Annotated in this window: 108 protein-coding genes, 2 tRNA genes, 1 other RNA gene and 2 pseudogenes (1 of these 113 only partly in view); 64 read left to right on the top strand and 49 right to left on the bottom strand. The window is 67.4% G+C overall.

Annotated elements, in window-relative coordinates; genetic code table 11:
* Positions 1-196: 196 nt before the first annotated feature.
* The 7 genes from hisN to ACFXKN_RS11630 all read left to right on the top strand — a co-directional run bounded on the left by hisN (position 197) and on the right by ACFXKN_RS11630 (position 6,815).
* Positions 197-982: a histidinol-phosphatase gene (gene hisN, locus ACFXKN_RS11660; protein WP_378953061.1), complete on the top strand. Its 786-nt coding sequence runs from the start codon at positions 197-199 to the stop codon at positions 980-982.
* Positions 983-1,076: 94 nt separating this feature from the next.
* Positions 1,077-3,068, top strand: a complete 1,992-nt coding sequence (recQ, locus tag ACFXKN_RS11655; protein ID WP_379432932.1) for a DNA helicase RecQ — start codon at positions 1,077-1,079, stop codon at positions 3,066-3,068.
* Between the two features lie 97 nt (positions 3,069-3,165).
* Positions 3,166-3,399 carry a hypothetical protein gene (locus ACFXKN_RS11650; protein WP_378920817.1) on the top strand — a complete coding sequence of 78 codons (234 nt, stop codon included), beginning with the start codon at positions 3,166-3,168 and terminating at the stop codon, positions 3,397-3,399.
* A 314-nt stretch (positions 3,400-3,713) separates the two neighbouring features.
* Positions 3,714-4,328, top strand: coding sequence for a YdcF family protein (locus ACFXKN_RS11645; protein WP_379432931.1), 615 nt, complete (start codon positions 3,714-3,716; stop codon positions 4,326-4,328).
* A 163-nt stretch (positions 4,329-4,491) separates the two neighbouring features.
* The gene (locus tag ACFXKN_RS11640; RefSeq protein WP_378953067.1) at positions 4,492-5,430 is read left to right on the top strand and encodes an acyl-ACP desaturase; all 939 of its coding nucleotides are present in this window, start codon (positions 4,492-4,494) and stop codon (positions 5,428-5,430) included.
* 48 nt (positions 5,431-5,478) lie between these two features.
* The gene (gene smpB, locus ACFXKN_RS11635) at positions 5,479-5,952 is read left to right on the top strand and encodes an SsrA-binding protein SmpB (RefSeq protein ID WP_378953069.1); all 474 of its coding nucleotides are present in this window, start codon (positions 5,479-5,481) and stop codon (positions 5,950-5,952) included.
* Positions 5,952-6,815 carry an EamA family transporter gene (locus ACFXKN_RS11630; RefSeq protein WP_378953071.1) on the top strand — a complete coding sequence of 288 codons (864 nt, stop codon included), beginning with the start codon at positions 5,952-5,954 and terminating at the stop codon, positions 6,813-6,815. Before smpB ends, ACFXKN_RS11630 begins: the two co-directional genes overlap by 1 nt.
* Before the next feature lie 6 nt (positions 6,816-6,821).
* Here ACFXKN_RS11630 and ACFXKN_RS11625 read toward each other — a convergent pair whose 3' ends face one another.
* Complete coding sequence (locus ACFXKN_RS11625; protein ID WP_379432930.1) at positions 6,822-8,120, bottom strand: ABC transporter substrate-binding protein; 1,299 nt, start codon at positions 8,118-8,120, stop codon at positions 6,822-6,824.
* Between the two features lie 225 nt (positions 8,121-8,345).
* On the opposite strand from ACFXKN_RS11625, the gene ssrA reads away from it, so the two are divergent.
* Positions 8,346-8,718: a transfer-messenger RNA gene (gene ssrA, locus ACFXKN_RS11620) on the top strand.
* Positions 8,719-8,950: 232 nt separating this feature from the next.
* Complete coding sequence (locus tag ACFXKN_RS11615; protein ID WP_378953078.1) at positions 8,951-10,009, top strand: hypothetical protein; 1,059 nt, start codon at positions 8,951-8,953, stop codon at positions 10,007-10,009.
* A 77-nt stretch (positions 10,010-10,086) separates the two neighbouring features.
* On the opposite strand, the gene ACFXKN_RS11610 is transcribed toward ACFXKN_RS11615, so the two are convergent.
* Positions 10,087-10,296: a DUF5302 domain-containing protein gene (locus ACFXKN_RS11610; RefSeq protein ID WP_378953080.1), complete on the bottom strand. Its 210-nt coding sequence runs from the start codon at positions 10,294-10,296 to the stop codon at positions 10,087-10,089.
* Positions 10,297-10,385: 89 nt separating this feature from the next.
* Here ACFXKN_RS11610 and ACFXKN_RS11605 point away from each other — a divergent pair, with 89 nt between their 5' ends.
* Positions 10,386-11,297 (top strand): hypothetical protein, encoded by a 912-nt coding sequence (locus tag ACFXKN_RS11605; protein ID WP_378953082.1) that lies wholly within the window; start codon positions 10,386-10,388, stop codon positions 11,295-11,297.
* On the opposite strand, the gene ACFXKN_RS11600 is transcribed toward ACFXKN_RS11605, so the two are convergent.
* Positions 11,275-12,099: a DUF1266 domain-containing protein gene (locus ACFXKN_RS11600; RefSeq protein WP_378953084.1), complete on the bottom strand. Its 825-nt coding sequence runs from the start codon at positions 12,097-12,099 to the stop codon at positions 11,275-11,277. The two genes, ACFXKN_RS11605 and ACFXKN_RS11600, sit on opposite strands and share 23 nt — an antisense overlap.
* Positions 12,100-12,427: 328 nt before the next feature.
* Here ACFXKN_RS11600 and ACFXKN_RS11595 point away from each other — a divergent pair, with 328 nt between their 5' ends.
* Positions 12,428-13,123 carry a helix-turn-helix domain-containing protein gene (locus tag ACFXKN_RS11595; protein WP_378953086.1) on the top strand — a complete coding sequence of 232 codons (696 nt, stop codon included), beginning with the start codon at positions 12,428-12,430 and terminating at the stop codon, positions 13,121-13,123.
* A 125-nt stretch (positions 13,124-13,248) separates the two neighbouring features.
* Positions 13,249-13,737 carry an NUDIX hydrolase gene (locus tag ACFXKN_RS11590; RefSeq protein ID WP_378953089.1) on the top strand — a complete coding sequence of 163 codons (489 nt, stop codon included), beginning with the start codon at positions 13,249-13,251 and terminating at the stop codon, positions 13,735-13,737.
* Here the strand turns inward: ACFXKN_RS11590 and ACFXKN_RS11585 are convergent.
* The 4 genes from ACFXKN_RS11585 to ACFXKN_RS11570 all read right to left on the bottom strand — a co-directional run bounded on the left by ACFXKN_RS11585 (position 13,713) and on the right by ACFXKN_RS11570 (position 16,753).
* Complete coding sequence (locus ACFXKN_RS11585; RefSeq protein ID WP_378953091.1) at positions 13,713-14,111, bottom strand: VOC family protein; 399 nt, start codon at positions 14,109-14,111, stop codon at positions 13,713-13,715. The two genes, ACFXKN_RS11590 and ACFXKN_RS11585, sit on opposite strands and share 25 nt — an antisense overlap.
* Before the next feature lie 50 nt (positions 14,112-14,161).
* On the bottom strand, positions 14,162-14,575 hold the full coding sequence (locus ACFXKN_RS11580; RefSeq protein ID WP_378953093.1) for an arsenate reductase ArsC: 414 nt from the start codon (positions 14,573-14,575) through the stop codon (positions 14,162-14,164).
* A 141-nt stretch (positions 14,576-14,716) separates the two neighbouring features.
* Positions 14,717-16,018, bottom strand: coding sequence for a D-arabinono-1,4-lactone oxidase (locus ACFXKN_RS11575; protein WP_378953095.1), 1,302 nt, complete (start codon positions 16,016-16,018; stop codon positions 14,717-14,719).
* Between the two features lie 57 nt (positions 16,019-16,075).
* Complete coding sequence (locus ACFXKN_RS11570) at positions 16,076-16,753, bottom strand: TetR/AcrR family transcriptional regulator (RefSeq protein WP_378953097.1); 678 nt, start codon at positions 16,751-16,753, stop codon at positions 16,076-16,078.
* A gap of 130 nt (positions 16,754-16,883) precedes the next feature.
* Between ACFXKN_RS11570 and ACFXKN_RS11565 the strand changes: the two genes are divergently transcribed.
* The 7 genes from ACFXKN_RS11565 (at position 16,884) to ACFXKN_RS11535 (ending at position 23,467) form a co-directional block, all read left to right on the top strand.
* Entirely contained in the window at positions 16,884-18,377 is a 1,494-nt protein-coding gene (locus ACFXKN_RS11565; protein WP_378953099.1) for an MFS transporter, read from the top strand.
* Between the two features lie 174 nt (positions 18,378-18,551).
* Positions 18,552-18,968 carry a fluoride efflux transporter FluC gene (locus ACFXKN_RS11560; RefSeq protein ID WP_378953101.1) on the top strand — a complete coding sequence of 139 codons (417 nt, stop codon included), beginning with the start codon at positions 18,552-18,554 and terminating at the stop codon, positions 18,966-18,968.
* Positions 18,969-19,032: 64 nt separating this feature from the next.
* Positions 19,033-19,395 carry a fluoride efflux transporter CrcB gene (gene crcB / locus ACFXKN_RS11555; RefSeq protein ID WP_378953102.1) on the top strand — a complete coding sequence of 121 codons (363 nt, stop codon included), beginning with the start codon at positions 19,033-19,035 and terminating at the stop codon, positions 19,393-19,395.
* A gap of 47 nt (positions 19,396-19,442) precedes the next feature.
* Positions 19,443-21,080 (top strand): phosphoglucomutase (alpha-D-glucose-1,6-bisphosphate-dependent), encoded by a 1,638-nt coding sequence (pgm, locus tag ACFXKN_RS11550; protein WP_378953103.1) that lies wholly within the window; start codon positions 19,443-19,445, stop codon positions 21,078-21,080.
* Positions 21,077-22,408: an MFS transporter gene (locus ACFXKN_RS11545; RefSeq protein ID WP_378953105.1), complete on the top strand. Its 1,332-nt coding sequence runs from the start codon at positions 21,077-21,079 to the stop codon at positions 22,406-22,408. The genes pgm and ACFXKN_RS11545 overlap by 4 nt, the downstream gene beginning before the upstream one ends.
* Positions 22,409-22,473: 65 nt before the next feature.
* Positions 22,474-23,214, top strand: coding sequence for a DsbA family protein (locus tag ACFXKN_RS11540; RefSeq protein ID WP_378953107.1), 741 nt, complete (start codon positions 22,474-22,476; stop codon positions 23,212-23,214).
* 180 nt (positions 23,215-23,394) lie between these two features.
* A tRNA-Ala gene (locus ACFXKN_RS11535) sits at positions 23,395-23,467 on the top strand.
* Positions 23,468-24,140: 673 nt separating this feature from the next.
* Here ACFXKN_RS11535 and ACFXKN_RS11530 read toward each other — a convergent pair.
* Together ACFXKN_RS11530 and ACFXKN_RS11525 are read right to left on the bottom strand one after the other, a co-directional pair.
* Positions 24,141-25,199 carry a hypothetical protein gene (locus tag ACFXKN_RS11530; RefSeq protein ID WP_378953109.1) on the bottom strand — a complete coding sequence of 353 codons (1,059 nt, stop codon included), beginning with the start codon at positions 25,197-25,199 and terminating at the stop codon, positions 24,141-24,143.
* 173 nt (positions 25,200-25,372) lie between these two features.
* Entirely contained in the window at positions 25,373-26,239 is an 867-nt protein-coding gene (locus ACFXKN_RS11525) for a recombinase family protein (protein ID WP_378953111.1), read from the bottom strand.
* Positions 26,240-26,528: 289 nt separating this feature from the next.
* On the opposite strand from ACFXKN_RS11525, the gene ACFXKN_RS11520 reads away from it, so the two are divergent.
* A complete protein-coding gene (locus ACFXKN_RS11520; protein WP_378953113.1) occupies positions 26,529-27,266 on the top strand; it encodes a class I SAM-dependent methyltransferase in 738 nt (245 codons plus the stop codon).
* A gap of 119 nt (positions 27,267-27,385) precedes the next feature.
* Here ACFXKN_RS11520 and ACFXKN_RS11515 read toward each other — a convergent pair whose 3' ends face one another.
* From ACFXKN_RS11515 to ACFXKN_RS11505, 3 genes are all read right to left on the bottom strand, one after another.
* Positions 27,386-27,580: a hypothetical protein gene (locus tag ACFXKN_RS11515; protein ID WP_378953115.1), complete on the bottom strand. Its 195-nt coding sequence runs from the start codon at positions 27,578-27,580 to the stop codon at positions 27,386-27,388.
* A 265-nt stretch (positions 27,581-27,845) separates the two neighbouring features.
* Positions 27,846-28,016, bottom strand: a complete 171-nt coding sequence (locus tag ACFXKN_RS11510) for a hypothetical protein (protein ID WP_378953117.1) — start codon at positions 28,014-28,016, stop codon at positions 27,846-27,848.
* Positions 28,013-28,267, bottom strand: a complete 255-nt coding sequence (locus ACFXKN_RS11505; protein ID WP_379432929.1) for a hypothetical protein — start codon at positions 28,265-28,267, stop codon at positions 28,013-28,015. The genes ACFXKN_RS11510 and ACFXKN_RS11505 overlap by 4 nt, the downstream gene beginning before the upstream one ends.
* Positions 28,268-28,578: 311 nt before the next feature.
* Between ACFXKN_RS11505 and ACFXKN_RS11500 the strand changes: the two genes are divergently transcribed.
* Complete coding sequence (locus ACFXKN_RS11500; protein WP_378953121.1) at positions 28,579-29,784, top strand: helix-turn-helix domain-containing protein; 1,206 nt, start codon at positions 28,579-28,581, stop codon at positions 29,782-29,784.
* A gap of 286 nt (positions 29,785-30,070) precedes the next feature.
* Here the strand turns inward: ACFXKN_RS11500 and ACFXKN_RS11495 are convergent, their stop codons facing one another.
* Positions 30,071-30,493 (bottom strand): hypothetical protein, encoded by a 423-nt coding sequence (locus tag ACFXKN_RS11495; protein WP_378953123.1) that lies wholly within the window; start codon positions 30,491-30,493, stop codon positions 30,071-30,073.
* Positions 30,494-30,663: 170 nt separating this feature from the next.
* On the opposite strand from ACFXKN_RS11495, the gene ACFXKN_RS11490 reads away from it, so the two are divergent.
* A complete protein-coding gene (locus ACFXKN_RS11490; RefSeq protein ID WP_378953125.1) occupies positions 30,664-31,611 on the top strand; it encodes an SPFH domain-containing protein in 948 nt (315 codons plus the stop codon).
* Positions 31,608-32,459, top strand: coding sequence for a hypothetical protein (locus ACFXKN_RS11485; RefSeq protein ID WP_378953127.1), 852 nt, complete (start codon positions 31,608-31,610; stop codon positions 32,457-32,459). Before ACFXKN_RS11490 ends, ACFXKN_RS11485 begins: the two co-directional genes overlap by 4 nt.
* Here ACFXKN_RS11485 and ACFXKN_RS11480 read toward each other — a convergent pair.
* From ACFXKN_RS11480 to ACFXKN_RS11470, 3 genes are all read right to left on the bottom strand, one after another.
* Positions 32,391-33,005 (bottom strand): type II toxin-antitoxin system VapC family toxin, encoded by a 615-nt coding sequence (locus tag ACFXKN_RS11480; RefSeq protein ID WP_378953129.1) that lies wholly within the window; start codon positions 33,003-33,005, stop codon positions 32,391-32,393. The genes ACFXKN_RS11485 and ACFXKN_RS11480 overlap by 69 nt on opposite strands.
* Positions 33,002-33,241: a type II toxin-antitoxin system Phd/YefM family antitoxin gene (locus ACFXKN_RS11475; protein ID WP_378953131.1), complete on the bottom strand. Its 240-nt coding sequence runs from the start codon at positions 33,239-33,241 to the stop codon at positions 33,002-33,004. Before ACFXKN_RS11475 ends, ACFXKN_RS11480 begins: the two co-directional genes overlap by 4 nt.
* 107 nt (positions 33,242-33,348) lie before the next feature.
* The gene (locus ACFXKN_RS11470) at positions 33,349-33,732 is read right to left on the bottom strand and encodes a Zn-ribbon domain-containing OB-fold protein (protein ID WP_379432928.1); all 384 of its coding nucleotides are present in this window, start codon (positions 33,730-33,732) and stop codon (positions 33,349-33,351) included.
* 262 nt (positions 33,733-33,994) lie between these two features.
* Here ACFXKN_RS11470 and ACFXKN_RS11465 point away from each other — a divergent pair, with 262 nt between their 5' ends.
* Positions 33,995-36,310, top strand: a complete 2,316-nt coding sequence (locus tag ACFXKN_RS11465; protein ID WP_378953133.1) for an ATP-binding protein — start codon at positions 33,995-33,997, stop codon at positions 36,308-36,310.
* A 25-nt stretch (positions 36,311-36,335) separates the two neighbouring features.
* Here the strand turns inward: ACFXKN_RS11465 and ACFXKN_RS11460 are convergent, their stop codons facing one another.
* Positions 36,336-37,601: a multidrug effflux MFS transporter gene (locus ACFXKN_RS11460; protein WP_378953135.1), complete on the bottom strand. Its 1,266-nt coding sequence runs from the start codon at positions 37,599-37,601 to the stop codon at positions 36,336-36,338.
* Between the two features lie 62 nt (positions 37,602-37,663).
* Between ACFXKN_RS11460 and ACFXKN_RS11455 the strand changes: the two genes are divergently transcribed.
* The gene (locus tag ACFXKN_RS11455) at positions 37,664-38,110 is read left to right on the top strand and encodes a MarR family winged helix-turn-helix transcriptional regulator (protein WP_378953137.1); all 447 of its coding nucleotides are present in this window, start codon (positions 37,664-37,666) and stop codon (positions 38,108-38,110) included.
* Positions 38,111-38,276: 166 nt separating this feature from the next.
* The gene (gene gndA / locus ACFXKN_RS11450) at positions 38,277-39,722 is read left to right on the top strand and encodes an NADP-dependent phosphogluconate dehydrogenase (RefSeq protein ID WP_378953139.1); all 1,446 of its coding nucleotides are present in this window, start codon (positions 38,277-38,279) and stop codon (positions 39,720-39,722) included.
* A gap of 96 nt (positions 39,723-39,818) precedes the next feature.
* On the opposite strand, the gene ACFXKN_RS11445 is transcribed toward gndA, so the two are convergent.
* Complete coding sequence (locus ACFXKN_RS11445) at positions 39,819-39,998, bottom strand: hypothetical protein (protein ID WP_378953141.1); 180 nt, start codon at positions 39,996-39,998, stop codon at positions 39,819-39,821.
* A gap of 133 nt (positions 39,999-40,131) precedes the next feature.
* Here ACFXKN_RS11445 and ACFXKN_RS11440 point away from each other — a divergent pair, with 133 nt between their 5' ends.
* The 3 genes from ACFXKN_RS11440 (at position 40,132) to ACFXKN_RS11430 (ending at position 43,958) form a co-directional block, all read left to right on the top strand.
* Positions 40,132-40,938 (top strand): DUF6585 family protein, encoded by an 807-nt coding sequence (locus ACFXKN_RS11440; RefSeq protein ID WP_378953143.1) that lies wholly within the window; start codon positions 40,132-40,134, stop codon positions 40,936-40,938.
* 143 nt (positions 40,939-41,081) lie between these two features.
* The gene (locus tag ACFXKN_RS11435; protein ID WP_378953145.1) at positions 41,082-41,396 is read left to right on the top strand and encodes a WXG100 family type VII secretion target; all 315 of its coding nucleotides are present in this window, start codon (positions 41,082-41,084) and stop codon (positions 41,394-41,396) included.
* Positions 41,397-41,399: 3 nt separating this feature from the next.
* Positions 41,400-43,958 (top strand): hypothetical protein, encoded by a 2,559-nt coding sequence (locus ACFXKN_RS11430; RefSeq protein ID WP_379432927.1) that lies wholly within the window; start codon positions 41,400-41,402, stop codon positions 43,956-43,958.
* Between the two features lie 38 nt (positions 43,959-43,996).
* Here the strand turns inward: ACFXKN_RS11430 and ACFXKN_RS11425 are convergent, their stop codons facing one another.
* A complete protein-coding gene (locus tag ACFXKN_RS11425; protein WP_378953149.1) occupies positions 43,997-44,188 on the bottom strand; it encodes a hypothetical protein in 192 nt (63 codons plus the stop codon).
* Between the two features lie 155 nt (positions 44,189-44,343).
* Here ACFXKN_RS11425 and ACFXKN_RS11420 point away from each other — a divergent pair, with 155 nt between their 5' ends.
* Positions 44,344-45,360 carry a fatty acid desaturase family protein gene (locus tag ACFXKN_RS11420; RefSeq protein WP_378953151.1) on the top strand — a complete coding sequence of 339 codons (1,017 nt, stop codon included), beginning with the start codon at positions 44,344-44,346 and terminating at the stop codon, positions 45,358-45,360.
* 3 nt (positions 45,361-45,363) lie between these two features.
* Here ACFXKN_RS11420 and ACFXKN_RS11415 read toward each other — a convergent pair whose 3' ends face one another.
* Entirely contained in the window at positions 45,364-45,882 is a 519-nt protein-coding gene (locus ACFXKN_RS11415) for a winged helix-turn-helix transcriptional regulator (protein WP_378953153.1), read from the bottom strand.
* Positions 45,883-45,942: 60 nt separating this feature from the next.
* Between ACFXKN_RS11415 and ACFXKN_RS11410 the strand changes: the two genes are divergently transcribed.
* Entirely contained in the window at positions 45,943-46,587 is a 645-nt protein-coding gene (locus ACFXKN_RS11410) for a dihydrofolate reductase family protein (RefSeq protein ID WP_378953155.1), read from the top strand.
* A gap of 74 nt (positions 46,588-46,661) precedes the next feature.
* On the opposite strand, the gene ACFXKN_RS11405 is transcribed toward ACFXKN_RS11410, so the two are convergent.
* Positions 46,662-49,181: a polynucleotide kinase-phosphatase gene (locus tag ACFXKN_RS11405; RefSeq protein WP_378953157.1), complete on the bottom strand. Its 2,520-nt coding sequence runs from the start codon at positions 49,179-49,181 to the stop codon at positions 46,662-46,664.
* On the bottom strand, positions 49,178-50,644 hold the full coding sequence (locus ACFXKN_RS11400) for a 3' terminal RNA ribose 2'-O-methyltransferase Hen1 (protein ID WP_378953160.1): 1,467 nt from the start codon (positions 50,642-50,644) through the stop codon (positions 49,178-49,180). Before ACFXKN_RS11400 ends, ACFXKN_RS11405 begins: the two co-directional genes overlap by 4 nt.
* A gap of 191 nt (positions 50,645-50,835) precedes the next feature.
* Between ACFXKN_RS11400 and ACFXKN_RS11395 the strand changes: the two genes are divergently transcribed.
* Positions 50,836-51,537 (top strand): LppP/LprE family lipoprotein, encoded by a 702-nt coding sequence (locus ACFXKN_RS11395; RefSeq protein ID WP_378953162.1) that lies wholly within the window; start codon positions 50,836-50,838, stop codon positions 51,535-51,537.
* Between the two features lie 54 nt (positions 51,538-51,591).
* On the opposite strand, the gene ACFXKN_RS11390 is transcribed toward ACFXKN_RS11395, so the two are convergent.
* Entirely contained in the window at positions 51,592-52,722 is a 1,131-nt protein-coding gene (locus ACFXKN_RS11390; protein WP_378953164.1) for a metallophosphoesterase, read from the bottom strand.
* A 299-nt stretch (positions 52,723-53,021) separates the two neighbouring features.
* On the opposite strand from ACFXKN_RS11390, the gene ACFXKN_RS11385 reads away from it, so the two are divergent.
* Positions 53,022-54,110, top strand: a complete 1,089-nt coding sequence (locus ACFXKN_RS11385) for an alpha/beta hydrolase (RefSeq protein ID WP_378953166.1) — start codon at positions 53,022-53,024, stop codon at positions 54,108-54,110.
* A 66-nt stretch (positions 54,111-54,176) separates the two neighbouring features.
* On the opposite strand, the gene ACFXKN_RS11380 is transcribed toward ACFXKN_RS11385, so the two are convergent.
* The 4 genes and pseudogenes from ACFXKN_RS11380 to ACFXKN_RS11365 all read right to left on the bottom strand — a co-directional run bounded on the left by ACFXKN_RS11380 (position 54,177) and on the right by ACFXKN_RS11365 (position 60,134).
* Positions 54,177-57,452, bottom strand: coding sequence for an arabinosyltransferase domain-containing protein (locus tag ACFXKN_RS11380; protein ID WP_379432934.1), 3,276 nt, complete (start codon positions 57,450-57,452; stop codon positions 54,177-54,179).
* A 411-nt stretch (positions 57,453-57,863) separates the two neighbouring features.
* Positions 57,864-58,142: pseudogene (locus ACFXKN_RS11375) on the bottom strand (hypothetical protein); the annotation flags it as partial.
* Between the two features lie 139 nt (positions 58,143-58,281).
* Positions 58,282-59,262: a serine hydrolase gene (locus tag ACFXKN_RS11370; protein ID WP_378953168.1), complete on the bottom strand. Its 981-nt coding sequence runs from the start codon at positions 59,260-59,262 to the stop codon at positions 58,282-58,284.
* Positions 59,259-60,134 (bottom strand): LysR family transcriptional regulator, encoded by an 876-nt coding sequence (locus ACFXKN_RS11365; RefSeq protein ID WP_378953170.1) that lies wholly within the window; start codon positions 60,132-60,134, stop codon positions 59,259-59,261. Before ACFXKN_RS11365 ends, ACFXKN_RS11370 begins: the two co-directional genes overlap by 4 nt.
* Positions 60,135-60,303: 169 nt before the next feature.
* Here ACFXKN_RS11365 and bla point away from each other — a divergent pair, with 169 nt between their 5' ends.
* A complete protein-coding gene (gene bla / locus ACFXKN_RS11360; protein WP_378953173.1) occupies positions 60,304-61,239 on the top strand; it encodes a class A beta-lactamase in 936 nt (311 codons plus the stop codon).
* 14 nt (positions 61,240-61,253) lie between these two features.
* On the opposite strand, the gene ACFXKN_RS11355 is transcribed toward bla, so the two are convergent.
* Both ACFXKN_RS11355 and ACFXKN_RS11350 read right to left on the bottom strand, forming a co-directional pair.
* Complete coding sequence (locus ACFXKN_RS11355) at positions 61,254-61,535, bottom strand: helix-turn-helix domain-containing protein (protein WP_378953175.1); 282 nt, start codon at positions 61,533-61,535, stop codon at positions 61,254-61,256.
* A gap of 4 nt (positions 61,536-61,539) precedes the next feature.
* Positions 61,540-61,872 carry a type II toxin-antitoxin system RelE/ParE family toxin gene (locus tag ACFXKN_RS11350; protein ID WP_378953177.1) on the bottom strand — a complete coding sequence of 111 codons (333 nt, stop codon included), beginning with the start codon at positions 61,870-61,872 and terminating at the stop codon, positions 61,540-61,542.
* A 77-nt stretch (positions 61,873-61,949) separates the two neighbouring features.
* On the opposite strand from ACFXKN_RS11350, the gene ACFXKN_RS11345 reads away from it, so the two are divergent.
* Positions 61,950-62,357, top strand: coding sequence for a RidA family protein (locus ACFXKN_RS11345; RefSeq protein WP_378953179.1), 408 nt, complete (start codon positions 61,950-61,952; stop codon positions 62,355-62,357).
* 3 nt (positions 62,358-62,360) lie between these two features.
* Here the strand turns inward: ACFXKN_RS11345 and ACFXKN_RS11340 are convergent, their stop codons facing one another.
* Complete coding sequence (locus ACFXKN_RS11340; protein WP_378953181.1) at positions 62,361-63,275, bottom strand: AraC family transcriptional regulator; 915 nt, start codon at positions 63,273-63,275, stop codon at positions 62,361-62,363.
* 117 nt (positions 63,276-63,392) lie between these two features.
* Between ACFXKN_RS11340 and ACFXKN_RS11335 the strand changes: the two genes are divergently transcribed.
* The 8 genes from ACFXKN_RS11335 (at position 63,393) to ACFXKN_RS11300 (ending at position 71,003) form a co-directional block, all read left to right on the top strand.
* Positions 63,393-64,391 (top strand): saccharopine dehydrogenase NADP-binding domain-containing protein, encoded by a 999-nt coding sequence (locus ACFXKN_RS11335; protein WP_379432926.1) that lies wholly within the window; start codon positions 63,393-63,395, stop codon positions 64,389-64,391.
* A complete protein-coding gene (locus tag ACFXKN_RS11330) occupies positions 64,388-65,599 on the top strand; it encodes an SGNH/GDSL hydrolase family protein (RefSeq protein WP_378953185.1) in 1,212 nt (403 codons plus the stop codon). The genes ACFXKN_RS11335 and ACFXKN_RS11330 overlap by 4 nt, the downstream gene beginning before the upstream one ends.
* A 199-nt stretch (positions 65,600-65,798) precedes the next feature.
* A complete protein-coding gene (locus ACFXKN_RS11325) occupies positions 65,799-67,193 on the top strand; it encodes a sensor histidine kinase (RefSeq protein ID WP_378953187.1) in 1,395 nt (464 codons plus the stop codon).
* Positions 67,190-67,600, top strand: coding sequence for a roadblock/LC7 domain-containing protein (locus tag ACFXKN_RS11320; RefSeq protein WP_378953189.1), 411 nt, complete (start codon positions 67,190-67,192; stop codon positions 67,598-67,600). The genes ACFXKN_RS11325 and ACFXKN_RS11320 overlap by 4 nt, the downstream gene beginning before the upstream one ends.
* Positions 67,597-67,941 (top strand): DUF742 domain-containing protein, encoded by a 345-nt coding sequence (locus ACFXKN_RS11315; protein WP_378953191.1) that lies wholly within the window; start codon positions 67,597-67,599, stop codon positions 67,939-67,941. The genes ACFXKN_RS11320 and ACFXKN_RS11315 overlap by 4 nt, the downstream gene beginning before the upstream one ends.
* A 43-nt stretch (positions 67,942-67,984) precedes the next feature.
* Complete coding sequence (locus ACFXKN_RS11310) at positions 67,985-68,536, top strand: ATP/GTP-binding protein (protein WP_378953193.1); 552 nt, start codon at positions 67,985-67,987, stop codon at positions 68,534-68,536.
* The gene (locus tag ACFXKN_RS11305) at positions 68,533-69,786 is read left to right on the top strand and encodes a cytochrome P450 (RefSeq protein ID WP_378953195.1); all 1,254 of its coding nucleotides are present in this window, start codon (positions 68,533-68,535) and stop codon (positions 69,784-69,786) included. Before ACFXKN_RS11310 ends, ACFXKN_RS11305 begins: the two co-directional genes overlap by 4 nt.
* Positions 69,783-71,003, top strand: coding sequence for a cytochrome P450 (locus tag ACFXKN_RS11300; protein ID WP_379432925.1), 1,221 nt, complete (start codon positions 69,783-69,785; stop codon positions 71,001-71,003). Before ACFXKN_RS11305 ends, ACFXKN_RS11300 begins: the two co-directional genes overlap by 4 nt.
* Before the next feature lie 53 nt (positions 71,004-71,056).
* On the opposite strand, the gene ACFXKN_RS11295 is transcribed toward ACFXKN_RS11300, so the two are convergent.
* From ACFXKN_RS11295 to ACFXKN_RS11285, 3 genes are all read right to left on the bottom strand, one after another.
* The gene (locus tag ACFXKN_RS11295) at positions 71,057-72,202 is read right to left on the bottom strand and encodes an acyl-CoA dehydrogenase family protein (RefSeq protein WP_378953199.1); all 1,146 of its coding nucleotides are present in this window, start codon (positions 72,200-72,202) and stop codon (positions 71,057-71,059) included.
* Between the two features lie 18 nt (positions 72,203-72,220).
* The gene (locus ACFXKN_RS11290) at positions 72,221-72,826 is read right to left on the bottom strand and encodes a QsdR family transcriptional regulator (RefSeq protein ID WP_378953201.1); all 606 of its coding nucleotides are present in this window, start codon (positions 72,824-72,826) and stop codon (positions 72,221-72,223) included.
* A gap of 125 nt (positions 72,827-72,951) precedes the next feature.
* Positions 72,952-73,024: transfer RNA gene (locus ACFXKN_RS11285), tRNA-Glu, on the bottom strand.
* 110 nt (positions 73,025-73,134) lie between these two features.
* Here ACFXKN_RS11285 and ACFXKN_RS11280 point away from each other — a divergent pair.
* Positions 73,135-74,088 carry a DNA polymerase domain-containing protein gene (locus ACFXKN_RS11280; protein ID WP_378953203.1) on the top strand — a complete coding sequence of 318 codons (954 nt, stop codon included), beginning with the start codon at positions 73,135-73,137 and terminating at the stop codon, positions 74,086-74,088.
* 49 nt (positions 74,089-74,137) lie between these two features.
* Here ACFXKN_RS11280 and ACFXKN_RS11275 read toward each other — a convergent pair whose 3' ends face one another.
* Positions 74,138-74,698 carry a heme-binding protein gene (locus tag ACFXKN_RS11275; RefSeq protein WP_378953205.1) on the bottom strand — a complete coding sequence of 187 codons (561 nt, stop codon included), beginning with the start codon at positions 74,696-74,698 and terminating at the stop codon, positions 74,138-74,140.
* Between the two features lie 317 nt (positions 74,699-75,015).
* Here ACFXKN_RS11275 and ACFXKN_RS11270 point away from each other — a divergent pair, with 317 nt between their 5' ends.
* Both ACFXKN_RS11270 and ACFXKN_RS11265 read left to right on the top strand, forming a co-directional pair.
* Positions 75,016-76,218 carry a sensor histidine kinase gene (locus ACFXKN_RS11270; protein ID WP_378953207.1) on the top strand — a complete coding sequence of 401 codons (1,203 nt, stop codon included), beginning with the start codon at positions 75,016-75,018 and terminating at the stop codon, positions 76,216-76,218.
* Positions 76,219-76,313: 95 nt separating this feature from the next.
* Entirely contained in the window at positions 76,314-76,946 is a 633-nt protein-coding gene (locus ACFXKN_RS11265; RefSeq protein WP_378953209.1) for a response regulator, read from the top strand.
* Positions 76,947-76,952: 6 nt separating this feature from the next.
* Here the strand turns inward: ACFXKN_RS11265 and ACFXKN_RS11260 are convergent, their stop codons facing one another.
* Entirely contained in the window at positions 76,953-77,447 is a 495-nt protein-coding gene (locus ACFXKN_RS11260) for a DM13 domain-containing protein (RefSeq protein ID WP_378953211.1), read from the bottom strand.
* Positions 77,448-77,844: 397 nt separating this feature from the next.
* On the opposite strand from ACFXKN_RS11260, the pseudogene ACFXKN_RS11255 reads away from it, so the two are divergent.
* Positions 77,845-78,171: pseudogene (locus ACFXKN_RS11255) on the top strand (transglycosylase family protein); the annotation flags it as partial.
* Between the two features lie 43 nt (positions 78,172-78,214).
* Here the strand turns inward: ACFXKN_RS11255 and ACFXKN_RS11250 are convergent.
* Positions 78,215-79,489, bottom strand: coding sequence for a PucR family transcriptional regulator (locus tag ACFXKN_RS11250; protein ID WP_378953213.1), 1,275 nt, complete (start codon positions 79,487-79,489; stop codon positions 78,215-78,217).
* Between the two features lie 248 nt (positions 79,490-79,737).
* On the opposite strand from ACFXKN_RS11250, the gene ACFXKN_RS11245 reads away from it, so the two are divergent.
* The gene (locus tag ACFXKN_RS11245) at positions 79,738-81,117 is read left to right on the top strand and encodes a lipase family protein (protein ID WP_378953215.1); all 1,380 of its coding nucleotides are present in this window, start codon (positions 79,738-79,740) and stop codon (positions 81,115-81,117) included.
* 146 nt (positions 81,118-81,263) lie between these two features.
* On the opposite strand, the gene ACFXKN_RS11240 is transcribed toward ACFXKN_RS11245, so the two are convergent.
* From ACFXKN_RS11240 to ACFXKN_RS11225, 4 genes are all read right to left on the bottom strand, one after another.
* Entirely contained in the window at positions 81,264-81,827 is a 564-nt protein-coding gene (locus tag ACFXKN_RS11240) for a hypothetical protein (protein ID WP_378953217.1), read from the bottom strand.
* A 330-nt stretch (positions 81,828-82,157) separates the two neighbouring features.
* On the bottom strand, positions 82,158-82,835 hold the full coding sequence (locus ACFXKN_RS11235; RefSeq protein WP_378953219.1) for a hypothetical protein: 678 nt from the start codon (positions 82,833-82,835) through the stop codon (positions 82,158-82,160).
* Positions 82,835-83,491, bottom strand: coding sequence for a hypothetical protein (locus ACFXKN_RS11230; protein WP_378953221.1), 657 nt, complete (start codon positions 83,489-83,491; stop codon positions 82,835-82,837). Before ACFXKN_RS11230 ends, ACFXKN_RS11235 begins: the two co-directional genes overlap by 1 nt.
* Positions 83,492-83,704: 213 nt before the next feature.
* The gene (locus tag ACFXKN_RS11225) at positions 83,705-84,202 is read right to left on the bottom strand and encodes a hypothetical protein (protein WP_378953223.1); all 498 of its coding nucleotides are present in this window, start codon (positions 84,200-84,202) and stop codon (positions 83,705-83,707) included.
* Between the two features lie 99 nt (positions 84,203-84,301).
* Here ACFXKN_RS11225 and ACFXKN_RS11220 point away from each other — a divergent pair, with 99 nt between their 5' ends.
* Positions 84,302-87,664, top strand: coding sequence for a WD40 repeat domain-containing protein (locus ACFXKN_RS11220; protein ID WP_378953225.1), 3,363 nt, complete (start codon positions 84,302-84,304; stop codon positions 87,662-87,664).
* A gap of 507 nt (positions 87,665-88,171) precedes the next feature.
* On the opposite strand, the gene ACFXKN_RS11215 is transcribed toward ACFXKN_RS11220, so the two are convergent.
* Positions 88,172-89,140, bottom strand: coding sequence for a cation diffusion facilitator family transporter (locus ACFXKN_RS11215; RefSeq protein ID WP_378953227.1), 969 nt, complete (start codon positions 89,138-89,140; stop codon positions 88,172-88,174).
* Between the two features lie 214 nt (positions 89,141-89,354).
* Here ACFXKN_RS11215 and ACFXKN_RS11210 point away from each other — a divergent pair, with 214 nt between their 5' ends.
* The 3 genes from ACFXKN_RS11210 (at position 89,355) to ACFXKN_RS11200 (ending at position 92,756) form a co-directional block, all read left to right on the top strand.
* Complete coding sequence (locus tag ACFXKN_RS11210) at positions 89,355-90,452, top strand: sensor histidine kinase (protein ID WP_378953230.1); 1,098 nt, start codon at positions 89,355-89,357, stop codon at positions 90,450-90,452.
* Entirely contained in the window at positions 90,449-91,129 is a 681-nt protein-coding gene (locus ACFXKN_RS11205) for a response regulator (RefSeq protein WP_378953232.1), read from the top strand. Before ACFXKN_RS11210 ends, ACFXKN_RS11205 begins: the two co-directional genes overlap by 4 nt.
* Positions 91,130-91,205: 76 nt before the next feature.
* Positions 91,206-92,756 carry a nitrilase-related carbon-nitrogen hydrolase gene (locus tag ACFXKN_RS11200; protein WP_378953234.1) on the top strand — a complete coding sequence of 517 codons (1,551 nt, stop codon included), beginning with the start codon at positions 91,206-91,208 and terminating at the stop codon, positions 92,754-92,756.
* Here the strand turns inward: ACFXKN_RS11200 and ACFXKN_RS11195 are convergent.
* Positions 92,747-93,082: a hypothetical protein gene (locus tag ACFXKN_RS11195; RefSeq protein WP_378953236.1), complete on the bottom strand. Its 336-nt coding sequence runs from the start codon at positions 93,080-93,082 to the stop codon at positions 92,747-92,749. The genes ACFXKN_RS11200 and ACFXKN_RS11195 overlap by 10 nt on opposite strands.
* 226 nt (positions 93,083-93,308) lie before the next feature.
* Between ACFXKN_RS11195 and ACFXKN_RS11190 the strand changes: the two genes are divergently transcribed.
* From ACFXKN_RS11190 to ACFXKN_RS11180, 3 genes are all read left to right on the top strand, one after another.
* Positions 93,309-93,845: a sigma-70 family RNA polymerase sigma factor gene (locus ACFXKN_RS11190; RefSeq protein WP_378953238.1), complete on the top strand. Its 537-nt coding sequence runs from the start codon at positions 93,309-93,311 to the stop codon at positions 93,843-93,845.
* Between the two features lie 186 nt (positions 93,846-94,031).
* Entirely contained in the window at positions 94,032-95,489 is a 1,458-nt protein-coding gene (locus ACFXKN_RS11185; protein WP_378953240.1) for an N-acetylmuramoyl-L-alanine amidase, read from the top strand.
* A gap of 77 nt (positions 95,490-95,566) precedes the next feature.
* A complete protein-coding gene (locus ACFXKN_RS11180; RefSeq protein WP_378953242.1) occupies positions 95,567-96,598 on the top strand; it encodes a CobW family GTP-binding protein in 1,032 nt (343 codons plus the stop codon).
* 3 nt (positions 96,599-96,601) lie between these two features.
* Here ACFXKN_RS11180 and ACFXKN_RS11175 read toward each other — a convergent pair whose 3' ends face one another.
* Genes ACFXKN_RS11175 through glp form a run of 3 tightly spaced genes read right to left on the bottom strand, consistent with a single transcriptional unit; the run spans position 96,602 to position 99,322 of the window.
* Positions 96,602-97,033 (bottom strand): molybdenum cofactor biosynthesis protein MoaE, encoded by a 432-nt coding sequence (locus tag ACFXKN_RS11175; RefSeq protein ID WP_378953244.1) that lies wholly within the window; start codon positions 97,031-97,033, stop codon positions 96,602-96,604.
* Positions 97,026-98,120 carry a bifunctional molybdenum cofactor biosynthesis protein MoaC/MoaB gene (gene moaCB / locus ACFXKN_RS11170; protein WP_378953246.1) on the bottom strand — a complete coding sequence of 365 codons (1,095 nt, stop codon included), beginning with the start codon at positions 98,118-98,120 and terminating at the stop codon, positions 97,026-97,028. Before moaCB ends, ACFXKN_RS11175 begins: the two co-directional genes overlap by 8 nt.
* A complete protein-coding gene (gene glp, locus ACFXKN_RS11165; protein ID WP_378953248.1) occupies positions 98,117-99,322 on the bottom strand; it encodes a gephyrin-like molybdotransferase Glp in 1,206 nt (401 codons plus the stop codon). Before glp ends, moaCB begins: the two co-directional genes overlap by 4 nt.
* Before the next feature lie 142 nt (positions 99,323-99,464).
* Between glp and moaA the strand changes: the two genes are divergently transcribed.
* The 3 genes from moaA to ACFXKN_RS11150 are packed head-to-tail and all read left to right on the top strand — an operon-like array spanning position 99,465 to position 101,122.
* Positions 99,465-100,523: a GTP 3',8-cyclase MoaA gene (gene moaA / locus ACFXKN_RS11160; RefSeq protein ID WP_378953250.1), complete on the top strand. Its 1,059-nt coding sequence runs from the start codon at positions 99,465-99,467 to the stop codon at positions 100,521-100,523.
* Positions 100,516-100,758 carry a MoaD/ThiS family protein gene (locus ACFXKN_RS11155; protein ID WP_378953252.1) on the top strand — a complete coding sequence of 81 codons (243 nt, stop codon included), beginning with the start codon at positions 100,516-100,518 and terminating at the stop codon, positions 100,756-100,758. Before moaA ends, ACFXKN_RS11155 begins: the two co-directional genes overlap by 8 nt.
* Positions 100,759-100,762: 4 nt before the next feature.
* Positions 100,763-101,122, top strand: a complete 360-nt coding sequence (locus tag ACFXKN_RS11150) for an iron chaperone (RefSeq protein WP_378953254.1) — start codon at positions 100,763-100,765, stop codon at positions 101,120-101,122.
* Positions 101,123-101,145: 23 nt separating this feature from the next.
* On the opposite strand, the gene nadE is transcribed toward ACFXKN_RS11150, so the two are convergent.
* Positions 101,146-101,973 (bottom strand): ammonia-dependent NAD(+) synthetase, encoded by an 828-nt coding sequence (gene nadE / locus ACFXKN_RS11145; RefSeq protein WP_378953257.1) that lies wholly within the window; start codon positions 101,971-101,973, stop codon positions 101,146-101,148.
* 6 nt (positions 101,974-101,979) lie between these two features.
* The gene (locus ACFXKN_RS11140; RefSeq protein WP_378953554.1) at positions 101,980-102,591 is read right to left on the bottom strand and encodes a TetR/AcrR family transcriptional regulator; all 612 of its coding nucleotides are present in this window, start codon (positions 102,589-102,591) and stop codon (positions 101,980-101,982) included.
* Between the two features lie 132 nt (positions 102,592-102,723).
* On the opposite strand from ACFXKN_RS11140, the gene ACFXKN_RS11135 reads away from it, so the two are divergent.
* From ACFXKN_RS11135 to nrdE, 4 genes are all read left to right on the top strand, one after another.
* A complete protein-coding gene (locus tag ACFXKN_RS11135; protein WP_378953259.1) occupies positions 102,724-103,293 on the top strand; it encodes an NAD(P)H-dependent oxidoreductase in 570 nt (189 codons plus the stop codon).
* A gap of 386 nt (positions 103,294-103,679) precedes the next feature.
* A complete protein-coding gene (gene nrdH / locus ACFXKN_RS11130) occupies positions 103,680-103,913 on the top strand; it encodes a glutaredoxin-like protein NrdH (RefSeq protein ID WP_378953261.1) in 234 nt (77 codons plus the stop codon).
* 31 nt (positions 103,914-103,944) lie between these two features.
* Entirely contained in the window at positions 103,945-104,418 is a 474-nt protein-coding gene (nrdI, locus tag ACFXKN_RS11125) for a class Ib ribonucleoside-diphosphate reductase assembly flavoprotein NrdI (protein WP_378953263.1), read from the top strand.
* A 35-nt stretch (positions 104,419-104,453) separates the two neighbouring features.
* Entirely contained in the window at positions 104,454-106,559 is a 2,106-nt protein-coding gene (gene nrdE, locus ACFXKN_RS11120; RefSeq protein ID WP_378953556.1) for a class 1b ribonucleoside-diphosphate reductase subunit alpha, read from the top strand.
* Between the two features lie 50 nt (positions 106,560-106,609).
* Here nrdE and ACFXKN_RS11115 read toward each other — a convergent pair whose 3' ends face one another.
* Both ACFXKN_RS11115 and ACFXKN_RS11110 read right to left on the bottom strand, forming a co-directional pair.
* Positions 106,610-107,062, bottom strand: a complete 453-nt coding sequence (locus ACFXKN_RS11115) for an RDD family protein (protein WP_378953265.1) — start codon at positions 107,060-107,062, stop codon at positions 106,610-106,612.
* Positions 107,063-107,141: 79 nt separating this feature from the next.
* Positions 107,142-108,605 carry a cellulase family glycosylhydrolase gene (locus ACFXKN_RS11110; protein WP_378953267.1) on the bottom strand — a complete coding sequence of 488 codons (1,464 nt, stop codon included), beginning with the start codon at positions 108,603-108,605 and terminating at the stop codon, positions 107,142-107,144.
* A gap of 223 nt (positions 108,606-108,828) precedes the next feature.
* Here ACFXKN_RS11110 and pnuC point away from each other — a divergent pair, with 223 nt between their 5' ends.
* Positions 108,829-109,494 (top strand): nicotinamide riboside transporter PnuC, encoded by a 666-nt coding sequence (gene pnuC, locus ACFXKN_RS11105; protein ID WP_379432924.1) that lies wholly within the window; start codon positions 108,829-108,831, stop codon positions 109,492-109,494.
* On the top strand, positions 109,491-110,325 hold the 5' portion of the coding sequence (locus ACFXKN_RS11100; RefSeq protein WP_379432923.1) for an AAA family ATPase. It continues 230 nt past the right edge of the window; the window shows 835 of its 1,065 coding nt (coding positions 1-835); its start codon is at positions 109,491-109,493; its stop codon lies off the right edge, out of view. Before pnuC ends, ACFXKN_RS11100 begins: the two co-directional genes overlap by 4 nt.

Here is a 110,325-nt window from a genome sequence, read left to right as displayed (position 1 = left end):
GATCAGGGCTCGAAAGCGCTACGCCGAAGGCGTTAGTCTCGAGCCCTGATCGGCGGCCCCTCAGGGCCGCGGACACGCGCGCGCCAGCGCGCCAACAAACACAGCTCGTACACCGTCCTGGGACCACCAAACCCCAGGGCACTTACGACAGCCCCGCGAACCCGACCGCACCGACCCCCCAAATACACTCCCCAACGTGGCTGCCTACTCCGCTGACCTGGACCTTGCCCTGCGACTGGCCGACGAGGCCGACGCCATCTCACAGGAGCGCTTCGGCGCCGTCGACCTCAAAGTCGATTCGAAACCGGACCTCACCCCGGTCTCGGATGCCGATCTCGCGGTGGAACAGATGATCCGCCGCGTGCTCGCCGAGGAGCGCCCCGGCGACGCCGTGCTGGGGGAGGAGTTCGGTGGTGACGCCGAGTTCACCGGCAGACAGTGGGTGGTCGACCCGATCGACGGCACCAAGAACTTCGTCCGCGGCGTGCCGGTATGGGCCAGCCTGATCTCCCTGCTGGAAGACGGTGTTCCGGTGGTCGGCGTGGTGAGCGCGCCCGCGCTGGGCAGGCGCTGGTGGGCCGCCGCCGGTTCGGGCGCGTGGGTGCAGGTCCACCCCGGGGCGCCCAAGCCGATCTCGGTGTCGGCGGTCGCCGACCTCGACGCCGCGAGCTTGGCCTTCTCCAGCCTGTCCGGCTGGCACGAACGCGGCCTGCGCGAGAAGTTCATCGACCTCACCGATGCGGTCTGGCGGGTCCGCGGTTACGGCGACTTCTTCAACTATTGCCTGGTCGCGGAGGGTGCGGTGGACATTGCCGCCGAGCCGGAGGTCTCGCTGTGGGACCTGGCCGCCCTCGACATCCTGGTCCGCGAGGCGGGCGGCGCGTTCACCTCCCTGGACGGACGCTCCGGCCCGCACTGCGGCGACGCCGTGGCTTCCAACGGCCTGCTCCAAGACGAGGTCCTGGCTTGTTTGCGCGGATAATTCGAGTTATCCACATGTGAGCAACTTCCGCATCCGCCGCCATCGGCTCCGGTCGACGGGCGGCGGGCCCCACGCTCGCTCGTAGGATGGCCCGGTGAGCAATTCCGGCGCCACAGCCCCCGATGTCGACGACTTCCCGCCCGAAGACTTCCCACCCGACGACGCGTACCCGTCCGACGGCGGGTACGTCTCCGAGCACGATTTCGCCGACACCGGCGGCTTCCACTTCGACGATCTCGCCCCGGCCACCCCGGGCCGGGTCGCGGCTCCCGACCGCGCCGAGACCGCCGACGAAGTATTACGCCGCGTCTTCGGCTACGACAGCTTCCGTGGCGACCAGGCGGCCATCGTCGGACAGGTCGTCGGCGGTGGCGACGCGCTGGTGCTGATGCCGACCGGTGGCGGAAAATCTCTCTGCTACCAGGTCCCCTCGCTGGTCCGCGATGGCGTCGGCGTTGTCGTCTCACCGCTGATCGCGCTCATGCAGGACCAGGTCGACGCGCTCAGTGCCCTCGGTGTGCGGGCCGGGTTCCTCAACTCCACCCAGTCACCGGATCAGCGGCGGACCGTGGAGGCGCAGTTCGTGTCCGGCGATCTGGACCTGCTCTATCTGGCGCCGGAACGCCTGCGACTGGAAGCCACCCTGCGGCTACTCGACCGCGGCAAGATCGCCCTGTTCGCCATCGACGAGGCGCACTGTGTGTCGCAATGGGGCCACGACTTCCGGCCCGACTACCTCGCGCTGTCGCTGGTGCACGAGCGCTGGCCCGATGTCCCGCGCATCGCGCTCACCGCGACCGCCACCGAGAAGACCGCCGCCGAGATCGTCGAACGTCTGGATCTCGGCGCCGCGAAGCAGTTCATCTCCAGTTTCGACCGGCCCAATATCCAGTACCGGATCGAATCGAAGAACCGCGCCGACCGTCAGCTGCTCGACTTCATCCGCGCCGAGCACCCCGGCGACGCGGGCATCGTCTACTGCCTCTCGCGCAATTCGGTGGAGAAGACCGCGGCCATGCTCAACGAGAACGGCATCCGCGCGGTGCCCTATCACGCCGGCCTGGATTTCCGGACCCGCGCCGAGAACCAGTCCAGATTTCTGCGCGAGGACGGCCTGATCGTGGTCGCCACCATCGCCTTCGGCATGGGTATCGACAAGCCCGACGTGCGTTTCGTCGCCCACCTCGACCTGCCCAAATCGGTGGAGGGCTACTACCAGGAGACCGGGCGCGCGGGCCGCGACGGCCTGCCGTCTACGGCCTGGATGGTCTATGGCCTCAATGATGTTGTGCAGCAACGCAAGATGATCGATTCCAGCGAGGGTGAGGCCGCGCATCGCAGGCAGCTGCAACTGCACCTCGACGCCATGCTCGCCCTGTGCGAAACAGTCGGCTGCCGGCGCGCGCGGCTGCTCAACTATTTCGGCCAGACCGGTGGTGCCTGCGGCAATTGCGATGTGTGCCTGAACCCGCCCGAAACCTGGGACGGCACGGTGCCCGCGCAGAAGCTGCTGTCCACGGTGCTGCGGCTCAAACGGGAACGCGGACAATCCTTCGGCGCGGGCCATCTCGTCGACATCCTGCTCGGCAAGACCAACCAGAAGATCACCCAGCATCGGCACAACGAGCTCTCGGTATTCGGCATCGGCACCGATCTGCGCGATACCGAATGGCGCGGTGTGGTCCGGCAGTTGCTCGCGGGCGGTCTGCTCGCGGTGCAAGGCGAATACGGTGTCATCGCGCTGACCGACGAGAGCAACGAGGTGCTGTTCGAGGGCAGGAAGGTACCGATGCGGCGCGAGCCCGAACGCGCCGCCCGCCCCGCGCGCACTTCGAAATCGGCCAAGGCGACCGTCGACCTGCCCGCCGCCGACGTCGGACTGTTCGAGCGGCTGCGGGCCTGGCGTGCCGCTACCGCCAAGGAACAGGGTGTGCCCGCCTACGTGGTCTTCCACGACGCCACCTTGCGCGAGATCGCCGCGCGTAAGCCCGCCGACCTCGCCGCACTCGGCACCGTCGCCGGGGTCGGCGAGAACAAACTGGCCCGCTACGGCGAGGGGGTGCTGACCACACTGGGCGAGGAATAGGCGCACTTCCGCCGCCGGCGATGCGCCCATAAGGGCGTACACGCGCGGCGGAAAGGAACCCACACCGAATCCGACGACCCCGAGTTACTGTCGAGTCATGGCGAATGGTGAAGGCTCCGACAGCGATACGTCGGGCAGCAGCCCGAGTGCGGGAGGCGATTCCCCGACACCCCCGATGCCGCACCGCCACATCGACCCGGTCGTCGCGCCCACCCTGCTCGGCGTGCACCACGGCGCGATCCACCGCGGTAGGCCACGGTGGTCCACCATCGCGCTGATCGCCATCTTCGCCACCGCCCTGGTTCTCTACCTCGTACTGAGCCCGGGCTGACGTCCGCGCCCCCGCCGACCGATCGTCCGCGGTTCGGCAATGTCGCATGCACCGCTGCCGGATCCTGTGCTGCGTCACTGACGGTCGTACTCCGCTGATCGCCACGGGTGTCAGCTGTGCGCTCGCCGAGTCCTCGTTGACTCGGCATCCCATTCCGGAAATTTTGCGATGCCCCGCACCAGCGTCGGCCGACCTGCGCATGTGAGTTGTCGTAACCGCAGGTCAAAGGGGCACCGGCTGGTGTCCCCGTCGCGCACCGTTGCCGAGCGGGACCGATCACACCAGATCGGCCCGAGCTCGAGGAGGCGACGGCAATGGTGCGATGGACTTGGCGCAAGCGCGTGGTGTGCGCGGCGTTAGCGGTCACCGGATTGGCCTGCGTGCCGATACCCGCCGGTGCCGACGCCTCGGCCCCACCCGGTCTCGACTTCGCGCGGGCGCTCGGCACTCCCGCGCTGCCCGGCATCTACGGCCCCGACACCGCAGTGGTGGTTCTCGGCTACGGCCTGACACCGGAGGGCACGATGCGCGAGGAACTGGTCCGGCGACTGCGCGCGGGCCTGGCCCAAGCCGTTTTCGCGCCGTGGTCACCGATCATCGTTACCGGCGGCAACCCGCGGGCCGGCCTGTCCGAAGCCGACGCCATGGCCGACTGGCTGGTAGCCGCCGGCATCGACCAGAGCAGGATCATCCGCGAATCCGAGGCCGACTCGACAGTCGCCAATGCCCGCAATACCGCGGCGATGCTCGCCGACAAGGGGCTGCGCTCGGTCGTTCTCGTCACCTCCGAGGACCACATCGCCCGAGCCAGAGGCGCTTTCGTCGACGCGGGTGTACTCGTCGTCGGCGACCTCACTCCCGACCGCGCCCAGTGGGATTCGGCGCCACTGCACATCGGCCGGTTCGGCCCCGCGTCCTCGGCCCGATGATGCGTACCCGCCCGTGCGTGAGCTGCCGCGAAACGCGATGCGCGGTCGTCCGTTCGGCGTCGCTGTGACCGATCATCGCCGCACGTCGACAGTTGTGATGAGTAGTCGCGGAAATCTCGGCAATAACCCCGAGAACCCACCCTTCGCCTCGTAACGTCGACCCATGACGCTCCACCTGTCCGACAGCGACATCCTCGCCGAGCTCGAGCCGACGGCCGAAGCCAACCTCAACGATCACCTCGCCAAGGCCAAGATGTGGCACCCCCACGACTACGTGCCGTGGGATGAGGGCCGCAACTTCGCGGCCATGGGCGGCGACGACTGGGACCCCGAACAGTCCCGGCTGAGCGAGGTCGCCAAGGCGGCGATGATCACCAACCTGCTCACCGAGGACAACCTGCCCTCCTACCATCGCGAACTCGCCGACACCTTCGGCTTCGACAACGCCTGGGGCACCTGGGTCGGCCGGTGGACCGCCGAGGAGAACCGGCACGGCATCGTCCTGCGCGACTATCTCGTCGTCACCCGCGCCGTCGACCCGGTCGCCCTCGAAGAGGCCAGGATGGCGCACATGACCGCGGGCATCGCCAAGCCCGAGAAGGGTTCGCAGTTCCTCAAAGGCGTCGCCTACGTCACCTTGCAGGAACTCGCGACCAGAATCAGCCACCGCAACACCGGCGCCCTGTGCAACGACGCAGTCGCCGACCGCATGCTGGCTCGCATCGCCGCCGACGAGAACCTGCACATGGTCTTCTATCGCAAGCTCTGTGCCGCGGCCCTTGATCTCACCCCCGACGCGACCATGCGGGCCATCACCGACGTGATCCTGCGCTTCCAGATGCCCGGCCTCAACCAGCCCAACTTCCGCCGCAACGCGGTGCTGCTCGCCAAGCACGGCGTCTACGACCTGCGCCAGCACCTCGACGTCGTGCTGCGCCCCACCCTGCGCACCTGGCGAATCTTCGAGCGCACCGATTTCGGCCCCGAGGGCGAAATCGCCCGCGACGAGCTGCACACCTACCTGCTCGACCTCGAGGTCAAGGCGGCCCGTTTCGAAGAGCAGCGCGACCGCGCCCTGGCCAGAGCTGCCGCCAGGGTCTGAGTCGGCCATGGAATAAACCGCTGGCGCCGTCACTTACAGTTGACCGTTATGAAGGAGAAAGGCCGGAAGGTCATCGCGACCAACCGCAAGGCCCGGCACAACTACACGATCCTCGACGTCTACGAGGCGGGGATCGCGCTGGTCGGCACCGAGGTGAAGAGCTTGCGTGAGGGCAAGGCCTCGCTCGTCGACGCCTTCGCGACCGTCGACCACGGTGAGGTCTGGTTGCGTGGCCTGCACATCCCGGAGTTCAGCCACGGCACCTGGACCAACCATTCGCCGCGCCGCACCCGCAAGCTGCTGTTGCACAAGCGCGAGATCGAGCACCTGGTCGGCAAATCGCGCGAGGGCAACCAGACGCTGGTGCCGCTGTCGATGTACTTCTCCGACGGCAAGGTGAAGGTGGAGCTCGCGCTCGCCAAGGGCAAGCAGGACTACGACAAACGTCAGGATCTGGCTCGCAAGCAGGCCGAGCGCGAGGTCACCCGTGAGGTCGGTCGGCGGGTCAAGGGCATGCGTTAGTGCTCTCCGTAGCGCTCGCCCTCGTCGCGGCGGCGGGCTACGGAGTCAGCGATTTCTTCGGCGGGATCGCGGCACGCAGGGTGACCGCCTTGCGGGTGGTCGTGGTGTCGTACCCGTTCTCGGTGCTGTTGGTCTTGCTGATCGCGCCGCTGGTCGGCGGGCACGCCGACACCGCGTCGATACTGTGGGGCCTGGCCGCGGGCGTGGCCAGCGGCTTGGCGGTGTGGTGGTTCTATGCCGCGCTCGCCGACGGACCCATGTCGGTGGTGTCGCCGCTGACCGCGGTGCTGGTGGCAGGTATCCCGGTCATCGCCGGATTCTTTCTCGGCGAACGACCCGGTGCGGTCGCGGTCGCGGGCATCGCCGTCGCCCTGGTCGCGGTGGTGCTCGTCAGCCGGGAGGCACCCGACGAAACCACCGAGGAGATCACCGGCGGCAGGCAACTGCGCTTCACCCGCCGGGTCGCGCTGCTCACTATCGGGTCCGGTGCCGCCTTCGGTTTCGCGTTCTACTTCCTGCACGAAACCCACGCGAGCGCGGGTTTGTGGCCACTGCTAGCCCAGCGCGTCGCGGCGACAGCGGTCGTGTGGACCTCGGCGCTGGCAGCGGGTGAATTCCGTGGCCTGCACGGCGAACCGCTGCGCCTGGCATTGGCGGTCGGCGTGCTCGACGTGATCGCCAACGCCGCGCTGCTCTACGCCTTCCACGGCGCGATGCTGTCGGTAGTGAGCGTGATCGGCTCGCTGTATCCGGCGGCGACCGTGCTGCTGGCGATGGTCCTGCTCGGCGAACGCATCAGCGCCACCCAGAAGATAGGAATGGTGCTCGCGCTCACGGCGGTCGCCATGATCGCCGCGAGCTGATTTCCGCTACAACCGGGTGCAGGGCTCGTGCAGGTTCAGCCGGCCCAGTGTCTTGCCCTGATAGCCGACGCTCACCGCCCTTGCTCCCATCGGCGCCGCCTTGTCCGGTTCGAACACCGCCGACCATTCCGTTTCCAGATCAGGTCCCGCCGCACCGGCCGGATGGATCACGACCATGCCTTCACCGTCGGGTTTCATCGCCCCGATGCTGCGCCGCAAGCCGGCGCGGGTGAGCTCGCCGTTCGCCGCCGCCGTGGTGAGCAGGGCTTTGAGCGGATAGGTGATCGCCCAGCCCAGCGAATAACCGAAGTTGGCCGGTTCGCCGGTGATCGCGTCGCGGGCGTGCTTGGCGCCCACGCTGTCACCGGCCCAGCTGTCGACCGGGGTCGTGTAGTTGTAGAGCGCGGTCAGCGCGGGCGCGGCCGCCGATTGCAGCAGTGCCGCGTTCCAGGTGGGCAGCGAGCCGAGGAACCGGCCGGTGAAGCCCGACTTCACCAGCTTGCCCACGATCTCCGCGGTCTCGGCGGGTCCGGTGGCCAGCATCACCAGATCCGGTGCCGCGGCCAGGATCTCCGCCACCGGCCCGTCCTGACTGCCGACCTCGGCGTTGGGCCCGGTGTCGATGCGATCGGCGATGGTCGCGTCGTTGGCCACCGCCCACTTCAGCGCGCCGCTGGCATAGTCGCCGCCGTAGTTGCCGCGATAGGCGACGACAGCGATATTGCGTGGCGCGTAATGGGTTTCGGCGAACCAGTCCAGGCCGGTCACCGCTTCGGTGCAGTAGGAGTAGCCGGCGCTGAGCACCAGATTGCGGTCGGCGCTGCGATAGTTCCAGCCCGACCACTGGGTGGCCGCCGTGCTCACCATGTCGTCGACGTCCATCTGATTGAGCATCGCGACGGTCTGCGCGGTCCCGAAACTCATCGACAACGCGAGCACGTGCGGCTCGATCTCCTGATACTTGCTGCGATGGGTCCGCGGATCGTAGGAGGTGTTGCGGGTATAGGTGCTGATGTCGACGTCGTAGCCGCCGATGCCGCCCGCCGCGTTCACCTGCTTCCAGAACGCCGCCTGACCGTCGTTCATCGAGGCACCGAGCGGGGTGAACGGCCCGTTCTCCAGATCCGAGAGCACCCCGAGGTAGATGCAGCCGCGATCGGAGTTCGCCGAACCGGGACAGGGCGTGCTGGTGACGCCAGGCCCGGCGGTGGGCTCGCCCGACGAGCAGGCCGCGGCCAGCACGAGGCTCGCAACAGCCGGGATCGCCGCGAATCGGCGCAGCCCACGCTGACCGGTGAATGCCATGGGATAACTCCTTGCTCCAGTCGCCCAGGACATTTCACGGTTCCGCGGCGGCCGAACGAGAACAGTACCCGCCACCACTGACGCTCCTACCCCGATTCGCCGACGTGGTCCACAGTGGTTCGCCACAAGGTCACGTCGGCGACATCGCGAGCCGGCAGAAATAATGGGAAGAACTGACCCCGCGGCGGTGTTAATATGACTAGCCCGCACGGTGCGGGCACGTACGGGGCTGAACGGTTTCGACTGCGTACGTTGATTCAGGGGAAGCGTGTCGGTGCAGGCAAGAGACCACCGTAAGCGTCGCTGCAACCAATTAAGCGCCGATTCCAATCAGCGCGAGTACGCCCTCGCTGCCTAAGTAGCCAGGACGTCTCTGTCAGTCCGGGTTCGTCCCTCGACCCGGGTACTGGCATCAGCTAGAGGGAATTACCGTTCGGCTCGGTCGCGGAGTCGAAGGGGACATCTAACAGCGACTGGGATCGTCATCCAGGCTTGTTCGCGAGACCAGGAGATCCAAGCAGAGACATAGCGAACTGCACACGGAGAAGCCCTGAAGACGCGGCGGAGGACCCGGGTTCGATTCCCGGCAGCTCCACTCGAGGCCCCTCACCTGACACACAGGTGAGGGGCTTTTTCATGCCCCGACGATGGCATTCGTGTGTACACGACAGCGTGACCGCTCCTGGTCGGGTGGCGGCGGGATGTGTGCCGCCCGGAAAGACCTGGTGCGCTGCCGGAAAGCGGCTCTTTCCTGGCGTCGATCGGACTCCGAACTGATCGGTGCGACCCTGGTGCAGGGCCGTGCTGGTGGGCCACGTAGAACTGAGCAAATGACGCGGTATGCATACGACTCGGGGGCGGGGACGTTGGTCGCTACCTGGGGGACCGGTCGGGGTGATGTCGCCGAGACGATCGCCGAGGTGCCGGGGGCGGAGCACGGGGTGGAGTTGGCGGCGGCGCTGGCGAGTTTGGCGCGGTGTCAGTGGCGAACCTATACCCACCCGGCGACCGCGGCCGGGGACCCCGATGTCGAGAACGGGGAGGCGTGGCGGCGGGCGGAGGAGCGTGGGCGGTTCGCGAAGGTCGAAGAGGCGCTGCGCACGCCCAATCTGCCCGATGACGACGGCTTCATGCTCGTCTTCTACAGCCCCATCGAGGAATCGGCGCATCACCTCGGCCGTGTGCTCCACGGGATCGGCGATGCGGGCCTGGTCGACCGTTTGGTGAACGAGGTTTTGACCGAGCAGGCAGCCATCACGGCCGCGGAGCTGGGCGATCTGGCGGGCAGGGCGCGACAAGCCGTCGAGCTCACCCGACCGGAGATCTCCCCGGTCCAGGTGCACGCCGCCGATACGCTGTTGCGCGCGAACCCCTTGGGCTCGATCGACCTGTTCACCGAACTCGACCCCGCCGCCGCATCGGTTGCCGCCGCTCACTGGCTCCGGGCAGCGGCGACCGTGGCAGGCGAGGTGACGGGCATCGACCCGGTGGACGTGGTCGCCGAGGCGGACGACATCGAAGCGCTCGAGGTCGAAACACCCACTGTGGTCTTGGAACGGCTCAGCGAGGGGGAGACGCCGACCCAGGTGGTGGTCGACCTGATCGCCGATGCCATCGCCGTCTCCGAGGGCAAGGTCCGCGACCTGGACGGAATCATCGAAGCCGCACGGGAAATCGAGGAACGTGACGAGGACGACGATCCCGACGCCTGGACCGACGGCTACCGCATCTGCCGCCTCGACCCCACCCGACCCGCGATCGACCTGCTCGAAGATCTCCTCGGCGCTATCAGGGGCTGCTGGCTGGTCTTCAGCGAAGCGGACAGCGGCGTCGCCTTCGAGAACGCCGTTCGAGCCGAAGCGGACGCCGATACCTCCCGCCTGCAGTAGATCCACGAAAAGCCCTGTGCCGCAGGGTGATTACCAGCGGCGGCAGGGCTGCTCACGGAGAGATACCGGCTGCGAAACTACCCGCCTGCGCGACGGCGGAACGTCCGCTTCCCACCAGCCTGGGCATGCGTACCACGCACTTTGGCGGAATTCTGGGCGGCCCCACCCGCGGAGGAGTGGCCGTTCTTCCGCTCGAGCGCCTCGCGGAACTTCCGCTTGGTCGCCTCTTCCGGAGTTTCGTTCGCGGCGCCGGGCTGTTCGGCGGAGACTTCCTGTTCATCGGGCATACCTACAGCCTGCCACCTCAGCGCACGTTCGCACACCACCGGCGGGGCCATCCCCCGGGCCCGCGATGGCTCCTCGGTAGGATCCACCGATGCGGGGGCATGCCAGGAGGGACGCGGCGGTGATCGAAGTATGGGGTGCGCGAGTCGCGGTCCGGTATGCGGACGGGCGGCTGGTGACGACGCCGCTGCGCGCCGACAACGAGATCGCGCTCGACGTCGGCGTGGCCGAGCTGGGCAGGATCGCGCTCGCGACCACCGAGGATGGGCAGATGGCGCTGCTGCTGTTCTTCCGGTCGGCACAGTTCGTGGTCAACGGTGCGCCGACGGATCGTCATCCGGTGCCGGTGTTCCTCGAAACCGAGTTACGCGAGCAGGCGCAGGCGCTGATCAGAGCTGTCGAACGCGACCTCGTCAGCTTACGTAGAGTGTTTCCGCCCCGCCCGAATCTCGTTCCGCCGCAATTGGTTCAGGCTTCGAACGGCCGGCACCGTCCCGATGTCACTGCGGCAGCGCGCCGAATGCGCCACGCGGGCAACTCCTTACGCGAGATCGACATCCTGCACGGCTGTGCCCGCCCCGACGAGTACGTTCTCGAACTGGCCCAGGCCGGCCACGAGGGTGCGCCGGGTCTGGTCGCGATCACCACTCTGCGCCTGCTGTTCGTCTCCGCGTGGGCGGTCTACGAATTCCCGGTCTCGGTTCTCACCGGTGCCGAAGTGCGCACGGAACCCGGACAGGTTGCGACCCTGCGGGTTTCGGGCGCGGGCACCGACCTGGACTTCGTCGACTGGGAACCCGCCGACTTCACCCGCGTCACCGAGGCCGTTCGCCTGGCCTGCGAAATCGAACACGTCGACGGATCCATCGCCCAATCCATGCCCTGCTCAGCAGACCTCTTCGGCGAATGGCAACTGCTGGTGGAACGCCGCAAACTGGGGATGGTCGAGGACGACCCGTTCCGCCGTCAAGCCGTCGGCATCATGCTGACGATGCCGGGCTGAACACCGGCGCACCCGAATGCAGGGCAACCCGCCGCCACGGACTCGACGGCCGAAGATGCAGCCCCGCGATCATCCGCCTACGTTCGGCCACTTGGCTTTTCGCGGCCGACAGATCCTGCGTGGCCGCCCAGAAGATCGCACCCGTGAGGAACCCGTCGCCGAACTGCCGCCAGTTGCGATAGTGCTGCCGCGCCCGATCCAGCCCGATCAGCATGTGCTCCCACGCCTCGTCGTCGGTCAGATAACCCGCCGTGCACGCCGCGCGGGCGATGAACACCAGCCGGGCCAGATCCCATGCGGTGGCGTCGATCTGCAACGGCGTCGGCAGACTGTCGGTGATGCCGAGCTTGATGGCTTGCAGCCACGCGTCGTAATCGCGATCGATGCCGGCAGGCCCGCGATAGCCGCGGAAACCCGAGAGCGTGTGCAGGAATTCGCGATGCTCGTCGGCCAACCCCGACCGGTCGACCCGGCCGGTATCGGACGCGGCCGTGACGGCGAGTGGATGGACGAGTTCGAACAGCGGCGCGTGCATCCCGGCCAGCAACCGCCGCACAGTGTCATGCGCGTCCTCGGCGTTGTCGACACCCCATGACTCGTGCAGTCCTTCGATCGCGGTCTCGCGCCGGGTCGACGCGCTGTCCGGTTCCTCGGGTAGGAACGCCACGCCATCGCACTGCGCACCCCAACTGCGCCCGTAATACGCGCCGACGGCCAAAGCCCTGATCCGGTCGTCATCAACCGACGTCCCGGACCATACGTCGGGCTCGATGTCGATGTCCGCCCCCGGGAAACCAGCCACACGCGGCCGTCCGCCCTGCACTGATGCTGTCGGTTGCATGGGCACCCCTCTGCCGAGCCGAACGTTGTGCCGCCAGATCTTACGGGGTTGGGCGGAGTGGGGGTCGCGCGCAGGTTCGGACGCAGCGGGTAAAACCGAGCCTGGGGCGGTGTACCTTGCTGTGTTTGTTGGAGCGCTGACGCGCTCGAGTCGGGGCCCTTCGGGCCCCCGATCTTCCCTCCCTCCGGGTACTCCTTCGTCGCACCCTCCGGTCAGTCCAGATCGGGGCGGGCCCCTCCGGGTAGAGACATACCAGGTTGTTGTCGGTGGGTGGGGTTACCGTCGAAGTGTGGCCGAGTACCGGGAACGTGCATCACGGCTGGACCGAGCGGTGGTCTGGTCGCGAACCATGCCTGCCCACACCGGTCCCGTCACGGTGTTCCCCGACGGGTGCATGGATCTGATCTGGACCGAGGGCACGCTGATGGTGGCGGGCCCGGACAGTCGCGCGTTTCTGGCTCCGACCGCGCGGGCGAGCGAATTCGTCGGCATCAGGTTCGCGCCGGGCACCGCGCCCACGTTGCTCGGGATTCCGGCGGTGGAACTGCTGAACCAGCGGGTCGACCTGGCCGAGATAGCACCGTCGCGCACCACCCGCGAACTCGTCGACCGCATCGACAACGCGCCCGACCGCGTTGCGGCGCTCGAGACGATCGCATGGCGATTCGCCACCGAAAATGGTCCTGCGAATCCGGCTCTCACCGCCGTCGTCGATGCGCTGTCGGCAGGCGCGACGGTCGCCGAGACCGCCGCCCGGACGGGGATGTCGGCCCGGATGCTGCACCGGCGCTCGCTGTTCGCCTTCGGCTACGGACCCAAGATGTTGGCCCGTATTCTGCGCTTTCAACGCGCACTGGCGGCGGTTCGCACCGGAATTCCGGCCGCGCGAATCGCCGCGACGACTGGCTTCGCCGACCAGGCACACCTGTCGCGGGAGTTCCGTGACCTGGCGGGATGCTCGGTAGGCGCCCTGCAACAACGCTGATCGGGCGTCTCGGCGCCCGGAAAGTCTCATTCGGCACAGCGTGACGGAAGGTTTAGGCTCGGTAGTGCACGCCCCGTCGCAAGTGCTTAGGCCAGTCCGAAACACCGACGAGAGGATGTGACCTGATGATCGACGAATCCGTGTATTCCACGCTCCGTATCGAGGCAGAACGAGACGAAATCCGTCGGCTTGTCGTCGGCGCCGTCGTCGTCCGCCATCAGCGCGTGCTGATCCTGCGCCGCCGACGATCGGATTTCCTCGGTGGCCGGTGGGAGTTGCCCAGCGGCGTCGTCGAGCCGGGTGAGGCACTCGACGAAGCGCTGGCCCGCGAAGTCGCGCAGGAAACCGGGCTGGAGGTCACCGGAGTCAGCGACTACCTCGGCGATTTCGACTACCTGACCGGCGAAGGCGCCCGCACCAGGCAGTTCACCTTCGTCGTCGACGTGGCCGCGACCGGACCGGTGACGCTCACCGACCACGACGCGCACCTGTGGACAAGGCTCACCGGAGAACCCCCGGTGAGCGATGAGGTCCGCGAGATGCTCGGCCGGTATCAGCAGCGCCAGCGCGACCCCCACGACTGGTCGGCCTATTCGGCGGGCAACGGCGCGTAGAGGTCGATGCCGTGGCCGTCGGGGTCGGCGAGCGAGGCGTAACGCTGGCCCCAGAAGGCATCCCACGGTGGGAGTTCGCCGTGATGGCCGGCGTCGACGAGCTCGGCGTAGAGCTTGTCGACCTCGGCCGGATCGGCGCATCGAAACGCCAGACTGCTGCGGCCGGGACCGGTCGGGGGCAGCCAGCCGGGGGAGAAGGAGGCGATCGTCGCCTCGGTGTCCAGCGCCAGTCGCAGGCCACCGCCGATCACGGCCTCGGCATGCCCCTCGGATTCGGCACCTTCCGGGAAAACCAGTCCCAGCCTGCGGTAGAAGGCCACCGAAATGGCCATATCGGAAACAACAACGGACACGACATCGAGCTGCGGAGTCATATGCGCAGCCTAAGCACCCGAGTGGCGTGCGGTCTTGAACGAATCGGACGTCAGCGCGCCGGTACCGGCACCAGTTCCGTGATCAGGTTCCCGATCAGGATCTGCAGGTGATCACGAATGCCGCGAAGCACCTCGATCGGCTGCCCGGCCGGATCCGGCAGCACCCAGTCCCGATAGCTGATTCCGGGAAAGTACGGACACACCTCGCCGCACCCCATCGTGACCACCACATCCGAGAGCCCGACGGCATCATCGGTGAGCGGTGTCGGCCGTGCGCCGGAGATATCGATCCCGATCTCGGCCATGGCCGCCACCGCGGCGGGATTCAGCTCGGCCGCCGGTTCGCTGCCCGCGGTGCGCACCTCGATCCGGTCACCGGCCATGGCGCGCAGGAAGCCCGCCGCCATCTGTGATCGGCCCGCATTGTTGACGCAGACGAACAACACGCTGGGAGTGTGGGCCATGGTCGCCCTTTCGGCGCAGGGGCGAAGTGCTTGTGGCGCTTCGGATATCACCCGTCATCATTCCATCAGGGCGCTGCGGCGGGGAGCGGTGCGGGCGATCCGGCGACGCTGTTGTCCGAGCAGTGTCCGCACCGCGTGGCGTCAGTCGAGTGCGCCGAGCACCCGGTGCACGTAGTCGTTGGCGAACACGCCGGTGGGGTCGAAGCGCCGCCGTACCGCGGTGAAACGGTCCCATTCGGGGTAGCGCGAGCGCAGCGTCGCGGCGGTCTGGAAGTGGTGTTTGCCCCAGTGCGGCCTGCCGCCGTAGGCGTCGAACACCGCCTCACACGCGCGGAAGTACGGCTCCCACACCATGCCTTGATACTGGTGCACCGCGATGTAACAGGTCTCGCGTCCGCCCGCGGGGGACAGGAAGGCGTCGTCGGGCGCGACCCAGCGCACCTCGATCGGCATCGGTGTGCCGAATCGCCTTCCCAATGCCAGGATTTCGCGAATCGCCTCGGCCGCGTGCGCGCGCGGGATCGCGTATTCCATCTCGTTGAACTTCACCAGCCGCGGGGTGGAGAACACCCGATACGAGCGGTCGACCTGCCGGTTGTTGCTGCCTGCCAGAGTGGCCGCGCGGTGAATCATGGGGATGGCGGCCGGAATTCGCCGGCCCAGCCTGCACAGGCCGTCGTAGAGATGGTTGGCGATCAGGATGTCGTTGATCCACTCGCTCACCGTGCCGCGCGGCTGTTCGGGCGCCTCGGTGCGATCGATGGCCTTGGTCATCGCGGTGTCACTGTGCGGGAAGGCGAAGAACTCGAAATGATCGCTGCCGTCGGCGAATTCGTCGATATCGGCGAGCACCTCGGTCAGCGGCACCGGCCGCTCGACGCACTCCAGCACGAACGACGGCTCGAGCTGCAAGGTAGCCGCGGTGACGATGCCGAGCGCGCCGACGCTGACCCGCGCCGCCTTCCAGCCGTCGGGGTCGGTCTGCTCGTTGAGCTCCACCCTGGTGCCGTCGGCGCGCAGTACCTCCACCGAGTGCAGTGCCGCGGAGATATTGCGCAGCCGGGCGCCGGTGCCGTGGGTGGCGGTGGCGGTCGCGCCCGCGAGGCTCTGCGTGTCGATGTCGCCGAGGTTGGGGAAAGCCAGTCCGTGCCCGTGCAGCAGTGGGCTCGCCGCGTGCAGCGAGATCCCGGCTTCCACCCGGACCCGTCCGGTGTCGGCGTCGACATCGAGGACCTTGTCCAGACCGCTGAGATCGACCAGCGTGCCATCGGTGAGCACGGCGTCGGTGAACGAGTGCCCCGACCCGGCGACGCGCACTGTCCGCCCCGCGGCGGCCGCATCGGTCACGATCGCGGCCAGTTCCTCGACGTCACGCGGCGCGGCGACGACGGCGGGTGTGCAGCGCTGCTCGCCTGCCCAGTTCACCCAGGTGCTCTTGGTCATGTGTCCAACACTAGAGGATGCGCTGTGACGCGCGCTACTCGTTGGACAGGTTTCGGCTCAGCGGCGGCGGCCGAGGCAGCCGGCGGCCTTGGCCTGCTCGACCTCCTCGTCGGTCAACGGCGCGACCAGTAGTGGCCTGCGTGGCACCGAGTCGGTGCGGACGCCGTTGAGTGCGATGGCCATATAGCGCTGCCACACTTCGGAATTCACCGGGGCGGCGAACTCGGCGATGGAATTGACCATGTGGATCAGCGCGAAGAAGTCGGAGGTGGCGACGTCGGGGTCTACCGCACCTGCCTCGCGTGCGCGATCGATGATCCCCGCGACCGACGGACGGATCCGGTCGCGCAGCTCGGCGAAACGGGCCGGATCTTCCTCGAGTTCGAGCATCACTGCGCCGAAACCGCGGTTGGTCGCCAGATGTTTGCACGCGCTCTCGAAGAACTCGACGAGCCCGAGCCAGGCGTCGGAGTTGCCCATGGCGGCGTCGGCCGCGTCGGCGAAGTCCTTCACGTGTTGGTCGAAGACCTCGGCGATGAGTTCCTTCTTGTTCGCGAAGCGCCGATACACCGTGCCGACGCCGACCCCCGCGCGCTCGGCGACATCGTCGAGGGTGATCTCGAGGCCGTGATCGGCGAATAGCTCACGGGCGGCCGCGACGATGCGTTGCTGATTGCGCGCGGCGTCGGCGCGCAATCTGCGGGGTGGTGTGGCAGTCGTCGTGGCGTGATTCACAAGTACATCCTATCAATCCGGGGATTAAGTGGAGGTCGTTTCTCCGTTACTCTGGTAGCTTCGATTGAAGCGGAGGTATGACCTCCAATTATGTCACCCACAAACCGAACCGCAGCCTTCAAGGGGAGTTATGACCACCACACTCGATTCAGGGCCGAAGCGCTCTGCGGGCACAGCGCGTCGCGGCTCGCACGCCCTGCGCTGGTGGGTGCTTGCTGTACTCGGCATCGCCCAGCTGATGGTCGTGCTCGATGCGACGATCGTCAATATCGCCCTGCCCGCCGCCCAGGCCGACCTCGGCTTCGGCGACGGTGACCGGCAGTGGGTCATCACCGGTTACGCCCTCGCCTTCGGTAGCCTCCTGCTGCTCGGCGGCAGGCTCAGCGACCTGTTCGGTCGCCGCAACACCTTCATCGTCGGCCTGATCGGCTTCGCGGTGGCCTCGGCCATCGGCGGTGCGGCCACCAGCTTCGAGATGCTCGTCGCGGCCCGGGTCGGCCAGGGTGTGTTCGGTGCGCTGCTCGCGCCCGCCGCGCTTTCGCTGCTCACGGTCACCTTCACCGAACCCAAGGAACGAGCCAAGGCATTCGGCATCTTCGGCGCCGTCGCCGGTACCGGTGGCGCGATCGGTCTGCTACTCGGTGGCGTGCTCACCGAATGGGCGTCGTGGCGCTGGGCGATGTATGTCAACCTGATCTTCGCCGCCGTCGCGCTCGTCGGCGCCGTGCTGCTGCTCGCCAAGCACGTCGCGACCTCGCGGCCCAAGCTCGATTGGACCGGCACTGTCGCCGTCACCGTCGCGCTGTTCGGCATCGTCTACGGCTTCTCCCACGCCGAGTCCAATGGCTGGAGCAACCCGGCCACGCTGGCCTTCCTGATCGGCGGCGCCGTGCTGCTCGCGGTCTTCGTGTGGATCGAGACCAAGGTCGCGCATCCGTTGCTGCCGTTGCGCATCGTCGCCGACCGCACCCGTGGCGCGTCGTACCTGACCGTGTTCGTCATGGGCATCGGCATGTTCGCGATCTTCCTGTTCCTCACCTACTACATGCAGCTGACCCTGGCGTACACGCCGATCGTGACCGGTCTGGCGTTCCTGCCGATGGTGGCGGGCATGGTGGTCTCCTCGACCACCGCGCCGTCGCTGCTGCTGCCGAAGTTCGGCCCCAAGATCGTCATCAGCGGTGGCTTCCTGGTCGCCGCCGCGGGCATGCTCTGGCTCACCCGGATCGGTCTCGACTCGGGCTACGTCACCCATATCCTGCCCGCGCTGGTACTGCTCGGCCTCGGCCTCGGTGGTGCGATGTCGGTCGCGTTCCAGGGTTCGACTGCGGGTGTGCAGCACGAGGACGCCGGCGTCGCCTCGGCGATGGTCAACACCAGCCAGCAGGTCGGTGGCTCCATCGGCACCGCGCTGCTCAGCACCATCGCGGCCTCGGCGATGACCGACTACGTGTCGGCACATGAGCCGGGCCCGCTCACCATGGCGCAGGGCGCGATCGAGAGCTACACCACCAGCTTCTGGTGGGCGACGGCCACTTTCGTGCTCGGTGCGATCGTGATCGCGGTGCTCATGCCGAACACCGTGCCCGCTCCGGCCGAAGGCGAGCCGGTGCTGGCGCACTGATCTGGAAAACCTCGCCAGACGATGGCCCGAACCGACAGTCGGTTCGGGCCATCGGCGTTCGTTCGCGCAGTCTGCTGAATGTTTGCCGCGACCGCACCGCGCGGATCGGTGTCGGTGGGTCTCGATACCATGAGCAACGACCACCACACGGATCGGCCAACGGGAGGGGAACGCATGACATCGCGGCCCCCGGCGCTCGATCCGGCCGTCCTCGTGGCGATCTCGGTGGGCGGCGGCCTCGGCGCCACCGCACGATTCGGGATGGGTCACTGGTGGCCGGTGCTCCCCGGCCGGTTCCCGTGGTCGACGTTGGCGGTGAATGTGCTCGGCTGCTTCGCGATCGGGGTGCTGATGGTCGTGGTCACCGAACGATGGGACGCACCGAAACTCGTGCGGCCGTTCCTGGGAATCGGTGTGCTGGGCGGCTTCACGACGTTCTCCACCTATAGCCTCGAGATTCGTACACTCATCGGCACCGGTGCGACGGGCACGGCGGTGGCCTATCTCGGTCTGTCGGTGCTGGCGGCACTCGGTGCCGTGGCAGTCGCCATGAGCGCGACCCGGTGGGTCGCGCGACGGGGATGCGCATGAAATCGACGACGGAAGGGGGTGGGCCGATGGTCGAGACATGGGCTCCCACACAGGGAGGCGTGGCATGACGGTGGCGCTGGTGATGGCCGGTGGCATGCTCGGCGCACCCGCCCGGTACCTGATCGACCGGCAGATGTCGGCGCGGTTTCCGACTGGGCTGCCGTGGGGGACGCTAGCCGTTAACATTGTCGGTTCGGCGTTGCTCGGGGGTTTGATCGGCGCGAGTGCGGGCAGTGCGCTGCTGGCATTCGCGGCAACCGGCTTCTGTGGTGCGCTGACCACGTTCAGCACATTCGGGTACGAGACGATCCGTCTGGTAACCGAGGGCGCCTACGTGTATGCCGTGGGCAACGTCGTGATCAGCGTCGCGGCGAGCCTGGCCGCGGTGTACGCCGCCGCGTCCCTGACCCAGTGGTTGTGCGCATGATTCTCATGACCAGCCGCGCGCAGCCGACACGGAAGGGAACACCCACCATGGCCCACGATCGCGCCGGACGGCCTGCCCGCCCGACCGACCTGGTGGACATCGCTCACCTGGTCACCGCGTACTACAGCCTCGTCCCCGATCCGGACGAGCCGAGCCAGCAGGTGGTGTTCGGCACCTCGGGGCACCGTGGGTCCAGCGAGGACAGCGCGTTCAACGAAGCCCACATCATGGCGATGACGCAGGCGATCGTCGAATACCGCGCCACCCGTGACATCACCGGCCCGGTCTACCTCGCGCGCGACACCCATGCCCTGTCCGAACCCGCGTGGACCACCGCTTTGGAGGTCCTGGCAGGCAACGATGTGACCGCCGTGATCGACGCTCGCGGCCGCTACACCCCCACGCCCGCGCTGAGTCATGCAGTGCTGAACCACAATCGCGGCGGCACCAAGCACCAGGCCGACGGCATCGTCGTCACCCCTTCGCACAACCCCCCGCGCGACGGCGGCTTCAAATACAACCCACCGCACGGCGGCCCCGCCGACACCAAGGCCACCGACGCCATCGCCGCTCGCGCCAACGAACTGCTGCGTGGCGGCCTGGCCGGGGTCAAGCGGGTCTCGCTCGATCAGGCGATGAACTCCCACGTGCAGCGCTACGACTACCTCGATAAGTACGTCGCCGATCTGCCGAACGCGTTGAACCTGGACGCGATTCGTGGTGCGGGCATCCGGATGGGCGCCGACCCGATGGGTGGCGCGAGTGTGGACTACTGGGAGGAGATCGGGCAGCGCTTCGATCTCGAGCTCGAGGTGGTCAACCCGTTCGTCGACCCCACCTGGCGTTTCATGACTCTCGACAGCGACGGCCAGATCCGGATGGATCCGTCCTCACGCCATGCCATGGCGGGGCTGGTCGGCATCAAGGACGACTACGACATCTCCACCGGCAACGACGCCGACGCCGACCGGCACGGCATCGTCACCCCCGACGGTGGCCTGATGAATCCCAATCACTTCCTGGCCGTCGCGATCGAATACCTGGTCGCGAATCGGATGTGGTGGGACGCGCTCACCAAAATCGGCAAGACCGTCGTCACCTCGTCCATGGTCGACCGTGTGGTCGGCGTGCTCGGGCGGGATGTGCACGAGGTGCCGGTCGGGTTCAAGTGGTTCGTGCCCGGATTGTTCAGTGGCAGTTTGGCTTTCGGTGGTGAGGAGAGCGCGGGCGCGTCGTTCCTGCGGATGGACGGCACCGTGTGGACCACCGACAAGGACGGCATCCTGCTCGCGCTGCTGGCCGCCGAGATCGCCGCCGTCACCGGCCAGACCCCGTCGGCCAGGTACGGCGAACTCGAACGCCAGTACGGCAGCCCCGCCTATGCGCGCATCGACGCCGCCGCGACCAGCGAACAGAAAGCCAAACTCGCGCGCCTGACGCCCGAGGCCGTCACCGGCACCGAGATCGCGGGTGAGGAGATCACCGGCATCCTCACCACCGCGCGCGGCAACGGAGCGCCGCTGGGCGGGCTGAAGGTGACCACGGAGAACGCCTGGTTCGCCGCACGTCCCTCGGGCACCGAGGACAAATACAAGATCTACGCCGAGTCGTTCCTCGGCCCCGAACATCTCACCCAGGTGCAGGCGGCGGCCGAGGAGATGGTGAACCAGGCGCTGATCGAGTGAGCGCTCCGGCCAAAGTCCGGCTACCCGCCGAGATCTGGGTACTGATCGCGGCTGCCTTCGTGATCGCACTCGGGTTCGGCCTTGTCGCACCCGTTCTGCCGCAGTACGCGCGTGAATTCGGGGTCGGCATCGCGGCCGCCTCGGCGATCGTGAGCGCGTTCGCGTTGATGCGGTTGCTGTTCGCGCCGGCCAGTGGGCGGCTCGTGCAGAAGCTCGGCGAGCGGCGGGTGTATCTGGCCGGCATCGCGATCGTCGCCCTGTCCACCGGCGCGTGCGCGCTGGCGCAGACGTATTGGCAACTGCTGGTGCTGCGTTCGCTGGGCGGCATCGGGTCCACGATGTTCACGGTGTCGTCGATGGCGTTGATCATCCGGGTGTCACCGCCTGCGGCGCGTGGCCGGATCTCCGGCGTCTACTCGACGAGTTTTCTGATCGGGTCGCTGCTCGGCCCGCTGGTCGGAAGTAGTTTGGCCGAGTTCGGGCTGCGTGCGCCGTTCGTCATCTACATGGCCGCGCTGCTGGTGGTGTGTGTGATCGTGTTCGCCGGGTTGCGTGAATCGCCGGTGCTCACACCCGAGAACGGTGTGCAGCCGATCGAATTCACCTTCCGTCAAGGGTGGGCCGAGCCCGCTTACCGGGCGGTGCTGCTGTCGAGTTTCGCGGGTGGCATCGCGGTATTCGGTGTGCGGATGGCGTTCGTGCCCCTGCTGGTTGTCGAGACCCTGCATCAGGAAATCGGCATGGCGGGCGTGGCGTTGACGGTGTTCGCCGCGGGTAATGCGGCAGTGCTGTTCCTGTCGGGTCGGCTCTCCGACCGGTTCGGTCGCAAGCCGTTCCTGATCGCCGGGTCCGCCATCTGCGCCCTCGGGACCGGTGCGCTCGGTTTCGCGCCGAACCTGGTGTGGTTCCTGATCGCGTCATTTATCGCAGGCCTCGGGTCGGGGATGTTCAGCCCCGTGCAGCAGGCGGCACTGGCCGATGTGATCGGTTCGCGCGCTCGCGGCGGCCCGGTGCTTGCCGCGTTCCAGATGTCGGCCGATCTCGGCACCGTGCTCGGCCCGATCGTCATCGGCTGGCTGGCCGAGCGCACCTCCTTCGGGGTGGGCATGGCGGTTACCGGTGCGGTGCTCGCGGTGTCGGCCGCGGTGTGGGTGGTGACACCCGAGCCCTCGCAGATCACCCATCCCGAAGATCCCGAGCACCCCGATCACGCGGGCGACGGCATCGACCCGCAATGCAGCTGCGATGGCAGCCCCGACGGTGTGCCGGTGGTGCGTGACGGCATGGTTCCCGCGGGTCGACCCAGCGATTACCACAAGCCGCAATAGCAGGTCAGCGCCATTTCGGCCCGCCCGGGCGGCGGGCCGCCCGCGACTCGAGGCAGAGTGGACGGGTGAGCACAGCCGGTTCTTCGCACAATCCGCGCCCCGTTTCCAGCAACACCACCTATGCGCTGGCCGCGGTGGCGGTCGTCCTCATCGGGTTGATCGTGTTCGCTGCCTACAAGTGGAGCGCGGAACCGCCGCCCGCCGTACGCAACGAGGGCTACGGCCCCGTCCGCGAGGCCGCCGTGCAGGTCAGCACCACCCCCGAAGGCGTCATCCGCCTCGGCCGCCCCGACGCCCCCAAGACCGTCGACATCTTCGAAGACCCCATCTGCCCCGCCTGCGGCGCGATGGAAAACAGCTTCGGCCAGGAACTCGCCCAGAAGATCGACGAAGGCAAGCTCGCGGTGAACTACCACCTCGTCGCCTTCCTCGACCCCCAGTCCAAGAGCAAGGACTACTCCACCCGCGCGACCGCCGCGAATCTCTGTGTCGCCCAATCGGGTTCGGGCCCCACGTACAGCAAGTTCCACGAGACGCTGTTCACGAAGCGGCAGCCCGCCGAAGGCGGCTCCGACCTGAGTAACCCCGCGCTGGCCACCATCGCCACCGAATCCGGCGCCCCCGAATCCGTCGCCGCCTGCATCAACAACAGCGCCCAATCCGATGCCGCCAAGACCGCCGCCGCGAAAAACCTCGCCGACCTCGACGCCCGCACGGGCAACAAGGCCGCCACCCCCTCGATCTACGACGGCACCACCAAGATCAACTGGCAAGACGAGAACTGGGTAGTGAACCTGGCCCCATGAGCCCCCGCGTGAGGTTCGGCACATTCTACCCTCGACCAGCCGATCCGTCCCGCCCCACGCGCCCCCGAAGCCCCAGCCCACACCCCGCATTTTCGCCATCTACCAGCCGATTTGTTGTCTCTCAGACGCATGGTGTAACTTCATTCAGGCAGCAGCGAGAGCAGCTGAACAACTGAACACGGGGCTATGGCGCAGCTGGTAGCGCACCACACTGGCAGTGTGGGGGTCAGGGGTTCGAGTCCCCTTAGCTCCACAGAAATAGCAGGTCAGGCCCGGTCAGCGACCGGGCCTGACCTGTTTTTCGGTCCTGGCCCCCGTAAACCCCCCGTTTTGGCTGTGTGTTTGATGGATGCTGTCTGCGGACCGCCTTGTCGCGGTTCCGATCCGCCGCGACGGACGATGTGGACGCAGTCGGCCGGGGCCGCACCGGTGGTGGCTTGTGCGCCGCCACCGCTGGCGAAGGGTTGGGCATTCGGGCCCGTGCCAAGCCTTGCTGGGACCGCCTAGCTCGGGTGGTGCGACCAACGCCATGACACCCCTCCGCCCGTTCGGGAAACGTGTTCGACAATCAGGAACGAGACTGCCTGTTTCCGAACGGGTTTCCGAACACCCGCGCCTGCGAGTCCGCTGTCGACGCTTGTCAGTGTTCGAAGTCGCCTTCAGTGATGTTCGAAGTCCTGTTCAGTCATGTGGGGGTCTCGTAGGGTTCCGGCCCGTTGACCCATCCCGTTGGTGATCAGGTTTACGGGGAAGGCCAGGCCGCCGACGTAGAGCTGGTGGACCCCCGAGCTGGACTGTCGGCAGCCTGCCGCCCAAGATCGCCAGGCACAAGATCTCAACTCATTTTGAAACGATCAGTTGGCCCCGCGCCGTCCGTGACGCCCTGACCTCGCAGAAGCGCCGGGCGGGGCGGGGCTGTTCCCGTGTCAGAGTCCGAGGACGCTGCCGATGGGGCCGAACAGGCCAGTGAGCAGGATGGCGGAAACGTCGCTCTCGGCCTGGGCGGGGGTGGGCTTCCATGGGGCGATGGTCCAGGTCTGCCCGGGGACGCCCTTGTGCTTGCCGACCAGTTGGCCGTTGTGGTCTGTCCAGTAGGTTCGCTCCGACGGCACTGTTTCGCTGTCGGAGCCGTAGATGTATGTGCCGTCGTACGCCCACCGATAGGTGGCGCCTTTGCCCCTCTTGGCGCCGCAACCGAACATGCGGGTCCGCGAGGCAGACGTGAACGGCGACGGGGCGATGCCTTCCTTCGCAGCCTCGTCCAGGTAGGCACGCAGCGCGGCGATGACCCTCTTGTCCCACTCTGCCTTGTCCCACTCCGCCTGGGGGGCAACGGCGGCCGAATCCACATCCTCGTCGTCGTCGAAGATCATCCGCTGCTCCCGAGCTTGTTCCTTCACGTCATTGATGTCGGCCAGGTAGATGCCATCGGCACCGCGAAACGCGAGACCGGCGCAGAGTTTGTGCCATTCGTTCAGCATCTCCACCTCATCCCGGATCACCGGCTCGGGCAGTTTCTTACGCCTCCAGAGCTGCTGCGCGGCCCTGGACACCTCGGCATCCAGGGCCTTCCATTCCTCGGAGATCAGCGTGCCAAGCTTCTCCCGGAGTTCTGCGGGCATCCTGTTCAGCTTGTCGACGAACACCTCGACCGTCCGCTCTCTGTCCTCCTCCTCGGTGCGGGGGTCGCTGTGCATCCACACACAGAGGTTGCCGATGTTCTGGTACTCGCTGACGGCGAAGTTGGCGATCTGGTCGAACGGCCTGCGCTCCAGGGAGTCTCGGCTGGAATGGAACCACCAGGCGGTCGCGGGGCTGTTGTCGGCGGGCCCCAGTGTGAGGGTCGGGTCTTCGGTCACGGTCTGGAGGTACTTGGTCCCGAGCCTGTGGTCGCTGACGTCGTGCGTTCTGCCTAGTCGAACCCGGACGCACCGGCCGGTCTCGTTGTTGACGATGGTGAAGTTGCCCTCGGGAAACATTGCCATTTTTCCAGTATTCCGTCGGAACGCCAGTCAATCGCGTAGTCAGCACGGAGTGTCTCGATCCGCGAAAAAGTCGCGGATCAGGTTGTCGGCAAACGTCCTTCGCCGACAACCCGTCTCGGGTGTGGAAGGGCCAGCACGGGAAGTGCCAGAACCCCGTGTCGACTCGGAGGTGATCAACCTATCGGCGCGCTGGTCCGATCGTGCTCGCGCAACAGCCGCAGGACGGTGGCCGGTGAGGGGTGCTGGCCCTTCTTCTTGCCCTTGGTGATAACCAAGCGGGCAGCGATGTCGCGCAGGCTGTGGTTGTTGCTACGCAGGTGCAACGCCATGGAGAGCATGGCGTCATCGACCACGGCGGCGCCGCCGATGGTTTTGCCGCGCTGGCGGGCGGATTCGTGGCCTTCGAGGGTGCGGTCACGGATGTATTCGCGTTCCATCCCGGACAGGGCGGCCAGCACGGTGAACACCACCCCGGACGGGTCGTGGGAGCCCTGGAGTTCGCCGGTGAGGAATTCCAGGCCGATGCTGGCGGCTTTGAGCTGTTCGGCCAGGGCAGCGAGTTCGATTCCGCGGCCGAGGCGTTTGTGCTCGTGCACGACCAGGGTGACCGCGGCGCCGGAGGCGCGGATCTCCCGCGCCAAGGCCACAGCGCGGTCGAGTTCCGGTCGGATGAGGGCGCGGGTGGAGATCTTCTCGGAGAAGATCCTGCCGATGCCGGCGGCGCGTAGGGAATCGAGTTGGGTGTCGAGGGACTGGCGCACGGTGGAGGCGCGGGCGTAGCCGATACGCACGTGCCCGCCCGTGGCGGTGACCGTCGCGGCCGGGCGCGGTAGCTCGGTCCACACCGTTCCGGGCTTGCGCACCGCGGGGGTGGCGACGTTGAGCACCTTGGCGAGTGAGGGCACGAGGCGGAAGCGGGCGGTGTGGTAGCCGATGGCGACTTTGCCCTTGCCGGTCCGGCACGGTGACCCGGCCGAGGCGGCGCAACTCGACATCGGGCAGTCGTGGACCTCCACGCGGAGGAAATCGTCGTCACTCACCCACACAGTGTTTCATAGGTACGTTTCATTACGATAGACATTTGCAACAACCTATGAAACGAGAAACGCGCTGGATGCCGACCGCGACTGCCGGTGTTTCATAGGTGATTACCTATGAAACACCCGATGCTGAGGCTTGCCGAACCAGTGGACGCGGCGGCGACCCGACTGGCGCCCCCGTCGTCGTGTTGAGTGGGGGTGATGGTCTGGCGCGCAAAGGAACTCAGATTCTGCACGTGGACAGGGAGCGTTCAGGCCCATCCGCTACTGCCGTGTTAGCGTCGGCCACGTGGGGACAACAACGCAGCGAACTGACTCCGGCGGCGCGGCCGCATACGACCCGATCGCCAGGGCCTACGCCGAGGAGAACGCGACGAGCCTCCTCAACGAGTACTACAACCGGCCCGCGATCCGGAACCTACTCGGCGACGTGACGGGTAAGCATGTGCTGGACGCCGGGTGCGGCTCCGGTCCCACGCTCGTCGACCTCATCGAAGGCGGAGCGACTGCGGTCGGAATCGACGGCAGCCAAGCCCTGATCGACATCGCCACAGACAGAGTCGGGGGCGCCGCCGAGCTACACGTCGGGGACCTGGCTGCCCCTCTTCCATTCAGCGACAGCACCTTCGACGACGTTGTCTGTTCCCTCGCGCTGCACTACCTCGAAGACTGGCGCTCCCCGCTGGCGGAGATGCGCCGCGTGCTCAAGCCCGGAGGCCGCCTAATCCTCTCGGTGGAGCACCCGCTGGTCATGTGGTTCACGCAACTTCAGGCCGGCGAGACCACCAACTACTTCGCCACGCGCCAACGCAAGGTGACCGATATGGCCGGGCAGACCGCAGACCTCACATTCTGGGATCGGTCCTTGTCAACCATGTTCCAGACATTCTCCGACAGCGGATTCCGTATCACCCGCCTGGAGGAACCGGCACCTGCCCCGGAAGCGGTGGAGCGGTTCCCCGAGTTCTTCCAGGACCGTGAGGACCCCAGGTTCCTGGCCTTCCTGTTCCTGGTGTTGGAGGCCTAACTCCTACGCTGCGACAAGCCAGTTCTGGGCAATCAGCGCGCCGCGCACCGCTTCTGCGATCGTCTCATCCAGCTGCCCGGCACTTCTCTCCCGGAGAGCACACGCGTCGTGCGGATTGCTCAACGATCCAGCCGAGCGCGCAGTTGTGCCAGATCGTCGGGAGTGAACAGACTCGCCGCCAGGTCATCTGTTGCGTGCCGCGGCGGTTCGTCAGTGAATTCGGTGAGCTGGCGCGCGACCTCACAGGGGTCGTGTCCATACAGGACCAGCAGCGCCTCGGTTTCGGCGCGGGTCCGCACGAACTCCGGCGGCATGCCGGTGCAGACACCGCTGTCAGACGACCGCCGCGCCGCCTTGGTGTGGGACGTGTGTCTACACGTGTGCGATCGACCAGACATCGCCAACGCACCCGGGCGAGACAAGATGTTGTCGGTAGTATGCCAACTGGTCTTGGGGTCGGCAGAACAACCCGACGCCTTGACGATCGTGATCCACGGAGGGGGACATGGCGAGTCCCCGATAACGTGACCACCCGGAACCAGAGCGGACAAGTTCGAACATTCACAGCGGGTCGGCCGATCACCACGGCGGAGGTCGGCGGTGACCGAGATGGCCTTCGGTCTCAGACTCCGCCCGCCGCCGGATCGCGTCCACGGTGCGCTCCGGCGCGACGGGTTCGGGCCACACGATCACCCCGAACAGCACGAGCAGCGGCAGGCCGATCGCGATGGCGAACCCCAGCGCGGTCACCCGTCAGCCTTCTCGCCTGCCAGGTTCAGCACCGGCGGTTGATCGTCGCGCGCTTCGGCCGCCGTAAGCCAATCGGCCACGTTGTCCAGCGACCCCGTGACGACCACGCGGAACGGGCTGTACAACTCCCAGCCATAGGGCGGTTCGTGCGCCTTGCGGATCGCCATCGACCGCAGCGCGGCCCGTTCGGTCAGTTTGTCCAGGCGGGGCTGTATCGCGCCGCTCACGATGTCCGCCGCTTCGGTTCCCACCGATCGAGCGCGGCGAGTAGCCGCCGGATCACTTCGGGTGGCGCGACTTCTACTGGGTGCGGTCGTTTCGTGTGCGGCGTGGGCTGAGGCAGTGTCACGGGTCCCCCTGGTGGGTGTCAGGTCAGTGCGCCCACCGCCGCAGAGCTTTCGCCATCGTCCCGCAGCTCGCTGCGCCCGATGTGCCGAGCAGCGTTGCCCGGCATACCCCGGCGGTGGGGCTGAGACCAAGCTTTCCGCTGACGGGTTCCAGGTAGAACCGTTCTTCGGCTACAGCGCGTCTACAACTCCATTGCGCGGCTACCGTGTGTTGTATGGAATCCGGCCCACCCCCCGCAGTCGTCGGGGCACAGCTCCGCGCGGCCCGTGAGGCAGCGGGGTTCAGCCTGGCCGAACTAGCCGACCGAGTGGCCTACAGCCGGGCCGCGCTGGGCCACTATGAGACCGGGCGGCGCGTACCCACTGCCGATGTTCTGGCGGAGTATCGACGCGCGTGCGGCCTGCTGGACGCGGTCACGACGGCGGAAGCGCTGGGCCGAGCCGACCTGGACCGGCGGGGGTTTCTCCGCTCCGCTGCCTACAGTGCGTCACTCGCTGCCACGGCCCTGCTGCCGATGCCCGAACACGCGCGCCTGGCGGCCATCGGTGACGGCACCGGTACCGGCGCGGCTGACGTGGCGGCGGTGCGCGGCGTGACCGATGCCCTGCTCCGGTTCGATGAAGTCCGTGGCGGCGGGTCCGGGCGTCTCGCGATGACGGCGTTTCTGTCGACCGACGTTTCCGCCCTGCTCCGGTCCCGATTCGCCGACGCTCACATTCGTGCCGACGCATTCAGCGCGGCATCGGAACTGGCCTACGCAATCGGGTTCAGTTCGCACGATGTCGGCGCGGACGGGGCGGCGCTGCGGTATTTCCTGGCCGCGCTGCGGTTGGCCGAGGAATCCGGCGTGCCCGGTCAGGATGGTTTCGTGCTGCGGATCATCGCCTTGCACGCTGATGATGTGGGCGTGCCGCAGCACAGCATCGAGCTGGCCGAGCGCGCGGTATCGCGGGCACGCGGGCACGTCGACGTGGATGCGATGGCGGTGTTCGATGTCGCGCTCGCTCGCATGTACGCCGAAGGCGGAGACCACCGCGCGGCGCGGGAGACGCTGCGCGGGATTGATCCGTGGCTCACGCCGACCACGACGACGGAGTTGCCGCGCTGGCTGTCGCTGTTCTGCCCGAACAAGGCATCGGTCAGCCGACAGGCGTCGAAGGCGTTCGCCGCGCTCGGTGATCTGAGTGAGGCCGAGCGGCAGTTGGATATGAGCGCGGCGGCCTGGAACCCGGAGACTCACACCCGGATTCGCGCGCTGAGTGAAATCGAGACCGGGCTACTGCGCTGGAAACTCGGACGGCACGAGGACGCGGCCCGATTGTGGCGGGCAGCGCTGCCGGTGGTGGCCGGTGTCGATTCGGACCGCACCCGCAAGGCGGTCGCCAAGGTCTCTGCCGTTGCCCCGGAGATGGCAGTGTGACCTTGCCAACCGGGGCTGTGCTGCGCAGGTCATGGCCATGTTCTGAGATTCAGCCATCTTGCCGAGATCTTGCCGAGACAGGCACGCATAGCCTGGACAGGGCGGCACAGCCTGGACGCTATACCGCCCCGGACCTGGACAGGTTGGACAGGTACCCGCCCGCTGGAAATCCCCTGCGACACCGGCAGTGTGGGTGTCAGGGGCTCGAGTCCCTACCTTTTTGTTCGACTATTCCCGCGGTTACCCCGCGGCTAGGCGAGGTATCGGCCAGGGCCGGACTCGATGGTTAGCTGGAACCGCTGGGTAGCAGTCCCGCCGAGCCGCTGCCGAGCTGGGCGTCTCCGGTGATCTCGACGACAAGGGTCTTGGTGGAGGAGCCCTGGGTGGCCACGATCGTGTAGGTGCCCTTGGCCGGCGGGCGCCAGGTGCCGCGGACCGCGCTGCGCTCCCGGTCCGGGTAGTCCAGGCGCTCAGGCGAACTGAGTTCGCGGCCGTTGATCGTCACGGTGGCGGGTAGTGCGTAGTCGGGGCCGAACATCCGGGCCATGACGCTGCAGTTGGCGCCCACATAGTCGCAGGCGACGGGGATTTCGCTGTTACCCCAGGCGGAGATGGTGATGTCCTCCACCTCTGCCGATGCCGCGGGAGCCAGGATGGCCGGGAGAACGAGTGCGCCCGCCGCGAGGGCGGTCAGTCCTGCGATTCGCATGGGTTCGGTGGTCCTTCGCATTGATGTGGTCGGCCCCGGTGCTCGCCCGGAAACCGCCTGAAGCGGTAGCGTTCCACAGTTTTCGCGGGGCCGGTACCCCGAAAACCCAGGGCTTGCCGCTGAGCCGAAGACTAGTTATAGTCAATATGACCATAACTAAGGAGAAGGCGATGGCAGACATCAGTGGCTACCCCGGACTGCGGCATCTCAGGGGAGCCCCGACCGTCCATGTCAGGCATGTCCGCCGGGGCAAGGTCCTGCACGACGGCACCGGACTGAGCTTCTGGTTCCGTCCGAGCACCGCGGTCCTCAGTGAGGTTCCGGTGGCCGACCGAGAGCTTCCGATGCTGTTCCACGCCCGCACCCGCGACTACCAGGACGTCACCGTCCAGCTCACGGTCACCTACCGCTGCACCGATCCCGAGACGGCGACGAGCAGGATCGACTTCTCGATCGACCCCGACACGGGAACTTGGCGCCAGGACCCGCTGAGCCAGATCGCGAACACCCTCACCGAGAACACGCAGCAACACGCCCTCGAGGTGCTCGCCACGCTCGACCTCGAGACCGCCATCCGCACCGGCGTCGACAAGGTCAAGGAAGCCACCACGCGCAAGCTGACCGCGGCTCACATCGGGCTGGAGATCATCGACATCCGCGTCGTCGCGATCCGCCCCGACGCGGAGATGGAGAAGGCGCTCCAGACCACGATCCGCGAGAAGGTTCAGCAGGAAGCGGACAGAGCGACCTTCGAGCGGCGCGCGCTCGCCGTCGAACGCGAGCGCGCGATCAGCGAGAACGAACTGCAGAGCCAGATCGAGCTGGCGAAGCGGGAGGAACTCCTGGTCGTCCAGCGCGGCGCGAACGCGCTCAGGAAGGCGCAGGACCAGGCCAGGGCAGGCAGGGTCGCCGACGACGCCAAAGCCGACGGCATCCGCAAGCTCGCCGAGGCCGAGGCCGCCGGTGAGAAGGCGCGTCTGGACGCGTACCGGGATATTCCCCAGGAAACGCTCTACGCGCTGGCCGCCAAGGAACTCGCGGGCAACCTGCCGGAGATCGGCAGCATCACCCTGACGCCGGACATGATCGCGCCGATCCTGCAACGGCTCACCCGATGAGCCTGGCTCCGCGAATCGTGCTGGTGCACCGGCGCACCGAGCTGTCCGAGCTGCTGGCACGGCACGGAACGCGCGGGCAGGTGGAGTTCTTCCTGAGGTCACGGAGTAGATCGCTGGACGAGGTGGCCGAGCGTGACCGGCGGAACCGCGCGGCGTTGGCCGAGGTCAGTGGTGCGATTCCGCTGGGATGGCGACGCGGCATGGTCGAGCGGGAGGACCTGTCGCGGTTCCTGTTCGCGCCCGAGGACATCGTCGTGATCGTCGGGCAGGACGGGCTGGTCGCCAACGTGGCCAAATATCTCGACGGCCAGGCCGTCATCGGCATCAGCCCGGAGCCGGGTGTGCTCGCCGCGCACACCCCCGCCGACGCGGCAGAACTCCTGCACTGCACCGGCGACACCGACGACCTCACGATGGTCGAGGCGAGAACCGACGACGGACAGACACTGCACGCGCTCAACGAGATCTACCTCGGCCATCCGAGCCACCAGACCAGCCGCTACCGCATCCACAACGAACGCCAGGCATCCTCGGGCGTCCTCGTCGGCAGCGGCACGGGCGCCACCGGCTGGTGCTCATCGACGCACCGCGAACGGAAAAGCCCACTGCCCCTGCCCGAACCTACCGAGCGCAGACTCGTCTGGTTCGTCAGAGAGGCATGGCCTTCACCGACCACCGGGGTCACGCACACCGAAGGCGAGATCACCGACGAAAGCCTGCACATCGACGTCGAGTCCGACGGCCTGGTGGCCTTCGGCGACGGCATCGAGCACGACGCACTACGCCTGTCCTGGGGGCAGCGGTTGAGTGTCGGACTCGCCGCCACCCGACTCCGCCTCGTGCGCTGAGGCACTTCGGTCAGCGGGGTGTTCGGGTTGTAGGACGTTGGCCTCACCCAACACAAAAGGCCCGGCCATAGGGCCGGACCTTTTGTAGTTCTTCCACCGCCGCCGAACGTCGTTTGCCGGATCGTCAGTGTGATTCCAAGGGTTGATGACAGGCACGCCCATCGGCTCGAAGTCTTTGACATTACGAGTCACCACCGTCATACCGTGCTCGTTCGCCGTTGCCGCGATCATCGCATCGCGCTCGGGGCGAGGATCCGGCACGTGCAACCGTGCGGCGCGTCGACCCACGGCCACGTCGAGTGGCAGGATTCGGTTCGCGAATACGTCCAGCACATCGTCTTCGAGCCACCTGCGCAGCCGACTGCCTTGGGCGGAGTCGCGGCGTTCTATCCGGCAGATGCCGACTTCGACCTCCATGATCGTGACAACGCTCAGAAACAGGTCGGATGGTCGCCGTTGCGCCGCCCATGAGCGCACCGCTGGGTCCACGGACTGTGGCGATTTGCGCAACTCGCTGATGACGTTGGTATCGAGGAGAAAAGTCACAGGTCCGCGACCCTCAGCTCCACCTGCAGTGGCGCCGGTTCGAACTCGATTTCGTCATCCATGCTCAGCCGGGAAACAAGATCCTGACTGTCGGCCTTCAGTCGTCGATAGTCGTCGATAGACAAGAGCACAAAAGCATCCTCGCCCCGATCCGTGATCACCACCGGCCCCTCAGTCGCAGCCCGTTTCGCAGCGCTGACATCCTGGTTGAATTCTCGAGCACTCATCGAAGACATGGCAGCGACTCCTAATGTAGGTACGTACCTACGATACCTCGGCTTGTGGTCGCCGCCAATAGTTCCAAGGGTGAAGGTGGCCGACTCGTCGCCCAGAGCAAGCCTGGTCAGGCGTCGATACGGTTGGCGGACCGGCGCTGGTCGCCCGACGTTCGGTGACCGGCACTCACCGCGAATACCGGGAATCCGTCGTCCCTGGGACACGGCTGGAATTGCACACGCACCGGGCAGTTCCGGGGCGGGAGCTCGCCTTCGATGGAGGTGTAGACCCACGGGCCCTCGTCGAGTTCGACAATGGCGATCGTCAACGGCTGTACGCCGCGCATTCCGGTCGCGGCGCGATCCACGACCCGCCAGGACACGATCGAACCGGCGCCCGACGACGGCAGCCACTCGAGGCTGCCGGATGTGCAGGAGGAGCAGCCGACCGTCACCGCCGCGAACAGCGTGTAGCAGCAGGTGCACCGGCGAATCATCAGTATGTCTTCCACGTGCTGTGTGTTGTCTTCGCTGGTGACGGCTGGATCGGGTGGGTACATCGGACCTCCGGGAAATGATGCTGACCTCGCTACAGCGTCCTCCGACCACGGCGTCGCGGGGACGGTCGATATACCCGTTTTTCGGAAATCGGTTTATTTCTGAAGCCGGCGCATAGCAGGTGGCGGGGCCGTGGCTCGATCGGGTTCTGTCCTGGTCGACACGGCGTAACCTGGCGTTCTAGACCGTTCCGCCACCGAATGCGAGGCATGCTCGATGCCGCCAACCAGTCAGGGCGCGCTGGGAAATCTCCCCGCGGAATTGACTCAATTCGTCGGCCGAGGACGTGAGATCGTCGAGGTCAGACAGTTGATGTCGCAGGCGCGGCTGGTGACGTTGACCGGTATCGGCGGGGTAGGCAAGACCCGGTTGGCGATTCGGGCAGCCGAGGAGGTGCGCCGAGCGTTCGAGGACGGGGTCTGGCTGGTCGAGTTCGGCAAGGTTCGCGAGCCGGATCTGGTGGCCGGGGCTGCCGCGTCCGCACTGAAACTGGCTGGGCCGACCGCCCAGACGCCGCAGGAGCTGCTCGTCGACTTCGTCGCCACGCGCCATCTGCTCCTGGTGCTAGACAACTGCGAGCACCTGGTGGACGCGATCGCCTCGCTGGCCGAATCGCTGCTGCGTGCCGGGCCACGATTGCACATCCTGGCGACCAGCCGGGAGCCGGTCGGCGTCGGTGGGGAGGTGGTGGTCCCGGTGCCGCCGCTGTCGGTTCCCGGGGCGGAGCGGTCGCCGAGCTTGCGCGCGATGTTGCGGTGTGACGCCGTCGCGCTGTTCGTCGACCGCGCGCGCTCCGCGGTCCCCGGTTTCGAGCTGACCGAAGACAGCAAGATCACCGTCGCACGCATATGCCGGCGACTCGAGGGCCTGCCGCTGCCCATCGAGTTGACAGCGGCCCGGCTGCGGGCGATGTCACCGGAGCAGATCCTGCAACGGCTGACCGACCGATATCGACTGCTGACCGGTGGCGGCCGCGCGGCGCCGACCCGTCAACAGACGCTGCGCCAGTGCATCGACTGGAGCTACGACCTGCTGACCGACCGGGAGCGGGAGCTGTGGGCGCGGGTGACGGTGTTCACGGGCGGCTTCGAGTTGGATGCCGCGGAGGCGATCTGCGGTGACGGATTCGATCCCGGCGATGTGCTCGACCTGGTGGGCTCGCTGGTGGACAAGTCGGTCTTGATCCGTGAGTCCCGCGGTGACGGCGGCGTCCGGTACCGAATGCTCGAAACGCTGCGCGAGTACGGCCGGGAACGGTTGCGCGACAGCGGTGACGAGAAGACGTTGCAGCGCCGCCACCGAGACTGGTTCGAACGCCTGGCGCTGCGGGCCTACACCGCATGGATGGGGCCTGAACAGCGGGAATGGATCGATCGGCTGCACCGGGAACAGCCCAACCTGCGTGAGGCGATGGAGTTCTGCCTGGCCGAGCCCGACGAGGCGGGATCGGCCGAACGGATCGCGGTGGCCCTCTACGAGTTCTGGGTCGCGCGGCAGCGGGCCAGCGAGGCCCGGTATTGGCTCGGGCGCGTGTTGGAGAGCACAAGCGGGGCCACGTTGCAGCACATCGCGGCACTGTGCGCGGACACTGTGCTGGCCGCGATGCAGACAGACATCCAGTCCGGGTCCGCGCGAATCGAACAAGCACGTTCGTTGGCTGAGGGCAGCGGCGACGAGGTGTTGTGCGCGTACGTCGATGGTGCGGATGGATTGCTGTCGCTGTTCTCCGGTGACCTCACCGGTGCGCGGACACAGCTCGAGCGAGCCGTGCCGGGGTTCGAGGCAGCCGGTGATGTCTTGCATCAGGTGTCGAGCTTGCTCGGTCTCGGCGTCGCGTGCGGTCTGCTGCAGGAAACGGACCGCGCCACGGCTTGTCAGGAGCGGGCGCTGGCGCTCACCACCGCGCATGGCGAGTCGGTCTACCGGTCCTATGCCGTCGCACAGCTCGCCTATACGACGGTCGAGCGCGGCGACCTCGAGCGTGGGACGGTGCTGGTCAAGGAGAGTCTGCGGGTTTCCCGGATGATCGACGATTGGCTGGGTGTCGCGAGCTGTCTGGCGACCTTGGCCTTTGTCGCGGCCGAGCAGGGCCAGGCGCAACGGGCCGCTGTGCTCGTCGGCGCCGCCATGGCGGTCGGCGAATCCGTTGGTAGCCAGGTGGTCAGCATTCTCGAGATGTTCCGCCACCACACCCAGGCGCAACAGAACGCCACTGATGCGCTCGGGCAGCGCGCCTTCGAGGTCGCGCTGCGCCGGGGCCACGATCTCGACATCGACACGGCGCTCGCCTACGCACTCGAGGAGGATCCGTCAGCGGCGGCGGAGGTTCCCGCCGCGATGGCCGTACTGACCCGCCGCGAGAAGCAGATAGCCGAACTCGTCGCGGAGGGCCTGACCAACCGGGCCATCGCGGAGAAACTCGTCATCTCACAGCGCACGGCCGCAGGCCACGTCGAGCACATCCTGAGCAAACTGCACTTCGCGACCCGCGCACAGGTCGCGGCGTGGGTGGTCGCTCACCATCGAACGTAGCCATCCACGCCGGCGATTTCTGCCGCTAGGCGACCTCGGCGGTGGATCGTTCGCTGGTCAGCGTGAGCGCGGCCAGTGCGACGACCGCGCTGACGACCATGGCAATCGCCATCGGGACGGCCGTGTGTTCGCCGCCGATGCCGACGAGCGGCGAGATCACCGCGGCTAGGAGGAACTGGAGTGCTCCCAGAATGGCTGAACCGGTGCCCGCGGCTCGGCGTGCCTGCCCGAGCGCCAACGTCGTTGCGTTGGCGATGACCAGACCGAGGCTGCCCATCGAACACCACAGCAGGGCGAGCGTGGCCCACAGCGCGGGTCCGACGAGGCTGTTGACCAGCATCAACGCCGAGACCGCGACCAGCAGCACGAGTCCTATCCGTAGCGTCGCGCGATCACCGAAGCGGGCTACGAGCCCGCCGTTGGCGATGCTGAAAAGGACAAGACCCAGTGCGTTGGCGGTGAAAGCGAGCGAATACCAGGTGGTCGACAATCCATGGACGTCCTGCAGGACGAACGGTGAGGCGGAGATGTACGCGAACATCACGCCGAAAGCGAACGCGTAGGCCAGCGTGTAGCCGAGATATCGACGGTTGCGCAGGACGGTGCGGGCATCGCGCAACGTCGCCGCGGCCCCGCCGGTTGTTCGCCGTTCTTTCGGGTGGCTCTCGGGCACCATCGTCAGCACGCACACGAACATCAGCACCGACAGCGCGGCCAGCGCCCAGAACACTCCGCGCCAGCCGCTGCCCGCGACGATGGCGCCACCGAGCAGGGGGGCGATGATCGGGGCGATGGCGTTGACGACGATCAGCAGGCCGAACAGTTTCGCCGCGGCGGCGCCCTGAGCCCGGTCGGAGATGACGGCCCGGCCGAGCACAATGCCCGCGGCGCCGGCAAATCCCTGGATAAAGCGTGCTCCGGCCAGCACCTCGATGGTGGGGGCGAGCGCGCATGCCGCGCTGAACAGCGCGGTGACGAGGGTGCCCGCGAGTAGCAGCGGACGCCGGCCGTAGCGGTCCGACAGCGGCCCGATGACGAGTTGCCCGAGGGCGAGACCGATCAGGAACGCGGTGAGCGTCAGCTGGATCGCTGACGCGCTGGTGTCGAATTCCGCTGCCATCTGGGGGAATGCGGGCAGATACATGTCGATGGCCAGCGGTGCGACAGCTGCCAGCAGCGTCAGCGTCGCGATCAGCTTCGCCGGAAAGTGGGTGGGCCGGTCTTCGCCGGGGGTAACCGGCACCTCGATCTGCGCTACGGCAGCGAGGGTGTCCTGCGGGTGCGGGCTCACATGGTCTCTTTCTATGAAAGTATATCTAGAATTATAGATAGATTAGACGGTAGACTGCGCCCGTGTCCAAGCCCTCGCTCGATGACGTCGCACACCTCGCGCAGACGGCGCGGTCGCTGGTGTGGGCCCTGCGTCGCTTCGGTGAGCGGGAGGCGGGACTGTCCAGGCTTCCGCACTCGGAGATCGAAGTGCTCCGAACTGTCGCGGAGCGGCCGGGCAGCACGGTCTCCGAAGTCGCCCGATTCCTGGGTTTGCAGAGCAGTAATGTGAGCACCACCGTCCGCCGTCTGGTGGACCGCGGACTGCTCGACAAGCGGGCCGACCCCGAGGACGGTCGCTCCTACCGGCTGCACGAGACGGAGTTGGCCGAGCACAACAATCAGCTGATCGACGACATGTGGATCAGCGGAATCCGGCGACTCCTGGACGAGCTGAGTCCTGAGGACGCCGCGAAACTCGCTGAAGCCGCTACGTTGCTCGCGCGTCTCGGCGCGATGTCCGGCGACTGATCTGCCTCGAAAGCGAAGCTATGGCACGCCTGATTCCCCTAGCTCCGTGCAGGATCCGGTCCGGGCACCAAGTAGCTTGGCTTACAACAAGGAGCGCGCCAGGCGCGCCGCCGCGGAAGCTGTCTTCCGCACACCCACTGGACCACTCGACGAAGAGAGCTGATCAATGCCTGTCTCCACCGCGCGCGCACAAATCGGGGTCACCGGCCTGGCCGTGATGGGTAGCAATATCGCCCGCAATTTCGCCAAGCACGGCTACACCGTCGCGCTGCACAACCGTTCCGTGGCCAAGACCGACGCGCTGCTCGCCGAGCACGGTGGCGATGGCGATTTCGTCCGCACCGAGACCGTCGAGGAGTTCGTCGCGGCGCTGGAGAAGCCGCGGCGGGTGCTGATCATGGTCAAGGCGGGCGAGGCGACCGACGCCGTCATCGAGGAACTGGCCGCCGCGATGGAGCCGGGCGACATCATCATCGACGGCGGCAACGCCCTCTACACCGACACGATCCGCCGCGAGGCCGCCCTGAGTGAGCGCGGGCTGAACTTCGTCGGCGCCGGAATCTCGGGTGGCGAGGAGGGCGCGCTCAACGGTCCCGCGATCATGCCGGGCGGGCCGAAGGAGTCCTACGAGTCGCTCGGCCCGCTGCTGGAGTCGATCGCCGCGCAGGTAGACGGCACCCCGTGCTGCACCCACATCGGCCCCGACGGTTCCGGGCACTTCGTCAAGATGGTGCACAACGGCATCGAGTACGCCGACATGCAATTGATCGGCGAGGCTTATCACCTGTTCCGCGACGCGCTCGGTTTCGATGCGGGCCAGATCGCGGAGGTGTTCACCCAGTGGAACTCCGGGGACCTGGAGAGCTATCTGGTCGAGATCACCGCCGAGGTGCTCGCCCAGGTCGACGCGAAAACCGGTAAGCCGCTGGTCGACGTCATCGTCGACGCTGCCGAGCAGAAGGGCACCGGCCGCTGGACGGTCAAGTCCGCGCTCGATCTCGGTGTTCCGGTCACCGGTATCGCGGAGGCGGTCTTCGCCAGGGCGCTGTCGGGCTCCCGAGCCCAGCGCAAAGCCGCGGTGGGTCTGGCATCGGGCACACTCGCGGACAAGCCCACCGATGTCGCGCAGTTCACCGAGGACATCCGGCAGGCGCTGTACGCCTCCAAGGTCGTCGCCTACGCGCAGGGCTTCGACCAGATCGCCGCGGGCAGCGCCGAATACGGCTGGGATCTGCGCCCGGGTGATCTGGCGACGATCTGGCGCGGCGGCTGCATCATCCGGGCCCGCTTCCTGAACCGGATCAAGGACGCCTACGAACAGGACCCCGCCCTGCCGAGCCTGATCCTCGCGCCGTACTTCCGTGCGGCCATCGAGACGGCCATCGACAGCTGGCGGCGTGTGGTGTCCACCGCCACCCTGCTCGGTATCCCGGTCCCGGCCTTCGCGTCCTCGCTGTCCTACTACGACGCCCTGCGCGCCGAGCGCCTGCCGGCCGCACTCACCCAGGGCCAGCGCGATTTCTTCGGTGCGCACACCTACGAGCGCATCGACGCCGAGGGCAAATTCCACACCCTGTGGAGTGGCGACCGCAGCGAGGTCGCCGAGGGCTGAGCCGAACTCGGGTGCACCGGAGACGATCGCCCGCGAGTTCGTGAACAAACGGCCCGGCTTTCGAGCTCGGCCGTTTGTCGTTTCTCGCGGTGCGAACTACCCGGCGTTGCAGGTCGGGGTCGGGGCGGTGCCGCTGCGCCGGTCGCGCGTCCACCCGACGATCTGCGGGGTCAGGTGCTCGCTGAGCCGCAGTTCGGGGTAGAGGCGATGCCAGGTGGTCGCGTTATAGGGATTTCGCCGGTCAGTGGCCGAGTCGGGCTGAAACCCAGCTCTCATCACGATCCTGCGTATCGGCGCCGTGGGTGTCACAAGCGTGAAAGTTCCGTCAAGGACGATCGTCGGATCGAGTGTGCGCAGGGATGCTGCGGGCATGATCGGCGAGTATGGGCACAGTGGACGGTGAGCGGTCGTGACGGGGCTTCCCGGCAACGACCTCGATCTGCGCAATGCCGTCGCCGGAGCCGCCGCGCAGGCGGATCTGGGGCGGCACCGCGCGACCTATACCGCGGCGGAACCGAGCATGCGCCGACCCGCCATCGAGGCGCTCGGTGTTGTCCTGGGCACGGCGGTGACGGTGACCGGGTTCGCGATCGGAGCGGACATCCTCGGCATCCTCGGTCTCACCGTCGTGGGGATGGTCGGCGGTCGATTACTGTTCGATCTGCTGCGGCTGGGGTATGTCAACAGCCGCAATCACAATGCGCGACTGAGCCTGTACGAGCACGGACTCATCGTGATCGTGCGGGGGGCTCCACGGACCATTCGCTACGACACCACCACGCTGAAGCGCAATATCGTCCAGCTTGTGAGTAGTCCAGCACCGGAACAGGTTTCGCACGCTTACACGCTCACCGACGTCATTGGCGATCCGATTGTGATGCGGCACGCGATCGCTCATCCGGAGAAATGGGGTCCGGCGATCGACAGGGCCGTTACGGCCGCGCAATTGCCTCGGGCGATCGCGGTTCTCGAGGCGGGTGGACAACTCGACTTCGAACACTTCTGGATGACGTCGACGCGGATCGGTTCCGGGAAGCGATCGGCGGCCTGGTTGCGGGTGACCGATGTCGAGGTGAGTAAGGGGTGGGTGAGCATCCATGTCACCGGACAGGCCGCACCACTGGAATCGCTTCCGGTGAGCCTGATTCCGAACTTCACCGTATTTCTGACGCTGGCCCAGCGGATGCGCGCGAAGTATGGCCCGTCGCTGTCGTAGTGCGACCGTCAACGTTGCGTCAAGACGAGAATGATTGTCCTGCAACGTTTATCAAGGAAGCGTCAATACTCGGTGGTGAATCTTTCCCGCCCCGGGCACCGGTGCCATCGTCTGAGATCGAATCATCGGTGAAAGGGCTAGGCGTGGCATCGAAAGTCGGGGTAACCCCGGAGCAAATGCGTGGTGCGGCAGGCAAAATGGGTGATCTGCGCGATCGAATGCGCGAGATCCTCACCAACTTGGAGACTTCGCTGGACGCCAAGGGGGCGCCCTGGGGCGGCGACGGTTACGGCAGCACGTTCGCGGACGGCGATCAGGGTTATGTCGCGGCACGGGAGAACCTCATCGAGGGGCTCGGTAATACTGCCAAGACCTTCGACTCGTACTCCGATGGGCAGTACAAGGCCGCGGAGTTACTGGCCCGGACCGAACAGCGGTCGACAGACTCGTTCCAGTAACGCATGTCCATCACTCTTCCCGGTGAGCTGGAATGGCTCGGCTGGATCGCCGGATCGGATTGGCCCGACGGCGATGAAGATCAGATGTGGGCGATCGCGCAGGACTGGCGCACAGCCGCCGCCGAAATCCGGGAACTGCTACCGGAATTGGCGACTGCCAAGAAGGCGACCATCGAGGCGTACCCGTGGGGCGACGGCGTCGAGGCCATGACCACGGCGTTGGACAAGCTGGACAGGGGCCCGGAGTCGCTCGAGGAACTGGCCAAGGTTCTGGACTACGTGGCCGAATCCGCGGATGCCCTCGCCACCGAGATCGAGTACACCAAGATCCTGGTTATCAGCTCATTGGGAATGCTCGCCGCCGAAATCGCACTGGCATGGCTGTTTCCGCCGACCGCGCCTGCGGTTCAAGCGGCAGCGATCGCCGTTACCCGCGTGGCGGTGCGGCTGCTGGCGAACCGGGCGATCGCCGCCATCGCGCGATTCGCCGCCAAGACCGGCATCGCCGCGGTCGCCAAGTTCACGGTGAAGCATGTCGCCCTCAGTACGGTGCTCGGGGCCGGGCAGGATCTCGCGATTCAGGCATACCAGGTCGGCAAGGGGCATCGGGACGGCATCGACTGGGAACGGGTGGGGACTACCGCGTACACCGCCGGGGCGGCGGGCGCGGTCGGTGGGCCCGCCGGCGCGCTGTTCGGCAAGGCAGCCGGGAAATTGCCTGTGCCCGAAGGGAAATGGGCAGCCAAGGGTGTCAATGGACTGAAGGGCGCGGCTGTCGGCGCGGGATCGGGGATGGTTGGCGCGTTGGGAGCCTGGGGGGTCGGCGGTATCGCCAATGGGTGGACCTGGGATCCGCGGCTGCTCACCAGCGGTGCGGCCTACGGTGTGTTGACCGGTGGCAGCAAGGGTTTCCGTCATTCGCCGACCGGCGGTGGGCCCGGTGCGAACGGATTCACCGCGGCGGACCCCGCACGCTTCGATGGACCGGACGGCAGTAGCGCACCGGCGCGCGCCGAGAGCAGCCATCGCGCCGGGGATCCGGCTGACAATACTTCCGGGGAGAACCGGTCGAACGGCGGCAATCGACCTGGAAACAGCGGTACCGGGAATACGGCTGGTGAGAATGGTTCCGGGTCGCGGGCAGGGGATCCTGCAATCAATCATTCTGGGAATCAGACTGGGCGACTGTTGAATTCGAGTGAGGGAACCAGCAGTGCCGGCGGCGAAACTCGTTCCGGAATTCCTGGCGGCCCCGAAAGCGCTGGCGTTCGACAGGAGCCGAACCCCACACGGTCCACACCGCCTCCCGCGGTGGGCGACGGCAGCCAAGCCAAGCCGACCGCCGGTGCGGAAAACCGTCCGCAGCCGACCGCGCCGAGGGGCCTCGAGCCGACCCCGCCCCGTGCGGGTACCCCCGAACTCCGCGCGGCCGATTCCGAGCCGCGCGCTGGTGCCGTCGAACGCCACACCAACCTGTTCGAGACGCTACCGGGCGTCGAGGCCGGTCCCGCCGGAAAGGAAGCCGCACCGTCGGCCAACCCCGAAACCCGCGCTCCGCGAGAGGAACAGCCGCAGCCGGAGGTCGCGCGGAAGCCGGAAGGCGAGCAGGCGCCCCAGAGCGAGCAAATGCCCGAGCAGTCGACGAACTCTGAGGCGCCGCTCGATTCGATGCGGGACAAGTTGCGCGGGTTGGGCATCGCTCCGGACGGTCTGACTCCGGCGCAGATGCGGACTGCTGCGGACGAGGCGTTCTCGAGGCGCGTGGACGAGTTCGCGGAGAGGACCGCGGCGGTCGAGGGAGCGGGGTTGCGGCCGAACGAACTGATGGCGCAGCGCCGGGAGTTGCAGGCGCAGATCAACGAATTCATGAACCAGCGCCGGGAGCTGCGAGCCGATCTCGACGGCCTTCGAACTACCACCGAGTCGGCGCCGAAGCCGGATCCCCACCCGGCACCTGAGCCACAGCCGACCCCGGACGGGGAATCAAAACCTGGCAGGGAGCAAACCCCCGATGACGAGCAAGTACCTGCACGACAAGAGCGGCCCGACGAGTTTCCCGACACGACGTCGAAGATTCCGTATACGCCGCGGTACTTCAGCGTCCCGCCGATCGAGGAGTACGAGGCAGCGGCTCCTCCCGATGATTCTGTTTGGGAGCCTGAGCCCGAACCGGAACCTGAACCCGAGCCGGAGCCTGAACCCGAGCCGGAGCCGGAGCCTGAACCCGAGCCAGAACCTGAGCCGGAGCCGGAGCCGGAGCCGGAGCCGGAGCCTGAACCCGAGCCAGAACCTGAGCCTGAACCCGAGCCAGAACCTGAGCCTGAGCCTGAGCCTGAGCCTGAGCCGGAGCCGGAGCCGGAGCCGGAGCCGGAGCCGGAGCCGGAGCCTGAACCCGAGCCGGAGCCGGAGCCGGAGCCTGAACCCGAGCCGGAGCCGGAGCCTGAGCCGGAGCCGGAACCAGAGCCTGAACCAGAGCCTGAACAAGAGCCGGAGCCGGAGCCCGGGCCTGAACCGGAGCCCGAGCCTGAACCTGAGCCGACGGTAGCGATCGTGTCAACGTAGAGGCCTGGCTTGCCGCCGGACCTCCACGTTTCTGAGCTCTACCCTGCGGATCCGGTGACAAGGTCCAAAAGGTACGCCAGCGGGTCTGTGCAGGTGTAGGCCGCGCACGAACCGAACGGTGCGTCCGGGCCAGGGACGTCGATGTCAGCGGACGCCGTGCCGGCGACGGCGAGCTGACCAGAGACGAACAGTGCCAGTGTGATGGCTGAGGTGGTGATGGCGCGCTTCATGAGACCTTTCGACCGGAAAATTTCACTCCGGTGCCACCATAATTCGCGTGCGGCACGGGGGTGAGACGTCAGATTCTTGGGCATGCAGCGGTTCGGTTGTCATCGATCTGCAACCCGTTCATCCGCTCGTGCCCTTCATGCGCCATGCTTGTCCCGTGGTTATCGCGTCTGATGTCGTCCCCGTGCGTGGCAGTGAGTACTCGGTCCTGTTGCGCCGCGTCCGGGAGGCAGACCTGCTCGACCGGCAAGTGGGGTACTACGGGTGGAAGAGCGCGCTGACCGCGGGGGCCTTCGTCGCTGGTTGGGTGGCGTTTTTCGTCATCGGTGACTCGTGGTGGACGCTGGCGGTCGGGGTGTTCCTGGCCGCGGTGTTCTCGCAGATCGCGTTCCTCGGCCACGATGCGGGGCACAAGCAGATCTTCGCCGGGCGACGGGCCAACTATCTGTACGGCCTGATCGCGGGCAATCTCGCGATCGGGTTGAGCATCGGCTGGTGGACCAGCAACCACAACCGCCACCACGCCCATCCCAACACCGAGGGGGCCGACCCGGACGCGATGGGCGTGCTCGCGTTCTCCGGTGACCGCGCGCGGGCCGGGAAGGGTTGGCGCCGATTCATTTTCCGCTACCAGGCGTGGCTGTTCTTCCCGCTGTTGCTGCTCGAAGGCGGCAGCCTGCACTGGAAGAGCATCGTCGCGGTGTTCCGCTGGCCGATCCCGAACCGCATCTGGGAGGGCGCGCTGCTCGCCGCCCACTTCATCGGCTTGCTCTCCGCGGCGTTCCTGGTGCTGTCGCCGGGTAAGGCGCTGGTGTTCATCGCCGTTCAGCAGGGCCTGTTCGGTCTGTACATGGGCTCCACCTTCGCCCCGAACCACAAGGGCATGGAAGTTCTGCCCGAAGGTGACAACACCGACTTCCTGCGCAGGCAGGTGCTCACCTCGCGCAATGTGCGCGGCAGCTTCCTCGTCGACACCGCGATGGGTGGCCTGAACTACCAGATCGAGCACCACCTGTTCCCATCGATGCCCCGCGCCAACCTGCGCCACGCCCAGCCGATGGTCGCCCAGTTCTGCGCCGAGATCGACGTTCCCTACTGCGAGACCGGCCTGTTCGAGTCCTACCGCCAGGCGATGGCCCACCTGAACGAAGTCGGCCGCCAGACCGTCCGTTAGCGACTACTGACCGACCGCCTCGTGGTAGGCGGCGGTGAGTTCTGCGAGCACCCCGTCGTCGGGAAGCGGCGCGCCGCGCAGGTGCGTGGCGCGCAGTTCATCCATGAATCGGTCCCACATCGGGGGCCCGCCCGCGGCGAGTAACTCCGCGCGCACGGTCAGCTCCGGCGCCGTTGGCAACCATCGCGCGCCCCACGCACCCAGTGCGGCCAGCACCGGAACGAGCTGAATCGAGGCCTCGGTGAGGTGATATTCGACCTTCTGGCGGTGGCTCGGGTCGTCGTCACGAGTGAGCAGACCCGCGGCGACGAGTTTGGCGAGCCGCGCGGCCAGAATGTTCGAGGCGATGCCCTCGATGGACCCGGTGAGCAACTCCCGGAAGTGCGTATGCCCGCCGAACATGATGTCGCGCACGATGATCAGGCTCCAGCGGTCGCCGAGGAGCTCGACCGTCAGATTGATCGGGCAGCCCGACTTGCCCGGCGCCACCGGCAACTTCTCCTGAGAAACTGGTTGCGACATAGGATCAGTCTAGGATACCTTCGTCACTGCTTGCACATTGCAATCAGAAAGGGCACCCCGATGGCTCAGATGGTTCGCGTTCAGAACTTCAGCATTTCCAGCGACGGTTACGGTGCGGGGGAGGGGCAGAGTCTCGACCGGCCGTTCGGCCACGCCGAACCCGCTGACTTCATGTCCTGGGCGGGCGCCACCGCGCACTGGCCGAACCGCACTGATCCCGGGGGCACCTACGGCCTCGACGACTACATCATCCGCGACTTCGCCTTCAACATCGGCGCGGAAATCATGGGCCGCAACAAGTTCGGCCCGCAGCGTGGACCGTGGGAGAACTACGACTGGCAGGGCTGGTGGGGCGACACCCCGCCGTTCCACACCCCGGTTTTCGTCCTCACCCACCACGAGCGCCCGTCATTTACCCTGGCCGACACCACTTTCCACTTCCTCGACGCCACCCCGAAGGACGCGCTCGCCCAGGCTCTTGACGCCGCCGACGGCAAGGATGTGCGCATCGGCGGCGGCGTCGCCACGGTCCGCGAGTTCCTCGCCGCCGACCTCATCGACGCGATGCACATAGCCGTCGCCCCGGTGGAAATCGGTGCGGGCGAACGACTGTGGGAAAGCTCCGACGAGTACGACGACCGCTTCCACCACGAGCAGATCCCCAGCCCCAGCGGAGTGGTACACCACTTCTTCTGGCGCCGATAAGCATCACCTGGCAGCCGCCGCCGTCATCGCAACCCTGAGCGTGGTCGGCACGGACCGCACCGCGGCTCCGGTGGTCAGAGGCGAGGGTCGGTGGGTACGGATTCCATGGCGAGGATCGCGAAAACCAACTCGTGGACACGCCACAGCGGCTCGCCGGTCGCGACGGCGTCCAGGGCTGCCAGGCCGAGGGTGTGTTCGCGGAGGGCGAGGGTGCGTTTGCGGCTGAGGGTGCGGTCTCGGAGGCGAGTGAGGTTCTGCGGGGTGGTGTAGTCGGGGCCGTAGATGATGCGGAGGTATTCGCGGCCTCGGCATTTGATGCCCGGTTGGGCGAGTTTGCCTTTGGTGCGGTGGGCCAGGCCGGCGTAGGGCTTGATGACCATGCCTTCGCCGCCTGCCTCGGTCATCTCGAGCCACCAGGTGGTTGCCTCGGCTTCGGCGGCGGGGTCGGACAGATCGACGATGCGGCGGCCGGTGGGACGGAAGGTCGCGGGGTCAGCCGCTACCAATCGGTGGCTGATGTCGAGGTGCCAGCCGTGGTCGCGGTCGGCGTAGGTGGCACCTTCGGAGGCCAGGAGGGCGAACGGGGCGATCTGGATGCCGTCGAGTCCTGTTGTCGGCCAGCAGTATTGACGGTATGCGGTGGTGAAGGCGGCCGCGTTCTCGGCTCTGGCGGCGGTGCGGTCGCGCAGTTCGCCGAGGTCGAGCCCGCGGGCCAGTCCGGCGTCGAGTGCCGCGACGGCGGACGGAAGTGCGGAGCGCGCGGCGGCGCCGGCAGCCGCGTACTGGGTGCGGATCAGCCCGGCTGCCTTGGCCGACCAGGGCAGCAGCTCGCAATCCAAGAGCAGCCAGTCCGAGCCGAGCTCGTCGAAAAGCGGTGCGGCTGCGGCACGTACGCGTTCCAGGAGGGTCTCGGTGAGGGACGGATCGTTGAAGAACGACCGGCCGGTGCGGGTGTAGATCGCACCGGAGCACCCGTCGCCGACCCCGAACCGGGCCGCTGCCCGGTCACGGCACACGAGCACCACGGCCCGCGACCCCATGTGCTTCTCCTCGCACACCACCTTGTCCACGCCTGCCGCGCGATAGTCGGCGAACGCTTCCGTGGGGTACTCGAGATAACCCTCGACGGTCGAGGTCGACGGCGGGGACATGGTCGGCGGCAACCACAGCAGCAGCCGAGGGTCGATCGCGAACCGGCTCATCACTTCCAGTGCGGCCGCGGAGTTCTCGGCATCGACGATCACCGTGCCGTGATCGGTACGGATGTGTCTGCGCCCGGTGACATCGGCGAGGTCGAGAGTCTCGTTGTCGCGCGCGGATTCGGCGTCGGCGAGCGGCCGGATCGGCTCGTAGTACATCCGCTCGGCCTGCACCGCGACGAACGTCTTCTCTGGGTAGCGCATCGCCGTCAGCTCGCCGCCGAAGACCGCGCCGGTGTCGAGGCAGACGGTGTTGTTGATCCACTCCACCTTCGGTGTCGGAACGTGCCCGTAGACAACCGTCGCCGCGCCGCGATAATCCCTGGCCCACGGATAGCGCACCGGCAAGCCGTATTCGTCTGTCTCTCCGGTTGATTCGCCGTACAGGCAGAAGTCGCGCACCCGTCCGGAGGCCCGACCGTGGTACTCCTCTTTGAGCCCGGCGTGCGCCACGACGAGGCGCCCGCCGTCCAATCGCAGGTGACTCACCAAGTCGTGGATCCACTGCGCGGCGGCTGAAACGAATTCCGGTGTCTCACTGTCCAATTGCTCGAGTGTCTCGGCCAACCCGTGCGACACCGTGACGTTCTTACCACGCAGCTTCTTGAGCAACTTCTGCTCGTGATTACCCGGCACGCACAGCGCATGGCCGTTCGCGGTCATCCCCATCACCAATCGCAGCACCCCTGGTGAATCGGGCCCACGGTCGACCAGGTCACCGACGAAGACCGCCTGACGACCCTCCGGGTGCGTGGCATCGACCGGTCGACCCGCTTCGTCGCGAACCAGCGCCCATCCGAGTTCGCCCAGCAGCGTTTCCAATTCGGCTTGGCAGCCGTGCACATCGCCGATGATGTCGAACGGCCCGGTGAGTTCACGCCGGTCGTTCCACGCCTTCTCGTAGGCGATCGTCACGTCCGCCGGATCGCTGACGACGTGCACCTTGCGAAAACCCTCACGGCCGAGCTCGCGCAGCGAACGCCGCAGGTCCTGACTCTGCCGCTTCAGCACATTGCGCCCGAAGGTGCGATCGGTGCGGCCCTGAGTGCGTTCCCACGCGACAGCTTCGGGCGTATCGATGACGATCGCGACCGGCAGCACATCGAAAGACCGTGCCAGCGAGACCAATTCGGCCCGCGCGTGCTTCTGCACATTGGTGGCGTCGATGACCACCCGGCGACCGGCGCGCAGCCGGATCCCGGCGATGTGACCGAGCGCGTCGAAGGCGTCCTTCGTCGCGGACTGATCGTTCTCGTCGTCGGCGACCAAGCCACGGAAGAAGTCCGACGACAGCACCTCGGTGGGCTTGAAGTGCTCGCGGGCGAAGGTGGATTTGCCGGAGCCGGAGATGCCGATGAGGGCGATGAGCGACAGTTCGGGGAGGTCGATGTTCATAGCGCGCCTTGACGATCGGGCCCGGAGGGGGTGGTGGAGGGCGACCGCGCAGGGTCGGGTAGCGGCGCCGTGACCTTCCGGAAGAGCGCGAGCTGGGTGGGGGAGCCGGTTCGTGGGTCGTGGTCGCCGACCGGGCGGATGTCGACGGTGTAGCCGAACGTCTCGGCGACGCGGGCGCACCACGCGGCGAATTCCGCACGGGTCCACTCGAATCGGTGATCATCGTGGCGGTGACCGTCGAGGGTTTCGTAGTGCACGTTGTATTCCACATTCGGCGTCGTCACGATCACCGCGCCAGGTGCGGCATGCCCGAAGACGGCGCGTTCGAGCGCGGGCAGTCTGGACTCGTCGACGTGTTCGATCACCTCCATGAGCACCGCCGCGTCGTAGCCGCGCAGCCGGTTGTCGTGGTAGGTCAGGGCCGACTGGATCAGCGTGATCCTGGCCCGCTGCCGGTCCGACATCCGATCGAATTTCAAGCGCCGCTCCGCCATCGACAGCGCCGCGCTCGAGACATCGGCGCCGACGATGTCGGTGAACCGGGCATCGGCTTGCAGCGCGAGGAGCAAAGCGCCTGGGCCACAACCGAGATCGAGCACCCGCGATGCGCCGGTCTCGGCCAGCGCGGCGAGCACCGCTTCCTTGCGGAGCTTCACGAGCGGCGTGCGGCGCTCGGCGGCTTCGACGCGGTCGATCGCGTCCCCGGGGATCTCGGCCTCATCGAGCGGCTCGTCCACCGAACGCAAACGTTCCAGCGCGGACAGCATCAGGGTTCGGCGTCCGGTCAGATAGCGTCGCGCGATCATCTCGCGGTCGGGATGGGCACCGAGCCAGCCCTCGCCCGCGCGCAACAGTTTGTCGACCTCGTCGGCGTCCACCCAATAGTGCTTGGCGTCATCGAACACCGGCAACAGCACGTACAGGTGATTCAGCGCCTCCGCGAGCCGCAGCGTCCCGGTCAAGCGTAGGTGGGTGTAGGGCGAAGGGCCCCATTCCGGGAACTGCGGATCGAGCGGCACCGTCGTCGTCGACACCGTCCAGCCCAGCGGCGCGAACAGCCTTTCGACGATCTCTGTCCCGCCTCGGCAGGGTACGGCGGGCACCTCGATCTCCAACGGAATCGCCGTCTCCGCCAGCTCGGCACGGTCGCGGCTGGTCCCGTTCAGCGCCGACCGGAACACCTTGCCCAACGCCACCGACAGCAGGCTCGACGCCACATACGGCCGGTCGTTCACATAGCGTCCGAGCGCGGATCCGTTGTGCCCCTTGGTCGGTCGCGCCAACTCGACCGGGTCTACATCGAGCAGCAGCGCGACCGTGCAGCGGTCGACATCGGCCTGTGGATAGAAGACGTGTGCCGTGCCGCCGGTGGTCGTGAACGACTGCACGCGGTCGGGATGTTTGACCACGAGGTAACCGAGGTCTGTCGCCGGCGTGTGAGTCGTAGAGATCGTCAAGAGCACTTGCTGATCCTGTCACGCCCCGCCAGCGGTTTTCGCCTGGCGCCGCGACGACCAGCTCCAGGCCTCAGGGTGCGGATGTCGCACCCTAGGGTGAGGATTGCGTTGAACCGCCTAACGACCGTGCCGAGGGCCCCGATGAAGTGTGCATATACGCGCGCTACAGCGCGTAGGGGACACAGAATCGAGGAACCATGAAGAACGCAGTTCGGATGGGTGCGCTGATCGCCGTCGCCGCGGCGCTGGTCGCAGGCTGCACTGGCGAGAGTGGTTCAGGGACAACCACTTCGACCTCCCACTCGACGGCAGCCTCGTCGGCAAAGCCCGCGCCGGGTACCCAGGCGCCGGGGCCGACCGCGCCCGAGGAGACCGCCGCACCCCAGCCCGGCGCCACCATCGCGCCGGAGCCCGAAACGCCGCCGGTCACACCGCCGCCCACGATCATTCCGGTGCCCGACACCACCTCTCCCGCCCCCGGCAACAACATCAGCGGACCCGGTCGCTGCATCGATACGTCCTCCACCGGCGTGCAGAATGCCCTGGCGAGCCTCACCGGAAGCTGGGTCGCCGGGCAGGCCTCGGCCGATCAGCCGGGTAACTGCGGGGAACTGCTGTGGGTGCGCGCCATCGGCGGCAACTCGGCGGGCGCACCGATTCACGTGCTGTTCTTCCATGACGGAAAATACTTGGGCACAGGCACTTCCGAGCCGTATGCCTTCACCACCGTGGTGGGGTCGAGCAGCACCGCCGTCACCGTCGAGTACCGGTGGCTGGCCGCGGACGAGCCCTTCGCCGCACCCCAGGGCGGACCCGCGACGATCACCTACTCGTGGACCGGTTCGAGTGTCGTGATGAGTGGCCCGTTGCCGTCGGAGGTCACCCAGCCCCACCGCTGATCTCGTGCGATTCACCCAGCCATGTGGGCGACTCGCTGGGTGAAGTCACGCGGATCAACGGTGCGGATGCAGCACCAGCACGGTGATCTCGCTGGGTGCGAACACCCGGAGTTGCGGACCCCAGAAGCCGGTGCCGCGGCTGGTGTAGAGCTGGGTGTTGTTCGCGTGCCTGCTCAGGCCCGCGACCACCGGCTGGTCGAGCCGGACGAGATAGTGGAACGGCCAGATCTGCCCACCATGGGTGTGACCCGAGATCTGTAGCGCGACGCCTGCCGCGGCGCTGTCGGCGATCTGTTTGGGCTGGTGGGCCAGCAGCACCACCGGCACATCGGGGGCGCCGCTCAGGGCGGCGGGCAGGTCGGGGCCGTGGCCGGGCAGGCCCTTGCCGGTCGGGTCGTCGATACCGGCGACGACGAGCTGGTCGCCGTCGCGGGTGACGACCCGGTGCTGGTTGTGCAGCGGCTCCCAGCCGATCGAGGCCATGTGGTCGATCCAGCCCTGCGCGTCGCCGAAGTACTCGTGGTTGCCGGTGATGTAGAACCGGCCGAGTGGCGCCTTCACCTCGGCCAGCGGGTCGACCTGGGCGTGCCGCTTCGCCACCGATCCGTCGGCCAGATCTCCCGCATGGCACGCGATATCGGGCTGCTGCGCGTTGACCACCTCGACCACGCGCTCCGACCACCGTTGCCGGTCGAGCGCGGCGTAGTGGGTATCGGTGACGACCACGACGCGCAACCCGTCGAGCCCGTCGGCCAGTCCACGGATCGCCACGTCCACGGTGCGCACCCGTGGCACCCGCCGCGCCTCGTAGACGCCCCAGGCGACCAGCGCCGCCGCGATCACCAGCACGCCGACCGCGACGAACCGCGCGGCGAGCGCGCCGTCGACACCGGCCACGGACAGTGCTCCGCGCGCGAACACCCCGATCACCGACCAGGAGAACACCACCCACAGCACCCCGAGCAGGGTGTCGCCGACGATCACCGCCGGATCGGACTGCGCGGGCCCGTGCCCGAGGAACATGGTGAGCGGTAGGCACCCGAGGGCGGCCACACAGATCGCCGTCCCGATCCAGAACAGCGTGCCGCTGCCACCGGTCGGCGCCGAGATCAACATCCACCAGGGCACCCCGAACAGCAGGGCGAGGACCAGCAGCAACATCATCAGGCGTACGGCGAGCTTCACGACGGTCCCGTTCTGGGGCAGGGCGGCCGGGCACGGCCACGAATCGACCTCCCAGGGTAGCGCTCCGCCCGGGCGCTCCCTCGCCGAGAATCCGCGGAACCGTACGCACGCGCGAAGCGGGCTGCCCCACTGCGCAATTCGATATTCCCGGGGGTCGCCGGGCGCGCTATGCTGCCCGGCAGGGCCCCGCACGCAGGTTTCGTACCGTGGCGGGTCGAGTGGGGAAGCGGCGCGGCCGCGTAAACGGGAAGGTCAGTACACCGATCATGCGTGGGGTAAATATTCTTTTTCGGCGGGTCATGGCAGGTGCGGTGGTGGCGGTGCTGCCCTTCGGCGCGTCGGTCGCACCCGCGGCAGCCGATGCCGACCCGTCCGCGATCGACTTCCGGGTTGATACGTCGATGGGTGAGATCAACACCAGGATCATCCGCGCGGCCGACGGTAACACCGATCGGGTGGTCTACCTGCTCGACGGCGAACGGGCCGAGGACGACCTGAACGGCTGGGAGAAGCACACCACCATCCCGGCGCAGATGGCGAAGTTCAACATCAACGTCGTGATGCCGGTGGGTGGTCAGTCCAGCTTCTACGCCGACTGGGAGCAGCCGAGCAGCTTCGGCGGCATCAATCCCGACGGGTCGCTGCTGCCGAGCGCGGACTCCGGTTCGGCGATCGGCGGCTGGGAAGACACCCAGGGCAAGACCAACACCTACAAGTGGGAAACCTTCATCACCAAGACCCTCCCGGACGCCATGAAGTCCCGGCTGGGCTTCAGCTCCACCCGCAACGGTGTGGTCGGTCTGTCCAGCGGTGGTAGCGCGGCGATGTTGATGGCGGCCTACTACCCGGAGCAGTTCACCTACGCGGGCTCGCTGTCGGGCTACCTGCACATGTCGATGCCCGGCATGCGTGAGGCACTCGGCGGGGCGATGATCGCCAGCGGTGGGTACAACATCGAGGCGATGGCGCCCGCGGGCAGCGAGAAGTGGCGCCGGATGGACCCCTACGGTTTCGTCGAGAAGCTGATCGCCAACAACACCCGCCTCTACGTCTCCGCGGGCAGCGCCAAGCCCGCCGATCAGGATCTGTCCTCGATCGACGCGATCACCCAGGGCATGCCACTGGAAGCGATCGCCCTCGCCAACACCCGCTCCTTCGAAAAGCGGGTGACCGCACTGGGTTACGAGAATGTCAGCTACGACTTCCCCGACATCGGCATCCACAACTGGGGCACCTGGGAACAGGTCGCCATCCGCCTGATGCCGGACATGGCACGCAATATCGGCAAGCCCTTGCCTGCGGGCGCGACCCCGCCCAGCGGTGGTGCACCGCCCGCCGGAGGACCACCGGCCGGTGGACCGCCCGCCGGTGGCGAACCGCCGAAGTAGCCGCTGTCACCACCGAAACCGCCGCCACCCCTATTCGGGTGGCGGCGGTTTCGTGTTTGTCGGAGGTCAGCTGGTTTTGATCGGGGTTTCGTTCGTCAGGCCCCAGCGGGTTTCGGTGTGGACGTCGATGTCCGCCGGTGGCGCGGCGACCGTGCGGGTGAGGCGTTGGAGTTCGCCCCAGTCGCGGGTCCAGTCGTCGGCCAGGTAGGCGGGGATGGTGCGTGACTGCATGAGCAGGCCGGTCCAGCCGAGGGGGCCGCCGCCGGTGTCGCCCTGCCAGGTCTCGGAGACCTGGGCGTTGAGCTTGTCGGGCTGGATTCGCCAGATCGGCATCTCGGCGACGCCGTCGCGGTGGTCGAACGGGCGCTGGCACGGGAATGCCAGTCCCACATGCCAATCCGCGAGGACCGGGTCGGAGCTGCCGACGACGGTGTTCAGGCTCGACAGTTTCGGCAGGCGCGGCGGGGTGATCGCGAGCCACTGCATGGGGTCGGGCTCCGCGGCGTCGACGACCAGTCGAATGGCTGTGGTGCCTGCGGGAATTCGATCCAGCGCGACCGGGAGATTCCGCCAGCCCGGAGCACCACCAACCGTTGGCGGGATCACATCGCCTAGGGCGGTGGTGGTTCCGTCCTCAGCACGACGAGCGAACTCCACCCGCAATCGCTGGCCTGGCATGCGTGAGCCATCGGGTGCGGTGGACTCGATTCGCCCGGCCACTGTCAGGATCAACACTCGGTACGCCGGATTCTGCTGTGCGGCAGCAAGATCCATCCGATACCACTGTGTAGTCAACTGGGTGCGTTGCGGTTCGCCAGTCGAGTAGCTACCGAGTACCGGTGTGCGCTCCGGAGCGAGCCCGAACGGCAATGCGACTGTGCTCCCGTTCACGCCGGTCACCGCGGGCCCGGACGAGCCAGGTGCTCCCGGCGGTCCCGCATTCGGACCGTTCGGCGGTGCCCCGGTGGAACTGCCTGGTGCGGAGCCGTTCGCCCCACCACCCGGCGTCCCGTTCGTGCCCGGAACAGCGCCTCCACCAGGTGTTGAGCCGCCAGGACTTGCGCCGCCGGGGCCTGAGCTGCCGGATGCGCTGGCACCCGGGCCGCCCCCGCCGGGTCCGCCCCCGCCGGGTGCGCCGCCACCCGGGCCGGAACCGCCGGGACCACTGCCGCCGGGTCCGCTGCCCCCGGGGCCAGGGCCCGAACCTGAAGGCGGGGCAGAGGATTGGCCGGGTCCGGGATCGGGAGCGAGGCTGCCGATGCCGTTCGGGGTGAAGCCGGTGTTCTCGGCGGCCAGCCCGTCGGCGGCGGTGCCGCTGTACGGGGTGAGCAGCGAGTCCGCGGTGTTGGTCTCGACGAGCACGTCATCGGCCATCGCGCACTGGTTCCCCGCCAGCGCGCGCAGATTCGACAGCCCGACCGAGTAGGCCGGGTATTGCGAAATTGCCGCCGAGGCAAGCGATCCCACTTCGAACAACACCATGGCTGCCGCGGCAACGGTCAGCGGCGCGACCGCGGGAGCTCGGCGAGTTCGTCCACTGCCGACATGACCGGCAACAGCGCGCACGCGGCCACGATCGACAACGCGGCCACTGCCGGCACCTACCTCGGACTCGCGGCCGACGTCAGCACGGTCAACGTCACCGTTGGCCGGTGCGAACGGCGCACGGTAGTACTGGCACAGGGCGGTGACGAGGGCCGCGGCCGTAGCGGTGAGGAAGAAGGTCGATACCTCGATGCCGCCGAGAGCGGGTGCGCGATCGGGCCAGGGGACTCCGTAGCCGGAGACGTACCACCAGCCGTTGGAGCCGGTGAAGCTCACGGCGAGCAGGAACAGGACGGCGGCGGCGAACAGGGTTCGGAGAAAGTTCTGTCCGACGCGGACCAAGGCCACCGCGGTGATCGCGGCGAGGGCGGCTGCCAGGCCCGCGTAGATGCCGAAGTGGTGGGTCCACTTGGTGGGGGTGAACATCATCAGCAGCAGGGCCATGAAGACGACAGCGAGGATTCGAGTGACCGGGCCACGGGCGGTCGCGGGGACGCGGCCGCGGCGCAGGGTCGCGACGATGCCGACGGCGAGGCACAAGAGCATGGCGAGGATGCCGAAGCGGCGGGCCAGGGAACCGTCGGGGTTGACCGACAGCAGGGAATCCCAGCGGGTGCGTTCCTCGAACCAGGACATGTCGGGGCCGACGAGCTGGCGCACGCGGGTGGCTTCGAGGACGGTCGAGAAGGTTTGGTCGGCGAACACGACGACCAGCACGAGGGTGCCCGCGGCGAGGATCGGGGCTACCAGTGCGCTGTACCGGAGGAAGGTGGCTCCGAGAGTGATCGCGACCGTGCTCGGAGCGGACCGGGCGACCGCGACGGTGCCCGAGTCCGGCGTGGCACGGGCGATGATCGTCCGGATTACCGGTCTCGAACCAGCCAAAAGTGCTGCCACGCAGATCAATCCGGTGGGGCCCGCCGCGAGGGAGAATGCGGCGATCAGCACCGCGACGGCGGCGGGCAGAAGGCGGCGGGTAGCGATCGCCCGTTCCATCGAGCACCAGGTGAGGACCGCGCCGACCGCGATCAGGGGTTCGGGGCGCAAGCCGTTGTTGTAGGGGAGCCAGATCGACAGGAAAACCAGCGCCGCTGTCCAGCGCGCCACTACGCTCGAACTCACGCCGGAACCCAGGCGCGGCAACACTTCCCGGCTGAGCACCAGCCAGCAGACGAACCCGGCGAGCAACGCGGGCAACCGCATCCACAGCCCGGCCTCGCTGACCCGGGTCATCTGGGCGAGCACCTCGTAGGGCCACCCGAACGGGGCCTCGGCGACCTGGAACCACCGGTAGTAATTGGCGGTGTAGCCCGCTTCCTTCGACGCGCGCGCCATCGTCAGGATGTAGCCGTCGTCAGAACTGTTGGCGCCGATCACATGCCACCCGACCAGGGTGGCCGCGACCACCGCGTCGAGACCGGTGAATCGCCACCAGCGTGCGGGCAGGATGCGACGCGTACGACGGCCGTCGCGAATATCGCCGCGGTGCAAGCAGATCAACGCGAGCAGTGCACACAGCACCGCCCCGATGATCGCCGCCAGCTTCCAGCCACTCGGACTCGACGAGAACCGCGCATCGATCTCGGCATGCAGCCGCGCGTCCCCCATCCGTCCACGATCCAATTCGGTGAAGACCCCGACCAGCTGCGGCCGCACATCAGCGTCGACGGTCGTCTTCATCGGCGACCCGTCTGCCCGAGCCATGCCGGTGAGCTCGGCGGTCGTGCTCGCCGCCGTGGAAACCACCGTCAACGCACCGCATCGAGCATCCCGCGCATTCGCAGCGTCTCCCGGCACACCGGGCCCACCCGCCGGACCGGCCGGCGGCTTCGTAGTCGAAGGCGGTGCGCTTGGTCCGTTCGGCGAAACCGCTCCTGAAGGGGGAGCGCTGCCGGGCGGTGGCGACCCTGGCGGCTGGCCGGTACCGGGTACCCCTGAAGTGGGCACGCTGGGCGGTGACCCGTCACCGCTGGGGGACGGGTTCCCGGCAGGAAGACGACCGCCCGGATCGGTGCTTCCATCAGCGGGAGCACCAATCGGTGGGGTGCTGCCGAGGGGCGGTGCACTGCTAGGTGGAGTGCTGCTGGGAGGTTGGGCGCCGGTAGCCCCCGCAGGTTGGTTTGTCCCGGTGGGCGGGGGTTGTGTGCCTGCCTGGCTCTCGGCCGCGGAGCCGGGCGCGCCCGCGTTCGCTGGATCGCCTCCTGCGATATCCGCGATCGACGCGCTCAAAAGCAGCTTGTCGCGCAGGACCACAGACAACGTCCGCCCAGCTCCCGGCCGGTCCTCGATTCGCGCGACCAACCCCTTCGACCCGGCTCGCGGCGCCTGGGCGGGAACTGTGGACAGCACGGTCCCGCCGGTCATCTCGCGCAACGCGGTACACGGAATGCTCAGTTCGAGTGACAGCGGCACGTAGTCCACGAGCGGCGCGCTGAGTTGCATCGACTGCGGCTGCGGCCAATCCAGGCTCGCGCGCTGCTGCTGCACCGGCAGCAGCGGAGTCGCCACCGCCAGCACTACACCCAGCGCCCCCGCCGCGATCCCGATTTTCTGCACTCGGCCGAAGCCGGAAGAATCTCCACCCACAAACGACGATGCTAGCCATGGTGGTGCCGTAGTGGTCGCCTCAGTGCGGGCGGCGCAGTTCGGTGACGGCGATCCGTGCCGCTTCACCGATCGCGGCGTCGACCACCGGCAGCATCGGGTCGGCGCGGGCGGCGCGGGTGAAAACCGCTACCGCTACCGGCGTTTCGCCGGGGAACTCGATGACGGCGACTTCGTTGCGGATCACCCCGATGGTGCCGGTCTTTCCCGCGACGAGCACCCCGCGATGGGGGAATCCGGCGGCGATGCGGTGCGGCCAGATCTGCTTGCTCATCACCGTGCGCGCGAATTCGATGCTCGCCGTGGACAACATGTCGCCCGACCACAGCTTCCACAGAAACCGGGTCATCTCTTCGGGCGTGGTCGCGCTGGCGAAGGACGGGTCGTAGGCGGAAACCGTCCACGCCTCGTCATTGTCGGCCAATGCCGCGAAAGCCTCTGCGGTGCTGTGGGTATCGGTATCGCGCACCAGGCTGCGGTGCTGGTCGGCCGTGCCGCCGACGATGCGGGTATCAGTCAGGTCGAGTTCGTGCACGAGCTCCACCACCGCGGCGAGGCCGACCTCGCCGAGCAACACGTCGGCGGCGGCATTGTCGGACACCGTCATCATCGACGTAGCCAGATCGCGGCGGCTCAGCGTGACCGGATCACGCAGTGCCGCAATGCCGGTGGGGCCCGGAGTGCAGTCCGCGGGGTTGATGGTGAGACGGCCTGCCGGGTCGATCCGGCCGTGGTCGACCTGCCGCAGGAAGGCCGCCAGCAACAGCAGTTTGTAGACCGAAGCGATCACCACGCGGTCGCGCCCACCGACAGAGACCTCGCCGGGGGATCCGTCGCAGCGCCGGGCGTGTAACCAACCGGCACAGCCCGCGTCGGCGAACACCGCGCGAATCCTGGCGGTCGCCGATTCAGCGACGCCTGGCACGCGGCAACCGCCCTCGCCATAACCATCCCAGCTCGCATCGGGCGGACCGATCGCCTCAGCCGCGTCGAACCTGCTCATCGCAGCCGCTCCCGGTAGAGCACCCGATCCAACGCCTCGGCATGGGCGCCGGCATCGGCCCGGCGAATCACCCTGACCCGCACTGCGATCGACTGCGGCGCCAACGTCAGCCAGGCCACCCCCGGCGTCGGGGTCGGCGGTGTAGCGCTGACACCGAAGCTGGTGCCCGCGGCGACGGCGGCCAGCACCGCCCGATCATCGGGAGCTGCGAGCGGTGGCGCGTCCAGTCCACGTTCCCGCAGCAGATCGATGATGCTGTCGAAGGCAGGCGGGTTCGCGGCGCGCGGCGGATGTGCGAAATTCAGCCCGGCGAGCATCGGGAAGGTCGGGCGCTCGGCGGTGGTGGTGCGGTGCTCGGCGGGCACCACCAACCAGCGCGGTAACTTCACCACCGGTCCGGCCTCGACACCGTCGACCAGCGCCGGATGTTCGACCACCGCCACATCGCACACACCCGCCCGCACCTCGGCGACGAGATCGACGGTCGTGCCCAGCGTCGTCGCCACGCTGCCACCCGCGGCGCGCAGGCCCGTGACACACGCGGTGACCAGCCGATCGGGCAGCGCGGTTGTCGCCGCGAACCGCACGGTGCCGCTGAGCTGCGCGATCCGCTGTGATTCGGCGAGCAACCGATCGGCGTCGTCGACGAGCAGCCGGGCACGCGGCAACAATTGCCTGCCCGCGGTGGTGAGCAGTGCGCCGTGGCTGGTGCGGCGGATGAGTTCGATGTCGAGATGCTGTTCGAGGCGGCGCAATCCCTGCGACAAAGGAGGTTGGGTCATGTCGAGCGCCGCTGCTGCCCGCCCGAAGTGGCCCTCGTCCGCGACAGAGACGAAGAACCGGAGGTGGCGGATCAGATCCATATCGGCCATTGAACCAGCGCGCTTGCTACCACTTGGTCGATCGGCGAGGACGCGGCCGGTGGCGATCGGCCGTTTGGGTGGGGTTACCGCCACCTACCTGCGGTGATATCGAGCGCGACTTGTCCAGGCGGGTGTCCGATATTGGCCTCACGGTGGCCGACGATGATGTTGTGCACCGGTGACTCCCACCGCACTGACGCGCCGCGCGCCGCGCCTCCGAACCCGAATCGCCGCCGTCGCGCTGGCGATCTCGGCCGTGACAACGACGGCCTGCTCGAGCAACGACGTAACACCGGCGCCACCGTCGACATCGGGGCTTGCGGCGTCGGCCGCGCCAGCCGCATTCGTCGATATGGAAGCGAAATACGGTGCCCGGCTTGGACTCTCGGTCGTAGATACCGGCAGCGGCGCGACGGTGAACTACCGTGAGAGCGAACGCTTCCCGATGGCTTCGACCTTCAAGGGCTTGGCGTGCGGCGCCCTTCTACAAGCCCATCCGCTGTCCACCGGCTACTTCGACCAGGTCATCCACTACACGGCGGCCGACATCGTGGTGAACTCCGCCGAGACGGAAAAGCACATCGATACCGGGATGACGGTCTCCGCGATCTGCCACGCCGCGATCACCGTCTCCGACAACACCGCGGGCAACCTCATCCTCCGATTGCTCGGCGGCCCAGCGGGTTTCACTGCCTTCTTGCGCACCCTCGGCGACAATGTCTCCCGCCTCGACCGCTGGGAGCCCGAGCTCAACACCGCCATCCCGGGCGACGAACGTGACACCACGACCGCCGCGGCCCTGGTCGCCGACTACCGCGCCCTCGTCCTCGGCACAGCCCTCGCCGACCCCGAACGTGCTCAGCTCACCGACTGGCTGCTCGCCAGCGCCACCGGTGCCAAACGCATCAAAGCGGGCCTGCCCGCCGACTGGAAAGTCGGCGACAAAACCGGCACCCCCGCCTATGGCTCCGCCCTCGACGTAGCCATCGCCTGGCCGCCCGGCCGCGCGCCGCTCGTCCTCGCCGTCCTGACCACCAAGCCCGAACAGAACGCGCAACCGTCCAATGAACTCGTAGCCGAGGCAACGAAATTCGCTGTGGGCGAGATCGATTAGCCAGTTGGTCCGCCTCACGCGGTCTTTCGCATTGTCAGATGGGTGTGCAAACCGAGGCGCGCACCGAAGCCGATCAGCCTCTCCAGGCTGTACACACCCTGCTTGCCTGCCCGCATCTCATAGATCCGTGACCTGGCGACACCGAGTCGCTCGGCTGCCTGGGTGGGCGTGAGTTCCAACTCATCGATCCGTGCGAGCACCGCGTCCAGTGCCTCGGCCCAAACTCGAAGCCGCTCGGCCTCTTCTGGGGAGTCCGTGATCGCTTCCCATACATCGGACGTTCGCTGAATTCTCATGGCTTCATCCCTTCCTTGCATCCGCTTCCGCCGCGCGATAGCGGTCCCGGCCGACGGACAAGTCGCCGGGCGCGGTCTTTTGCGTCTTCTTCGTAAAGGTATGGAGCACGTAAACGACATCGCCGAATCGAGCGACGTAGAACATGCGATATGCGCCGGTTCGATCGCGGTATCGAAGTTCGAATGCACCGGCGCCGACAGTCGGCATCGGCTTGAAGTCGAGCGGCGTCTGGCCTGTCTGGACTCGGTGTAGGCCGTAACCGAGGCCACGCTGGACCGGCTGCGGCAATTCGCGCAGCCGGTCCAGCGCGTCGCCGACCCACCGGAGTTCCTTCATGCCGAAAGTATACAGGTAGCATGTATATCGGATCGGCTACCATCATCCGCACAGACGTTCGAGTGGCGGGAGAAGGCATGTCAGTGGAACTGGTGAATCCGGAAGGGCTGCCCAAACCGGAGGTGTATCGGCAACTCTCGATCGCGACAGGCTCGCGGCTGGTCTTCCTGGCCGGGCAGGTCGCCCGTGATGCCGACGGAAATCCGGTCGGCACAGGTGATTTCGCTGCTCAAGTCGAGCAGGCGTATCTCAATATCGGCACCGCGCTCGGGGCGATCGGTGGTTCGTTCGACGATGTCGCGAAGTTGACCATCTATGTCGTCGACTGGAGTGCGGACAAGTTCCCGCTGCTCGGTGAAGGTGTCGCCAGGGCGGCGGCGAAGTTGGGGGTCGATCCGGTCAAGCCGATCACGCTGATCGGGGTGGCCGCGCTCGGTGAGCCGGATCTGCTCGTCGAGGTCGAGGCGACAGCCGTGCTCGACTGAGGATCACAACACTCCGGCCACCAGGACTTCGGTCGGTGCCGAGCGGTATCGGCCTGGGGCCGTGTCGAATTCGCGCTTGAAGGCTTTGCTGAAGGCGTACTCGGAGCTGTAGCCGGTGCGCCTGGCCACGGTGGACAGGGGGTGGTCGGTGTCGCGGAGCAGACGGGCGGCGGTGAGCATGCGCCAGCGCGTGAGGTAGGTCAGTGGGGGTTCGCCGACGAGGTTCATGAAGCGTTTGGCGAAGGCGGCGCGACTGAGACCCGCTCGGGCACCGAGGGATTCGACGGTCCAGCCGTGGGCGGGGTCGTCGTGGACGGCGCGCAGGGACCGCGAGATGTCGGGGTCGGCGACCGCGGCGGCCCAGCCGGATGTCTCCTTGGTGTCCGCCAGCCGGGCACGCAGCAGGTAGAGCAGCAGCAGATCCAGCAGCGGGGGTATCGCCGCGTCGGCGCCGGGGTGGGTGTCGGTGAGTTCGTCGGCGAGCAGGTCGACGGCGGCGCGCAGCGACGGATGGGTGCCGAGCCGGGCCGGAATGTGTACCACCTCGGGCAGTTCCGCCAGCATCGGATGGGTCCGGTCGGCGGCGAGCTGGTAGGAACCGCACAGCAGGGTCGCGGGAGCGCCCGGTCCCGCTACGGTCCGAACGTCGGCCGGTCCGGCGGTCTCGGTCACCGGGCTGTCGAGCTGGTCGAGCAGATCGTGGGCGACACCGCGCGGCATGAACACCGCGTCACCGGCGCCCAGTGCCAGCGGCTCCGCGTCGGGCCGCGTCAGCCAGCACGAGCCCTGGAGCACCACGTGAAAGCCCGCGCTCTCGATGCGCGGATACGCCCGGCCCCACGGCGCGTGCCGGACGAACATGCCGGAGGCCGGGTTGCCGGTCTTCGCGGTGGCCAGGACATCGCTCAGTAGATCCATGTCCAGAATGATACCGGGTAGAGACGATTGGATATCTGGGAAAGACTATTGATGATTTCCTGTCTTTGATCTGGCTCATACGCTGAGTTCATCAGCCCGATGAACAAGGAGAACGACATGAAGATCGCCGTCTACGGAGCCAGTGGCCACGTCGGAACATTCGCGGTGCGGGAGCTGCGCGAGCGCGGTATCGAGACCGTGGTCGTCGGCCGCGACGCCGAGCGCCTCGCCGGTCTCGGCGCCGAGGTCCGCGTCGCCGCCGCCGACGATCACGCCGCCCTCGTCGCCGCGTTCGCCGATGCCGACGCCGTGATCAGCACGCTGCCCGACTTCACCGGCACCGGCGAAGGAGTCCTGCGCGCCGCCATCGCGGCAGGCGCCCACTACGTCGACGTCGCGGGCGAACAGCTCTTCGTCGAGAAGGTCTTCGCTGAATACAGCCAGCTCGCGGTAGAGGCCGGCGTGACGCTCTCGACCGCGACCACCGAAGCCGGGATCGTCGGTGACCTACTCGCCCACCTCGGGGCGCGGCGACTCGGCGGCGCCGACGAGATCGTCCTGAGTCACGTCGCCGCGCCCGGCGGCGAGGGCTCGCGCGGGAGTATGCGCACCGTCTTCCAGAATCTAGATGTCTTCACCAGTGGAGGCTTGTCCTGGTCCGACGGCGAATTCCACACCGGCCCCCAGCCCCGCCGCGCAACCTTCCTACTCCCTGACGAGACGGAACCCATTGCAGTGATGAAGTTTCCACAACCCTCGGTCGTGACGATTCCACGCCACACCGCGGTGCGCTCGGTAGAGGGCGTCCTCGCGAAGTCGATCTTCGAGATCGTCGGCACCGTCACCGCGGCCGATCTCGATGCGGCGCCCGAAACGCCGTCGGTCCCGGCCGCGTACTCGATGGTCGTCGACATCCATCGCGGCGGCCGGACACTGCGCGGCATCGGCAGCGGCCCCGACGCCTACCGCAACAGCGCCCAACTCGCGGTCGAGGTCGCGACGCGCATCGCGACGGGCGCGGGCAAGCCGGGCGCGCAGTCACCCGCCGAACTGTTCGAGCCGGTCGAATTCCTCGACGCCCTAGCTACTTTCGGCATGACATGGTCGCTCCGATGACGGTGCGCCTGCGCTGGATCGCCGCGCCCGTCGCTGCCGTAGCCGCGTTGGCCCTGGTGGCATTCGGTGCTCGCGACACCGAAACCTCATGGTCGAGTGCGTGGGCGACCGCTGTCCAGTACCCGATCTACCAGAACTGGTCCGCACTCGGTTTCTCCGATCAGACTGTGCGACAGGTGGTTCGCCTGTCGGAGGAGGGCCCCCAAGTCAGAATCCGGCTGTCGAATCGCTACGGGGAGTACCCCCTGCCGGTCACGGCGGCGACCGTCGCCGCGAGTGAGGGTGGAGCCGCTGTCGTCCCGGAATCGGTGCGGGCGTTGACCGTTGGCGGACAGTCCACCTTCGTGATCGCTCCCGGGGGCGAGATAGTCAGCGATGCGATGGACACGGCGGGGGCGTCGATGGCGGTGACTCTCTACTTCGCCCAACCCACCGGCCCCGCGACCCAGCACGGCCAGGCGCTCGCCACCACCTATCGGGCACAGGGCGATCACTCCGCCGAGCCCTCGGCGGCACCGTTCACCGAGACCTCCCAGTCCTGGTACTACCTCGCAGGCGTCGACACCTTGCGGCCGAGCGCGGGCGATGTCACCGTGGCCTTCGGCGATTCGCTCACCGACGGCTACCGCTCCACCCTCGACGCCGACTTGCGCTACCCCGACCAACTCGCGGCGGCGGGCCACCACGGCCCGGTGGTCAACGCCGGAATCAGCGGCAACCGGCTGCTCACCGACTCGACCGTGCTCGGCGACAGCGCCCTGGCTCGTTTCCGCCGCGACGTTCTCGAACAGCCGGGCGTCGGCACCGCCATCGTTCTGATCGGGATCAACGACATTGGTCTGTCGGGGAGCGCGGGGCCCGACGGGGTGGTCTACCCACAGGTTTCGACGGCTCAGCTCATCGCCGGATACCGCGAATTGATCGCCCAGGCGCGGACGGACGGTGTGTATATCGTCGGCGCGACCATCCCGCCGTTCGCCGGGTCGACCTACTTCTCGCCCGAGAAGGAGCGATTGCGCACCGAAGTGAACACGTGGATACGGGAGTCGGACGCGTTCGACAAGGTGGTCGATCTCGAACAAGCGCTGACCGAACCCGGTGATCGCACCCGCCTCGCCGCGGCGTTCGACAGCGGTGATCACCTGCACCCCAATGATTCCGGCTATCGCGCTATGGCGGTGGTTATCGCACGAGCCCTCGCCACGTGATCACCGTCTCGCCGCAAGGACCCCGAGCAGGCCGGACGCTGACCCGTACCCGAACGGCCGGTGAACCCTGATCGGTCGAGTGGCAGGTAGGGCGGGGGCTCGATATGCTCGACTCCGACTTCGAAACAGGCTGCCTTGCTGCGTGTTTGCTCGACCACTGATGGCTTGGGGGCCTGTGAGTACTGCGGAAGTACTGCCGATGGCACAGACAGTAGCCGCACCGGAGGGGTCCGGTGACAGCGTCGGATCTGTGGTGCTCGGTGCGGGGGTGGCGGTGGTGGCGATCGCCGCCGTGACCGCGGTGTTCACGCCGCAGACTATCGGCATCCCGGTGCTCGCCGCCGCGGTGGCCGCGGCACTGTTCGGCTGCCCCGCGGTCTGGTTCGCACTGCGTCAGCGTGCGCAGGCGCGCGCGAGTCTGGCCACCGCCCAGCTGGCCGAACAGCGACTGGCCGCCACCGTGGCCGAGGCGAGCGCACGTCTGACCCAGGCCGACGAACACACCGCCGCGTACGCCTGGGAAGCCCAGGAGAATTCGCGGCGGGGCGCGGCGGCACTGGCCGCGTTCGCCGGTGCGGCGGGGCGAATCCAGGCGATGACCACCTCGATGCTGGCCGAACTGCGCGAGATGGAACACCGTCACGCCGACCCGAGGGTGCTCACCGACCTGCTCCACATCGACCACCGCACCGCCCAGGCGGGGCGCCTCGCCGACAGCATCGCGGTCCTGTCCGGTGCGCGCACCGGCCGCCGCTGGGCGAAACCGATTGCGATGGAATCTATTCTGCGCGGCGCGATGGGTCGCGTGGCCGGATATCAGCGGGTACGGCTGCGCGCGATCGCCGAGATCGGCATCGCCGGGCATGCCGCCGAAGGCGTGATGCACAGCCTCGCCGAACTCCTCGACAATGCCTGCAACTTCTCGCCGCCCACCACCGAGGTGCACGTCTACGCCGCGGAAGTGCCTGCGGGCGTGGTGATCACGATCGAGGACAGCGGCCTGATCATGAGCGATTCCGCGCTGCGCCGCGCCGAAGCCGCCGTCACCGGGCGCGACCACAAGGGCAAAGGCGCCGACCTGGCCTCGCTGTCGGGAACCAGGCTCGGGCTCGCCGTGGTCGGGCATCTGGCGCGCAAACACGAACTCACCGTGTCGTATCGGCCGTCCGCGATCGGCGGCACCGCGGTGGTCGTTGTCGTCCCGCGCGAGCTCACCGCCCGCGCCGAACGCCGCAGTCGCACTGCGATGGCCCCGCCGCGCTTCGCCGAGCCCGCCACGCTGAGCCAGTTCGACAGTCCGATCCCACGCAGAACCGACACCGGCACCATGGATTTCAGCGCGCCTGCCGGTCAGCACGCGCGACCGGAAACCGACGGTGTCCCTTCCTCCTCGCCCACGCTGCCGAAACGTCGCCGGGGCGACACCCTGGCCCAGGTCCACCCCGAAGGCCTGACCACCGCGCCGGCCGCCAAGGCCACACCGGCCGAGCCCACCGCCCTCGGTGCCTTCCAGCGTTCCGCGCCGGGCCGCACCACCGCAAGCCACGAACCGGGCAGCGCCGCCGCGGCTCCCGACCCACTGGAGGACCGATGACCACCACCGCCCCCGCGAATCTCGGCTGGCTGCTCGAGAAGCTGCTCGCGCGCACCCCACGCGCCAGGCATGCCCTGCTGCTGTCGGGTGACGGCCTGAAGATCTGCCACACACCGGAACTCGATGTGGACCGCGCCGATCAGCTGGCCGCGATCGCCGCCGGATTCCAGAGCCTGGCGCACGGGGCATCCGTGGAGTTCGGTGACGGGCGTGGCGGCGTTCGCCAGTCGATGACCGAGTTCTACGGCGGCATCCTGTTCGTGGTCGAGGCGGGGCGCGGCGCGCACTTGGCGGTGGTCGCCGCCGAGGACGCCGATGCCGGTCTGGTCGGGCACACGATGCACGAGCTGGTCGAACAGCTCGGCGAGCACCTGGCGACCCAGCCCAGACGCGGAGCGATCGATTGACCAGGGCAGGTCGCGACGACGATCCCGACCGGTTCTATACCCTCACCGGCGGTCGCGCGCCGGTGACCGAGGACTTCGACCTGGTCACCCTGGTGGTCAGCGAGTCGGCACCCACCGCGGGTATGTCCTCGGAGCAGGCCGCGGTCCTCGACATGTGCCGGGCGCCGACCGCGGTGGTGGAGATCGCGGCCGAGCTGCGCCTGCCCGTCGGTGTCGCCACAGTTGTGCTGTCGGACCTGCTGGCCGCGGGCAAGATCACGGTGCGCCCACCGCTGTCGGCGGCGATGTCGCTGGATGCTTCCACCCTCGAGAAGGTGCTCGTTGGACTTCGCAAGCTCTGAGAACGTGCCCGAGCGGGCTCGAGCGCCGCTGCACAGCACGGCAATGCATGGGTTGAAGATCGTGGTCATCGGCGGATTCGGTGTCGGCAAAACGACATTGGTGCGTTCGGTGAGTGAGATCCGGCCACTCGACACCGAGGCCACCATGACCGATGTCGGGGCAGGCGTCGACGACACCAGCGGTGTGCCGGGCAAGTCGACCACCACCGTCGCCTTCGACTTCGGCCGGATCACCCTCGACGACGAACATGTGCTGTATCTGTTCGGAGCTCCTGGGCAGCAACGGTTCTGGTTTCTGTGGGACCGGCTGTTCGCCGGTGCGCTCGGCGCGATCGTGCTGGTCGACCAGCGCCGGATCAGCGACTCCTGGTACGCGATCGACCGGCTGGAACATCAGGGCACCCCGTTCGTGGTCGCCTGCAACGACTTCGGTGACTCCCACGCCGCCGACGATGTGCGTGAAGCGCTCGACCTCGATCCGGCGGTGCCGCTGGTGATGTGTGACGCGCGCTCGCGCGAATCGAGCAAGCAGGTGCTGATCGCACTGGTCGAGCATCTGTATTCCGCTGTCCCGCAGGGAGAAACCGTCTCATGAGCACACCGACCGGCGCCTGCCCGATCACCGGCGCGGTGCCGTTGAGTGGCCCCGAATTCCACATCGAACCGCACGAGGTCTATCGGCGGATGCGGCGCGATCACGGTCCCGTGGTGCAGGTCGAACTGCCCGGCGGGTTCCCGGCCTGGCTGATCATCGGTTACCGCGAACTGCACCAGGTGACCAGTGATCCGCTGCTCTTCCCGCGCGATGTGTCGCTGTGGAATCAGTGGCCCAATGTGCCCGGCGATTGGCCGCTGCTCCCGATGGTCGGCGGGCCCATGCCCTCGATCTACTTCACCGCGGGTGCCGAACACCGCAGGCATCTGGCGATGGTGGAACCGGCGCTGGACGCGGTCGACCACTTCGAATTGCGGCGTGCCTGTGAGGAAATCGCCGACCGGCTGGTCGACAGGTTCTGCGGTCGTGGCACCGCCGACCTGATGGCGGAATTCGCGGTGCCGCTGCCCATCCTGGCGTTGGCCCGCATTCTCGGGCTGCCCGACGCCGATGCCGCCGACCTCGCCCTGGTGATGAAACAGCTCGCCGACGGCGGCGCCGACGCGCAGTCCGCGTACATGCGTTTCACCGAGCACATGGCCCGGCTCGTCGCAGCGAAGAAGGCCCGTCCAGCAGGGGACCTGGTGTCATTGATGCTGGCCGACGCCGAGCCGTTCACCGATGAGGAATACATGCTGGACCTGGTGGCGATCACCGCCGCGGGCCATCTGCCCACCGCCGACTGGCTGGGCAGTTCGATGCGGCTGATGCTCACCGACGATCGATTCGCGAACGCGCTCGGCGGCGGCAGGCGCAGCGTCGGCGAGGCGATGAGCGAAGTGCTCTGGGAAGAGAGTCCCACCTCGATCCTGTCCGGACGGTGGGCCGCGCGCGACACCCGACTCGCCGATCACACGATCCGGGCGGGCGACATGGTGCTACTCGGTCTCGCCGCCGCCAATCTGGATCCGCATGTGCGCCAGTCGTTCACCGAGAGCGGCTCGGTGCCGACGGGCAACAACGCGCACTTCGCGTTCAGCTATGGCGAATACCGCTGTCCCTTCCCGGCGCAGCAGATCGCGGAGATCATCTCCAGGACCGGGATCGAGGTGCTGCTCGACCGGCTCCCCGACATGGACCTCGCAGTACCCGCCGACCAACTCACCCGGCGACCTTCGGCTTTCCTTCGGGGCATGAGCGCACTGCCCGTTCGTTTCACACCAGTTCGACCCGTCGGAGGTTTTTCGTGAATTCGCCATGCCCTTTCGCCATCGACCCTATGGTCGGTGACCTCGACGGGGAAACCGCCCGCCTTCGAGCACTCGGCCCGATCGCCCGGATCGACCTGCTCGGCGTGCCGGCCTGGACCATCACCGATCACGCCGTCGCGCGCCAGCTGACCACCGACACCCGGCTGGTCAAGGACATCAACGCGTGGTCGCTGTACGCCGACGGTGTGGTGACGAACCAGTGGCCGCTGATCGGCATGGTCGACGTGGGTCGATCGATGTTCACCGTCGACGGTGCCGAGCACCGCAAGCTGCGCCTCAAGACCGCGCAGGCGCTGGCTCCGCGGCGGCTGGAAGAGCTTCGTCCGGTGATCGAGCAGCTCACCGCCGAGCTCCTCGACGACCTTGCGGCCGCCGGTGCCGACGGCGCGCCGGTCGACCTCAAGGAGGTGTTCGCTTACCCGCTGCCGATGCGCGTGGTCGGCGACCTGATGGGCGTCGCGCGCGAAGACCACGCGCAGCTGCTCGACTGGTACAAGAAGTTCTTCTCGGTGATGACCCCGCAGGACGAGCGCCTGCGGGTGATCGGCGACCTCGACGCGTATTTCACCGACCAGGTCAGGCAGAAGATCGCGAACCCGGGCGACGATCTCACCTCGGCGTTCATCATCGCCGACGAGGGCGGTGAGCCGCTCACCGAGGAAGAGGCGATCGGCAATATCACCGCGCTCGTCGCCGCCGGGCACGAGACCACCGTGAGCCTGATCATCAACACCGTGCGCGCGCTGCTCGGCGAACCCGAACAGCTGGCGAAAGTGCTTGCCGGCGACGTGGAATGGAAGCAGGTGATCGAGGAGTCGCTGCGCTGGGACGGCCCGGTCTCGCACCTGCTGATGCGTTTCGCCACCGAGGACATCGCCGTCGGCGACACCGTGATCGCCAAGGGCGAGGGCGTGGTGATGTCCTACCGCGCGGTCGGCCGCGACACCACGGTGCACGGCGAGACCGCCGACGAGTTCGACGTGACGCGCTCGACCGCCAACCGCCACTTGGCTTTCGGCTATGGGCCGCACATCTGCCCCGGCGCCGCCCTGTCGCGCCTCGAAGCCGCGATCGCGCTGCCCGCGCTGTTCGCCCGCTTCCCGCAGCTGCGACTTGCCGTGCCCCACAGTGAGATCGGCAACCTGCCGGTGCTCACCCAGAACGATCTGGCCGCGTTGCCGATCATCCTGAGCTGACCGGCGTCGCGTCGCGCCCGGCGAAGGATCCACCGGGCGCGACGCTTTCCGCTCTACAGGCCCAGATCGCGGCCGATCAGTTCCTTCATGATCTCGTTGGAACCCGCCCAGATCTTGGTGACCCTGGCGTCCATCCACGCACGGGCGACCCGGTACTCACGCATGTAGCCGTAGCCGCCGTGCAGCTGCACGCACGCGTCGAGCACCTCGTTCTGCACCTGCGCCGACCACCACTTCGCCTTCGCGGCATCGACCGCGGACAGCTCACCCGCAGCGTGCGCGGCGATACCTTGATCGACGAAGGCCTGTGTCACTTCGACTTTCGTGACCAGTTCGGCGAAAAGGAACTTGTTGTACTGGAAGCTGCCGATCTGCTGACCGAAAGCCTTGCGCTCCTTGGCGTATTGCAGCGTCTCGTCCAGAATCGCGGCGGCGTGCGCGAGATTGGAAACCGCGGCGCCGATACGCTCCTGCGGCAGCCGTTCCATCATGGCGATGAAACCGCGGTCGAGCTCGCCGATCCGGTTGGCGTCGGGGACGCGCACATTGTCGAAGAACAGTTCGGCGGTATCGGATTCGGGCTGGCCGACCTTGTCGAGCTTGCGACCGCGGGTAAACCCCTCCATCCCGGTCTCGATCGCGAACAGGGTGATGCCCTTGGCCTTCTTCTCCGGGCTGGTGCGCGCGGCGACGATCACCAGGTCGGCATTGAAACCGTTGGTGATGAACGTCTTCGAGCCGTTGACGATCCAGTCGTCACCGTCGCGCACGGCGGTGGTCTTCAGCGCGGCCAGGTCGGAACCGCCCGACGGCTCGGTCATGCCGATGGCCGTGATGATCTCGCCGGTGCAGAACTTCGGGAGCCAGCGCTGCTTCTGCTCGTCGGTGGTGAGCTCGACCAGGTAGGGCGCGCACACATCGTAGTGGATGCCGAACGAGGACGACAGCGCCGCGCTCGCCTTGGCCATCTCCTCGCCGAGCACGGCGTTGAACCGGTAGTCGCCCGCGTCGCTACCGCCGAACTCTTCGGGCACACCGAGGCCGAGGTAGCCCAGTTCGCCTGCCGCGAGCCAGGTTTCGCGGTCGATCGCGCGCTCTTCGACGAAGCGTTCGGCATTCGGCTCGATCGAGCGCTTGACGAATTCGGCGACCGACGCGCGGAAGGCGTCGTGGTCGGAGGTGTAGATGGAGCGCTTCATGGGGTCCTTTCGGCTGACTTACTGTTCGGGCCGTTCGCCCAGCAGAACCAATGACGCCCGGACAACTCTGGCCGCGTCGGGTTCCTCACCGCTGATCACATCGGTGTAGATGAAGGTCTCGGTGATCCGCACCAGCAGCAGCGCCAACTCGGGCACCGGCAGGAGCGGATCGAGAGCGTCGGCCGAAATCTCTTCGGCGAGTAGATCTTCCACGATCGCGACGATCCGGTGCTGCACCGATCCCGCGCGCGTGGTGAGCAGTCGCAGCGCCCGTTCGGGTTCGCGCAACAGGAACTGGCGGAAGGCGTGGGAGGTGTTGGTGGCCTGCGCGAAATCGCCGAGGATCGTCGCGATGCGGTACGCGCCGCGACCGGGTGCGGCGGCGGCCGCGCGACCCAATGTCGGCTCGGCGACCGACCAGATGACCTCGGCGAGCAGTTCGTCGCGCCCGCCGACCCACCGGAACAGCGTCGCCCGGTTCACGCCGAGCGCGACGGCGAGTTCCTTCATCTCGAGTCGGTGCCCGGCCATGAACACGGCCCTGGCGGCGCGGAACGCGCTCACGGGATCGGGACGCGCTGCCGCGTCCTGGAGTCGTTTCTCCAGTGCCGTCTGTTCGATCACGTCACCTCCATGCACCGTTTCCTACAGTGTATGAACCGTGCAACGTCTGTCAATATGTTGCACTCCAGGCACAAAAAGGGGCACAAAAAAACTCCCCGGTCACCATGACCGAGGAGTTCTCGTTGTAGCCCCGACGGGATTCGAACCCGCGCTACCGCCTTGAGAGGGCGGCGTCCTAGGCCGCTAGACGACGGGGCCAGAACAACAGCTCACCGGGGTGAGCCGCGCGGATCATACGATAGCCGACGACCTGGTGATCGACCAAAACGGGGGTTGACCACCCCTGGGCGCCGGGGCAAGGTGGGGCCATGACCAGCAAAGAGCTGCGCGGCGGGGTGGAGATGAGCAATCTCGATCAGCCGCTGTTCGACGGGGCCGAGGCAACCAAGCGGGATCTCGTCGACTATCTCGAGTTCATGGGGGAGCGGCTGGTCCGGGTGTTGCGGGGGCGCGTGCTTTCGGTGGTGCGGGTGCGGCCGGGGCAGCCGCCGTTCATGCAGAAGAACCTGCCGAAATACACGCCGGATTGGGTGCCGCGCGCGACGGTGTGGGCGGAGAGTTCGCATCGCGAGGTCACCTACGCGCTCGGCGACGACGTGCGCACGCTGCTGTGGTTCGGGAACCAGCGCGCGGTGGAGTACCACCCGCTGCTGTTGCCGGTCGATCACAGCGCGGGCCCGACACACCTGGTGCTCGACCTGGATCCCTCACCGGGACAAACGTTTCGAGACGCGGCAGCGGGCGCGCACCTGATCCGGGCGGCACTGGAGGCCGATGGGCTCGCCGGTGCGGTGAAGACCAGCGGTGCCAAGGGGCTACACGTCTACGTGCCGATCGAGCCCGGCGTCGCGATCGAGGATGCCGCGGCGGCGACCCGGGCCATCGCGGCCAGGGCCGAGCGCATCGATCCCGCCGTCGGAACCACCGCGTTCATCCGCGAGGACCGAGCGGGCAAGGTCTTTCTCGACTCCACCCGAGCAGGTGGCGCGACGGTGATCGCGGCATACAGCCCGCGCATCCGTCCCGGAGTCACGGTGTCGTTTCCGTTGCGCTGGAACGACATCGACTCGGTGACCCCCGCCGACTTCACCCTGCGCACCGCACCGAACCTGCTCGGCGACACCGACCCATGGGACACGGAAATGCCCGCACCACAAGCGCTTCCCGCCGATCTGATCGCCGAAGGCCACACGATCCCGATTGCCCGGGTCCAGGCCATGCACGAAGGCAAACGCCGGGCCCGCGCCCGCCGCGACGAATGAACATGTCGCCCTGTCGAATTCGATAGGGCGACATGTTGTCAGATCCTGATCAGCCGGCGATCGACGCGACGCCCGCCTGGGCGAACTTGTCGTCGAGGTCACCGCTCGGGGCGCCGGCCACGCCGATGCCCGCGATCGGGGCGTTGTCGGCCTTCACGGGCGCGCCGCCACCGAGGAAGAGGGTGCCGTCGATGTCGGCCAAGTGGGGGGCCGACTCGAGACGCTTGGCCAGTTCGGTGGTCGGGGCGTTCCAGGAGACGGCGGTGAAGGCCTTCTGCTGGGCGGCGTCGTAGGACTGCGGGCCCGCGCCGTCACCGCGCAGAGTGACGATGACGTTGCCGTTGCGGTCGACCACCGCGACGCTCACGCGCTGGTTCTCCTTGGCCGCGGCGTCGAGGGCGGTCTGCGCGGCCTTGGTGGCGGCGGCGATCGACAGGTGGGTGGACTGGGCCAGGTTGGCGTCGGCGGCGTTGACGACGACGGGGGTGCGGGTCGCCGGGTCCTGATCCTGCGCCTGAACGGTCACGACGCCGACCACTCCGGCGGCGACGACACCAGCGGTGGCACCGGCGATGATCAGGCGGTTGCGGGTGGTGGACTTGGCGGACATGGCTGCTCCTGTGTGGATCCCGGCCGGCCGGCAGTCTGCCGTGGCCTGTTGATATCCATCCTGTTCGCCCGGGGCCTCCCGCGGATCGGCGTTCCGGCTGCACTCCGCGGCCGGATCGGCCGACACCCGGGTCAACCGATCGGATGACCCGTATTCTTGGCGGCTGGCGCCGCGTGTTCTCGGCCTATTAACCTCGATCTTCCCTCCCTCCGGGCACTCCTTCGTCGCACCCTCCGGTCAGTCCAGATCGAGGCGGCCGAGAACTGATCTTCGTTGGCGCAGCGACGCCACCGTCCGCAGAAACAGAGGTGGTTTCTTTGGCTCAGCTACTCGGCCAACAGCGGGACGACACGCGCCTGCTCGCCGTCATCGTCCACAGTGCCTTCTATGTCCTGCTGGCCGCATCGTTGATGCGGTGGCTGATCCGGCACAGCGAGACCCGTTCGACGCCGCTGATCGTCGTTCTCTCGCTGACGCTCGCGGTGCTGTACGCGCTGAGTGAGTTGCGGCAGTCGGGTCGGCTCGCGTGGTTCGCGATGCTGGTGCTCACCTGGTCGGTGCTGGTGGTGCTCGCGCCGAGTTTCGCCTGGTGCGCGGTACCTCTGGTGTACACGGGCCTGCGGATTCTGTCGGAGCGGGTCGCGGTGATCCTGGTCGTCGCGCTCACCGCGCTGGTGGTGTCGAGTCAGGTGCGCATCGCCGGTTGGCTCGATCCGAATCTGGTACTCGCCCCGCCCGCGGTGGCGGCGGTGACCACCGCACTGTTCGTCGGTATGCGCCGTCAGGCCGAACGGCAGGCCGCGCTGATCGATGACCTGGTGCGGACCAGGCAGGAACTGGCGGCCACCGAACGCAGGGAAGGCACGCTGGCCGAACGACAACGGCTGGCCATGGAAATCCACGACACCCTCGCCCAGGGTCTGTCGAGCCAGCGCATGCTGCTGCAAGCCGCCGACCTGGTGTGGGACAGCGATCCACCACTCGCCCACACGCATCTGCGATCGGCCGCGGCCATCGCCGAACGTGACCTGACCGAGGCGCGCCGGTTCGTCCACGACCTGGCCCCGGCCGACCTCGCCGCGGGCGGATCGCTGCCCGCCGCGCTGGCCGCACTCGCCGAACGGGAGACGACCGACACCTTGACCGTGCGCTGCCATATAGAAGGCACACCTGGCCCGCTGCCCCAGCGGGTCGAGGCCACGCTGCTGCGCATCGCCCAGGGCGCACTGGCCAATGTGGGCGAACACGCGGCGGCCACCACCGCCACGATCACGTTGACCAGCCTCGACGATCAGATCGTGCTCGACGTCGCCGACGACGGACGCGGCTTCGACCTGGACGCACCGGCCGACCCCGCACAACATCGCGGACACGGTCTGCCCGCGATTCGGGCGCGCGTGGGTCAACTCGGCGGCACCTGCACCATCGAATCCGCGCCCGGCGACGGCACCGTGCTCTCCGCCGCTATCCCGCTCGTTCCGGGCACACCGACCACCGCCGACACGATCGCCGACCGCTGAATCGGTCACCGAGGCTCGGCCCCCTCGAACGCCGTGCGGACGCACGCCCGCGAGAGAACACGCGGCGACCGGAATGCGCGCATTAACATCGGGACGTGACCACCACCGTGCGCCTGTTGATCTGTGACGATCACGCTGTCGTCCGCGCCGGACTGCACGCGCTGCTGTCGAGCGCGCCCGATATCGAGGTCATCGGGGAGGCTGCCGACGGACCGACCGCGGTCGCACTGGCCGCGAGTCTGCACCCTGACGTGGTGCTGATGGATCTACAGCTCGGCACCGACATGGACGGCGTCGAAGCGACCCGCCGGATCACCGCCCAGCCCGCGCCGACCCCGCACGTCCTGGTGCTGACCACCTACGACACCGACGCCGACATCACCCGCGCGATCGAGGCGGGGGCCACCGGATACCTCCTCAAAGCCGAACGGCCCGAGGAACTGTTCGCCGCGATCCACGCCGCCGCGAGCGGGCAGACCGCCTTGTCGGCGCCGGTCGCCGCGAAGGTGATGGCCAAGATGCGCAATCCCGGCCCCACACTCACCGCCCGCGAGCGTGACATCCTCGGCCAACTCGCGCACGGCCTCGGCAACCGCGAGATCGCCCGCGCGCTGCACATCAGCGAGGCGACGGTGAAAACCCATCTGGGCCGCATCTACGACAAACTCGGCGTCGACACCCGCGCGGCGGCGGTCGCGGTGGCCACCGAGCGGCGTTTGCTCGCCTGACCGGACTTACCCGGGCGCCAGAGTGGCGGCGCCGAAGGACACGCGGAAGCGCTCACACCAGACGCTGACCGACTTCACCGTCGACAGATCGGTGCCCGCGGGCAACTCATAGTTCTGGCTGCCCTCATTTCCCTTCAATGAGCCGAGGTCGATGTGGTTGCCGTCGTCGAAGTTGTGCCAGTCGTCGGCGATCACCGGCTGATCGGTGAGCCAGACGTGCAGGTCAGGTCCGTCGGAGGTGTTCAGGTCGGCGATCCGGAGCACGATTGTGCCCTCTGACGTGCGCTGGAGCTGCGCGGTGCCGGAGGTGTCGTGCTCATGGGAGATGAAGGTGCCCTCGGCGATCACCGGTGGTGGCGCACCATCCACCGCGACGATCGGTGCCTCGTTGACGGTCACCGTGGTGAACAACCGCCACGGCTGGAACAGGTAGAGACCCACTGTCACGGCCGCGACCAAGCCGATGGCGATGACGGTGAACAGGGTCCGGCGAGTGCTCATCGGTGCCTCCTTCTCACCCATCATCCCCCGTCGCGGCCCGCAGCGCTTGCCCGAATTGCCGGAAAAGAAACGTGACCGGGGTCTCCGGATCCATATGAGCCCCGTCACATTACAACGCTATAACGACAGTAATGTGATTACGGATTTGTCACGGCCGACCAGCGGTGAACAGTGTTCCTTTGGACAATAGCCGCTACAAACGGCTCCGTGATCGGCACGTGATCTCAGCGCGCATTCCGGCTACATTCGATCACGGCTTGAACAACAACCCGAGCCGAATCGAATCGCAGAACACCGGAAAGCCTGCCCCGTGATTCGAGGATCCCCGACATGACTGAGGGGCAGGGACACGGTAGTTTTCATCACCGAGTCGGTGGGCGCAGGCAGGAAATACTTTATGTCTTTGAATCGCAAGTTCACCACCCGTGCCCTTGGTATTGCCGCTGTTGCCGGCGCGATGATCGCCGTTCCGGCCGGTCTGACCACCGCAACCGCCTCGGCGAACAACTGGGACGCCGTGGCGCAGTGCGAGAGCACGGGCAACTGGAACATCAACACCGGTAACGGCTACTACGGCGGCCTGCAGTTCTCGCAGAGCACCTGGGAAGCCTACGGTGGCGCGGGCACTGCCGACAACGCCAGCCGTGAAGAGCAGATCCGCGTGGCCGAGAACGTGCTGGCCGCGCAGGGCCCCGGTGCCTGGCCCGTGTGCAGCGCCTACCTGTAAAGAGCGCTGACACGTAAGACTTTCCTTGTCGGGAAACGAATTACCCGCTATTCGATGCACACGTCGAATAGCGGGTTTTTTCGTTTTCCGGAGTATCAAGTCGATACACCGTGAGCGATGCGGCGAGCATACGTGAATCCGTCGGATCGGCCGGGTCGAGACCGGTGAGTTCGGCAATCCGGCGTAGTCGATAGGTAAAAGTATTCGGGTGCACGTGAATCAGTCGTGACGCCGTTTTGCGGTCGGTGCCGTGAACGAGATGCGCTTCCAGTGCGTCGATCAGGTGCGGACTGCTCAGGAGCGGAATCACCCGCTGCGCCAGACGTTCCCGGGCCGGGCCGGGCCGGGTGAGTTGGTATTCCAGCAGTAGATCGTCGAGTCGATAGCAGCCGCCGGGCCTGCCGCGTAGTCGCGCCAGCTCGGTCAGTTCGGTCGCGTCCTTGGCCGCGGCCGGAATCGCGTCACGGCTGATATCGGAGAATTCGGCCAGATACACCGGTACCCCGAACTGCGCGCGCAGGCGGTCGGCGAGTTCGTCGAACTTCGCCGCGTCGAGAATGTCGGTTTCGGAACTGTGACTCAGCAATGCGATGCCGTGTGTGCCATCGAAGGTGGCCGGGGTGGTGGTGCCGGTGAGCTCGTCCAATGCGCGCTGCAGCACCCGGATCCGTCGCCTCGTCACCAGGTTGGCCGCGGTGCCGACGCGGGGTGGCTCGCTCAGATGGACCGCGAGCACTGTGTACTGGTCGGCGAGGATCGTGTCGGCGCGGGCCGCGAGTTCCTCGGCAGGCAGGCCGCGTACCAGCGCCGAACACAGCTCCCGGCGCGCCTCGCGTTCGGCGTGATAGATCGACTGCTCGACCTCGGTGTAGGTCTCCACGACCGTCATATTGATGTGGCGTAGCAGCTCGAGCAGGCGGCCGCCGACCCGTGCCATCTCCGCGATCTCGGTGGGCTGGGCCAGCGACAGCGCCTCCGCGAACACCGACTGCGCCGACCCGTGGATCGCGCCGATCAGCATCGGCAACGGCAGCCGGTCCTCGGCGTGACGCTCGGCGACCGGGGCGACGAACGCCGCCACCTCGGCGTAGGTGAACTCCCGATCGGCGCCGATCGCCTCGAGCACGGCCCGACCGCACGCGTAGATGGTCGGCAGCACTTCCGCGGTGAAGTGCCCGTCGGGGAGTTCGGCGGGTGCGTTGGCACCCAGACCGTCGGCGAGCATGCGCTCGGAGATCTGTGGCCACCGTGTCAGCAGACGGGCGGTCAGCGCGGGCAGCGCGGGGAGTTCGGAAACGGGGTGTTCGGCGAGCATGACTCGATTGTGTCCGACGACAGGCCGGTACAGGCGCCTCCGATCGAAGACGAACAGAACTTGGCTCCCGCGCCAATCTCGTCCAGAGTTTCTCGTTGCCCCGTGCAGTGACATCACCGTGTCATGGGTCATAGATTCGCAGAGCGCGTCCGAGCCACCTCGATCGCGTTGCGTGCTCTCGATCCGGAAGGCAGTCCCACCTTGACCTGTACGGCCAACCCCTGGTTCTTCGGTGGCGGCGACAGCTCGTGACCCTCGACGCCCCGACACGGGACACCACCTGGCACGACGCGCCACTACTACCACCCGACGATCCCTTCTACGCCACCCCACCCGGCATCGACGCGCTCGCGCCAGGGACGGTGGTGCGGTCGCGGCCGGTGGAGGTCGCGCTGTTCGGGGTGATCCGGCAGCGGATCGCGGCGTGGCAATTGCTGTATCGCACCTGCGATCTCGACGGTGCGCCGGAAGTCTCGGTGACGACGGTACTGCTGCCGTGGGGTGCCTCGGCGCGGCCCCGGCCGCTGGTGTCGTTCCAATGTGCGATCGATGCTGTTGCCCCGCAGTGCTTTCCGTCGTACGCGCTGCGGCGCGGTGCGCGGACGATCGGTTCGATCGCGCCGCTCGAGCTACCGATCATCGCGATGGCCCTGGAGCAGGGTTGGGCGGTGTCGGTGCCCGATCACGAGGGGTTGGGCGGTCGGTTCGGCGCCGCGCGTGAACCCGGATACCGTGCGCTGGACGGGATTCGGGCCGCCATCGACTTCGCCCCGATGGCGTTGACACCGTCCACTCCGGTTGCCCTGTGGGGCTATTCGGGTGGCGGGTTGGCGACGGCGTGGGCCGCGGAACTGGCCGCCGAGTACGCACCGGAGCTGAATATCGTCGGTGCGGTGGCGGGTTCACCGGTGGGTGACCCGGCCGCCGCCTTCGAGCGTCTCAACGGTGGGTGGTTCGCCGGGTTCCCGGCGGCGTTCGTCGCGGGATTGCGCCAGGCCTATCCCGAGCTCGGTCCGCTGCTGCACGATCACCTCGACGCGCGCTACCGCGAGCTGCTCGGGGAAGCCGAAGAGCGCAGTACCTTCGCGCTGCTGCTGCGGTTCGCCCGGCGCGATGTCTCCCGGCATCTGCGCGGGGGCATCGGGGAGTTGCTCGCCGAACCCGTCCTGCGCCGCATTCTCGCCGACATCGAACCCGGCACTCGCGCGCCGGCGGCACCGCTGCTCATCGTCCAAGGGGTGAACGACGAGGTGATCGCCGTCGCCGATATCGACGCCCACGTGCGCCGTTATCAGCAGGCCGGGGCGACGGTGCGCTACCTGCGGGTGCGCCGCGGCTCGCACCTGCCACTCGAATTCCTCATCGTGCCCGCGATTCTCGACTGGCTCACCGACCGGTTCGCTTCCCGTCCCGCGCCGACCGGTACGTGCACCGTGGCCTCCCTCGCCCGTTCGCCGCGAGCCTTACGCACACATCTCGCGTTCGTGCGCCTGGTGCTGCGCATGCTCGGCGGGATGCCGATCGGTGGGACGGATGCGGGGGCGTCACCGGAACGAACCAGCTTGTGTCGCGGCGATTCCGAACATCCGCACGTTGTCGATGATGGCGCCATCGCCGTCGAATGCTGAGTCCGTGCTCTCGCGGAGGTGGGTGGCCGGTCGCGTTTCCACCACGGCGGTGAGCTGAGCGCCGCAAGGCACCTGTCCACTGCCGGCGGGCAACTCGCCGGGCTCGCGCGCGGTTGCGCCATCGGCGGCGAACTTGTCGGTCGGGCTCACAGGTCCGCCACGTATCTGTCGTCTTCGGGGTGTGCTTCGACCGCCGCGAGGTAGACATCGAGGCGACGCCGCAACTCGTGCACGGCCAATTCCTGTGCGGCCACCAACTCGTCGACCGTCACACCGGCGGGTGAGGGCACCGTCGGCCGGTACGCGCAGAGGTCGCCGCGGTTGGCCTCGATCAGCACACGCCGCGCGGCACGCTCCTGCTTGTCGATGGCCGCGGCGCGGTGGCGGTCGCGAGCGTCCTCGTCGAGTCGATGACGGGCGATCGCGGCGATCAGGGAGTGCCGACGCCGATCCGCCCCGTCGACCGCACCATCACGTTGTCGCCGAGCCAGCTCGGCATCGGCCGTCGCGGCGAGCTCCTCGGCCCGCGCACAGGCGTCCCGCACGCTGTCGCGATGCTCGGCCTCACCCTCGGCGAGCAACAACCGCGCCTGGGCTTCGAAAGCCTCGGCCGTCGCCCGCAATCCAGTCCTGGCATGCGCGCTCACCTGAAACACCATCGCCGCGGCGACAGCGAGCTGCCGCGCTGCGTCGTTCCTCGAAGGTGTCATCCCCGCGTTCCTCACTACCGGGCCGCATCAGCGGCCGTCGAGAACATAGATGCGCCGCGTCCCGGCAGCGGTTCGCCGCGAACCGTTCGTGCCCCGTACGGCATCAGTGTCGGTGAGGGGTTTCACCGACGTCGGCGCCACCACCGCATCGACGTCGGTGGAGTACTACTGCCCCCGGGAGCGACGGCCGCGCCGCCGCTCGCCGAGTGGAGCCGCAGGGGGGTTCCACCCGGTCTCGGCGGTGCGCCCTCCTGGGGGCGCATCGGAACCCGATTGTCGGACAAGCACTTCCGGCAATCGGGTTCGTGCACTGTGGCGGACCCGTGACGATCAGCTCAAACCGGCGACGATGGCGGCCCGCACGGGATCACCGGCGGGTAGGCCCTTGGCCACCCGGCGCCATGCGTTGCGCCCGGCCGTGAGTGAGCAGCGCACCGCGTCGGTGACCGCCGAGGTGTGCGTGCTGCCGAGTGCGGCACCCGGCAGCAGCGAGATCTCGAGATCCTCCGACATGGTGAGCGCCCTGGTGACGACCTGCCCGGTGAGCGTGCCGTCGGCATCGGTGTAGAGGACGACGAGCAGTTCGCTGCGCTCGGCACCCAGGCTCACCGCGACCCGCACGATGTCGCCCGCCGCGGCCCGAGCACCGAACGAGTGCACCGAGATTCGCGTCTGCTCCGCGCCCGCGGGCGAGCGGGTGAATTCGATACCCAGCTCCCGGTCGAGCTGTTTCTGCACCGCGCGGGTCGCCGTCGTCTCGCCGTCGGACGACGCGGCCAGCGGCTGCACGGTCCAGCCGGGCACCGCCATCACGGCGCGGCGCGCGCCGAGGTCGCCGACGGTGACCTCGCTCGACACCGCGCCGGCGCGTAACAGTCGCTCGGCGATCCGTGCCCCGGCGGCGGCGGACTCCGCGTCGACATTCGGGCTGTCGGATTCGGCGAAGGCGATCAGCACATCGATATCCACCGGCAAACTCAGCCGGTCCGCGTCATGTTCCGGCGCCATCACGCTGTCTCCTCGTTGTCCCGGTCGCGGGCGTCGAGCTGCGCGCGCACGGCTTCGCGTAGCAACTTCGCGCCCGCCGCGCGTAATCGCTTGACCTTCTCCTGGCTGAACCGCAGGTCGCGGGCCACCTCACCGGTGGTCTGCACATCGGAATAGCTGCCGTCGGTGGCGATCACGAAGGTCGCGCGGAGCACGGCCGCGGTCTCCGCGTGCGCGATCGAGGCCAGCGCGTCCCGCAGGATGGCGCGGTCGGCGAGCCGGTTCTCGGCATCTCCGCACCGATGATCCTCGAGAACCAGGACAGTCGACTCGTAGTCGACCCGCTGCCCAGGGTGGCGCTTCTCGGCTGTGCGACTGCGCCGGTCCTGGAGGACCTGCCACTGAAGCTTCTTGAGCACCAATGCTTTCCAGTGCCGGATCCGCTCGGTGGGCAGCGTCGCGGTGAGTTCGACCATCATGTCCTGGGCGACATCTTCGAAGTCGCTGCGCATATCCGGGTCGAGCCGATCCAGGACGTAGCGCGCCTTGGCTGCCGCATAGCTCGACATGGTGACCAGATCGGCGCCGAAGATGTGGTCGACGACCGCGGGACGTAGCCGTTCGGGGACTTCGCTCCACCCGGCGCCGAGCCATCGGTCCAAGGGCTCAGAACTCACCCGGTACCCCCACTCGGCCGGCAACGGGCACACCTCGGCCCGTCTTCCCGACCTCGTCGATGCGACCTGCGCCGCCGATCTGAGACAGCGGAGCGCGGTACGGGATCGAGCATGTCGCATCGCGAAGCCTCCTGTCGGGTCGATCGGCTCCTACACAGATGCGGTTGCCGCCCTGAGCGGTTCGCCGGTCGCCTCCCCGGCATACACGCGCGATCAGGTCGGACATGCCGGGGAGGCGACCATGAACGAGAACGCGATCTGGCAGTACCAGGCCTTCTCGATCTTCCACTTCCCGTCCTCGGCCACGAAGTTCACGATGATCGGCTGCGGCGGGCTGTTGTTGATCGAAGCGGTGCCGTCGGCGAGCATGCCGGGTGGTGCGGTTCGGGTACCCGTGATGGTGATCGTGATGGTGGCGCCGCCCTGGCGGGGGGCGTCGGCGACGCGGTTCGGCAGTTCGGGGTCGCTCCCGATGCCCTGGATGAGCTCGATCTTCTCGGCGTTGGGCACTGTCGTGTCGAGCAGTCGCCGCATCAGCTGCCCGACCTCGTCGGCACTCGGCAGCAGCAGCGGCGCGGAAATCTCCTGCGCTACCACTGTGGTCGGTTCGGTGGTGGTGTCCTCGGCGGCGGCACAGCTCGTCGACACCGCCATCACGGCGAGCAGGGCTGCGGCGGCCAGGGTGCGTCCGGCGATGTGTCGTCTCGGCAACGTGGTCCCCTGGGTGGATCGATGGTGTGCTGGAATTCCATCGTATCGGGGCGTTCTCGGGAGGGTCGCCGGTGATGCCTGGCGGAAGACGGGGGAGAGATGGCGGTCGAATCGACCGATCAGTCGGCTGACGCGTTGTTGACCGACGACGCGGTGCTGATCGAGCTGACGGGTGCACCGCAACGGTGGCTGACCCTGTGCCGCGACGCCGTTGCCGTCGGGCCGGATGCCGCGCGCCGACTGCTGGAACACCGCCGTGAGACGGGTGTGCTCGCCCGGCAGTCGCTGGCCAGGTGGAAGAACCTCGCCGCGGACGACGATCTGCTCGAGGAAGAGGCCGAGGATCCCGACGCGCAAGACCGCCGGATCACCGCGGATCTGTCCGCGGCACGCGCCATGGCGGTGCTGGCGCAGGCACTGACCGGTTCGATCGACACCGGCGACGCGTGCGAGGCCTTCCTCGATCACGCCGAACGCGCCGGGCTGACCTCGGTCGGCACCCAGTTGCTGCCCGCGGGCATTCCGATCACCACCGCGAATGCCCCGCTCGGCGAGATCGTGCGCCATCTGCTCGGTCAGGGCGGTCGTGCGGCGCGCGGGTACGCCATCATGGCCGCCCTGGAATTGGCCGGGCACACCCTCCCGATCGTGCGCGGCAGCCGGATCAGCGTGCTGTTCCTGAACTTCGGTGGTGGTGGCGAGGTGGGCGTGCTGCGCCTCGACCAGGTTCGTGGCGGACCGAGCGGCCTGCACCCCGACCCGGCGCGAATGGGCTTCCTGCAGGCCGACCGCGAATTCACCGACAGCCTCGAAAGAGCATGGAGCATCAGCAGACTGGCAGGCACCGACGCGTGTGTGCGATGGTCGGTCTCGACGCACGGCAGCGCACCGGCCAACGACATCAACGGCGCGTCGATGGGCGCGGCGTTCGCGGTCGCTCTCGACGACCTCGCGCCGCGCCACGCGCTGCTGCGACGGCTGCGGCCCCGCCGACTCGACCCCGAGTGCGCGGTCACCGCCGGGCTGTCGGGCGCGAACCTGACGGCCGTCGGCGGCTATGCGGGCAAACTCACTGCCGCGCAACGCTCGTCGCTGCGGGTCGTGGTCGCGTCGGAGGCCTACCGCGCAGCCGCCGACGAGGCACCACAGAACTACGCCGACCGGATCTCGTCCGCCCGCACCGTGTCCGAGGCGATCGCGAGGACCCGCACCCGGGCGAACCTCGCGCTGTGGATGGTTTCCCTCGCGGCCGGGCTCGCCGTGCTGCTGGCGGTGGTGTCGGTGACCAACCTCGTGCAGATGCGAATCGAGAACACGGCCGCGCGAGCGGAATCGAATTCGCGCCTGTTCGCCGGCGTCGCCCGCGGCGGTGGCAATCTCAATCCCGCACTGTCCCAGCAGATCGCGCTCGCCGCCTATCGCACCGCCCCGACCGAGGAAGCGCGCTCGGCACTGTTGGAGAACACCGCGACGAACGCGCCTATCCGGATCAGCCCGGGTGTCGTGCTCGGCCGCGGCGTCGTCTTCGATCCCGACGCACCGCGTGTCGCGACCACCGCGCGGGGCGATGTGATCGCGATCGGCGAAGGCGACGGCTCCGTGGAATTGGTGCGGGTGACCGAGGCCGGCGTCGACCGGTGGCCACGGTTCGACACCGGCAGCGGACACATCCGCGGCATCGCGATCAGCCCGGATCACCGGTGGCTGGTGGTCGCGGGTGACCTGCGATCGGCGTTGTGGAACATCGCCGACCCCGGCGCACCGCGCGTGGTGACCCAGCTACCCCTCGGCGGCCGGATGCCGTCGTCGGTCGCGCTGAGTCCCGACCTCGAGTTCGTCGCCATCGGCACGCACAGTGCGACGATTTCGAGCTGGCGGCTCGGCGCCGATCCCGCGCACCCGGTCGCCTTGCCGACGCTGTCGTTCTCCGGCCAGCGGGTGGAGGTCGCCCTGAGCGATCGCACCCTGGTCGCCGCGGCGCCGTCGTTGTTCGGCGGAATCTGGACGACCACGCTGCGCGCCTGGAACACCGCGATCCTCGACCGCGATCAGACACCGGTGTTCGACCGTCGCATCGAACGACCCGCCGGTGCGGAGGCGAGATCGGTCGAGTTCACCGCCGACGGCACCGTGCTGGCCGTCGGACTCAATCCGGGCGAGGTCGCGCGCTGGCGGGTAGGCGCGAGCACCTTCGAGCCGATGCCCGCGGTGACGAGGGGCGCCAACGAATACCTCGATGTGTCGCTGACCGAGGACGGTCGATCCGCCGTGATCGTCGGCGGCGACACCCGGGCCCGCATCCGCGACCTCGACACCGGGGTGGAGCTGGTCACGCTCCCGATCGAGATGGTCGCGCGTGCGCGCTTTCTGCGTGGTGGGAAATCTTTGGTGACAACGAGTTTCGACCACGCGGTGCATGTTTTCGAGCTGCCGGGTCCGGTCGTGTCGACCAGCTCGCTGACGCTGTTCCGGTTTCCGCTCGACCAGCCGGTCCTGCCGCATGAGCTGTTCCCACACCTGCGAATGCTGGCCAGAACGACCTTCGCCGCCGATCGAACATTGCTCGACGGCGACCCCGCCGGCCTGATCGACGTCGTCGCGATCGCCCCGGACACGACCAGAGCGGTGACCAGAACCGAATCCACGATCCAGGTCTGGGACATCACCGACCCGGTGAATCCGCGTCGCGTCGGCGCGCCACTCAGCGCGGCCGGTGTCGACATCCGCGCCATCACGTTCAGCCCCGACGGCACCTTGGCCATCGGCCGCAGCATGACCCAGACCGTCGAAATGTTCGACGTCTCCGGCGAACCCCGGGCGCTGTCGAGTATCCGATTCGGCCGCGGCTACCCGACCTCGCTCGCCTTCAGCCCGGACGGCAGCATGCTCGCCGTCGGCAGCCACCGCACCGGCAATGTCAGCGTCTTCGCGACCGCGTCCGCCGCGTCGCCGATCGCTGAACTGTCCGATCTGCGAACCCCGGGACAGGCCATGTCGCTGGCCGTGAGCTCGCGCAACACCCTCGCGGTCGGCACCCTCGCAGGTGCCTTCGTCTACGAGATCGGCAAGCCGGGTACGCCGCTACGCGCCCTGCCCGTCCCGGTGGGCGCCAACGGCTCCGCGGGTTCGGTCGCCTTCGACCCGGACGGAACCCGGCTCGCCGTCGACGACATCGTCAGCGGCACCATTCTGCTCTGGGACTACACCGATCCGGCGAACCCCACCGCGTACGCCACCATCGCTCGGGGCCAGCGCCATCGTCAACCCACCATGTTGGCCTTCGCCGCGGACGGTGCCATCCTCACCGAATCCGCCGTCGACGGCACCCTGCGCCAGTGGCGCACCGACGCTGCCGTCCGAGCTGACCGGATCTGTGCCAGTGGCACTACCCCGATCACCCGCGAGGAATGGGCAGTCGCCCTGCCCGGTCACGCGTATGTGAACACCTGCCCGGCCCGCTGATCAGTGACTGACCGGCGGATTTCGCATTTATATGTGTCGGTGTGTAGCGGTGCCCCTATTTCTCGGGGCAATGGAAACCCGGCCTTATCGGATGTCGCAATATGAATCTTATGGAGTTCTCAGAATTATTTGAGGAAGATCGGGTATCGCGCGAAAATGCCAGGTAGGTATAGCGTTGTGGCTGAACTGTTACCAGCGTCACTAAATCGGGAAAACCGTAACTCGTGGGGTTTGGGCGTCGATACGCCATTCGTAAGCCAGCTTCGGCTGGGCCTATGCGAGAAACAGAGGAATTACCATGATCCCCGTTATCATCGACACCGGTAGCGCTGCCCTCGGCGGCCTCTTCAACACCCTCGGCGCCGCACTGGGCGGGCTGGTCGACACCCTGTGGACCGGTTCCTTCGGCGGCTGACACAGCCTCATAGGTCGATCAAACGACCTGGTCCTCGCTAGCGCGTGACCGACGAGAAGGCCCCGCACCTGACGGTGTGGGGCCTTCCCTCGTCAGTGAGTGTGCGGGGCCTTCTCGGAGACGTGCTTCGGGCCGTGCGAGTCGGCGCACGGGTGGGAGTCGCGGTTGCCGATGTCGAGGAGCTTCGGACTGGCGTGGTCGACCTGCAGGGTGACGTGCTCGATGTGGTGGTCGTGGTCGAGCATGTGCGCGATGTCCTCGCGGACCGCATGGCAATCGTGGGCGGGCTGCACGAGAACGTGGGCCGACAGCGCGGGGGAGCCGGAGGTGATTTCCCAGATGTGCAGGTCGTGCACCTCGGTGACGCCGTCGCGCGCGGCCATATCGCGGCCGATCTGCGCGGGGTCGAGGTGTTCGGGCGCGGCCTCGAGGAAGATCCGGCTCGACGCCTTGATCAGCCCGATTCCGGCCTTGATCATCAGCGCCACCACGATCAGCGTGGCGACCACGTCGGCCTGTACCCAGCCGGTGAGGATGATGACCAGGCCGGCGACGGCGGTGGCGATGAACGCGAACAGGTCATTGAGGATGTGCTGGTAGGCGCCCTCGATATTGAGGCTGGTGCGATCGGCGCGGCTGATCATCCAGGTGGCCAGCACGTTCACGACGATGCCGACCAGCGCGGTGATCAGCACCAGCCAACCGTGTACCTCCGGCGGCTCGAACAGCCTGCGAATCGCCTCGTAGCCGAGCCAGAGCGCCAGCAGTAGCAAGGTGAGCCCGTTGGCCTGGGCCGACAGGATCTCGGCTCGCTTCCAGCCGAACGTCATCCGCCCGGTCGCCGGTCGCGCCGCGAGCCGGATCGCCCACAGTGCCAGCGCGATCGAGGCGGCGTCGGTGGTCATGTGCGCCGCGTCGGAGAGCAGAGCGAGCGAATCGGCGATGATGCCGACGATCACTTCGCCGATCAGGAAGGTGACGATCACCGCCAGCGCGCCGGCCAGCCAGCGCCGATCGCTGTCGGCCGATACCCCGTGGTCGTGCCCGTGCCCTGCGCCCATCGTGTTCCCCTCTTCTGCGGTTCGATCGGTCGCAATCATATGCACACATCGCTATGTATGCAATTCGTTCTTGGTCGAGCATGATCTTTGCTGGTCATCGGATGTCGCCGCGCCGGAAGCCACCCTATGCCTGAGCGTACGGTCGCGGTGCTGCGCACCGAATCACTCCCGAGAGTGAGGTGCGGTGGACAATTTCCGGACACACTGGGACGTCGTGGGACTACTCCGGGAACATCCGTCGCCGCTGGATGCGCTGATCGCCGCCGTCGTGACGGCCGCGACCGTCGTGCCCGCGGTCGTTGTCGGTGCGTCGTGGTGGGTTGTCGCGCTGTCGGTCCTCGCCTCGGTGCCGGTGTTGTGGCGGCGCCGGGCTCCGGTGGGAGCGCTGTGCGTGGTCGGCCCGGCGATCACCACGCTCGGCTGCGTGCACGCGTTGCCGGTGCTGCCGTTCGGCACGGTTGTCTGCGTGTACACGATCGCGGCGTACTGCTCCGCGCGGCAGCGGCGGATGACGTTTGTCCTGGTCGCGGTGGGAATCCTGGTGTCGCTGCTGGTACCACGCGAGACCGCTGACTCCTACGCCTATGCCACGATGTCGTTCATGACGGCATGGGCACTCGGGTCGGGGGTCCGCGCCAAGCAGGCGCAGATCGACGCACTCGCCGAACGGACCCGACGCCTCGACGACGAACGCGACGCCGCCGTGGTCCGCGAGCGGCTGCGGATCGCCCGCGATATGCACGATGGGCTCGCGCACACGGTGGGTGCGATGATCGTGCGTGCCGAGACCGGTCCGCTGCTCGATCAGGCCGATGCCCACGCGGCCTTCGCTGCCATCGCCGACGGTGGGCGTGACGCCTTGCGGGAACTGCGCCACAGTATCGGTGCGCTCCGCGAGGACGATCCACCGCACCAGCCAGGAGTGGCCGCCATCGCTGATCTCGTCGCGCTCGCCGAACATCGTGGTCTGGCCGCGCATTTCACCGAACACGGAGCCCGCGCGCCGATCTCACCGCAAGCCGATGCCGCCGCGTATCGGATCGTGCAGGAGGCGCTGACCAACACCGGCAAGCACGCGAAGGCGACGCGGGTCGAGGTGGCGCTGAGCTGGTCATCGGGTCGGCTCGGGGTGCGAATCGCCGACGACGGCGCCGCGGTGGACGGCGGTCGGCCGGCTGACACCGGCGTGACGGGCTTCGGTTTGGTCGGGATGCGGGAACGGGTGCACGCGTGCGGTGGCTTGCTGCGGGTGGAGCCGACGCGCTCGGGGTTCGTGGTATCCGCTGATCTGCCGCTGGTGCAAGGGAGTTGACGATGCGAGTGCTCGTCGTCGACGACCAGGAATTGTTCCGCACCGGGTTCCGCCTCATCCTGGAATCCGAACCGGATATCGAGGTGGTGGGGGAGGCTTGCGATGGCGTGGAAGCGGTGACGGCGGCCCGGCGGCTCACGCCCGATGTGGTGGTGATGGACGTGCGGATGCCGCGGCTGGACGGCGTAGCCGCCACTGCTCGGATCTGCGCGGAGACCACGGCAAAAGTGCTGGTACTCACCATGTTCGATATCGATGAGTACGTTTACGCCGCATTGCGGGCGGGTGCGAGCGGGTTCTTGCTCAAAGACGCGCGCAGGGCCGAACTGATCGGTGGGGTAAGAGTTGTCGCCGCCGGCGACGCGCTGCTGGCCCCCTCGGTGACGCGGCGGCTGATCGCCGAGGTCGCCGCACGGGCATGTCCGCATCCGGAAGCGGCGGCGCACTTGGCCATGCTGACCCCACGGGAACGCGACATTCTGCGAGAACTCGCCGCTGGCCGTTCCAACACCGAACTCGCGGCCCGGCTGGTCGTCACCGAACACACCGTGAAAACCCATGTCAGTTCGGTTCTTTCGAAGCTGGGACTGCGCGATCGGGCTCAAGCGGTGGTATTCGCGTATGAATCCGGGATGGTGGCGCGAGGCGACAACCAACTGCCGGGCGGTGCGAGGTGATCTCACTCGCGTGAGGGAGGCGAGTCCGCTCGCATGGGCGATGTGCCAGAGCCTCCTCCACCGCGACGATCAACGGGTGACTCCTACTGAAGAGGCTGTGCGCGAGAGGTTCTCCGGGCGACCCGGTCGACGAACGCCCGGTCGGGCATCGACGATGTGGTTGGCCGCCACGGTGAGCTCGGCGGTGATGTGGAGTATCGGTACCGGTCTGCAACCGATCCCCGGAATCGCCCTGCTCGCCCCGCTCCCGGTGCTGTGGCTGGCCCCGCGGCACTCTGCTGCGGCGGTATACGCGGCGGCGGTGCTGTCCTGGCTCGGCGGCAACGCCAGATACTGGTCCTACTTCACCGAGACTCTGGAACAACCACCATCGACCGCCGTCGCCCTGCTGGTCGGCAGCGCACTCACCTTCGGGGCGTGCGTGGCGCTCTTCCGAAAACTGCTGATGCGGGCCAGGTTCGGGTGGGCCGCGCTCGCGCTCCCCGCCGCGTGGACCGCCGCTGAGTTCCTGTTCGGTCTGGTCGGCGGGATCGGCGCGTGGTGGAGCATCGGGTACTCCCAGGCCGGGGTGGATCCGATCGTGCGCATCGCTTCCGTGACCGGGGTGTGGGGCATCAGCTTTCTCGTGCTGGGGGTGCCCGCCGCAGTGGCCGTATCGATCGCGCCCGGCCTGCGAAGTAGCCGGATGCGGCACCGCGTCCCGGGCGACTCAGACCATTCCTGGTTCTCGAGGTGGGCGGTGGCGGGTATGGCGGCCCTTGCGTTGATCGTCGCGACCGGGGCCGGTCTGTGGTGCTCCGCCGCGGCAAGTGACGGTCCGGTGGTGCGGGTCGGATTGGTCGCTCTAGCGCAGCCACCGATGTACGTCCCCGTCGCTTCGCCAGACGGTGCGCGGATGATCGCCGAAGCGATCACCGCCGTCGACCAGCTCGCAGATCAGGGCGCGGAAGTTGTCGTGTTCTCCGAGAAGGCCTGGCATGCGAGCCGATCCGACCTCTTCCTGCTGCGCGACCCGCTCACCGCCGTCGCTCTTCGCCGCGGCGTTCAGGTGGTCGTAGGCTTGGAACTCGAGCAGCCCGGCGGCACCGTCAACGCCGCGATCGCCTATCCGGGCGAAACCGTTTATGCCAAGCGATATCTCGTCCCCGGACTCGAATCCGGACTACAGCGCGGCTCGGTCCCGGTCCAGATTCCCGGCCGCTCCTGGGCACTCGCGATCTGCGCCGACCTCGACCGCCCCACCCTCGTTCGCCAGAACCGCGCCAACGGCGCGACCCTCATCCTCGCGCCCGCACTGGATTTCAGCGTCGACCACTGGTTACACAGCCGGATGGCCGTCATTCGGGCCGCCGAATCGGGCATCGCCATCGCCCGCCCCGCCCAACTCGGCGAGTTGACCGCCATCGACGCACAGGGCACCGTTCGAGCTTCGGTCCGCACCGACATCACCGAAACCCACATGGCGCTCGCCGAAATCCGCACCGCCGGCGATCGCACTCCCTACGTCCGCTGGGGCGACTGGTTCGGCGCACTGTCGATCACACTCACTGTGGCCTGTGGACTCGCTGCTCTACCTCGCCCGGCCGCGCGACCGAGGAGACCTGGTGAATTACTCGATCAGTCCTGATCGGGCCAGGCATCGGCGACGACCAACCGGCCCGCCGCCAGCAGCAGCGCGTAGTGCTCGGCGATCACGCCGGACGGATAGGTCGGCCAGAACGACACCGCCCCGGTCGCCTTGTCGATCACGTACACCGAGCCGCCGATCGGTATCGGCCGATCCGGTGGCGCATGCAACGGCTGAACAGCGAAAACGGCGAAGCCGTCGGCGAATTCGATGATCTGCCGATCGTGCCCTGGTAGGTCAGCGGGTAGGTGTTCGGCCGCCACGCGAGTGGCCTCGGCCCGGTTGACCGGCGTCTGCGCGTCGGTCGGATATGCATGGATGTCCACGTTGTTCGCTCCTCGCGGCGATTGTCGTCGCCCCGACGCGATCGTGGGAGGACTTCGCGCAAATGCGCGAGTCCGGAAAATGAACGAGCCCGGCGTCCCTGCTCCCCCCTCCTGGAGCAGGCCCTGCCGGGCTCGCAAGAACTACTTTCCGGCACGGGCCCAGCAGGATCCTGAAGAGTTACTTAAGGCGCGTTGTCATCGGCGTGGTCCACCGCGATATCCCCATATGACGGACAACTCCTGCGGTGCGCACTGCGCGCGCCTGTGTACCAGGGACGGGCTGGCCGAGGTGCTGACCACCGATCGCGGCCTGCTGCACTGGCGGGCGATGCGCAGTCTCAGCGATGCGGGCCTGGCCGAGCACGCGGTGCAGGAGACCCTGCTGCGCGGCTGGCGTTCTTGTCAGGATTTCGACGGTCGCAAAGGCAGCGTGCGGACCTGGCTGCTGGCGATCGAGCGCAATGTCATCATCGACATCGTGCGGGCCCGAGCCGTTCGGCCCGGTGATGTGGGCTGGGACGACATCACCGAGGTATCCGTCTGTGGCAGACCTGATTTCGCCGACGGACTGGTCGACGGGCTGCTCGTCGACCAACTGCTGGCCAGACTCCCGGAACCGCAGCGCGCGGCGGTGACCGAGGTGATCCTGCACGACCGTGGGTACCGGGAAGTCGCCGCGGATTTCGGTGTACCGGTCGGCACCGTGAAGACCCGGGTGCACTATGCGCTGCGATCCCTGCGGCAATTGCCAGAAGTTGCCTGACATCGACTTCTGATCGCCTATCTGGGCATGTGACCAGCCTCTTTTTGTACTTCCTTCCAGTTGCATTTCGGTAACTGTGCTTGCTCTGTGGTTGCCAACGTTGCAAGAGTTAACCACTGGGTTTGGTGTTACCAGGTGTTACCAATGGGAAGGGAGGGGTGCTCCGTCCCGGAGCACCGACCGAACATGCAACCAAACATCATCAAGGCCGGAATCTGCTCTACCGTCTCCGCCGCGGTGGTGGTGTCGCTGGCGGGGTTGGTCCCCGTGACCGCCCACGCCGCCCCTGAACCAGCGACCAGCGAGCAGCTCGCCGGTAAAACGATCTTCCTCGACCCCGGTCACCAGGGGTCGGCACATTCGGAGGACCTGAGCCGCCAGGTCGACAACGGCCGCGGCGGCACCAAGGACTGCCAGACCACCGGCATGACCTCGCTGAACGGCATCCCCGAACACACCATCAACTGGGACGTCGCCCAGCTCGTGCGGGCGTCCCTGGAGGCACTGGGTGCCGACGTGGTGCTGAGCCGCGCCGACGACACCGGGTGGGGCGGCTGCGTCGACGATCGCGCCCGCGCCGCCAACCAGTCCGGCGCCGACGTGGCGGTGAGCATCCACGCCGACAGCGCGGGCCCCGACCAGCACGGATTCCACATGATCGTGCCGCAGCTCCCCATCCCCGACACGGTCGCCGACCAGGCGCAGTCCGGCGGTGGGCGACTCGTATCGAGCGCGGTCCGTGACGCCTACCTGGCGGCCGGCTTCTCGCCCGCCAACTATGCGGGCGTCCTCGCAGGTCTGCAGACCCGCGAGGACGTGGCAGGCCCGGCGCTGACGCAGGTGCCGCTGGTGTTCGTCGAGATGGGCAACGGCGCCAACGTCGCCGACGCCGCCCGGCTGGAATCGCGCGAAGGTCAGCTCGAGCACGCGGTCGCCATCGCGACCGGCGTGGTCGGGTTCCTGCTGAACAAGCCGATCCCCGCCTTCGCCGCCGCACCGGGTCGGGTGCCGGTCGCGACCACCGCTCAGGAGCCGAAGCGCGCACCCGCGGCCGACCCGGTCGAGACCCCCAGCACCGATCCGGTCGAACCCTCGCAGCCGTCGAAGAAGCCCGGAGGGGCCACCGCGTCGACTCCGGAATCCGACGGGACCGCACCGGCCAAGGCGCCGACCTCGACAACTGCCAAACCGGCAGCCCCCGCGCCGGTTCCCGCGCCCGACCAGGCACCGGCTGATCCGCTGCCGCTTCCCAGTGGCTCGAGCGATCTGACGGCACCCGGCGAGGATCCGGCACCGGGCGGTGCCAACGGTCCCTCGGCCGCGGCGATCCCCGCACGTGCCCCGATCGCGGATCCGGTTCCGGTAGCTCCCGTGCGCACCGCGGCCCCCGGCGCCCCGGCCCGTACGGCGTCACCGGAGGCTCCCGCCGCGCCCGCCCCGAAGAAGCGCGGCACCACACCCGAATCCGAGGCGACGCCCGACAAATCCGAGCTCGATCTGAGCACCCTCGGCGGCCCGATCACCACGGTCATGACGCTGCTCATGCCACTGGCTCAGGCGCTCGGTATGGACGAATCAACCATTCCCGGCCAGCTGATCAATCTCGCGTACACCCTGGTAGGTATGGTTTTCGGCCCGTCCTGACGGCTTCGCGCACCCACGCCGCCCACTCCTGATCCAGGGGTGGGCGGCGTGCTGTGCGGCCGCGGGGAGGTGGCACCATGGGTGCGGTGATTCCTGTCGTGATCGTTGCTGGGTTTCTCGGTTCGGGGAAGACGACCCTGCTCAACTACCTGTTGCGCAACAATCGGGGGACCCGGATCGGGGTGGTCGTCAACGATTTCGGGGCGGTCAACATCGACGCGATGCTGGTGGCGGGGCAGGTCGACGCGATGGTCTCGCTCGGCAACGGGTGCGTGTGCTGCGCGGTGGACGTGTCCGAACTCGACGATCTGTTCGGACAGCTGGCGCAACCGCGCAGTGCGGTGGACGTGATCGTGGTGGAAGCCAGCGGACTCGCTGAGCCGCGCAACCTGATCCGGATGGTGATCGCCAACCCGAACCCACGCATCGGTTACGGCGGTTTGGTCGAAGTGGTCGATGCCGAGCAGTTCACGTCCACCAGCACCCAACATCCTGAGCTGGTGACCCATCTGCGGATGGCGGATCTGGTGCTGGTGAACAAGGCGGATCGCGTCGAGGCCGCGGCGCTGGCCGGTTTACGCGCGCAGCTGGCCGACTGGGTCGGGCAGGTGCCGGTCTATGCGACAACGCACGGCCGGATCGATCCGGGCCTGCTGTTCGACGATCGGGTACCCGATCAGCCGACAGTGGCCGAGCAGCTGAGTTTCGACACACTGTTCGACGACCATGACCACACCGACCCCGACCACCGGCATCTCCACGATGACTACGTCTCGGTATCGTTCACGAGCGAGCGCGCCTTGAATCCCCGTGCGCTGGTGGGCTTTCTGGAAGACCCACCGTCAGGTCTGTTCCGCGCCAAGGGATGTGTGGCATTCGCGGTGGCGGGGGAGCGACGCAAGTTCGAAGTCCACCTGGTGGGCAGGCATGTGGTCTTCACCCCCGGCAGCTGGGCACGCGGCGAGCAGCGCGTCTCGAACCTGGTGCTGATCGGCGCCGGACTCGACGCGGACACGGCGCTGAAACGCTTGCGCGACACCATTTTCGATGGTGAGATGCCCTTGGACGAGCAAGAGATGCTCGGCGTATGGCGTTACGCCGTGCAGTGACCATCAGCCACAGGCGTTGACCCACTCCGACAGTCCGTCGGCGAACAACTGCCGCTTCCAGATCGGCACTTCGTGTTTGATCCGGTCGACCAGCTCGGCACACACCGTGAACGCCTCGGCCCGATGCGGCGCGGCCACCGCCACCACGATCGCCAACCCGCCGATCGTGAGCGACCCGATGCGATGCGTCGCCGCGACCGGAAGCCCGCTCGCCTGCGCGACTTCCGCGCAGATCGCGTGCAGGAAACGCTCGGCCTGGGGGTGCGCGGAGTACTCCAGCGATGCCACCGCTTGGCCGCCGTCGTGGTTGCGCACCTTGCCGGTGAACACCACGATCGCTCCGAATTCCGGCCCGTCGACGGCCTTTTCGACAGCCAGGGGATCGAGATCCCGATCGCTGATCGTGGCCAGCCGGACCGCACCGACGTCATTCATGGGCGCCGCCTCCGGCTACTTGCGCGAGCAGATGATCCAACAAGGGTTCCAGCACGGCGATGCCGTCCTTCACCCCACCCGGCGAACCGGGCAGATTGACGACAACGGAGCGACCGGCCAGCCCGGCAACACCACGACTCAGCGCCGCCAGGGGGAACTTCGCGGTCCCACGCTGCCGGATGGCATCGGCGACGCCGGGCAGCTCCTTGGTGAGCACGGCACGGGTGGCCTCGGGCGTCGAGTCGGTCGGGGAGGCACCGGTGCCACCGGTGGTGATGACGAGCGCGGGAACTCCACTCAGCGCATCGCTCAGTCCAGCGGCGATCTCGGCATCGGCGTAGACCAGCGGCCCGCGCACCGAAAACCCTTGTGCGGTCAGCCAATCGACGATGGCGGGCCCGGTGGTGTCGGTGCGGGTTCCCGCTGCGGTGCCGGTAGACGCGACGACCACGACGGCGGTCCGCGAAAAGCTCTTGGTATCAGCTGATTCCGCCTCAGCGCTCTCTGCCGCATCGCCGCGAGCTTCGGTGGTCGGCGGCGGCGCGGACTCGACACCGGCACCAGTGTTCACCTGCGCCAGCCGGTCGAGCGCCGGTGCGCCGGTGTCGGACCGACCCTCCGGCCGCACCCAATGCCCGTGCTTTCCACCCTCTTTGGTGACCAGCCGGACCCCGTTCATCACCGCGGCGGGATCCACCGCTTTCACCATGTCGTGCAAGGTGAGCCCCGCGACGGCGACAGCCGTGAGCGCTTCCATCTCGACCCCGGTCGGGCCCTTAGTCTTGGCCGTCGCCTCGACGGTGATGGTGGTCTCGGTGAACCCGAACTCCACCTTCACCGATGACAACGCCAGCTGATGACACAGCGGAATCAGCTCGGAAGTCCTTTTCGCACCAGCGATTCCGGCCAACCGGGCCGTCGACAGCACATCCGCTTTGGGCATGCCCTCGGCCCGAACCAACGCGATCACCTCGGGGGTGGTCTGCAATTCGCCTGCGGCGACGGCGATCCGGGTGGTGTCGGCTTTCGCGCTGACATCGACCATGCGCGCCCGACCCTCGCGGTCGACGTGGGACAACTCGCTCATAACGCTAAGATTCGCACAGGGACACCGGCGGTCAGCGAGGTGACCTCGGCGGGAACGTCGACGAGCACATCGGCCCAGGCCATCCCCGCGATGAGATGCGAGCCGGGGCCCGAGATCACTTCGACCCCGTCCTCGGTCAACAGGCCGCGCAGGTATTGGCGACGTCCGGCAGGGGAGCGCAGCGGCGTCAGCAGGGTCGTTTCGCTGGTCGCGACCTCTGGCAGTCCGGCCAGCGCGCGCACGGCGGGGCGCGCGAACACCGCGTACGACACCATCGTGCTCACCGGATTGCCAGGGAAACTGAGCACGGGCACCTCGTCGACCACCGTGTAGCCCTGCGGTCCGCCGGGTTGCACCGCGACCGAGCCGAAAGTCCCGCCGAGCGGACCCAGCACGTCCTTGACGACCTCGAAGTCACCCTTGGACACACCACCGGAAGTGAAGACCAGGTCGGCGACATCGGTTGCCGCGTTCAGCACCGAGGTGAACGCCGCGGGGTCGTCGGTGCTGTGCGCGATCTCGACCACGTCGACACCGTCGGCCCGCAATGCCGCGGCCAGCGCGATGCCGTTCGAGTTGTAGATCTGCCCGGGAGCGAGCGTGCTCCCGGCGGGCTGCAGCTCGTCACCGGTCGTGATGCAGACCGCGCGTAATCGAGTGAGCACCGGCACGGTCGGGAGGCCGACGGCGGCCAACGCCGCGATATGCCGGGGGGCGAGCACCGTGCCCGCCCGTGCGACGAGCTCGCCGGTGCGCACATCGGTACCGGCTTCGCGCACGAATTCGCCACACCCACGGCCACGTTCGACGACGATCCGGTGGTCACCGGCCTGCACGTCCTCGACCGGAACCACACAATCGGCACCGGCCGGGATCGGCGCACCGGTCATCACCTTCATCGCCGAGCCCGCAGGCAGCGCGTCGGTGCCCGGCTTGCCCGCCGCCACCACGCCGACCACCGGCAGCGTGACCGGCGTGACGGCCACATCGGCCGCGCGCACCGCGTATCCATCCATCGCCGAGTTACGGAACACCGGCAGGTCGATCGGCGACACCACATCGGCCGACAGGGTGCGGCCGAGCGCATCGGGCACCGCCACCCGTTCATCGGGGCGGTCGGCGAGGTGGGCCAGCAGCGCGGCGACGGTGTCGCGGTACTCGTCGACGCTGCGTGCCGACGCGGTAGCGGGCCGGGGAGTCATGCTGCCAGCTTAATCGCCGCTGTCGGGGCCGGTCAGGGTCGCGTTGCTCACGGTGGCGGGGCGTCGGCGGTGAGCTGACGAGTTCGCGAAGAATCGGCCCGGCGCACGGAGTGTGACGGGCCTTACGAGTCATACTGTAGAGATGACGCTGGTCGAGATGGGGATACCCGCCGTGCGATCGGAGCGGCCGTCCCTGGACGGCAGGCCCGAGACGCCGTTCCTCGTCGACCGCTTCGGCCGGATCGCCCGCGATCTGCGCGTGTCCATCACGGAGAAATGCTCGCTGCGCTGCACCTATTGCATGCCCGAGGAAGGCCTGCCGCCGATTCCGCGCCAGGAACTGCTCACCGCCGACGAGATCGTGCGGCTGGTTTCGCTGGCCGTGCGCGAGCTGGGTGTGCGCGAAGTGCGGTTCACCGGCGGCGAACCGCTGATGCGCCGCGAGCTGGAGCAGATCATCGCGGGCTGTCACGCGGCGGTGCCCGGCACCCCACTGGCCATGACCACCAACGGTGTGGGCCTGGAACACCGCATCCGCGGGCTCGCCGCGGCCGGTCTGACCAGGGTCAACGTCTCCCTCGATACCGTCGACCGCGCCGATTTCACCCGCCTCACCCGCCGCGACCGCCTGGAATCGGTTCTCAACGGCATCCGTGCCGCGCGTGACGCGGGCATGGCGCCGGTGAAGGTCAACGCCGTGCTGATGCGCCAGAACCTGGCGGGCGCGGCCGACCTGCTCGCATGGTGCCTGGCCGAACAGTGCGAACTGCGATTCATCGAGGAAATGCCACTCGACGCCGACCACGAGTGGGCCCGCGATCACATGGTGACCGCCGCCGACCTCCTCGACGTCCTCGGCGAGCGCTTCACCCTGACCCCGACCACCCGCGCCGATCCCTCGGCTCCGGCCGAGAAATGGCTGGTCGACGGCGGACCGGCGACCGTCGGCATCATCGCCACCGTCACCCGCAAGTTCTGCGACAGCTGCGACCGCACCCGCCTCACCGCCGACGGCATGCTGCGTTCGTGCCTGTTCAGCGACCAGGAGTTCGACGTGCGCACCGCGCTGCGCGCAGGCGCCGACGACGACGAGGTCGCCGAGCTGTGGCGCGGTGCGATGTGGCAGAAATGGGCCGGTCACGGTATCGACGCCGCCGGTTTCGTCCCCCCGGAACGCACGATGGGAGCCATCGGTGGTTGAGGTCCGCTATTTCGCCGCGATCGCCGACGCGGTCGGCAAGAACACCGAATCACTCGATCTCCCCGAAGGCGCCACCGTCGCCGACCTACGCGCCACCCTCGCCGCCACCTACGGCTCGGATGTCGACGGCCTGGTCGGCGTCTGCGCTTTCCTCATCGGCGACGAACTCACCCGCGACCCGTCCGCCATGCTCCGAGACCGCGTCGACGTCCTACCGCCCTTCGCCGGCGGCTGAGCGCATGGTCCAGAGCAAGGCCCCGGACGTGGCGACCTACCTCGCCGAACTCCCGGAAGATCGCCGCGAGGCCCTCACCAGACTGCGTGATCTCTGCCTGCGGGAACTCGTCGGCTTCACCGAGGTCATGTCCTACGGCATGCCCGCCTACGAACGCGACGGCACCGGCGAAGTCGCCTTCGCCGGCCAGAAGCAGTACATCTCCTTCTACCTACTCCGCTCCGACGTCCGAGCGGCCTTCGCCGACCGCCTCGCAGACCACGACAAGGGCAAAGGCTGCCTACGCTTCCGCAAAGAACCGGACTACGTCTTGGTCCGAGACCTCTTGCGCGCCACGGCATCCAGCGAAGGTGCAATCTGCTGATCTAGCGGACCGACAGGCAACACCTACTGGCGCCACCAGGTGTCGAGAGGGGTTACCGGGACGGTGCGCTTGTGGCGGGTGTTGGTGAAGATCGACTCCACGCGTGCGGCCACCTCGGGGGTGACGTTCTTGCCTTCGAGGTAGTCGTCGAGCTCGCTGTAGCGCAGGCCGAGGGCTTCCTCATCGGGCAGGGCGGGACGGTCGTCCTCGAGGTCGGCGGTGGGGACCTTGGACCAGATGCTCGACGGGGCGCCGAGTTCTTGCAGCAGGGCCGCGCCCTGGCGCTTGGTGAGACCGGTGAGGGGCGTCAGGTCGACACCGCCGTCACCGAACTTGGTGAAGAACCCGGTGACCGCTTCGGCCGCGTGATCGGTGCCGACCACCAGCAGGCTTTCCTGGCCCGCGAGGGCGTACTGGGCGACCATCCGCTCACGCGCCTTGATGTTGCCGCGTACGAAGTCGCGCAACCGCTCGTGATCGAGCGCGCCCGCGACCTCGATGCCCACCGCGTCGGCGCTGGGGCGAATGTTCACCACGACCGTGCGATCGGGGTCGACGAAGTTCAGTGCGATCTGCGCGTCGTGCTCGTCGGCCTGTACGCCGTAGGGCAACCGCACCGCCAGGAACTTCGCCTCGACACCGTCGGCACGCAGCTCCTCGACGGCCAGCTGGCACAGCCGACCGGCCAGCGCGCTGTCCTGCCCGCCACTGATTCCCAGGGCGAACCCCTTGGCCGGGGTGGTGGCCAGGTAGTCCTTCAGGAAGTCGACGCGCCGCCGGACCTCCTTCTTCGGCTCGATCTCGGGCAGCACACCCAATTCGGCAATGATCTGTTCACGCAGTGTCCCCATGGCGTCTCACTCTACTTGCGGTGCAGGGGAAATGACCCGGCGAACGAGCCATTCCCAGTTGTCGCCGATCTGCTCGCGCGTGTAGCCGAGCACCTCGACCTGGTGGATGACCAGGGCCGCCGACAGTGTGGACAGCAGGGTGTCGGCGATCAGCGGGACTTCACCGTCGACCCCGGCCGCGCGCAGTAGCAGCGTGACGTGCGCCTTGTGCAGGGCATACGGTCCGTCGCCGAAGCGCCCGTTCTTCTCCGCGGCCTGGTGCAGATCGCCCTCGACCTCGATATCGAGCAGCCGGGTGCGCCCGAACGCGATCAGCCGTTCGGCCGGTTTCGCCGTGGGACCCAGCGGTGCGGGCCCGAACATGAACGCAGCCTGGAACTTCTGCTCGGAGTGATCCAACAGGGCCAGCATCAACCCGGTGCGATTGCCGAATCGGCGAAAGACCGTGCCCTTGCCGACACCCGCGCGCTTGGCGAGCGCGTCCATTGTGAGACCGTCGACGCCGTGCTCGCGCACCAATCGCTGGGCCGCGTCGAGCAGCAGCGCGCGATTGCGGGCGGCGTCGGCACGTTCGACCGGCTCCGCGCTACCGGGCAGTGGCCGCCCGATGCCGAGCAGGGGCGGCTCGTCGGACCTGGGTGTGCCATAGCTCACGGCGCTCACACATCCTCCGCGGGAAGTAATCGGACTGAGGTCCGGTTAATGTCGGATGAAACTTGGATCATTCCACTGAGTACACCAGGAGTTGCCATGAGCGAGACCCGCATCCTTACTCTCGTCGGAAGCCTGCGCGCGGGCTCCATCAATCGCCGCCTGGCCGAGGCCGCCGCGCAGACCGCGCCCGCCGGTGTCGATATCGCCATCTACGAGGGTCTCGGCGAGATCCCGTTCTACAACGAAGACCTGGACGTGCCCGGCGCGGTGCCCGCGCAGGCCGAGGCGCTGCGTGCCGCCGTCGCCGCGGCCGACGCCGTTCTGCTGGTCACCCCCGAATACAACGGCACCCTGCCCGCCGTGCTGAAGAACGCCATCGACTGGGCCTCGCGCCCGTATGGCGCCGGCGCGATCAAGGGTAAGCCGGTCGCCGTGGTGAGCGCCTCGATCAGCCCGAACGCCGCGGCGTGGGCGCACGGCGACACCGTCAAGTCCGTCGGCGTGGCGGGCGGCGTCGTCGTCGAGTCGGCGCACGCGCAGTTCGCGACCATCGGCGAGCGTTTCGCGCAGACTCATCCGGCCGAGGATGCCGAGGCGCTGACCCAGCTCGGCGCGACCGTGCACCAGTTGGTCGCCGCGGTGAACGGCACGTTGATCTCGGCGTAAGCTGGTCGTTCGGCAGGCGCCGCATCCGTGATGGATGCGGCGCCTTTTGGGTGTCCACCGAGTTTGCTGAAGACTCGCCGGTACATGAAATCGTGATCTGAACCACTGTTTTCCCTGCTGGCTGGTGGCCCGTCCTGGGACTTACCGCGTGGGAATTACATCCGTGCGACTCGCAACACCTTGTGTTGTTCCCATCTGTCGGACACTAGGTGTAGTGTCTGTCGTACTGGAAGACGGTGTGGAGCCACCACTGATCGGGCCCAAGGGAAGGGGTTTCGAGCAGGGCTTTCTTCGTCAGATCCAGGAGTTTGCGCAGCATCACCCGATCGTGGTTTGCATACGGATCACAGGCTGTGGATCAGGCATAGGAGAGAGGGACTTCCATCATGACCATCACCGTGTACACCAAGCCCGCTTGCGTGCAGTGCAACGCCACCTACAAGGCTCTCGACAAGGTCGGCGTCGACTACGACATCATCGACATCTCGGAGAACGACGAGGCGCGTGACTTCGTCATGGCGCTGGGCTACCTGCAGGCGCCGGTCGTCGTCGCGGGTGAGGATCACTGGTCGGGCTTCCGTCCCGACCGCATCAAGTCGCTCGCCGTCGCGGCTGCCTGAGTTCGCGCCGGTTCGCCGGTAAGGAGGCGCCATGCCCGAGCAGATGACTCCGGGCGGGCTGGTCTACTTCTCCAGCGCTTCGGAGAACACCCATCGTTTCGTCGAGAAGCTCGGTCTCCCGGCAACTCGACTTCCACTACATACCACCGCTGAATCGCCGCGGATCGACGAACCCTACGTGCTGATCACCCCCACCTATGGTGGTGGTCGGCACGTCATGGGCGGACAACGTCCCGACAAGGACCTCGTTCCACGGCAAGTCGCCAAGTTCCTCAACGACCCACACAACCGCGCGTTGCTGCGCGGGGTGATCGCGGCCGGAAACACGAACTTCGGCGATACCTATTGCGTTGCAGGAGACATCATCTCGCAAAAATGCGGGGTGCCGTATCTGTATCGCTTCGAACTCATGGGAACCGCTGAGGACGTCGCGCGCGTCCGAGAGGGATTGGGATTGTTTTGGCAACAGCAACCACAGCACCGGCAGGCAAGTCAGCACGCCTAGAGCAGTCGGCGGTGCGCGGCGAGACCGGCGAGGTCATGGACTTCCACGCCCTCAACGCCATGCTGAACCTGTACGGCCCCAATGGTGAGATCCAGTTCGACAAGGATCGCGAGGCCGCACACCAGTACTTCCTGCAGCACGTGAACCAGAACACCGTCTTCTTCCACAACCTGGACGAGAAGCTGGACTACCTGGTCAAGGAGAACTACTACGAGACCGAGGTGCTCGACCAGTACGGTCGCCCCTTCGTCAAGCAGCTGTTCCAGCAGGCGTACGCCAAGAAGTTCCGGTTCCCGACCTTCCTCGGCGCGTTCAAGTACTACACCTCGTACACGCTCAAGACCTTCGACGGTAAGCGCTACCTGGAGCGGTTCGAGGACCGCGTCTGCATGGTCGCGCTGACGCTGGCCGCCGGCGACGAGGTGCTCGCGCGCAACCTGGTCGACGAGATCATCGACGGCCGCTTCCAGCCCGCCACCCCCACCTTCCTCAACTCCGGCAAGAAGCAGCGCGGCGAGCCCGTGTCCTGCTTCCTGCTGCGCATCGAGGACAACATGGAGTCCATCGGGCGCTCCATCAACTCCGCGCTGCAGCTGTCCAAGCGCGGCGGCGGTGTCGCCTTGCTGCTCAGCAACATTCGTGAGCACGGTGCCCCGATCAAGAAGATCGAGAACCAGAGCTCGGGTGTCATTCCGATCATGAAGCTGCTGGAGGACTCGTTCTCCTACGCCAACCAGCTGGGCGCGCGTCAGGGCGCGGGCGCGGTGTACCTGCACGCCCACCACCCCGACATCTACCGCTTCCTCGACACCAAGCGCGAGAACGCCGACGAGAAGATCCGTATCAAGACGCTCTCGCTGGGTGTGGTGATCCCCGACATCACCTTCGAGCTGGCGAAGAAGAACGAGGACATGTACCTGTTCTCGCCGTACGACGTCGAGCGCATCTACGGCAAGCCGTTCGCCGATGTCGACGTCACCGAGAAGTACTACGAGATGGTCGACGACAAGCGCATCCGCAAGTCGAAGATCAAGGCGCGCGAGTTCTTCCAGACCATCGCCGAGCTGCAGTTCGAGTCGGGCTACCCCTACATCATGTTCGAGGACACGGTGAACCGGGCCAACCCGATCAAGGGCAAGATCACCCACTCGAACCTGTGCTCGGAGATCCTGCAGGTCTCCACCCCCTCGGAGTTCAACGACGACCTGTCCTACTCGAAGGTCGGCAAGGACATCTCCTGCAACCTCGGCTCGCTCAATATCGCCAAGGCAATGGACTCGCCCGACTTCGGTCAGACCATCGAGACCTCGATTCGCGCGCTGACCGCGGTGTCGGATCAGACCCACATCTACTCGGTGCCCTCGATCGAGCAGGGCAACAACGAGTCCCACGCCATCGGCCTCGGTCAGATGAACCTGCACGGGTATCTGGCGCGTGAGCGGGTCCACTACGGCTCCGAAGAAGGTGTGGATTTCACCAACATCTACTTCTATACCGTTGTCTACCACGCGATTCGGTCCTCGAACCTGATCGCCAAGGAGCGCGGTAGCGCCTTCGGTGGGTTCGCCGACTCCAAGTACGCCAGCGGTGAGTACTTCGACAAGTACACCGATCAGGCGTGGGAGCCCAAGACCGACAAGGTGGCTCAGATGTTCGCCGAGGCCGGCGTGCGCATCCCCACCCAGGACGACTGGCGTCTGCTGAAGGCCTCGGTGCAGGAATACGGCATCTACAACCAGAACCTGCAGGCCGTCCCGCCGACGGGTTCGATCTCCTACATCAACCACTCCACCAGCTCGATCCACCCGGTGGCGTCGAAGATCGAGATCCGCAAGGAAGGCAAGATCGGCCGCGTCTACTACCCGGCCCCTTACCTGGACAACGACAATCTCGAGTACTACGACGACGCCTACGAAATCGGCTACGAGAAGATCATCGACACCTACGCCGCGGCCACCCAGCACGTGGACCAGGGCCTGTCGCTGACACTGTTCTTCAAGGACACCGCCACCACTCGCGACCTGAACAAGGCGCAGATCTACGCATGGCGCAAGGGCATCAAGACGCTCTACTACATCCGCTTGCGCCAGATGGCACTCGAGGGGACTGAGGTGGAGGGTTGCGTCAGCTGCATGTTGTGAGCTGAGCTAACGATTTGGGGCGGTCTCCGTAGGGGGCCGCCCCTTTCGCATCACGGGGCACTGCCGAAGAGGTCGAAGCAGGACCAGCCGCCGCGGAACCACTGGCCGGTCAGCTGCCAGAACGACGGATAGGTGCCGTCGGCGTAGCGCAGGCGGAGGCCGTAGGAACACTTGCCGACCGTCGTCCCGGTGAGTCGTTGGACGACCGTGCGGTGCAGGAAGGACACGCCGAGCCAGGCGATGATGCCGTACAGGACGGCTGTCGTGCCGGGCGCGACGTACCAGGCGGTGGCGCCGATCGCGGCGTGCAGCGCCATGTCGATGAGGAACGCGGGGATCACGCCGGTCTCGTCGCCGCTGGAAGTGCGTCCGGTGAGCGGGAATTCGTCCTTCGAGTGCTGCGAGTTCCGCGTTTCGGGTGCGACCGACCTCGGTCGCTCGTCGGCGCCGCGCTCGTATCCGCTCTTCCTTGCCGTGTGCCGGGGCGGTGCTGCGTAGCTCATGTGGCTCAGAGTGGTCGACACCGCTTAACAAGCACCCGGTGCCGACCTTGCCGACCTGATCACCGGCTTTCGGTGATCGTCAGCCCGCGGAACCGGAAGACAGCCACGGGAATCCGGAAGCTGATCCGGTGCCACCGCCGGCGGGCAGGTTGGCGCCTGCCGAACCGGGGCGGTGGATGCGGACGGTGACCGGGTCGGTGCCGTCGGCTTCCACGGTGACGATGCGCGCGCCAGGTGACGAGGTGACCTGTCCGCCGGTGACTTTCACCTCGTAGTCGTCCGGATGGAACAGGTCCGAGACGTAGATCTCGGTCGGCGCGGAGGCTGGATGTGGACGGTAGCGATAGGCGAAATCGCCTGTGCCGGAATCGAAGACCATGCTGTCCGGCGTACCTGCTGTCGCCCGTGGATAGGTGCGGACCAGTTCGCGGCCGAGGTCACCGCGGAAGGGATCCCCGTCGCCGGAGCGGTAGTGCCAGTAGTGCCAGCCGATGAACCGTTCATCGGCCCGAATGGTGGTGTTGCGCAATACCGTCGGATCACCGTCGCCGAATTCGGTGACCATGGTGGGAATGTCGGTGCGATCGGCGAACGAATCGATGTTCGACCAGGTCAGGTCCTGCTGCGCGGGGCACAGCGCGCGCAGTTCCTCGGGCAGGCCGAGGTAGATCGCGAGCTGACTGGGGATGCAGTAGTCGTGCGGGGAGAACACGATATTCGGGCTGGTGATCGGTGGATTCTTGCCCAGGTGGCTCGGCATCGACTCGTTCCAGGTGACATTCGGTTCCCAGAACACGGGCACCGTGGCGTTGCGCGCCCGGACCGCATCGGTCAGCTGTTGCAGCGCCCGTTGGTATTTCACGTCGAATTCGGGACAACCGTTCGGATAGCAGGTGAGAAACGGTGAGCCGGGCCACGGTTCGTTGAGCAACTCGATCCCGAGCACGCTCGCTCGCCCGTTCATTCGCTCGGCGAGCGCGCCGAGCGCCACCCCGAGATGATTCAGCACCCCATAGGTGTTGTTCCACACCTCGTCCCATCCAACGTTCATGCTCGGCATCAGATAGAACAGCGGGAACCCGGGATTCGGCTCGCCCTCGGCAGGCCGGGCCCGGATCGCCCACTCGGGAAAGCCGTTGCCGTCCCAGATCTTCGACAATCCGTCCTGATGATTGTCGAGCAAGGTGTAGATCCCGTGCGCGGCAAGGGTATCCACCACATTCTCGACCCGATCCAGATAGGCGGTGTCGACGAGGCCCTCCGTCGGCATCAAGCCGTCGAACGACACCCCGAGCCGCACGGTTGAGAACCCGTGCCGAGCCAACATCGCCGCCGACGCATCGGTGAGAGTGAAGCCGTCATCGGGTTGCAGATATGGCGCGTCCTTGTCGACGGTGTTCACGCCGTGCAGCAGGACTGTGCGTCCGTAGCCGTCGATCAACGCGGATCCCTGCGCCCGCAACGGTGTCAGCGGCACTGCTGGATCGGCGGTCACCGGGGCACTGCTCACGGCCAGCCCGGCCGCGAGTGCGAGTGCCGTCATCCAGCGCACCGGTCGCCTCATCGTCCTCAACATCTACGTCCTCGATCCCCAGGCGGACACTCGATCAACTGAACGAATGTCCAAGTCTGTTGGCGAGAGAACATAGCCGGAGTTCGACACTGTGGTCAAGGCCACAGTCTCGAAGGGGGCTGGATCACTTCATGTTCGAAGAGTTCGGCGCGGAGGGCGTCTTGCGGTAGGCTTGGGATCAATTATGGTCGAGATGACTAATAGTGAGGTGGGGGAGATGAATCCGCTGGATCTGATTGCCGCACTGCAGCAGCCGTTGTTCACGCTGCTGGGGACGGCGGTGAGCTGGACCGAGGTGCTCGGTTTCGGCAGTGGGGCGCTGTGCGTGTGGTTGGTCGCTCGCCAGCACATCGCGAACTGGCCGATCGGCATCGCCAACAATGTGTTCTTCATTCTCTTGTTCACCCAGGCAGGGCTTTTCGCCGATGCGGGGTTGCAGGTGGTGTTCATCGCGCTGGCCGGATACGGGTGGTGGACGTGGGTGCACGGGTCCTCGCGCACCCAGCCACTGCCCGTATGTCGGACGACGCGGGTCGAATGGCTGGTGCTCGCGGCGTGCGGGGTGCTCGGTACTGCCGCGATCACCGTGCTGCTCGATACCGCCACCGAGTCCACCGTGCCGTTCTGGGATGCGCTGACCACCGCGCTGTCGCTGATGGCGACCTATGGGCAGTGCCGCAAACGGCTGGAGTCGTGGTGGCTGTGGATCGCGGCCGACATCGTCTACATCCCGCTCTATGCCTACAAGGGGCTGTTCCTGACGGCGCTGTTGTACCTCGGATTCCTCGCGCTGTGTGTTCGGGGTTTGATCGCGTGGCGCCGTGATGTGGTCGAGGCGCCGGTGGTGGTCGCGGCATGACGCGGTATGGGCACGGGCTGGTTCTCGGCAAGTTCTATCCACCGCATGCCGGACATCACCACTTGGTCCGCACCGCTGCCGCCCGCTGCAATCGGTTGACCGTGCTGGTCTGTGCCTCCTCGGTGGAGTCGATTCCACTCGCCGACCGGGTGGAGTGGATGCGCGAAATGCATTCGCAGCCAAGGATTTCCGTCGTCGGCGCCGTTGACGATGTACCGATGGACATCAGCGACCCCGCGATCTGGGACGCCCACATGGCGGTGTTCTTCGCTGCTGTTCCCGACCCCGTCGACGCGGTCTTCACCTCGGAGACTTACGGGGAGGAGCTGGGCCGACGCTTCGGCGCCGACGCGATCTGCGTCGACCCGCGGCGGCTGCGCCACCCGATCTCGGCGACCGAGATCCGCCGGAACCCGCTCGCGCACTGGGACTTCCTCTCCCCGCCGGTCCGTGCCGCGATGACCAAGCGGGTGGTGGTGCTCGGTGCGGAATCGACAGGAACGACGACCATGGCCGAGGCGCTCGCCGCGCACTACGGCGCCCGCTACGTCCCCGAGTACGGCCGCGAATACAGCGAACGAAAGCTGGCCGCCCTCGGTCCGGGTGGGCACTGGTCCGACGTCGAGTTCACTTCGCCGGAATTCCCGCTGATCGCCGCGCACCAGCAAGCAGTCGAGGATCGCGCGGCCCGCGAAACGGGGCCGGTACTCGTCTGCGATACGGATGCCTTCGCCACGACCATCTGGCACGAGCGCTACCTCGGCTTCGCCCATCCCGGCATCGTCGCCGAGCACCGCCAGCACCTGTGGTTGCTCACCGACCATGTCGGCG

It is taken from the genome of Nocardia sp. NPDC059195, assembly GCF_042754695.1.
GTDB lineage: Bacteria > Actinomycetota > Actinomycetes > Mycobacteriales > Mycobacteriaceae > Nocardia.
The sequence above is the reverse complement of the archived record's forward strand: the minus strand, read 5'-3'. Positions and strand labels throughout refer to the sequence as shown.

What these genes read in the sequence shown, in the direction of transcription:
- ACFXKN_RS11610 (WP_378953080.1), bottom strand. Translation starts at nt 10,296, where the DNA reads ATGCCCGATGAACAGGAAGTCTCCGCCGAACAGCCCGGCGCCGCGAAC.
- ACFXKN_RS11175 (WP_378953244.1), bottom strand. Translation starts at nt 97,033, where the DNA reads ATGAATGACGTCGGTGCGGTCCGGCTGGCCACGATCAGCGATCGGGAT.
- ACFXKN_RS11615 (WP_378953078.1), top strand. Translation starts at nt 8,951, where the DNA reads ATGACGCGGTATGCATACGACTCGGGGGCGGGGACGTTGGTCGCTACC.
- ACFXKN_RS11410 (WP_378953155.1), top strand. Translation starts at nt 45,943, where the DNA reads ATGGCTCAGATGGTTCGCGTTCAGAACTTCAGCATTTCCAGCGACGGT.
- ACFXKN_RS11365 (WP_378953170.1), bottom strand. Translation starts at nt 60,134, where the DNA reads ATGGCCGATATGGATCTGATCCGCCACCTCCGGTTCTTCGTCTCTGTC.
- ACFXKN_RS11355 (WP_378953175.1), bottom strand. Translation starts at nt 61,535, where the DNA reads ATGAGAATTCAGCGAACGTCCGATGTATGGGAAGCGATCACGGACTCC.
- nrdE (WP_378953556.1), top strand. Translation starts at nt 104,454, where the DNA reads ATGGACTTCCACGCCCTCAACGCCATGCTGAACCTGTACGGCCCCAAT.
- moaCB (WP_378953246.1), bottom strand. Translation starts at nt 98,120, where the DNA reads ATGAGCGAGTTGTCCCACGTCGACCGCGAGGGTCGGGCGCGCATGGTC.
- ACFXKN_RS11490 (WP_378953125.1), top strand. Translation starts at nt 30,664, where the DNA reads ATGGCAGACATCAGTGGCTACCCCGGACTGCGGCATCTCAGGGGAGCC.
- ACFXKN_RS11185 (WP_378953240.1), top strand. Translation starts at nt 94,032, where the DNA reads ATGCAACCAAACATCATCAAGGCCGGAATCTGCTCTACCGTCTCCGCC.
- ACFXKN_RS11580 (WP_378953093.1), bottom strand. Translation starts at nt 14,575, where the DNA reads ATGGCCCACACTCCCAGCGTGTTGTTCGTCTGCGTCAACAATGCGGGC.
- pgm (WP_378953103.1), top strand. Translation starts at nt 19,443, where the DNA reads ATGGCCCACGATCGCGCCGGACGGCCTGCCCGCCCGACCGACCTGGTG.
- nrdI (WP_378953263.1), top strand. Translation starts at nt 103,945, where the DNA reads ATGCCCGAGCAGATGACTCCGGGCGGGCTGGTCTACTTCTCCAGCGCT.
- ACFXKN_RS11500 (WP_378953121.1), top strand. Translation starts at nt 28,579, where the DNA reads ATGGAATCCGGCCCACCCCCCGCAGTCGTCGGGGCACAGCTCCGCGCG.
- ACFXKN_RS11220 (WP_378953225.1), top strand. Translation starts at nt 84,302, where the DNA reads ATGGCGGTCGAATCGACCGATCAGTCGGCTGACGCGTTGTTGACCGAC.
- ACFXKN_RS11295 (WP_378953199.1), bottom strand. Translation starts at nt 72,202, where the DNA reads ATGAAGCGCTCCATCTACACCTCCGACCACGACGCCTTCCGCGCGTCG.
- glp (WP_378953248.1), bottom strand. Translation starts at nt 99,322, where the DNA reads ATGACTCCCCGGCCCGCTACCGCGTCGGCACGCAGCGTCGACGAGTAC.
- ACFXKN_RS11330 (WP_378953185.1), top strand. Translation starts at nt 64,388, where the DNA reads ATGACGGTGCGCCTGCGCTGGATCGCCGCGCCCGTCGCTGCCGTAGCC.
- crcB (WP_378953102.1), top strand. Translation starts at nt 19,033, where the DNA reads ATGACGGTGGCGCTGGTGATGGCCGGTGGCATGCTCGGCGCACCCGCC.
- nadE (WP_378953257.1), bottom strand. Translation starts at nt 101,973, where the DNA reads ATGGGGACACTGCGTGAACAGATCATTGCCGAATTGGGTGTGCTGCCC.
- moaA (WP_378953250.1), top strand. Translation starts at nt 99,465, where the DNA reads ATGACGCTGGTCGAGATGGGGATACCCGCCGTGCGATCGGAGCGGCCG.
- ACFXKN_RS11150 (WP_378953254.1), top strand. Translation starts at nt 100,763, where the DNA reads ATGGTCCAGAGCAAGGCCCCGGACGTGGCGACCTACCTCGCCGAACTC.
- ACFXKN_RS11445 (WP_378953141.1), bottom strand. Translation starts at nt 39,998, where the DNA reads ATGAGAGCTGGGTTTCAGCCCGACTCGGCCACTGACCGGCGAAATCCC.
- ACFXKN_RS11475 (WP_378953131.1), bottom strand. Translation starts at nt 33,241, where the DNA reads ATGTCTTCGATGAGTGCTCGAGAATTCAACCAGGATGTCAGCGCTGCG.
- ACFXKN_RS11530 (WP_378953109.1), bottom strand. Translation starts at nt 25,199, where the DNA reads ATGGCAATGTTTCCCGAGGGCAACTTCACCATCGTCAACAACGAGACC.
- ACFXKN_RS11465 (WP_378953133.1), top strand. Translation starts at nt 33,995, where the DNA reads ATGCCGCCAACCAGTCAGGGCGCGCTGGGAAATCTCCCCGCGGAATTG.
- ACFXKN_RS11190 (WP_378953238.1), top strand. Translation starts at nt 93,309, where the DNA reads ATGACGGACAACTCCTGCGGTGCGCACTGCGCGCGCCTGTGTACCAGG.
- ACFXKN_RS11485 (WP_378953127.1), top strand. Translation starts at nt 31,608, where the DNA reads ATGAGCCTGGCTCCGCGAATCGTGCTGGTGCACCGGCGCACCGAGCTG.
- ACFXKN_RS11250 (WP_378953213.1), bottom strand. Translation starts at nt 79,489, where the DNA reads ATGCTCGCCGAACACCCCGTTTCCGAACTCCCCGCGCTGCCCGCGCTG.
- ACFXKN_RS11560 (WP_378953101.1), top strand. Translation starts at nt 18,552, where the DNA reads ATGACATCGCGGCCCCCGGCGCTCGATCCGGCCGTCCTCGTGGCGATC.
- ACFXKN_RS11650 (WP_378920817.1), top strand. Translation starts at nt 3,166, where the DNA reads ATGGCGAATGGTGAAGGCTCCGACAGCGATACGTCGGGCAGCAGCCCG.
- pnuC (WP_379432924.1), top strand. Translation starts at nt 108,829, where the DNA reads ATGACTAATAGTGAGGTGGGGGAGATGAATCCGCTGGATCTGATTGCC.
- ACFXKN_RS11305 (WP_378953195.1), top strand. Translation starts at nt 68,533, where the DNA reads ATGAGCACACCGACCGGCGCCTGCCCGATCACCGGCGCGGTGCCGTTG.
- ACFXKN_RS11310 (WP_378953193.1), top strand. Translation starts at nt 67,985, where the DNA reads ATGCATGGGTTGAAGATCGTGGTCATCGGCGGATTCGGTGTCGGCAAA.
- smpB (WP_378953069.1), top strand. Translation starts at nt 5,479, where the DNA reads ATGAAGGAGAAAGGCCGGAAGGTCATCGCGACCAACCGCAAGGCCCGG.
- ACFXKN_RS11325 (WP_378953187.1), top strand. Translation starts at nt 65,799, where the DNA reads ATGGCACAGACAGTAGCCGCACCGGAGGGGTCCGGTGACAGCGTCGGA.
- ACFXKN_RS11335 (WP_379432926.1), top strand. Translation starts at nt 63,393, where the DNA reads ATGAAGATCGCCGTCTACGGAGCCAGTGGCCACGTCGGAACATTCGCG.
- ACFXKN_RS11275 (WP_378953205.1), bottom strand. Translation starts at nt 74,698, where the DNA reads ATGTCCGCCAAGTCCACCACCCGCAACCGCCTGATCATCGCCGGTGCC.
- ACFXKN_RS11240 (WP_378953217.1), bottom strand. Translation starts at nt 81,827, where the DNA reads ATGACACCTTCGAGGAACGACGCAGCGCGGCAGCTCGCTGTCGCCGCG.
- ACFXKN_RS11350 (WP_378953177.1), bottom strand. Translation starts at nt 61,872, where the DNA reads ATGAAGGAACTCCGGTGGGTCGGCGACGCGCTGGACCGGCTGCGCGAA.
- ACFXKN_RS11215 (WP_378953227.1), bottom strand. Translation starts at nt 89,140, where the DNA reads ATGGGCGCAGGGCACGGGCACGACCACGGGGTATCGGCCGACAGCGAT.
- ACFXKN_RS11565 (WP_378953099.1), top strand. Translation starts at nt 16,884, where the DNA reads ATGACCACCACACTCGATTCAGGGCCGAAGCGCTCTGCGGGCACAGCG.
- nrdH (WP_378953261.1), top strand. Translation starts at nt 103,680, where the DNA reads ATGACCATCACCGTGTACACCAAGCCCGCTTGCGTGCAGTGCAACGCC.
- ACFXKN_RS11425 (WP_378953149.1), bottom strand. Translation starts at nt 44,188, where the DNA reads ATGAAGCGCGCCATCACCACCTCAGCCATCACACTGGCACTGTTCGTC.
- ACFXKN_RS11590 (WP_378953089.1), top strand. Translation starts at nt 13,249, where the DNA reads ATGATCGACGAATCCGTGTATTCCACGCTCCGTATCGAGGCAGAACGA.
- ACFXKN_RS11605 (WP_378953082.1), top strand. Translation starts at nt 10,386, where the DNA reads ATGCGGGGGCATGCCAGGAGGGACGCGGCGGTGATCGAAGTATGGGGT.
- ACFXKN_RS11135 (WP_378953259.1), top strand. Translation starts at nt 102,724, where the DNA reads ATGAGCGAGACCCGCATCCTTACTCTCGTCGGAAGCCTGCGCGCGGGC.
- ACFXKN_RS11575 (WP_378953095.1), bottom strand. Translation starts at nt 16,018, where the DNA reads ATGACCAAGAGCACCTGGGTGAACTGGGCAGGCGAGCAGCGCTGCACA.
- ACFXKN_RS11395 (WP_378953162.1), top strand. Translation starts at nt 50,836, where the DNA reads ATGAAGAACGCAGTTCGGATGGGTGCGCTGATCGCCGTCGCCGCGGCG.
- ACFXKN_RS11180 (WP_378953242.1), top strand. Translation starts at nt 95,567, where the DNA reads ATGGGTGCGGTGATTCCTGTCGTGATCGTTGCTGGGTTTCTCGGTTCG.
- ACFXKN_RS11625 (WP_379432930.1), bottom strand. Translation starts at nt 8,120, where the DNA reads ATGGCATTCACCGGTCAGCGTGGGCTGCGCCGATTCGCGGCGATCCCG.
- ACFXKN_RS11415 (WP_378953153.1), bottom strand. Translation starts at nt 45,882, where the DNA reads ATGTCGCAACCAGTTTCTCAGGAGAAGTTGCCGGTGGCGCCGGGCAAG.
- ACFXKN_RS11235 (WP_378953219.1), bottom strand. Translation starts at nt 82,835, where the DNA reads ATGGCGCCGGAACATGACGCGGACCGGCTGAGTTTGCCGGTGGATATC.
- ACFXKN_RS11320 (WP_378953189.1), top strand. Translation starts at nt 67,190, where the DNA reads ATGACCACCACCGCCCCCGCGAATCTCGGCTGGCTGCTCGAGAAGCTG.
- ACFXKN_RS11280 (WP_378953203.1), top strand. Translation starts at nt 73,135, where the DNA reads ATGACCAGCAAAGAGCTGCGCGGCGGGGTGGAGATGAGCAATCTCGAT.
- ACFXKN_RS11340 (WP_378953181.1), bottom strand. Translation starts at nt 63,275, where the DNA reads ATGGATCTACTGAGCGATGTCCTGGCCACCGCGAAGACCGGCAACCCG.
- ACFXKN_RS11645 (WP_379432931.1), top strand. Translation starts at nt 3,714, where the DNA reads ATGGTGCGATGGACTTGGCGCAAGCGCGTGGTGTGCGCGGCGTTAGCG.
- ACFXKN_RS11495 (WP_378953123.1), bottom strand. Translation starts at nt 30,493, where the DNA reads ATGCGAATCGCAGGACTGACCGCCCTCGCGGCGGGCGCACTCGTTCTC.
- ACFXKN_RS11515 (WP_378953115.1), bottom strand. Translation starts at nt 27,580, where the DNA reads ATGCCGCCGGAGTTCGTGCGGACCCGCGCCGAAACCGAGGCGCTGCTG.
- ACFXKN_RS11385 (WP_378953166.1), top strand. Translation starts at nt 53,022, where the DNA reads ATGGCAGGTGCGGTGGTGGCGGTGCTGCCCTTCGGCGCGTCGGTCGCA.
- ACFXKN_RS11405 (WP_378953157.1), bottom strand. Translation starts at nt 49,181, where the DNA reads ATGAACATCGACCTCCCCGAACTGTCGCTCATCGCCCTCATCGGCATC.
- ACFXKN_RS11345 (WP_378953179.1), top strand. Translation starts at nt 61,950, where the DNA reads ATGTCAGTGGAACTGGTGAATCCGGAAGGGCTGCCCAAACCGGAGGTG.
- gndA (WP_378953139.1), top strand. Translation starts at nt 38,277, where the DNA reads ATGCCTGTCTCCACCGCGCGCGCACAAATCGGGGTCACCGGCCTGGCC.
- ACFXKN_RS11370 (WP_378953168.1), bottom strand. Translation starts at nt 59,262, where the DNA reads ATGAGCAGGTTCGACGCGGCTGAGGCGATCGGTCCGCCCGATGCGAGC.
- ACFXKN_RS11430 (WP_379432927.1), top strand. Translation starts at nt 41,400, where the DNA reads ATGTCCATCACTCTTCCCGGTGAGCTGGAATGGCTCGGCTGGATCGCC.
- ACFXKN_RS11640 (WP_378953067.1), top strand. Translation starts at nt 4,492, where the DNA reads ATGACGCTCCACCTGTCCGACAGCGACATCCTCGCCGAGCTCGAGCCG.
- ACFXKN_RS11585 (WP_378953091.1), bottom strand. Translation starts at nt 14,111, where the DNA reads ATGACTCCGCAGCTCGATGTCGTGTCCGTTGTTGTTTCCGATATGGCC.
- ACFXKN_RS11115 (WP_378953265.1), bottom strand. Translation starts at nt 107,062, where the DNA reads ATGAGCTACGCAGCACCGCCCCGGCACACGGCAAGGAAGAGCGGATAC.
- ACFXKN_RS11260 (WP_378953211.1), bottom strand. Translation starts at nt 77,447, where the DNA reads ATGAGCACTCGCCGGACCCTGTTCACCGTCATCGCCATCGGCTTGGTC.
- ACFXKN_RS11110 (WP_378953267.1), bottom strand. Translation starts at nt 108,605, where the DNA reads ATGACGGCACTCGCACTCGCGGCCGGGCTGGCCGTGAGCAGTGCCCCG.